At 65.6% G+C, this 107,090-nt stretch carries 87 protein-coding genes, 1 tRNA gene and 1 pseudogene; 44 read left to right on the forward strand and 45 right to left on the reverse strand.

Annotated elements, in window-relative coordinates; translation table 11 throughout:
* Nucleotides 1-138 precede the first annotated feature (138 nt).
* From GGR61_RS15510 to GGR61_RS15535, 8 genes are all read right to left on the reverse strand, one after another.
* Nucleotides 139-576 carry a nuclear transport factor 2 family protein gene (locus GGR61_RS15510; RefSeq protein ID WP_221237415.1) on the reverse strand — a complete coding sequence of 146 codons (438 nt, stop codon included), beginning with the start codon at nucleotides 574-576 and terminating at the stop codon, nucleotides 139-141.
* Between the two features lie 133 nt (nucleotides 577-709).
* Nucleotides 710-1,153 (reverse strand): hypothetical protein, encoded by a 444-nt coding sequence (locus GGR61_RS15515; protein ID WP_184622484.1) that lies wholly within the window; start codon nucleotides 1,151-1,153, stop codon nucleotides 710-712.
* 1,082 nt (nucleotides 1,154-2,235) lie between these two features.
* The gene (locus GGR61_RS20950; RefSeq protein ID WP_221237412.1) at nucleotides 2,236-2,595 is read right to left on the reverse strand and encodes a hypothetical protein; all 360 of its coding nucleotides are present in this window, start codon (nucleotides 2,593-2,595) and stop codon (nucleotides 2,236-2,238) included.
* Nucleotides 2,596-2,627: 32 nt separating this feature from the next.
* On the reverse strand, nucleotides 2,628-3,053 hold the full coding sequence (locus GGR61_RS20955) for a DUF6602 domain-containing protein (protein ID WP_221237413.1): 426 nt from the start codon (nucleotides 3,051-3,053) through the stop codon (nucleotides 2,628-2,630).
* Between the two features lie 62 nt (nucleotides 3,054-3,115).
* Nucleotides 3,116-3,490 carry a hypothetical protein gene (locus GGR61_RS15525; RefSeq protein ID WP_184622486.1) on the reverse strand — a complete coding sequence of 125 codons (375 nt, stop codon included), beginning with the start codon at nucleotides 3,488-3,490 and terminating at the stop codon, nucleotides 3,116-3,118.
* A 950-nt stretch (nucleotides 3,491-4,440) separates the two neighbouring features.
* Nucleotides 4,441-4,644, reverse strand: coding sequence for a hypothetical protein (locus tag GGR61_RS15530; RefSeq protein ID WP_184622488.1), 204 nt, complete (start codon nucleotides 4,642-4,644; stop codon nucleotides 4,441-4,443).
* Nucleotides 4,645-4,760: 116 nt separating this feature from the next.
* The gene (locus GGR61_RS20960) at nucleotides 4,761-4,988 is read right to left on the reverse strand and encodes a hypothetical protein (RefSeq protein ID WP_221237414.1); all 228 of its coding nucleotides are present in this window, start codon (nucleotides 4,986-4,988) and stop codon (nucleotides 4,761-4,763) included.
* 1,175 nt (nucleotides 4,989-6,163) lie between these two features.
* Entirely contained in the window at nucleotides 6,164-6,523 is a 360-nt protein-coding gene (locus GGR61_RS15535) for a DUF6869 domain-containing protein (protein ID WP_260288054.1), read from the reverse strand.
* A 1,046-nt stretch (nucleotides 6,524-7,569) separates the two neighbouring features.
* Here GGR61_RS15535 and GGR61_RS15540 point away from each other — a divergent pair.
* Complete coding sequence (locus GGR61_RS15540; protein WP_184622598.1) at nucleotides 7,570-8,553, forward strand: integron integrase; 984 nt, start codon at nucleotides 7,570-7,572, stop codon at nucleotides 8,551-8,553.
* A 130-nt stretch (nucleotides 8,554-8,683) separates the two neighbouring features.
* On the opposite strand, the gene ilvD is transcribed toward GGR61_RS15540, so the two are convergent.
* Nucleotides 8,684-10,522, reverse strand: coding sequence for a dihydroxy-acid dehydratase (gene ilvD, locus GGR61_RS15545; protein ID WP_184622492.1), 1,839 nt, complete (start codon nucleotides 10,520-10,522; stop codon nucleotides 8,684-8,686).
* A gap of 443 nt (nucleotides 10,523-10,965) precedes the next feature.
* Between ilvD and GGR61_RS15550 the strand changes: the two genes are divergently transcribed.
* On the forward strand, nucleotides 10,966-11,232 hold the full coding sequence (locus GGR61_RS15550) for a YkgJ family cysteine cluster protein (protein ID WP_184622494.1): 267 nt from the start codon (nucleotides 10,966-10,968) through the stop codon (nucleotides 11,230-11,232).
* 24 nt (nucleotides 11,233-11,256) lie between these two features.
* On the opposite strand, the gene GGR61_RS15555 is transcribed toward GGR61_RS15550, so the two are convergent.
* Nucleotides 11,257-11,802, reverse strand: a complete 546-nt coding sequence (locus tag GGR61_RS15555) for a gamma carbonic anhydrase family protein (protein WP_184622495.1) — start codon at nucleotides 11,800-11,802, stop codon at nucleotides 11,257-11,259.
* Nucleotides 11,803-12,333: 531 nt separating this feature from the next.
* Here GGR61_RS15555 and GGR61_RS15560 point away from each other — a divergent pair.
* The 5 genes and pseudogenes from GGR61_RS15560 (at nucleotide 12,334) to GGR61_RS15580 (ending at nucleotide 17,516) form a co-directional block, all read left to right on the forward strand.
* Nucleotides 12,334-13,593 (forward strand): HD-GYP domain-containing protein, encoded by a 1,260-nt coding sequence (locus GGR61_RS15560; RefSeq protein ID WP_184622496.1) that lies wholly within the window; start codon nucleotides 12,334-12,336, stop codon nucleotides 13,591-13,593.
* Between the two features lie 498 nt (nucleotides 13,594-14,091).
* Complete coding sequence (locus tag GGR61_RS15565; RefSeq protein ID WP_184622497.1) at nucleotides 14,092-14,577, forward strand: MarR family transcriptional regulator; 486 nt, start codon at nucleotides 14,092-14,094, stop codon at nucleotides 14,575-14,577.
* 289 nt (nucleotides 14,578-14,866) lie between these two features.
* Nucleotides 14,867-15,201, forward strand: a pseudogene (locus GGR61_RS15570) (transporter); the annotation flags it as partial.
* A 34-nt stretch (nucleotides 15,202-15,235) separates the two neighbouring features.
* On the forward strand, nucleotides 15,236-16,003 hold the full coding sequence (locus GGR61_RS15575) for a coniferyl-alcohol dehydrogenase (protein ID WP_184622498.1): 768 nt from the start codon (nucleotides 15,236-15,238) through the stop codon (nucleotides 16,001-16,003).
* Between the two features lie 31 nt (nucleotides 16,004-16,034).
* Complete coding sequence (locus GGR61_RS15580) at nucleotides 16,035-17,516, forward strand: benzaldehyde dehydrogenase (protein ID WP_184409548.1); 1,482 nt, start codon at nucleotides 16,035-16,037, stop codon at nucleotides 17,514-17,516.
* 540 nt (nucleotides 17,517-18,056) lie between these two features.
* Here the strand turns inward: GGR61_RS15580 and GGR61_RS15585 are convergent.
* A complete protein-coding gene (locus tag GGR61_RS15585) occupies nucleotides 18,057-18,953 on the reverse strand; it encodes a helix-turn-helix domain-containing protein (protein ID WP_184622499.1) in 897 nt (298 codons plus the stop codon).
* Between the two features lie 97 nt (nucleotides 18,954-19,050).
* On the opposite strand from GGR61_RS15585, the gene pobA reads away from it, so the two are divergent.
* A complete protein-coding gene (gene pobA / locus GGR61_RS15590) occupies nucleotides 19,051-20,238 on the forward strand; it encodes a 4-hydroxybenzoate 3-monooxygenase (protein WP_184622500.1) in 1,188 nt (395 codons plus the stop codon).
* 211 nt (nucleotides 20,239-20,449) lie between these two features.
* Nucleotides 20,450-20,962: a nuclear transport factor 2 family protein gene (locus tag GGR61_RS15595; RefSeq protein ID WP_184622501.1), complete on the forward strand. Its 513-nt coding sequence runs from the start codon at nucleotides 20,450-20,452 to the stop codon at nucleotides 20,960-20,962.
* Nucleotides 20,963-21,077: 115 nt separating this feature from the next.
* Here the strand turns inward: GGR61_RS15595 and glpK are convergent, their stop codons facing one another.
* The 7 genes from glpK to GGR61_RS15630 form a co-directional block, all read right to left on the reverse strand.
* A complete protein-coding gene (glpK, locus tag GGR61_RS15600; RefSeq protein ID WP_184622502.1) occupies nucleotides 21,078-22,577 on the reverse strand; it encodes a glycerol kinase GlpK in 1,500 nt (499 codons plus the stop codon).
* Nucleotides 22,578-22,707: 130 nt separating this feature from the next.
* Nucleotides 22,708-23,529, reverse strand: a complete 822-nt coding sequence (locus GGR61_RS15605; RefSeq protein ID WP_184622504.1) for an MIP/aquaporin family protein — start codon at nucleotides 23,527-23,529, stop codon at nucleotides 22,708-22,710.
* A 169-nt stretch (nucleotides 23,530-23,698) separates the two neighbouring features.
* A complete protein-coding gene (gene glpD, locus GGR61_RS15610; protein WP_184622506.1) occupies nucleotides 23,699-25,213 on the reverse strand; it encodes a glycerol-3-phosphate dehydrogenase in 1,515 nt (504 codons plus the stop codon).
* 221 nt (nucleotides 25,214-25,434) lie between these two features.
* Nucleotides 25,435-26,259, reverse strand: a complete 825-nt coding sequence (locus tag GGR61_RS15615; RefSeq protein ID WP_184409555.1) for a DeoR family transcriptional regulator — start codon at nucleotides 26,257-26,259, stop codon at nucleotides 25,435-25,437.
* A gap of 141 nt (nucleotides 26,260-26,400) precedes the next feature.
* Nucleotides 26,401-27,384 (reverse strand): PDR/VanB family oxidoreductase, encoded by a 984-nt coding sequence (locus tag GGR61_RS15620; RefSeq protein ID WP_184622508.1) that lies wholly within the window; start codon nucleotides 27,382-27,384, stop codon nucleotides 26,401-26,403.
* Complete coding sequence (locus GGR61_RS15625) at nucleotides 27,377-28,180, reverse strand: GntR family transcriptional regulator (RefSeq protein WP_184409557.1); 804 nt, start codon at nucleotides 28,178-28,180, stop codon at nucleotides 27,377-27,379. The genes GGR61_RS15620 and GGR61_RS15625 overlap by 8 nt, the downstream gene beginning before the upstream one ends.
* A 22-nt stretch (nucleotides 28,181-28,202) precedes the next feature.
* Nucleotides 28,203-29,279 carry an aromatic ring-hydroxylating dioxygenase subunit alpha gene (locus tag GGR61_RS15630; protein WP_184622510.1) on the reverse strand — a complete coding sequence of 359 codons (1,077 nt, stop codon included), beginning with the start codon at nucleotides 29,277-29,279 and terminating at the stop codon, nucleotides 28,203-28,205.
* A 254-nt stretch (nucleotides 29,280-29,533) separates the two neighbouring features.
* Between GGR61_RS15630 and GGR61_RS15635 the strand changes: the two genes are divergently transcribed.
* From GGR61_RS15635 to GGR61_RS15675, 9 genes are all read left to right on the forward strand, one after another.
* Nucleotides 29,534-30,397: a CoA transferase subunit A gene (locus GGR61_RS15635; protein ID WP_184622512.1), complete on the forward strand. Its 864-nt coding sequence runs from the start codon at nucleotides 29,534-29,536 to the stop codon at nucleotides 30,395-30,397.
* Nucleotides 30,394-31,182, forward strand: coding sequence for a CoA-transferase subunit beta (locus GGR61_RS15640; RefSeq protein ID WP_184409560.1), 789 nt, complete (start codon nucleotides 30,394-30,396; stop codon nucleotides 31,180-31,182). Before GGR61_RS15635 ends, GGR61_RS15640 begins: the two co-directional genes overlap by 4 nt.
* Nucleotides 31,179-32,387, forward strand: a complete 1,209-nt coding sequence (gene pcaF / locus GGR61_RS15645; protein WP_184622514.1) for a 3-oxoadipyl-CoA thiolase — start codon at nucleotides 31,179-31,181, stop codon at nucleotides 32,385-32,387. Before GGR61_RS15640 ends, pcaF begins: the two co-directional genes overlap by 4 nt.
* An 83-nt stretch (nucleotides 32,388-32,470) precedes the next feature.
* The gene (gene pcaH, locus GGR61_RS15650; RefSeq protein WP_184409562.1) at nucleotides 32,471-33,202 is read left to right on the forward strand and encodes a protocatechuate 3,4-dioxygenase subunit beta; all 732 of its coding nucleotides are present in this window, start codon (nucleotides 32,471-32,473) and stop codon (nucleotides 33,200-33,202) included.
* A 4-nt stretch (nucleotides 33,203-33,206) separates the two neighbouring features.
* Nucleotides 33,207-33,770 carry a protocatechuate 3,4-dioxygenase subunit alpha gene (gene pcaG, locus GGR61_RS15655; protein ID WP_184622516.1) on the forward strand — a complete coding sequence of 188 codons (564 nt, stop codon included), beginning with the start codon at nucleotides 33,207-33,209 and terminating at the stop codon, nucleotides 33,768-33,770.
* Between the two features lie 253 nt (nucleotides 33,771-34,023).
* Entirely contained in the window at nucleotides 34,024-35,406 is a 1,383-nt protein-coding gene (locus GGR61_RS15660) for a 3-carboxy-cis,cis-muconate cycloisomerase (RefSeq protein ID WP_184622519.1), read from the forward strand.
* 10 nt (nucleotides 35,407-35,416) lie between these two features.
* Entirely contained in the window at nucleotides 35,417-36,199 is a 783-nt protein-coding gene (gene pcaD / locus GGR61_RS15665) for a 3-oxoadipate enol-lactonase (protein ID WP_184409565.1), read from the forward strand.
* 26 nt (nucleotides 36,200-36,225) lie between these two features.
* Nucleotides 36,226-36,612, forward strand: a complete 387-nt coding sequence (gene pcaC, locus GGR61_RS15670; protein WP_184622521.1) for a 4-carboxymuconolactone decarboxylase — start codon at nucleotides 36,226-36,228, stop codon at nucleotides 36,610-36,612.
* A 67-nt stretch (nucleotides 36,613-36,679) separates the two neighbouring features.
* A complete protein-coding gene (locus tag GGR61_RS15675; RefSeq protein WP_184622523.1) occupies nucleotides 36,680-37,621 on the forward strand; it encodes an alpha/beta fold hydrolase in 942 nt (313 codons plus the stop codon).
* A 216-nt stretch (nucleotides 37,622-37,837) separates the two neighbouring features.
* On the opposite strand, the gene GGR61_RS15680 is transcribed toward GGR61_RS15675, so the two are convergent.
* The gene (locus GGR61_RS15680) at nucleotides 37,838-38,692 is read right to left on the reverse strand and encodes an IclR family transcriptional regulator C-terminal domain-containing protein (protein WP_184622599.1); all 855 of its coding nucleotides are present in this window, start codon (nucleotides 38,690-38,692) and stop codon (nucleotides 37,838-37,840) included.
* Nucleotides 38,693-38,838: 146 nt separating this feature from the next.
* Here GGR61_RS15680 and GGR61_RS15685 point away from each other — a divergent pair, with 146 nt between their 5' ends.
* Together GGR61_RS15685 and GGR61_RS15690 are read left to right on the forward strand one after the other, a co-directional pair.
* Nucleotides 38,839-39,699 carry a PA4780 family RIO1-like protein kinase gene (locus GGR61_RS15685; protein WP_184622525.1) on the forward strand — a complete coding sequence of 287 codons (861 nt, stop codon included), beginning with the start codon at nucleotides 38,839-38,841 and terminating at the stop codon, nucleotides 39,697-39,699.
* A 437-nt stretch (nucleotides 39,700-40,136) separates the two neighbouring features.
* Nucleotides 40,137-41,084: an alpha/beta hydrolase gene (locus tag GGR61_RS15690; protein ID WP_184622527.1), complete on the forward strand. Its 948-nt coding sequence runs from the start codon at nucleotides 40,137-40,139 to the stop codon at nucleotides 41,082-41,084.
* A gap of 143 nt (nucleotides 41,085-41,227) precedes the next feature.
* On the opposite strand, the gene GGR61_RS15695 is transcribed toward GGR61_RS15690, so the two are convergent.
* From GGR61_RS15695 to GGR61_RS15710, 4 genes are all read right to left on the reverse strand, one after another.
* On the reverse strand, nucleotides 41,228-41,938 hold the full coding sequence (locus GGR61_RS15695; protein ID WP_260288070.1) for a DUF2490 domain-containing protein: 711 nt from the start codon (nucleotides 41,936-41,938) through the stop codon (nucleotides 41,228-41,230).
* Nucleotides 41,939-42,206: 268 nt separating this feature from the next.
* Nucleotides 42,207-43,028 carry a nucleotidyltransferase domain-containing protein gene (locus tag GGR61_RS15700; RefSeq protein WP_184622529.1) on the reverse strand — a complete coding sequence of 274 codons (822 nt, stop codon included), beginning with the start codon at nucleotides 43,026-43,028 and terminating at the stop codon, nucleotides 42,207-42,209.
* Nucleotides 43,029-43,101: 73 nt separating this feature from the next.
* Entirely contained in the window at nucleotides 43,102-45,006 is a 1,905-nt protein-coding gene (gene mnmG / locus GGR61_RS15705; RefSeq protein WP_184622531.1) for a tRNA uridine-5-carboxymethylaminomethyl(34) synthesis enzyme MnmG, read from the reverse strand.
* Between the two features lie 599 nt (nucleotides 45,007-45,605).
* On the reverse strand, nucleotides 45,606-46,076 hold the full coding sequence (locus tag GGR61_RS15710; RefSeq protein ID WP_184409573.1) for a hypothetical protein: 471 nt from the start codon (nucleotides 46,074-46,076) through the stop codon (nucleotides 45,606-45,608).
* Between the two features lie 157 nt (nucleotides 46,077-46,233).
* Between GGR61_RS15710 and GGR61_RS15715 the strand changes: the two genes are divergently transcribed.
* The 3 genes from GGR61_RS15715 to GGR61_RS15725 all read left to right on the forward strand — a co-directional run bounded on the left by GGR61_RS15715 (nucleotide 46,234) and on the right by GGR61_RS15725 (nucleotide 48,530).
* Nucleotides 46,234-47,205 carry a pyridoxal-phosphate dependent enzyme gene (locus GGR61_RS15715; RefSeq protein ID WP_184622533.1) on the forward strand — a complete coding sequence of 324 codons (972 nt, stop codon included), beginning with the start codon at nucleotides 46,234-46,236 and terminating at the stop codon, nucleotides 47,203-47,205.
* Nucleotides 47,190-47,813 carry a YdcF family protein gene (locus GGR61_RS15720; protein ID WP_184409575.1) on the forward strand — a complete coding sequence of 208 codons (624 nt, stop codon included), beginning with the start codon at nucleotides 47,190-47,192 and terminating at the stop codon, nucleotides 47,811-47,813. Before GGR61_RS15715 ends, GGR61_RS15720 begins: the two co-directional genes overlap by 16 nt.
* Nucleotides 47,814-48,110: 297 nt before the next feature.
* Nucleotides 48,111-48,530 (forward strand): nuclear transport factor 2 family protein, encoded by a 420-nt coding sequence (locus GGR61_RS15725; RefSeq protein WP_184622535.1) that lies wholly within the window; start codon nucleotides 48,111-48,113, stop codon nucleotides 48,528-48,530.
* A 149-nt stretch (nucleotides 48,531-48,679) separates the two neighbouring features.
* Here GGR61_RS15725 and lpxO read toward each other — a convergent pair whose 3' ends face one another.
* The 6 genes from lpxO to bioB all read right to left on the reverse strand — a co-directional run bounded on the left by lpxO (nucleotide 48,680) and on the right by bioB (nucleotide 55,220).
* Complete coding sequence (gene lpxO, locus GGR61_RS15730) at nucleotides 48,680-49,585, reverse strand: lipid A hydroxylase LpxO (RefSeq protein ID WP_184407905.1); 906 nt, start codon at nucleotides 49,583-49,585, stop codon at nucleotides 48,680-48,682.
* Nucleotides 49,586-49,781: 196 nt separating this feature from the next.
* Complete coding sequence (bioC, locus tag GGR61_RS15735) at nucleotides 49,782-50,666, reverse strand: malonyl-ACP O-methyltransferase BioC (protein ID WP_184622537.1); 885 nt, start codon at nucleotides 50,664-50,666, stop codon at nucleotides 49,782-49,784.
* Nucleotides 50,667-51,050: 384 nt separating this feature from the next.
* Nucleotides 51,051-51,833 carry an SDR family oxidoreductase gene (locus GGR61_RS15740; RefSeq protein WP_184407903.1) on the reverse strand — a complete coding sequence of 261 codons (783 nt, stop codon included), beginning with the start codon at nucleotides 51,831-51,833 and terminating at the stop codon, nucleotides 51,051-51,053.
* A gap of 43 nt (nucleotides 51,834-51,876) precedes the next feature.
* Nucleotides 51,877-52,638 carry a pimeloyl-ACP methyl ester esterase BioH gene (gene bioH, locus GGR61_RS15745; protein WP_184622539.1) on the reverse strand — a complete coding sequence of 254 codons (762 nt, stop codon included), beginning with the start codon at nucleotides 52,636-52,638 and terminating at the stop codon, nucleotides 51,877-51,879.
* Between the two features lie 249 nt (nucleotides 52,639-52,887).
* Nucleotides 52,888-54,093, reverse strand: a complete 1,206-nt coding sequence (bioF, locus tag GGR61_RS15750; RefSeq protein WP_184407901.1) for an 8-amino-7-oxononanoate synthase — start codon at nucleotides 54,091-54,093, stop codon at nucleotides 52,888-52,890.
* Between the two features lie 92 nt (nucleotides 54,094-54,185).
* Nucleotides 54,186-55,220 (reverse strand): biotin synthase BioB, encoded by a 1,035-nt coding sequence (gene bioB, locus GGR61_RS15755; RefSeq protein WP_184407900.1) that lies wholly within the window; start codon nucleotides 55,218-55,220, stop codon nucleotides 54,186-54,188.
* A gap of 49 nt (nucleotides 55,221-55,269) precedes the next feature.
* Here bioB and GGR61_RS15760 point away from each other — a divergent pair, with 49 nt between their 5' ends.
* The gene (locus GGR61_RS15760; RefSeq protein ID WP_184622541.1) at nucleotides 55,270-55,995 is read left to right on the forward strand and encodes a ComF family protein; all 726 of its coding nucleotides are present in this window, start codon (nucleotides 55,270-55,272) and stop codon (nucleotides 55,993-55,995) included.
* Nucleotides 55,996-56,364: 369 nt separating this feature from the next.
* Here GGR61_RS15760 and ubiA read toward each other — a convergent pair whose 3' ends face one another.
* Nucleotides 56,365-57,270: a 4-hydroxybenzoate octaprenyltransferase gene (gene ubiA / locus GGR61_RS15765; RefSeq protein ID WP_184622543.1), complete on the reverse strand. Its 906-nt coding sequence runs from the start codon at nucleotides 57,268-57,270 to the stop codon at nucleotides 56,365-56,367.
* Nucleotides 57,271-57,591: 321 nt separating this feature from the next.
* On the opposite strand from ubiA, the gene GGR61_RS15770 reads away from it, so the two are divergent.
* A tRNA-Arg gene (locus tag GGR61_RS15770) sits at nucleotides 57,592-57,668 on the forward strand.
* Nucleotides 57,669-57,871: 203 nt separating this feature from the next.
* Here GGR61_RS15770 and GGR61_RS15775 read toward each other — a convergent pair.
* Nucleotides 57,872-58,213, reverse strand: a complete 342-nt coding sequence (locus GGR61_RS15775; protein WP_184407897.1) for an HPF/RaiA family ribosome-associated protein — start codon at nucleotides 58,211-58,213, stop codon at nucleotides 57,872-57,874.
* A gap of 287 nt (nucleotides 58,214-58,500) precedes the next feature.
* Between GGR61_RS15775 and GGR61_RS15780 the strand changes: the two genes are divergently transcribed.
* Nucleotides 58,501-60,924 (forward strand): DUF3772 domain-containing protein, encoded by a 2,424-nt coding sequence (locus tag GGR61_RS15780; RefSeq protein WP_260288096.1) that lies wholly within the window; start codon nucleotides 58,501-58,503, stop codon nucleotides 60,922-60,924.
* Nucleotides 60,925-61,600: 676 nt separating this feature from the next.
* Here the strand turns inward: GGR61_RS15780 and GGR61_RS15785 are convergent.
* Nucleotides 61,601-63,709 carry a phosphoglycerol transferase I gene (locus GGR61_RS15785; protein ID WP_184622545.1) on the reverse strand — a complete coding sequence of 703 codons (2,109 nt, stop codon included), beginning with the start codon at nucleotides 63,707-63,709 and terminating at the stop codon, nucleotides 61,601-61,603.
* A 466-nt stretch (nucleotides 63,710-64,175) separates the two neighbouring features.
* Nucleotides 64,176-65,900 (reverse strand): AarF/UbiB family protein, encoded by a 1,725-nt coding sequence (locus GGR61_RS15790; RefSeq protein WP_184407894.1) that lies wholly within the window; start codon nucleotides 65,898-65,900, stop codon nucleotides 64,176-64,178.
* Nucleotides 65,901-66,143: 243 nt separating this feature from the next.
* Here GGR61_RS15790 and GGR61_RS15795 point away from each other — a divergent pair, with 243 nt between their 5' ends.
* Complete coding sequence (locus GGR61_RS15795) at nucleotides 66,144-67,085, forward strand: DUF808 domain-containing protein (RefSeq protein WP_184407893.1); 942 nt, start codon at nucleotides 66,144-66,146, stop codon at nucleotides 67,083-67,085.
* A 156-nt stretch (nucleotides 67,086-67,241) separates the two neighbouring features.
* On the opposite strand, the gene GGR61_RS15800 is transcribed toward GGR61_RS15795, so the two are convergent.
* Entirely contained in the window at nucleotides 67,242-68,870 is a 1,629-nt protein-coding gene (locus GGR61_RS15800; protein WP_184622553.1) for a GGDEF domain-containing protein, read from the reverse strand.
* Between the two features lie 476 nt (nucleotides 68,871-69,346).
* On the opposite strand from GGR61_RS15800, the gene glgA reads away from it, so the two are divergent.
* From glgA to GGR61_RS15840, 8 genes are all read left to right on the forward strand, one after another.
* Nucleotides 69,347-70,930, forward strand: a complete 1,584-nt coding sequence (gene glgA / locus GGR61_RS15805; protein WP_184407891.1) for a glycogen synthase GlgA — start codon at nucleotides 69,347-69,349, stop codon at nucleotides 70,928-70,930.
* Entirely contained in the window at nucleotides 70,927-73,158 is a 2,232-nt protein-coding gene (locus GGR61_RS15810; RefSeq protein ID WP_184622555.1) for a 1,4-alpha-glucan branching enzyme, read from the forward strand. Before glgA ends, GGR61_RS15810 begins: the two co-directional genes overlap by 4 nt.
* 2 nt (nucleotides 73,159-73,160) lie before the next feature.
* Nucleotides 73,161-74,918: a malto-oligosyltrehalose trehalohydrolase gene (gene treZ / locus GGR61_RS15815; RefSeq protein ID WP_184622557.1), complete on the forward strand. Its 1,758-nt coding sequence runs from the start codon at nucleotides 73,161-73,163 to the stop codon at nucleotides 74,916-74,918.
* Nucleotides 74,915-76,864, forward strand: a complete 1,950-nt coding sequence (malQ, locus tag GGR61_RS15820) for a 4-alpha-glucanotransferase (protein WP_184622558.1) — start codon at nucleotides 74,915-74,917, stop codon at nucleotides 76,862-76,864. Before treZ ends, malQ begins: the two co-directional genes overlap by 4 nt.
* Nucleotides 76,861-79,464 (forward strand): malto-oligosyltrehalose synthase, encoded by a 2,604-nt coding sequence (gene treY / locus GGR61_RS15825; RefSeq protein ID WP_184622560.1) that lies wholly within the window; start codon nucleotides 76,861-76,863, stop codon nucleotides 79,462-79,464. The genes malQ and treY overlap by 4 nt, the downstream gene beginning before the upstream one ends.
* A 13-nt stretch (nucleotides 79,465-79,477) precedes the next feature.
* On the forward strand, nucleotides 79,478-79,651 hold the full coding sequence (locus GGR61_RS15830; protein ID WP_184622562.1) for a DUF2934 domain-containing protein: 174 nt from the start codon (nucleotides 79,478-79,480) through the stop codon (nucleotides 79,649-79,651).
* A gap of 124 nt (nucleotides 79,652-79,775) precedes the next feature.
* Nucleotides 79,776-81,938, forward strand: coding sequence for a glycogen debranching protein GlgX (gene glgX / locus GGR61_RS15835; RefSeq protein WP_184407885.1), 2,163 nt, complete (start codon nucleotides 79,776-79,778; stop codon nucleotides 81,936-81,938).
* A 16-nt stretch (nucleotides 81,939-81,954) separates the two neighbouring features.
* Nucleotides 81,955-82,587: an NAD(P)H-binding protein gene (locus GGR61_RS15840; protein WP_184622564.1), complete on the forward strand. Its 633-nt coding sequence runs from the start codon at nucleotides 81,955-81,957 to the stop codon at nucleotides 82,585-82,587.
* A 219-nt stretch (nucleotides 82,588-82,806) separates the two neighbouring features.
* Here the strand turns inward: GGR61_RS15840 and GGR61_RS15845 are convergent, their stop codons facing one another.
* Nucleotides 82,807-83,565, reverse strand: a complete 759-nt coding sequence (locus GGR61_RS15845) for an SDR family NAD(P)-dependent oxidoreductase (RefSeq protein WP_184622566.1) — start codon at nucleotides 83,563-83,565, stop codon at nucleotides 82,807-82,809.
* Nucleotides 83,566-83,868: 303 nt separating this feature from the next.
* On the opposite strand from GGR61_RS15845, the gene GGR61_RS15850 reads away from it, so the two are divergent.
* The 3 genes from GGR61_RS15850 to GGR61_RS15860 all read left to right on the forward strand — a co-directional run bounded on the left by GGR61_RS15850 (nucleotide 83,869) and on the right by GGR61_RS15860 (nucleotide 86,685).
* On the forward strand, nucleotides 83,869-85,278 hold the full coding sequence (locus GGR61_RS15850) for an FAD/NAD(P)-binding protein (RefSeq protein WP_184622568.1): 1,410 nt from the start codon (nucleotides 83,869-83,871) through the stop codon (nucleotides 85,276-85,278).
* Between the two features lie 489 nt (nucleotides 85,279-85,767).
* Complete coding sequence (locus tag GGR61_RS15855) at nucleotides 85,768-86,199, forward strand: VirK family protein (protein WP_184622570.1); 432 nt, start codon at nucleotides 85,768-85,770, stop codon at nucleotides 86,197-86,199.
* Nucleotides 86,200-86,352: 153 nt separating this feature from the next.
* The gene (locus tag GGR61_RS15860; protein ID WP_184407880.1) at nucleotides 86,353-86,685 is read left to right on the forward strand and encodes a DUF6172 family protein; all 333 of its coding nucleotides are present in this window, start codon (nucleotides 86,353-86,355) and stop codon (nucleotides 86,683-86,685) included.
* A 60-nt stretch (nucleotides 86,686-86,745) separates the two neighbouring features.
* Here the strand turns inward: GGR61_RS15860 and GGR61_RS15865 are convergent, their stop codons facing one another.
* The 8 genes from GGR61_RS15865 to GGR61_RS15900 form a co-directional block, all read right to left on the reverse strand.
* Complete coding sequence (locus GGR61_RS15865; protein WP_184622572.1) at nucleotides 86,746-88,038, reverse strand: DEAD/DEAH box helicase; 1,293 nt, start codon at nucleotides 88,036-88,038, stop codon at nucleotides 86,746-86,748.
* A 97-nt stretch (nucleotides 88,039-88,135) separates the two neighbouring features.
* A complete protein-coding gene (locus GGR61_RS15870) occupies nucleotides 88,136-88,753 on the reverse strand; it encodes an SMI1/KNR4 family protein (protein ID WP_184622574.1) in 618 nt (205 codons plus the stop codon).
* Nucleotides 88,754-88,869: 116 nt separating this feature from the next.
* Nucleotides 88,870-89,280, reverse strand: a complete 411-nt coding sequence (locus GGR61_RS15875) for a RidA family protein (protein ID WP_184407877.1) — start codon at nucleotides 89,278-89,280, stop codon at nucleotides 88,870-88,872.
* Nucleotides 89,281-89,464: 184 nt separating this feature from the next.
* Nucleotides 89,465-90,964 (reverse strand): dihydrolipoamide acetyltransferase family protein, encoded by a 1,500-nt coding sequence (locus GGR61_RS15880; protein ID WP_184622576.1) that lies wholly within the window; start codon nucleotides 90,962-90,964, stop codon nucleotides 89,465-89,467.
* Nucleotides 90,961-91,344, reverse strand: coding sequence for an SH3 domain-containing protein (locus tag GGR61_RS15885; RefSeq protein ID WP_184622578.1), 384 nt, complete (start codon nucleotides 91,342-91,344; stop codon nucleotides 90,961-90,963). The genes GGR61_RS15880 and GGR61_RS15885 overlap by 4 nt, the downstream gene beginning before the upstream one ends.
* Before the next feature lies 1 nt (nucleotide 91,345).
* Complete coding sequence (locus GGR61_RS15890; protein ID WP_184622580.1) at nucleotides 91,346-92,416, reverse strand: alpha-ketoacid dehydrogenase subunit beta; 1,071 nt, start codon at nucleotides 92,414-92,416, stop codon at nucleotides 91,346-91,348.
* A complete protein-coding gene (gene pdhA / locus GGR61_RS15895) occupies nucleotides 92,409-93,497 on the reverse strand; it encodes a pyruvate dehydrogenase (acetyl-transferring) E1 component subunit alpha (protein ID WP_184622582.1) in 1,089 nt (362 codons plus the stop codon). The genes GGR61_RS15890 and pdhA overlap by 8 nt, the downstream gene beginning before the upstream one ends.
* A 177-nt stretch (nucleotides 93,498-93,674) precedes the next feature.
* Entirely contained in the window at nucleotides 93,675-97,262 is a 3,588-nt protein-coding gene (locus tag GGR61_RS15900; protein ID WP_184622584.1) for a lamin tail domain-containing protein, read from the reverse strand.
* A 608-nt stretch (nucleotides 97,263-97,870) separates the two neighbouring features.
* Between GGR61_RS15900 and GGR61_RS15905 the strand changes: the two genes are divergently transcribed.
* From GGR61_RS15905 to GGR61_RS15915, 3 genes are all read left to right on the forward strand, one after another.
* Nucleotides 97,871-98,770, forward strand: a complete 900-nt coding sequence (locus GGR61_RS15905) for a tryptophan 2,3-dioxygenase family protein (protein WP_184622585.1) — start codon at nucleotides 97,871-97,873, stop codon at nucleotides 98,768-98,770.
* Nucleotides 98,771-99,530: 760 nt separating this feature from the next.
* A complete protein-coding gene (locus GGR61_RS15910) occupies nucleotides 99,531-101,051 on the forward strand; it encodes an oligopeptide:H+ symporter (RefSeq protein WP_184622588.1) in 1,521 nt (506 codons plus the stop codon).
* A gap of 11 nt (nucleotides 101,052-101,062) precedes the next feature.
* Entirely contained in the window at nucleotides 101,063-101,653 is a 591-nt protein-coding gene (locus GGR61_RS15915) for a thioredoxin family protein (RefSeq protein WP_184622590.1), read from the forward strand.
* A 448-nt stretch (nucleotides 101,654-102,101) separates the two neighbouring features.
* On the opposite strand, the gene GGR61_RS15920 is transcribed toward GGR61_RS15915, so the two are convergent.
* Nucleotides 102,102-102,590: a MarR family transcriptional regulator gene (locus GGR61_RS15920; protein WP_184407868.1), complete on the reverse strand. Its 489-nt coding sequence runs from the start codon at nucleotides 102,588-102,590 to the stop codon at nucleotides 102,102-102,104.
* A 122-nt stretch (nucleotides 102,591-102,712) separates the two neighbouring features.
* On the opposite strand from GGR61_RS15920, the gene hppD reads away from it, so the two are divergent.
* Nucleotides 102,713-103,828: a 4-hydroxyphenylpyruvate dioxygenase gene (gene hppD, locus GGR61_RS15925; RefSeq protein WP_184622592.1), complete on the forward strand. Its 1,116-nt coding sequence runs from the start codon at nucleotides 102,713-102,715 to the stop codon at nucleotides 103,826-103,828.
* 164 nt (nucleotides 103,829-103,992) lie between these two features.
* The gene (gene hmgA / locus GGR61_RS15930; RefSeq protein ID WP_184622594.1) at nucleotides 103,993-105,297 is read left to right on the forward strand and encodes a homogentisate 1,2-dioxygenase; all 1,305 of its coding nucleotides are present in this window, start codon (nucleotides 103,993-103,995) and stop codon (nucleotides 105,295-105,297) included.
* 348 nt (nucleotides 105,298-105,645) lie between these two features.
* Here the strand turns inward: hmgA and GGR61_RS15935 are convergent, their stop codons facing one another.
* Nucleotides 105,646-106,182, reverse strand: a complete 537-nt coding sequence (locus GGR61_RS15935) for a hypothetical protein (protein ID WP_184622596.1) — start codon at nucleotides 106,180-106,182, stop codon at nucleotides 105,646-105,648.
* A gap of 167 nt (nucleotides 106,183-106,349) precedes the next feature.
* On the opposite strand from GGR61_RS15935, the gene GGR61_RS15940 reads away from it, so the two are divergent.
* On the forward strand, nucleotides 106,350-106,973 hold the full coding sequence (locus tag GGR61_RS15940) for a lectin (RefSeq protein WP_184622604.1): 624 nt from the start codon (nucleotides 106,350-106,352) through the stop codon (nucleotides 106,971-106,973).
* Nucleotides 106,974-107,090: the final 117 nt, after the last annotated feature.

Here is a 107,090-nt window from a genome sequence, read left to right on the forward strand (position 1 = left end):
GGCAACGTAGAAATCGGAGAGTAATGACATGTGCGTCCGTGCCTGCTCTAGTTTGGTGGGTGACGTGGAAGGTCTAACGCCTGAATTAAGCCGAGCCGCGAAGCGGCTTCGGCTTGAATGAATTGTTAGACCGCACCTCTAGTGCTCTGGCGCACGTTGGCTTTTAGGCGTCGTGTTTAGGTTGTCCATGTCCGAGTAGATTAGCCACGGCTTGCCCGGAGCACGATGCAGAGTGAGGGTGAACTTGCCTATGTCGTTGGGCGCATTGCCGTAGCGATACGTACCGATGATGTAGCCGATTGTGTCTCCGGCTGCAAAAGCGAGTGCGCGTAGCCGCAATGGGCCGCCGGCCTGCCCCTCATAAGCTGCCTGGATGGCTAAGCGTCCGCGAACTGGCGGACGATTGCTTTGCAGTACAAACCCATCCTCCGCGAATAGCGAGGCGAGGGCAGTTGCGTCACCCGCGCGCCATGAGTGCTCATAGTCGCGAAGCACTCGATCCAGCTCAGCCGGTAACGCAGCATCAGGAAGCTCTGCTGGGGTGCTTTGCCCACGCAGGGGTGCTGCTACCAGCATGATGCCGAGAACGACAGGCAGGAGAATGGAACGGCTCATGTGTCTCAGTTTCCTTGGAGTGTCGTGCGGCCTAACGCCTGAATTAAGCCGCGTCGCGAAGCGGCGTCGGCTTGAATGAATTGTTAGCGCCCACCTACTGCACGGCCAAGAGCAGGGTCATGCCAGCATAGTCCTGTTGCTCCAGCAGCTGCAGCCAGCGCGTCACCACAGCGTATCCCAGCAGGGCGACGGCAGCGGCCTGAAACGCCTGCGGCTGCTCATGCCCTGTAGCCGACCGCATGAGCAAAGTATGAGGCTTTTCTAAACCACGACCAGAAAGGACCTTGAGAAAGGCGTCCAAGGCATTCCGCATCTCTGGGGGGCCGTAGTGCACTGCCACAAAGTCCGCCGCGAGCTTCTCAGCCTTGATAAGGACGGCGACGAATTGCCAGGTGAGCAGATCTACGGCAGCAGTTACAAAGACCGAGTCCTCGCCATACAGGTCGAGAAATGCATCCGAAAGATGAGGACCGAAGCCCCGCTCAGGGTCGATCTGGATGGTCCCGGCAGGTACGCCGGCGGGTCGTTCGCTTTGCACGTCTCGGGGATCTCGCTGTGGGCGCTAACGCCTGAATTAAGCCGAGTTGCGAAGCAACGTCGGCTTGAATGAGTTGTTAGGCAGTGAGTGGCCGCAAAGGTTGGATGGTGCAACCATGCTCCCCAGCACTGCCGCCTGTGAAGAGTGTGCCACAGCTTGCGGGATGGAGCTTGCCCAGCGATGCAGCGGCGCGTGATGCCACCGAAGCCAACTGCAACGAGCGCAGCGCGGGAACGACGTGCCAAGGCGAAGCACCGAACTTACCGCAACCAGCAATGGTGATGACTGCTGTCCGGAGCCAACCGCATGCATGCCTGCGAAACCACCGGAGCGGCAACCACCAACGCATTTGCTCCACCACGGCCTAACGCCTGAATTAAGCCGCGCCGCGAAGCGGCGTCGGCTTGAATGAATTGTTAGCGCTAAGCATTACTTGCATTTGTATGGGCTTTCAGACAAGTGCTCTTCTTTAGTTTCGTTGTCAGTGATCTTAACGGTTGCACCCGGATGTGCTTTGCAGAACGCATTCCTCGCCGAGTAGATTCCAGACCCCTGAGCCAAGATCGCGTTTGGGATGAATGTCCCATCAGCGCGTGTTGCGGTAACCGTGTAGTTTCCGGATGTTGTAACGCAGCCGGACAAAAATACTGTTGCTAGTAGTATCAGGTACTTCATGTGCTCTCCTTAGCGCTAACGCTTGAATTAAGCCGAGCTGCGAAGCAACTTCGGCTTGAATGAGTTGTTAGGCAGTGAGTGGCCGCGAAGGTTGGATGGTGCAACCATGCTCCTCAGCACTGCCGCCTGGACCGAGTTTGCCACAGCTTGCGGGATGGAACTTGCCCAGCGATGCAGCGGCGCGTGATGCCACCGAAGCCAACTGCACCGAGCGCAGCGCGGGAACGACGTGCCAAGGCGAAGTACCAAACTTACCGCAACCAGCAACGATGATGACTGCTGTCCGGAGCCAACCGCATGTACGCCTGCGAACTCACCGAAGCGGCAACCACCAACGCATTTGCTCCACCACGGCCTAACACCTGGGTTAAGCCGACCCGCGAAGCGGGTCCTGCTTGAACGAATTGTTAGGCAGCAGAAGAGGCACGCAAGCTACCTACATGAAAGTTTGCCAAGTAGGGTATTGGGTCCAACCAGCGCCCCGAGATATTTGCCGTCGCGGACTGCAAGAAGAGGAACTGAAGGAGTAGGTTGCCAAACACACTGTCGGCATATATCCACTTAACGCCCGGCTGACCCGCCCGACTGGCTGGTGTGTTGAAACCATTTGGAACGTTGTCAAAGTAGCTGAATCCCTTGCCCAGGATAAAAATAGCGTCAATCGATGGGGATGGCTGATTTAGCCGCTCATCACCAACGGGTAAGTCAGGGACTGATACGCCCAGCTCGCTGTGGATCTCATGCAGCCAACCTTGAGCAGTTGCCATGCTCGCGGGTCCGTCATAAGCGACGACGTAGTTCAGTATCCGTGGGGAACATATCCGGCCTGAAATGCACTAACAAATCGCGGTAAAAGAGCTTTGGCATTGCGCGCCGCGCCAATAGCTTGATGCAAGTCTTTCTTTGTAAGGGTGGACTTGACCTCAACAGTTGCGATCACGGACTCAATCAAGAACCCGCTTACGCCACCGCCAAAATCAAGTTTTGGGTAGCTCTTGTTGTAAATAACAATGTTGTACTGGTTCCGTTGCGCTTTGGGCTCCGACGAGGAGTCAATGATCTCTCCCGACCCGATCGCGACTGTTTGCGTGAGATGGGCGACGAGGAACTCTTTGATAAAAGCCTCTCTCGGCGTGCCCTTGTGCAGGCTGTGTCCGCTGTTTGCGGGGACGCGTGAGATAGCGAGAAGCGCCGTTTCTGTTGCGTCCATGTGCGACTTGAGCATGGTCTGCTGCCTAACGCTTGAATTAAGCCGAGTTGCGAAGCAACTTCGGCTTGAATGAATTGTTAGGCACCTGATTCGGATGTTTGCCCTAGAAGTTCGTCCGGATCCATGTACGTATCTGGCTCATCACTGACATTTGCGAGTAAGTTGCAGAGCTCTATGAAGTCAAGGCGCGCAATGAAGTCTTTACCATTAGCAGAACCGGTCGACCTAGCTGAAAAATAGAGGTTGCGGACCTCATTGAGGGCTACGAGCAACTCTGCCTCATCACTGGTCGTAACTTCACTTTCTAGAGAAGTCAGATAAAAAAGTTGGCGGTCGGGGCTATAGAGAGAAGGAACGCGTCGATTGGATAGCTCTGGTGAAAGCTCTCTGATCTGGCGAAACGATGCAGAGGAGAAGTAGAGATCCCAGTCAAACTGTGTATTTTTACTCAAAAGGTTCTCCATAATTTTGAATGAGTTGCCTAGCGCCTGAATTAAGCCGACCCGCGAAGCGGGTTCGGCTTGAATGAATTGTTAGGGCCCATTAGCGGAAGAAGTTCTCGGGCCACAGAAAATCTGGCAGACGCTGCCGGATTAAGTCAGCCTGAGTCTGGTACCCGCGCGCCTCGAGCTCGCGGAGGAATACAGGCCATGGCGGAATGTTGCTCATGTACACGTTGGTAGCAGACGTGGACATGCCGCCGCCTTGAGAGCTGGATAGACCGCCGTACTGTGAAGTAGATAGACCGCCGTACTGTGAGGTCGACAAGCCTCCGTACTGGGAAGTGGACAAGCCACCATACAGCGAGGTGGAGAGGCCACCGTACTGCGAGGTGGAGAGGCCACCGTACTGCGAGGTGGAGAGGCCACCGTACTGCGATGTGGACATGCCGCCGTACTGTGAAGTCGACATACCGCCGTACTGGGATGTGGACAGCCCACCGCCTTGAGATGTACTCAAGTTGCGAGGCCACAATCTCATGTTTGGAATGACCGGCCTGCTCAATGGACTCTCCTTGAAGTTTGGTATGGGCCCTAACGCTGGAAATAAGCCGCGTGCCGTAGGCACGTCGGCTTGATTGAACTGTTAGGCCGATGACTGAGGTGGCCGCAGTAGGGATTGAATGTATGGCGAGCTGGAGCCATCCCAGCCGCAGATGACACATTGTCCTGAAATGAACTCATGTGAGCATTTTGGTGTGGCATACAGAACATGAGCGCACTCTGGACAGAGCGAGGACATGTTTGAAGCGGTGGCGACGTATTGGCTCTCGCATTCATCGCATTTCCTCAAAATTCTGTCCATTGCGGCCTAACGCCTGAATTAAGCCGAGCCGCGAAGCGGGTTCGGCTTGAATGAATTGTTAGGTGCCAACCTATTTTCCGAAGTTGTAAACACCACTCTACATGCCCAGGCCGTGTTCATCCATGATTCTCCGGATGCGACCTGAAAACGAAATTATCTGTTCTTTGGAAAATTGAGAATAGGTCGGCAGCGAACTTTCAGGAATGTTCTGGAGCAAGGCTGCACCACAGGCAACGAGATACCTGAGCTCATCAGGGGTCAGCGAAACCTCAAGTGAATCGGGTAAAGCAATATCACTCATCGGTAATCTCTCAACCTTAGTAGGCGCCCGATATGACGCCTAACGCCTGAATTAAGCCGACCCGCGAAGCGGGTTCGGCTTGAATGAATTGTTAGGCATGGGGCTGGCCAATCCGGCTACTCGATGTAGTCAGAGTTTATTCGCGCCCTGAACTGCGCGATGGACGCCTCAAGTACAGCGATGTCGACTTTGCTGGAGAACAGTGACATGTACGTCCTTCTCTCCGAGTCATCTCTGAATATCTCCATGACCAGATCGCCATCGATGTATGTTTCTAGTCCGATCCCGTCCCTGGGGTTGACGTCGCTTGCGACGATGTAACTGATTTTTCTATCCGAACTCATGCGCTCACCAACATGCCTAACGCTTGAATTAAGCCGAGCCGCGAAGCGGCTTCGGCTTGAATGAACTGTTAGCAGCCTACAAGCGATCAATGGAGCTAACAAGAATTTCAGCTGGACTGCCAGACATGTGTCCGCAGCCGTCCAAACGCGGATCTGGCGCATGGAGGGTGCCCAACACCGATACCCTGTGGCCATTCAATTTATCCAGACCTCTTTCATTGAGCTGAACACTGCCAGAGCCAGTGCTTAGCCAAATGCTGGAGCTGGCAAGGCCGGATGGATCTACGACGCGTCTCTCGGCCTTCGGATAGTGCCGGATAGCGATGTGCTCGAACTCGAAGTGGAGAATCCCATGGACAGCTACAGGTAGCCCGTTGAGGTGAGGCAGCTTGTCTAGCGCTTCATTGACCGACAGCGAGTCTTCCATAGGTTGCTAACGCTTGAATTAAGCCGAGTTGCGAAGCAACTTCGGCTTGAATGAGTTGTTAGGCAGTGAGTGGCCGCGAAGGTTGGATGGTGCAACCCTGCTCCCCAGCACTGCCGCCTGGACCGAGTGTGCCACAGCTTGCGGGAGGGGGCTTGCCCTGCGATGCAGCGGCGCGTGATGCCACCGAAGCCAACTGCACCGAGCGCAGCGCGGGAACGACGTGCTAAGGCGAAGCACCCAACTTACCGCAACCAGCAACGGTGATGACTGCTGTCCGGAGCCAAGCGCATGCACGCCTGCGAACCCACCGAAGCGGCAACCACCAACGCATTTGCTCCACCACTGCCTAACGCTTGAATTAAGCCGAGTTGCGAAGCAACTTCGGCTTGAATGAGTTGTTAGGCAGTGAGTGGCCGCAAAGGTTGGATGGTGCAACCATGCTCCCCAGCACTGCCGCCTGGACCGAGTGTGCCACAGCTTGCGGGAGGGGGCTTGCCCAGCGATGCAGCGGGGCGTGATGCCACCGAAGCCAACTGCGCCGAGCGCAGCGCGGGAACGACGTGCCAAGGCGAAGTGCCAAACTTACCGCAACAAGCAACGGTGATGACTGCTGTCCGGAGCCAAGCGCATGCACGCCTGCGAACCCACCGAAGCGGCAACCACCAACGCATTTGCTCCACCACGGCCTAACGCTTGAATTAAGCCGACTGGCGAAGCCAGTTCGGCTTGAATGAATTGTTAGGCGGCATTACCACGCACCTCCACGTGCCGACTCTACACGAGCCCAAATGTCTGGCGTACTGCTCTCCCAGACGCCACCGAGCAAGTGACAGAATGCAGGATTGCGACGCGCCTCCAGCTCAATGCGCTTAATGTATTGCGGCCCGGCCTCATGGATCAGGTCTTCCAGTGGCCCGGCGGCAAGTATGCCAATGACTGAATCCGGTGGGCTTTTGGCAAGGATTGCAAGAATCGCGGCCCAGGAATCCTCTGCGCCCGGATCATCCATGAATTTTTCCGCCGCCCACCAAAGTGGATGGCTGTCAGTTGAGCACGAGCCGTCTTGCTGAAACGCGATGTACGCCGATGCCCAAGTCTCAATGTCCATGGAACTACCCATGCCGCCTAACGCCTGAGTTAAGCCGACCCGCGAAGCGGGTTCGGCTTGAATGAATTGTTAGGGAAGCTCTGAACAACTCTGTCTCAGGCCTTCGATCGGAGCCTGAGCCAGGCTGCGTCACGCGTAAGCCCTTGATTTTCAGTAAGGGCACTTGTCGGGATCAGGCGAGGCTACAAGCTTCCCCCGATGGTCGGTGAGTTGTTCAGAGGTTCCTTAGGCGGCAACTTAAAGGTCATCCGGTGGGTACTCCGGTAGTTGAGCAATGCGCATGGCACCTAAGTCATCGCTAGCTGACCTGGTTGAGGCGTCGATCTCCGCTAGGTGTGTCTCTATAGCAATAAGCCGGCTCTCATACTGCTGCATCAAGTGCAGGGCAGTACCCTCAAGTCGGAATGGCTTGCCGCTAGGCTTGAACAAGATGAGAACAAGCAGGATGACGACCGTCCACTCAAAAGCGCTCATGAATCACTCTCCCCATTGTCGCGACCTATCCCGTGCCGCCTAACGCTTGAATTAAGCCGAGTTGCGAAGCAACTTCGGCTTGAATGAGTTGTTAGGCAGTGAGTGGCCGCGAAGGTTGGATGGTGCAACCCTGCTCCCCAGCACTGCCGCCTGGACCGAGTGTGCCACAGCTTGCGGGAGGGGGCTTGCCCTGCGATGCAGCGGCGCGTGATGCCACCGAAGCCAACTGCACCGAGCGCAGCGCGGGAACGACGTGCTAAGGCGAAGCACCCAACTTACCGCAACCAGCAACGGTGATGACTGCTGTCCGGAGCCAAGCGCATGCACGCCTGCGAACCCACCGAAGCGGCAACCACCAACGCATTTGCTCCACCACTGCCTAACTACTATTGGACCGCCCAAAAGCGGTGTTGCGCCAAGTATCGACTAAGGGCTGAGGTCTGGGAAGAGGGAATTCCTATTCCGTAACAATGACTTGCCGGATGGCAACCGACAGTCTTGGCGTCGATGCTGGTTGCGTTATCCGACGTTTGAGCAGGCGTATGAGTGACACCCGTGACGATGCAGGCGTAATGACGCCTCTGACCCCCAAGCTGCTGGATCAGGTCCGTGGTCGGCTGCGGCTTCGCCACTACAGCCTGCGTACCGAGCAGGCGTATGTGGGCTGGATCCGACGCTTCATCCTGGCCAACGGCAAACGGCATCCAGCGCAGATGGGGCAGGCAGAGGTCGAGGCGTTTCTCACCGAACTGGCGACGCGGGGTCAGGTGTCGGCCGGCACGCAGAATCAGGCGCTGGCGGCACTGCTGTTCCTGTATCGCGAGGTCCTGGGCGTGGAGTTGCCCTGGATGGAGAATCTGGTGCGCGCCAAGCGACCGCGGCGCATTCCAGTGGTGCTCTCGGTCGAGGAGGTGACGCGCTTGCTGACGATGTTGGAGGGGTCTTGTCGGCTGATGGCGGGGCTGCTGTACGGCAGCGGGATGCGGTTGCTGGAATGCCTGCGGTTGCGGATCAAGGATGTGGACATGGTTCGCTGCGAGATCGTGGTGCGCGACGGAAAAGGGGGCAAGGATCGGCGGGTGCCGCTGCCGCGCAGCCTGCGTGGGGAATTAATGCGGCAGCGCGAGCGGGCGCTGCTGCTGCATGCCGCTGATCTCGCCGAGGGAGCAGGACGGGTGTTCCTGCCGCATGCGCTGGCGCGCAAGTATCCCACTGCCGATGTCGAGCCCGGCTGGCAGTATCTGTTCCCCGCCGCGCGTCGATCGGTGGATCCGCGCAGTGGCCGAGTTGCTCGGCATCACGTGTCGGAGGAGATCCTGCAGCGTGCGGTACAGGCGGCACGGCGCCATGCGGGGATCGACAAGCCGGCGACCTGCCACACCTTGCGGCATTCGTTCGCCACGCATCTGCTGGAGGCCGGCCACGATATACGCACCGTGCAGGAGCTGTTGGGCCACAAGGATGTGGCAACCACGCAGATCTACACGCATGTGCTCGGGCGTGGGGCGTCGGCGGTGCGCAGCCCGCTGGATGGGCTGCGCATCGGCGATGGATGACGTCGCCGCCAGGAAAAGCCAACCCGCTGTGGGGGTTGGCGGTCAGGCGTCGGGACTGAAGTGTCTTCCACAGTCCGATGCCGGGATACGATGAAGACGGCCAAGAATCCGCGGTCTTCATGGCAATGCTTCAGCCGTCAAGCAGCGCCTTGTCGCGCACCGCACCCTTGTCCGCACTGGTCGCCAGCAACGCGTACGCCTTCAACGCCGTGGTGACCTTGCGCGGGCGCACCTCCACCGGCTTCCAGCCCTTGGCATCCTGCTCGGCGCGGCGACTGGCAAGCTCTTCGTCGGACACCAGCAGATTGATCGAACGGTTGGGAATGTCGATCAGGATCTTGTCGCCATCGCGTACCAGGCCGATCGCGCCGCCCGCCGCGGCTTCCGGCGAGGCGTGGCCGATCGACAGGCCCGAGGTGCCGCCGGAGAAACGGCCGTCGGTGAGCAGGGCGCATTGCTTGCCCAGGCCCTTGGATTTGAGATAGCTGGTGGGGTAGAGCATTTCCTGCATGCCGGGGCCGCCCTTGGGGCCTTCGTAGCGGATCACCACGATATCGCCGGCCGTTACTTCGTCGGCGAGAATGCCTTTGACCGCCGAATCCTGGCTCTCAAAGACGCGGGCATTGCCTTCGAACACGTGGATGGATTCGTCCACGCCTGCGGTCTTCACCACGCAGCCGTCGCGGGCGATATTGCCGTACAGCACGGCCAGGCCGCCTTCCTGCGAGAACGCGTGGGCGACATCGCGGATGCAGCCGTCGCTGCGGTCGGTATCCAGGCTGTCCCAACGCGTGGCCTGGCTGAAGGCAATCTGCGTGGGAATGCCGGCCGGGCCGGCCTTGTAGAACGTGTGCACCTTTTCGTCGTCTGTCTGGGTGACATCCCATTGCGAGATGGCATCGGCCAGCGTGCGTGCATGCACCGTGGCCGCGTTGGTATGCAGCAGCCCGCCGCGCGCCAGCTCGCCGAGGATGGCCATGATGCCGCCGGCGCGGTGCACGTCTTCAATGTGGTATTTGGGCGTATTCGGGGCGACCTTGCACAGCTGCGGCACGCGCTTGGACAGGCGGTCGATATCGCGCATGCCGAACGGCACCTCGCCTTCCTGCGCGGCGGCGAGCAGATGCAGGATGGTATTGGTCGAGCCGCCCATGGCGATGTCCAGCGTCATCGCATTCTCGAAGGCGTCGAAGGTGGCAATGCCGCGGGGCAGGGCGGTGGGATCTTCGCCACCATACCAGCGGTGGCACAGCTCCACCGCCACGCGTCCGGCGCGCAGGAACAGCTGCTCGCGGTCGGCGTGCGTGGCCACCACGGTGCCGTTGCCCGGCAGCGACAGGCCCAGCGCTTCGGTCAGGCAGTTCATCGAGTTGGCGGTGAACATGCCCGAGCACGAGCCGCAGGTGGGGCAGGCGCTGCGTTCGAATTCGGCGACTTTCTCGTCCGATGCGCTGTCGTCGGCGGCGATCACCATTGCATCGATCAAATCGAGTTTATGTTCGGACAACTTGGTCTTGCCGGCTTCCATTGGGCCGCCGGAGACGAACACGGTGGGAATGTTGAGCCGCAACGCGGCCATCAACATGCCGGGGGTAATCTTGTCGCAGTTGGAAATGCACACCAGCGCGTCGGCGCAATGGGCGTTGACCATGTACTCGACCGAGTCGGCGATGATTTCGCGGCTGGGCAACGAATACAGCATGCCGTCGTGGCCCATCGCGATGCCATCGTCCACGGCGATGGTGTCGAATTCCTTGGCGACGCCGCCGACGCGCTCGATCTCGCGCGCAACCAGCTGACCGAGATCCTTCAGATGCACGTGCCCGGGCACGAACTGGGTGAACGAGTTGGCGATGGCGATGATGGGCTTGTGGAAGTCGCCATCCTGCATGCCGGTGGCGCGCCAGAGTGCGCGGGCGCCGGCCATGTTGCGGCCGTGGGTGGAGGTCTTGGAGCGATACTCGGGCATGGCGAAGTCGGCGGCTGATCAGCGAGCTGTGGCTGGCAATTAGAGCGCGTTGCGACTGTTGCTGCTGCAACCGTCGCGATGCGTTCTGGCGATTTCGCACGGTAGCACGCAGCTGTCTGTCGGGCGGGGCTGCGCGACGCGCGGGCTGTGCAGTAGCCGGTCAGGCGCTTGCGCACGCTGCGTGCCGGCGCGCAGCGTCCAGCATCTGCGCAGAAAACATCTGCGCAGAAAACGCCAACCTGTTCCCTTCGCGTCACGCATCTGCGCATCGCCGCGCTGGCCTGGAGCAGTGTGGCAACGATCGCGTCCTGCGTCGTGCAACGCCGCGCCTGGGCAGGCGATGCGTGTACGTTACCGGCGCTGCCGGGATCGAGACTGTTCCGCTTCCAGGGCGCGTTTGCGGTTGCTACAAGCGACACGCGATGCGCAGCTACACTAGGCGCATGTCTTCTGAGTTTTCCTGCCGTTCGGGCTGCGCAGCCTGCTGCATCGCGCCCTCGATCAGTTCGCCGATTCCCGGCATGCCCGATGGCAAGCCGGCGGGTGTGGCGTGTGTGCAGCTTGATGCGCGGCTGGGGTGCCGGCTGTTCGGCTCGCCGGCGCGCCCGGCGGTGTGCAGCAGCCTGCGGCCATCGATGGAGATGTGCGGGGCATCGCGCGAGCAGGCGTTGACGATGCTGGCCGCACTGGAGCAGGCGACCCAGCCTTGACAGCCGGGCGCGTCCACTCGGCGATCAGCTGCCGCCAGGCATGCCCAGATACTGATCCTTGAGCCGCACATAATGTTGCGCCGAATAATGCAGGCTCTCGATTTCCTTGTCGCTGAGTTTGCGCGCCAGGCGCGCGGGATTGCCCAGCCACAATTCCGCTTCGCCAACCACCTTGCCTGGGCCGACCACCGCACCGGCGCCGACAAATCCGTAGCGTTTGATGGTGGCCCCATCCAGCACGCAGGCGCCCATGCCGATCAGGCACAGGTCTTCGATGGTGCAGGCATGCAGGATGGTGCCGTGGCCCACGGTCACGTCCTCGCCGATGATGGTTGGATAGCCAGCCTTATTGAACGGGCTGTGGTGGCTGACGTGGATGATGGTGCCGTCCTGCACGTTGGTGCGTGCGCCGATCTGCACCTGATTGACGTCGCCACGGATCACCGTGCCCGGCCACACCGACACGTCATCGCCCAAGCTCACTTTGCCGATGATGGTGCAGGCCGGGTCGACATAGACGCGCGCGCCCAGCTGCGGGGTGTGTTCCAGGAACGAACGGATCGGGGTCACGGCATTCTCCACGCATCAAACAGGTTGCCCACGATGGGCAGTGATTGCATGATAACTGCCAGTGCGCGGGCCTGTTGAACAGGCCGCGCTGTGGCTGGGTGAGGAATTAGGCAATCGCGCCTACGCGCTCACGAAGAAGACCCAGACTGAACATCGACGTTGCCAGCACGACTCACGCATCCGCGTTGGCGTTTGTGCAACAAGAGCGCAGGTCACTTCGCCGTTGCGTGGCCCTGCAAAAGGTGCGCCAAGGGTTTGCGATGGCCGATGTTCAGGCACTGCGACCGTGAAAGACGCTCCCCGGACGTTTGGCTACCGGTGGCAACTCGGCCTGCCGCATGCCCGGCAGCACGTCGCGACGCCCCGTTCGACACTGCCCGGCACGGTTGCTGGCCTGCTCAGCCGCCATGCGCCCACGCAGTCTGGCGAGGTCGAGCGGACCAAAGAAATCTCCCCCAGTGCCGATAAGACGGATGACCCTCCGCACCCGTGGCGGGCGTTTTCGCGGACATCGTGCAGATCAGCGCTGGCATGCTCAGAACCATCGACTCAGATCAACTCCGCCCCGGCATGTATGTCTACAAGCTGCTGGGCGCGTGGGTGCACCATCCGTTCTGGAAGACGTCGTTTCTGGTCGATTCCGACGATGTGGAGAAGATCCATGCCAGCCGGATCGAGCAACTGGTGATCGACACCGCGCGCGGCCTGGATGTGGACAGGGGCGCGGCAGTCGGCGAGCAGGCTGCTGGCGATGCGCCATCGCCACCTCCCATGCCGGAACCGGAATCGGAACCGCAACCGCCGGAGCCGGCCCCCACCGCGCGCAGTGCGCGGACCAACAGCGTCACCGCGCAGGTCGGTATCGAAGCCGAAGTGGTGCGGGCGCGGCGTATTTTTGAAGACGGCCGCGACATGGTGGAAGCGATGTTTCGCGATGTGCGGCTGGGGCGCACCGTCGACACCGAGGCAGCGATGCCGTTGGTGGAAGCCATCAACGACTCGGTGCTACGGCACCCGCAGGCCTTGATCAGCGTGGCAAGGCTCAAGACCGCCGACGACTACACCTATCTGCACTCGATGGCCGTGGCCGGCTTGATGAGCGGGCTGGCGCGCCAGCTCGGCCTGCCCGAGGCGCAGGTGGTGGAAGCGGCGATGGGCGGCCTGCTGCACGACATGGGCAAGGCGGTGACGCCGTTGGAGATTCTCAACAAGCCCGGCCGGCTCACCGATGCAGAAATGGAGGTGATGCGCCAGCATCCGCTGGATGGGCATCGCCTGCTGATGGCCGGCGGCGTGCAGAACGCGGTGGTGCTGGAAATTGCGCTGCATCATCACGAAAAGATCGACGGCAGCGGGTACCCCAACCGCTTGGTCGGCGAAGGCATCTCGCTGATGTCGCGGATGGGCGCGGTGTGCGATGTGTATGACGCCATCAGTTCCGACCGCCCCTACAAACGCGCCTGGGACCCGGCCGAATCGCTCAAGCAGATGGCGTCGTGGAAGGGTCATTTCGACCCGGTGGTATTCCAGGCGTTCGTGCGCCGGCTGGGCATCTACCCGGTCGGCTCGCTGGTGCGCCTGGAATCGCAGAAGCTGGCCGTGGTGATCGAACAGACGCCAGACGCGCTGCTCAAGCCCAAGGTGCGCGTGTTCTATTCGGCCAAGCTGCGCAGCCATGTGCTGGTGCAGGACATCGACCTGTCGCGGCCCGATTGCCAGGACCGTATCGCGCAGATGGAAAGCCCGACCGACTGGGGCTTCCGCGATCTCGAAAAACTCTGGCTGCCGTAGGCGCGCTGCGCAAGTCTGCATTGCCGGGCGCGTGCATGTCCGGACATCGATGACCTCGACACAACGCTGCGGCAACCCCGCCGTGGCAGCAACCGTAACGGGCTCGCCTGCGATCCGTACGTGCCTTCACACCCGCCCGGCACCCGCTCGCGGGCTAGCGGACGCGACTATGCTGCGGTGCAGCTTGGCAATGTAGTTATGATCTATAACTATTCTGCAACGCAATCACTTGCCGACCGGATCTCATGTCCACGCCGTGCCTGGATCACCGCCGTCCCCCGCACATCGCAGCGCTGCATTGCGGTCAGGCGCGCGCGTGGACGGCCGGTGCGACGGCGGCGCGCCCATGCGCATGGTCGCAGCAGGTATCGACAGCCGGCATGTCCACATCGCCAGGCCTTGCCGCGTCTACAATGCGCTGCACGCCGGGGATCGGCGTTGCGGCCCGGGCGCATGGCGCGTACCGCTCCGCCCGCTGCCTTTGTCGCGAGAACCGTCATGCCCGCTACAGCCACTGCTGCACCGTTGCCCGATGCCATCACCGCGGTGGACCAGGCGCGTCTGCTACGAATGCTGGGCTACCGCATCACCCGCACCGAGCTGCTGGTGCGGCGGATGTTTCAGGAATGCGTTGCCGCTTTCGATCTGAAACCGGTCGATTTCTCCTTGCTGATGCTGGTGGATGGCAACCCGGGCATCAACCAGCGCCAGATCGGCGACGTCTTGCATGTCTCGCCGCCGAACCTGGCCATCGTGGTGGCGAGGCTGGTCAAGCGCCGTCTGCTGCGGCAGGTGCGCGGGCGTCAGGACCGGCGTATGCAGCATTTGTCGTTGACGCCGGCCGGCGTCACCCTGCTGACCGATGCCGAAGCCGAAGTGCTGCGCATGGAGCAGCAGCTCAGTGCGGTGCTCGGCACCAGCGAGGCGCCGCTGCTGCGCGCGCTCGATCGTCTGGATCGTCTGGATCGGCTCGATACGCCGTAAGCCCACTGCGCCGGCCCTCTGCCCGCCAGCGTGATCTCACCAACGTCTTGATGGCACGTGCCTTGCGCAGCGTGGAGATCGCTCTGCCTGATCGCGTGCCAGGTGGCACGCCCGCTGCTTCCTTCCAACGCTGGAGATGTGCTTAGTGATTCGATCCTCGGTGGTGCGTGGCGTGGCTGTCAGGGCGGCGTGGCGACTGCCTGCAGCGCTCGGCAGCGTGGCGCCGCTTGCGAGCGGGGCGACGCTTGCGCAGGGCGTGCCGCAGAGCATGGCGATGACCAACGGCCTCTTTCGCAGCGAGCGCCGGCCCAACCTGCCCGACGGGGTTGCCTTCCGCAACGGCCAGGCCGGCGATGCGGGCTGGATCCATCTCGCCACCTCCTGGGAAGTGGTGCCGGACGTGCGATTGGGCATCAACGCGTATTACCTCACGCAATTTCGCGATAACCGCACCAATGGCCGGCGCGTCCCGATGGCCGCCAGCGCGTGTTCTACGCAGGCCCAGGCGGTGTGTGGCGGTTCGATGCCAACAACATCCTGTTCGCCAATCTTTACCTGCCGGTGGACGTGAGAAATGCCGCTTCCGGCAACAACGTCAATCTGCAGTACGTCCATGTGTTCTAGTGCCGGCGCAGCTGGCTCCTAACGGAGGGTGGCAATGAATTTGCAAAACAAGACGATCGTGGTGACCGGTGTGGCATCGGGCATCGGCGCAGAGGTCGCACGGCTTGCGCGGTTCCATGGCGCCACGGTGATCGGTGTCGATCGCACACCGGTGCAGATGACCCTGCATGGCTTCCATCAGGCCGACCTGGGCGACCCGGCCTCCATCGATGCGCTGGTGCGCGCGCTGCCGGAGCAGATCGATGCGCTGGCCAACGTGGCCGGCGTGCCCGGCACCGCACCGCTGGAGGTAGTGGCACGCGTCAACTACTTGGGCCTGCGCCATCTGAGCCAGGCGCTGTTGCCGCGTATCGCCTCCGGCAGCAGCATCATCAATGTCGCGTCGATCCTGGGCGCCGAATGGCCACAGCGGCTGGACCTGCACAAGCAACTGGCCGCCACCGAGAGCTTCGATGCCGGCGCCGCATGGCTGGCCGCCCATCCGGTGGCGCACGACACCTGCTATCAATACTTCAAGGAAGCGTTGATCGTGTGGACCTTGCTGCAATCGCGGCCGTGGTTTGCCGAGCGTGGCGTGCGCGTCAACAACGTCTCGCCCGGGCCGGTCTTTACCCCGATCCTTGGCGATTTCGCCGCCATGCTGGGCGAGGAGCGCGTCAAGGAAGACGCCAAGCGCATGACGCGCCCTGCGTATGCAGATGAAGTGGCCGAGGCGATCGTGTTTCTTGCATCGGATGCGGCGCGCTGGATCAACGGCATCACCCTGCCGGTCGATGGTGGCCTGGCATCCACCACGCTGTAATTCCCCACTGTTTTCAGCAGGAGGCTAGACCATGAATGCTCTTCCCAGCGGAGCGGCCGCTGCAATCGCCACTCCCGCGTGGCACGGCTGCATCTTCAATGGCGACTGGATACCGGGCCACGGCGGCGCCTTGCCGATCTATGAGCCGGCCACCGGCGGTTTGCTGCACGAGGTGAGCAAGGCCGATCTGGCCGATGTTGCCGCTGCCGTGGCACAGGCCAAACAGGCGCAGCGCGCCTGGGCCGCCACCGCGCCGCGCGAACGTGCTGCGGTCTTTCACCGCGCCGCGCAGGCGATGCAGGCACGCAGTGCCGAAGCCGCGTTGCTGATCGCACGCGAAACCGGCGGCATCTTGCCCAAGGCGCAGCGCGAGGTCGATGAGGCGGTGGCGTTCTACCAGCACGCTGCGGGCCTGCCGTTGCAGGCGATGGGGCAGGTGCTGCCGACCGGTGCCGGCCAGCTCAGCCTGGCCCGCCATTTGCCATTGGGCGTGGTGGCGGTGATATCGCCGTTCAACTTCCCGTTGATCCTGTCGCTGCGTTCGGTGGCGCCGGCATTGGCGATGGGCAATGCGGTGATCCTCAAGCCCGACCCGCGCACGCCCTACACCGGTGGCGTGATCATTGCGCAGGTGCTGGAAGAAGCCGGCCTGCCCAAGGGCTTGCTGCACGTGCTGCACGGCGATGCACAAATTGGCCAGGCGCTGGTGGAAGCGCCGGATATCCCGATGATCGCTTTCACCGGCTCGACTGCTGCCGGCCGCCGTATCGGCGAAATTGCCGGGCGACATCTGAAAAAGGTGGCACTGGAACTGGGCGGCAACAACGCGGTGATCGTGCTCGACGATGCGGATCTGGACCGCGCCGCATCGGCGATTGCCTTTGGTGCGTACATGCATCAGGGCCAGATCTGCATGGCCACCGGACGGGTGCTGGTACAGCGCAGCGTGGCCGATGCGTTGACCCAGCGTCTGGCGGAAAAGGCGCGTCATCTGCCGGTGGGCGACCCGGTCAGCGGCACCGTGGCACTCGGTCCCATCATCGACCAGCGCCAGCTGCAACGGGTGATCGATATCGTCACCGACAGTGTCGCCGCCGGCGCGGTGGTGGAAGCCGGCGCAACCAACGAGGGCTTGTTCTACGCAGCGACCGTGTTGTCCAACGTGCGCCCGGGCATGCGTGTGTTCGATGAGGAAGTGTTCGGGCCGGTGATCAACATCACCGTGTTCGACACCGACGAAGAGGCCGCGCAAATGGCCAACCACGGCGAATATGGGTTGGCTGCCGGCATCATGTCGACCTCGGTGTCGCGGGCGCTGGCGCTGGGCGAGCGCCTGCATACCGGCTTGCTGCACATCAACGACCAGACCGTGGCCGATGAAGTGATCAACCCGTTCGGCGGCACCGGCGCATCCGGCAACGGCACCAGCGTTGGTGGTCCGGCCGATTGGGAGCAGTACACGCACTGGCAGTGGCTGACGATCAAGAGCGAAGTGCCGCAGTATCCGTTCTGATTGGCAAGGTGCAACCGACGTGTAGATGCAGTTGAAAGCTCAGTGCGTCGAGCGCGCGATGTCCTCACCGCTCGCAGGACACGCCGCAAGTACGTCCATGTACGCTCGGTGGCGGCATCCATGCCGCCACACGGTCCCGCAAGCGGCGAGGACACCGCGCCATAAAGTTGGTCGGTGGTTGGATGAAAAGCGAACCATCTCGTTGTATTGGTTTGCTGTTGCGGGGCGCACTCACATGAGAGCTGGCGAATCAAAGGCGCGTCATGCTGCTTGCACCCTGTACACCGACCATCTTGAGGGGGCCTTGCCCGCCCAGCGTCGCTGGACCTTACGCGGCATGGATGCCGCGTAAGAGCTACATGGACCTACTTGCAGCGTGTCCCGCGACGCTGGGCGGGCAAGGACCTTGCAGGCAAACCACAGATCAGCCGCTCTGCACCTGAACTAGTGGTGCTGTCAAATCACGTCAAGACATACGGCAGTGAGTAATAGCCTGCCCCGCCCAACTGTGGGAGAGAGTCGAAAGTCTGTTGGTCGCTCCTAATCACCGGCACGGAAGCATGTCGGCGAGCAGCCGGTGTGGCGGGCGAAATAGCGGCTGAAGTACGCAGCATCGAAAAATCCAAGCGCTGCGGCAATCTGCTGCACGCTCAGGCTGGTGTAGCGCAGGTTGCGACGTGCTTCGAGCATGATCCGGCGTTGCAGCAGTTCCAGGGCCGAGGCATCGGCAAGCCGTCGGCACAAGGCATTGAGATGACCCGGCGTCAGCCCCAGCTGGTCGGCGTAGCGGGAGATCGGCCAATGCGCGCGATAGTGCTGGTCGATCAAGGCTTGATACGCGCGCAGATGACGCAGCGCCGGATCGGCCTGCGCGTTGGCCACGGCCGCGTCTTGCAGTCCCTGCAGCGCAGCGCGTGCGGTCCAGATCACCAAGTGCGTTGCTGCGGCCTGCAGCGCGGCTTCGTGCCCCATGCGTTGGTGCGCGTGGTCGTCGGCGATGCTGCCGAACAGCACATCCAGCAGGCGTTGCGATGCCTTGACCGGCAACACTGCCGGCATCGCCAGGCCGGATTGCAGCAGCGGTGCAGCGCTCAGTGCGTTGCGCACCAGTGGCATGCACAAGGTGATGACGTGCCCGCGGACCTGCGGGGCGAACGCAAACCCGTGCACGCACAGCGGCGGCAGCCACACCACGTTGGCGCCACGCAGACGCTGGGTGCGTCCATCCAGTTGCAGTGTCGCCGGCCCGCGCTGCACATACAGCAGCTGCGCCAGGTCTTCATGCCGGTGCGGGGTGATGTGCCAGTCATGCAGCCGGCTGCGCGCGGCGATCGACTCCCAATGCAATAACTCCGGTGCGTCGGCGTGCCGCTCGCCGTACAGGCCGAAGGCGGGAACAGCAGTGACTGCAGCAGTGTGGGGTGCGCGTGTGGGCATCGTCGAAAAGTCCAAGCACTGCGCGCAATCATCCCTTCAATGGTCGCGTTTGGCTACCGACACTGCAGGCCTGATCATTGAAGGCAGGAGCGCCGCCATGCGGACGCAAGTTGCAATCATCGGTGCCGGACCCTCGGGCCTGCTGCTGGGCGAACTGTTGCTGCGCGCCGGCATCGACACGCTCATCGTCGAGCGGCAGACGCCCGAACACGTGCTGGGGCGTATCCGCGCCGGGGTACTGGAGCAGGGCAGTGTGGAGCTGCTGCAACGCGCCGGTGTAGGCGATCGCCTGCAGCGTGAAGGCCTGCCGCATCATGGCTTTGAACTGTCGCTCGACGGCCAGCGTGAGCGCATCGATCTGCTGCGCGGTTGCGGCCGCGGGGTCACCGTGTATGGCCAGACCGAAGTCACTGCCGATCTGATGCAGGCGCGTCAGCGCAGTGGTGCGCCGACCTACTACGACGCACACGACGTCACCCTGCACGCGCTGGACAGCGCTGCGCCCAGCGTGGAATTCACCCACGAGGGCAGTCGCATGCGCGTTGCCTGCGACTACATCGTCGGCTGCGATGGCTTTCATGGGGTCAGCCGCGCCAGCATCCCGGCCGAGCGCATGCGCCTGTTCGAGCGTGTCTATCCGTTCGGCTGGTTAGGTGTGCTGGCCGACACGCCGCCGGTGCACGATGAGTTGGTCTATGCGCGGCACAGGCGTGGCTTTGCGTTGTGCTCGATGCGCTCGCCTACCCGCACGCGCTATTACGTGCAGGTGCCCGCCGACGCCCGTGTGGAAGCCTGGAGCGATGCGGCGTTCTGGGATGCGCTGCGCGCACGGTTGCCGGCAGCGTTGGCAGAGCAACTGGTCACCGGCCCATCGATCGAGAAGAGCATCGCGCCGCTGCGCAGCTTCGTTGCCGAACCGATGCAGTACGGCCGTCTGTTTCTGGCCGGCGATGCGGCGCATATCGTGCCGCCCACCGGCGCCAAGGGGCTGAACCTTGCCTTGGCCGACGTCGGCCTGCTTGCGCAGCTGTTCGTGCGCTGGAAGGCATCCGGCGATGCCGAGGTGTTGCATCAGTACTCGGCGTTGGCGCTGCAGCGGGTGTGGAAGGCCGAGCGGTTTTCGTGGTGGATGACCACGCTGCTGCATACCTTCGACGACGAAGATGCCTTCACTGCGCGCATCCGCCAGGCCGAGCTGGAGTATCTGCTCGGCAGCGAGGCTGGCCGCGCGACCATCGCAGAAAACTATGCGGGGCTGCCGCTGGTCGAAGTGGCCGAGGCCTGAGGCAGTCTGTTCAAAGGTCATTTTTTTATCACCAGGCCGTTGCGAAGTGCCCTGGTGCACTTCGGGGTGGCTAGCGCGGCAGCGGATGTGCTCGGTAGGGTGGCGTGGACGCGTGATGGTTGCTGTCTGTGCAAGGACGCGTCATTGCCCAATCGCGCCGTGCGCCGACTCCCCCGCGAGCGCACGGCCCGGTTCCTCCCAGGAGATCCCCATGAAAAAGATTGTTTCGCACGCCTTGTTGCTGATCATGCTGGTCGCACCGATGGCGGCGTTCGCGCAGACCGCCGTCACTGAAAATACCAATCACCAGAAATTGTTGCTCGGTTCCAATTGGTACGAAACCGCCAACAAGCGCCTGGTCTACGACTTCTGGCGCATCGTGTTCGAAGCGGGGCAGGTGCAGTACGCGCCGATGTACATGGACAAGAACTACATCCAGCACAACCCGAATGTCGCCAACGGGCGCGATGCGTTCATTGCGTTCCTGACCGCCTTCGTCAAGCCGACCCCGGTGCAGCCGCGCGTGCAGTTGCCGTTGGTCGCCATCACCGCCGATGGCGATCTGGTCACGCTGGTGTCGGTGCGCACGCTGCCGGATCCGCGTAACCCCGGCAAGACCTATACCACCACCTGGTTCGACATGTTCCGTATCGAAAAGGGTCTGATCAAGGAACATTGGGACCCGGACACCATTGCCGGTCGCGCAAACACCGGCGGTCAGTAATTGCTGCGGCATTGCAGGGCTGCAGCATGCAGCCCTGCAATGCGTAACTCACGCGAGTTGCCAACCTAACGTTGCGCCCACCGGATGGTGGGCGCAGTCGTTTCGGTGGCAGCGTTTAGCTGATGCGGAAGCCCATCGTGGCTTCCACTGCCTGCTGCCAACCGGCATACAGTTGTTCGCGCTTGTCTTCGGCCATCGACGGTTCGAAGCGCCGGTCCACTGCCCACTGTTTGGCGATCTCTTCGCGGCTGCTCCAGAAGCCGGTCGCAAGACCCGCCAGATAGGCCGCGCCGAGCGCGGTGGTTTCGGCCACTTCCGGGCGCAGCACCGGTACGTTGAGAATGTCGCTCTGGAATTGCGCCATGAAGTCGTTGGCGATCGCACCACCATCGGCACGCAGTTCCTTCAACTCGATGCCCGAATCGCTCTGCATCGCGGTGAGCACATCGCGGGTCTGATACGCCATCGATTCGACCGCCGCCCGCACGAAGTGCTCTTTCGTGGTGCCGCGGGTCAGCCCGAACACCGCGCCGCGGATATCGCTGCGCCAATACGGCGCGCCCAGGCCGACGAAGGCCGGCACCAGGTAGACGCCGTCGTTGTCGCCGGCGCGTTCGGCATAGGCTTGCGAGTCGCTGGCCTTGCCCAGCATGCGCAGGCCGTCGCGCAGCCATTGCACCACCGAGCCGGCAACGAAGATCGAGCCTTCCAGCGCATATTCGACCTTGCCGTCGATGCCCCAGGCAATGGTGGTCAACAACCCGGCCTTGGAGGCGACTGCCTTGTCGCCGGTGTTCATCAATGCAAAGCAACCGGTGCCATAGGTGTTCTTTGCCATGCCCGGTTCGAAGCAGGCCTGGCCGAACAACGCGGCCTGCTGGTCGCCGGCGATGCCTGCGATGGGCACCTGCTCGCCGTAGAAATACTGGGTCTGGGTCATGCCGTAGATTTCGCTGGACGAGCGCACCTCCGGCAGCATTGCCGCCGGCACGTCGAGCATCGCCAGCAGCTCGGCGTCCCACTCCAGCGTGTGGATGTTGTACATCAGCGTGCGCGAGGCATTGGTGTAGTCGGTGACGTGCACCTTGCCGCCGGTGAGATTCCAGATCAGCCAGCTGTCGATGGTGCCGAAGGCCAGTTCGCCATTGCGTGCGCGCTCGCGCGCGCCTTCCACGTGATCGAGGATCCACTTGAGCTTGGTGCCGGAAAAGTACGCATCGATCAGCAGCCCGGTCTTGTCGCGCACCATCTGCTCATGGCCGGCTTCCTTGAGCTGGGTGCAGATGTCCTTGGTCTGCCGTGATTGCCATACGATGGCGTTGTAGATCGGCTGGCCGGTGGCCTTGTCCCACACCACCGCGGTTTCGCGCTGGTTGGTGATGCCGATACCGGCGATCGCGCGCGCATCGATCTGCGCGTTGTTGAGCAGCTCGGTAATGGTGGTGTAGACGCTGGTCATGATCTCGCGCGGGTTGTGTTCCACCCAGCCCGGCTGCGGGAAGATCTGCCCGAACTCGCGCTGCGCCACGCCGGCTACCTTGCCCTGGCGATCGAACAACATCGCGCGCGAGCTGGTGGTGCCCTGATCGATCGCAAGGACGTATTGCTTTTCCATCGAAGATTCCTCAAACAATGCCGGCATTGGTGCGCGGCGAGAGTGGTCGGTGCAGCCTGGGAGCGATGCGCGGGCGGCCGGTGATCGCTCGCCCGCGCATCGTCGTGCTGGTCGATTCAATGCACGGCGATTAGCGCGGATCCAGCGGCGCGGTGTCGCCCTGCAGATGGCGCACGCGGGCCGGCAGGAACGGCAGGATCAGCCACTGATACGCCAGTGCGCCGATCGGCCCGCCGATCAAGGGGCCAACGATCGGGATCCACCAGTAATTGTCCTTGGCCGGCAAGGCCGCCTCGCCCCAGCCGGCAAGGTAGGCGAACAGGCGCGGGCCGAAATCGCGCGCCGGGTTCATCGCCCACGCTTCCAGATAACCCATCGACGCGCCCAGCGTTGCCACCAGCAGGCCGATCATCAACGCGCCGGAATTGGCTCCCGGCGCGGCTTCGTTGAAGCGCTCGGTGATGGCGAAGATGCCGAAGATCAGGAACGCGGTGATGATGATCTGGTCGACCAGCGCATGCATCGGCGTGACCGCAAGACCCGGTGCGGTGAAGAACACACCGGCCGCGCCGCCGGCTTCGCGGGTGAGCTGTTGCACCTGGTTGAAGTGGTCGATCACCGGTCCATACAACTGATAGACGATGGCCGCGCCCAGGAAGGCACCGACGACCTGGGCAATCCAGTACGGCACCACCTTTTTCCAGGAAAAATCGCGGAACAGCGCCAGCGCCAGCGTGACCGCCGGATTGGCATGCGTGCCCGACACCGAGCCGGTGACATAGATCGCCAGCGTCACCGCCAGGCCCCAGGCGATACACACGCCCCAATACGCGTTCTGATACGGGCTGGGGTCGTAGAGGATGTACATCGCCGCGACCGAATCGCCAAGCGCGATGATGATGAACATCGCGATCGCTTCGGAAATCAACTCACCCACGAGTTGACGGTTCATGCGCGCATGCTCGCGGGCAGGTCATGGCAACCAACAGGGAGCTGCGACACGCGCGTTGGCGCGCAGGGGGAGTGGGTGTTGCTCATCGGGGGTGCCCTCCACAGGGTGATGCAGGCAATGCGCCAGGATACGTTGCCGACGACCCGTCCTCGCCGGCAACGCGGTGTGTTCAAACGGTCGCGACGTCGGCTGGTTGGAGCGCGGGCGTCTGCAGATACGCGTCCAGCCGCTGGCGTCCGTCCGCATCGAGCCGCAGTCCGAGTTTGCTGCGACGCCACAGGATATCGTCGGCGGTCTGCGCCCATTCGTGTTGACGTAGGTAGTCCACCTCGGCTTGATACAGGTCTGCACCAAAGTGCACGCCCAGGCCGGCCACATCCTGTGCATCGCCTAACAGCTGTTCTGCACAGGTGCCGTAATTGCGTACCAGCCGCTGCGCAGTGGCTGCCGGCAGCCAGGGATGCGCATTGCTTACACGCTCCAGCAGGCTGGCAATATCGCGCTGTTCGCCGCCGGGCAATGCAGCGCCGCGCGCCGTCCATGCCGGCTTGCGTGCGCCCAGCGCATGCGTCAGCCGGTCGACCGCCTCTTCGGCGAGCTTGCGGTAGGTGGTCAACTTGCCGCCGAACACATTGAGCAACGGCGCGCCGTCGTTGACGACTTCCAGGTGATAGTCGCGCGTCACTTCGGCGGCATTGTCTTCGGCATCGTCCAGCAGCGGGCGCACGCCGCTGTAGTTCCACACCACGTCCGTGGGGCTGATCTGCTGCTGGAAATACAGGTTCACCGCATCGCACAGATACTGCACCTCGGCCGCATCGATCTTGGGTGCGGCAGGGTCGGCCTCGTAATCGACGTCGGTGGTACCGATCAAGGTGAAGTCATGCTCGTACGGGATGGCGAACACGATGCGCCGATCCGGTTGCTGGAAGATGTAGGCGTGATCGTGATCGAACAGCTTGGGCACCACGATGTGGCTGCCCTTGACCAAACGCAACGCGTGCTGATGCGGCACTGCGGCCACCTTGTCCAGGAACGACACCGCCCACGGCCCGGCAGCATTGGCCAGCGCGCGCGCCTGCACGGTGCGGCGGCGGCCATCGCGGTCTTCGAGTTCGGCGTACCAGAACCCGGCATCGCGCCAGGCGCCCACGCAGCGTGTGCGGGTGTGGATCTTGGCGCCACGCTTGGCAGCATCCATCGCATTGAGCACCACCAGGCGCGCGTCCTGCACCCAGGCATCGGAGTACACAAAGCCGGTGCGCAGCGATTCCTGCAACGGCTGCCCGACCGGGTGGGTGCGTAGCGACAGGCGCCGCGAGCGCGGCAGGCTGCGCTTGCTGCCGCCAAGATGGTCGTACAGGAACAGCCCGGCGCGAATCATCCAGGCCGGACGCAGATGCGGCTGATGCGGCAACAGAAAGCGCAGCGGCCAGATGATGTGCGGGGCCAGGCGCAGCAGCACTTCGCGCTCGGCCAGCGCCTTGCCGACCAGCGCGAACTCGTACTGCTCCAGGTAGCGCAGCCCACCATGGATCAGCTTGGTGCTGGCGCTGCTGGTATGCGCGGCCAGATCGTCCTGCTCGCACAGGCACACCGACAGGCCACGTCCGGCTGCATCGCGGGCAATGCCGACCCCGTTGATGCCGCCGCCTACCACCAGAAGATCGTACGTTTCGCCCATCGGTGCCTCCGTCCAGGTGCGCTGTGAGCGAACCTAAGTTGTCATGTTCGAACATATTCGAACATCCAACCTTTTCGGGACGTGAAGAAGCGGCCGCCTTTAAATCGTTGAAGAAATTGACCGGAATGGCAATCGATTGACAAGGTTCGATTCAAATTATGAATCGGGCACCATGCCGTTTCACGCGCCTACGCATCGAAAACGTACTTAAACGAACAAATTCAGCCGCCGTCAGCGTCGGCCAGGTGCACCCGGGTGCCGGCGTCGGCCAGCACGCTGGCCAGTTCCTGCGGCGGCGGGCGATCGGTGAACCAGTCGTGCACCTGTGCGATCGCCCCCAGCCTCACCATGGCGTTGCGGCCGAACTTGCTGTGGTCGGCGGCCAGCACCACCTGGCGCGAGTGCTCGATGATGGCCTGGGCCACCCGCACTTCCTGGTAATCGAAATCCAGCAAGGTGCCGTCCAGATCGATCCCGGAAATGCCGATCACCCCGAAGTCCACCTTGAACTGACGGATCAGCTCCACCGTGGCCTCGCCGGTCACGCCCTGGTCGCGTCCGCGCACCACGCCGCCGGCCACGATCACCTCGAAACTCGGGTTGGCGCTGAGCATCACCGCCACATTGAGGTTGTTGGTGATCACGCGCAGGCCGCGATGCTGCAGCAACGCCCGCGCGACTTCTTCGTTGGTGGTGCCGAGATTGATGAACAGCGAGGCATCGTCGGGAATGAAGCGCGCGACGTGCGTGGCGATGTGCTGCTTTTCGCGTGCCTGCAGCGCCTTGCGCGCGGTGTAGGCCAGGTTCTCCACGCTGGAGGGCATGCTGACGCCACCGTGGTAGCGGCGCAGCACGCCGGCATCGCACAGCAAGGTCAGATCGCGCCGAATGGTTTGCGGGGTGACCTCAAAGCGCGTGGCCAGCCCTTCGACATCGGCAAAGCCCTGCTGCCGCACCAGCGCCACCAATTGCTCCTGGCGCGGGTTCAATGCCGGCGCCGGGACAGTCCTGTAGTGAGTTGACTCCATGCGCTGATGATCGCGCATGCGCGTGAGGATGCAAGCACAGCGGTTGCCGGCGATGATCGGTCGCGTGGACGCACCGGTTGACGCGGCCGCTCATCGCGTGGCGACTTCAGCAGCACCGCGCCGGCCAGACAGCAAGCGCGGTGAGCAGGACGCGGCCGCTCAGCCCAGCTCGCCGCGGTAGCCGGTGTCGATGCTGATGCTGCCGCCCACCGCGCGCGACACGCACGCGCACAGTTTGCGATTCTCGCGGCGTTGTTCGTCGCTGAAGAACACATCGCGGTGATCGATATCGGCGGCGCTGTCGAGCACCTCCACCGCACACAGGCCGCATTCGCCACGACGGCATTCTGCAATCAGTTCGACCCCGGCATCGGCCAGCGCATCGAGCATCGATTCGTTTTCGGCCACCGGCACTTCCATGCCTAGCCCGGGCAGCTTGACCACGAACGCCTGCGCCGGCACCCGGCCGCTATTGCCGAAGGTTTCAAAGTGCAGCCGCGCGCGCGGCCGGCCGGCGGCATGCCAGTGCTGGCGCACCGCCTCCAGCATGCCCAGCGGGCCGCACACATAGACCTCGGCATTGGGCGAGAGCCGCGTCAGCTCGGCGGCAAGATCGGGTGGGCCGTCGGTGTCGTCGCAATGCAGCTGCAGGCGCGCGCCGAGCAGCGCTTCCAACTGGTCGGCGTAGGCCATCGCGCTGCGCGAGCGCCCGACATACAGCAGGCGAAACGCCTGGTGCCGCTGCGCAAGCCGCTGCGCCATGCCCAGGATCGGCGTGATGCCGATACCGCCGGCGATCAACAGGATTTCTTCGCCGCTCTCGTCCAGCGCAAAGTTGTTGCTGGGAGGCGACATGTCCACCACATCGCCCGGTTGCAGCGTCCACATATGCAGCGAGCCGCCACGGCTGTCCGGCATTTGCCGCACCGCGATCTGGTAATAACCGTCCGCACGCGGCTCGCCCACCAGCGAGTAAGAGCGCACATCGCTGCGGCCGTTCAACTGCAGGCGAAAATCCAGGTGGCTGCCCACCTCGAAGGAACGCGCTGCAGTGCCTGGGTCGAGCACGATTTCGCGCACGCCCTCGCAGGCGTCGGCAATGCTGACGACATGGGCGCGATGCCACTGGGTGTCTTTACGCATGGGGAACTCCAGGCAGAAGAGCGTGCCGGGCGGTGCCGGCGGTGGATGCATGGGCACGGCCGAGCAGGGCGCCGCCGCGCACCTTGGCAATGGCCGTGGGGGTTTGCAGGATGTGGCGCAGATTGCGATGGGCCAGACGGGCGTGCTCGCGCATCAGCGCTTCGGCGCGGCTACCCTGGCGCTGTGCGATGGCGGCAATCACTTCACGATGCTGGTCCTGGGCCACGGTCAGGATCACCTGCGCATCGGCAGCACTGGTCTGGGCCATGACCAGGCTGTTGGGCGAGGCGAATGGCAGCTGCAGCACGCGGGTGAGCTCGCGGCCGAGCACATCGCTGCCGGCCATCGCCACCAACAAGGCATGGAACAGCGCGTTGGCCTGGACATAGGCGGCGAAGTCGATGGCATCCTGCGGCGCGCCGACGATGCCATCGAGCGTCTCCAGCAGCTGATGCGCCTGGGCCAGCTGCGCGGCGCTCGCCCCGCGCTCGGCGGCCATGCGCGCAGCCAGGCCTTCGAGCGTGCCGCGCAGTTCGATGGCGTCGTGCACGTCGTGCTCGCTGAAGGCCTGCACCGCGTAGCCGCCGCCCGGCAAGGCGCTGGCCAGGCCTTCTTCGCACAGGCGCTGCAATGCGGCCCGTACCGGCGTGCGCGACATGCCCAGCCGCTGCACGACCGCCACTTCGGACAATCGCGCGCCGGCGGGCAGGGTGCCGTCGAGGATCAGCTCGCGCAGCGAGAGCAGCGCGCGCGTGGTCTGCGCCGCGCTGCTGTGGAACGGTGTGGTCGGTGGCATCGGGGTCTCCTGCGCGCTGCGCTCAACCCACCATGCGCAGCGACAGATCCTGCGCGCGCTGTTCGTGCGCGATCAGGCGATCGATCACCCGCCGCGCCCACATGCCGCCGGCGTCGACGTTGAGGTTGTAGAAGGTGTGATCCGGATGCGCGTCGATGGCACGTTGCTGCGCTTCCAGGACCGCCTCGTCCTCGCCGAACACACCGGTGACGCCGGCGCGCGTGAGCGTGGTCAACGACTGATCGTGCAGCGCGTAGTTGCGCATGAACGCCCAGAAATAATGGCAGGTGGTATCGGTCTCCGGCGTAATCGTGTTGAGCACGTAACCGTTGACGCCCTGGCTGCGGTCGCCCTCCGGTGCGCCGGTGCCGGCGATGGCCACACCGACGTCGATGGCGATGGTGCCGGGCGCTTCGAAGCGGATGATCTGCCAGCGGTCGACCTTGCCGTGGTAATCCAGATGCCGCGCGATCTGGCCGGCCCAGAACGGCGGCGCATCGATATTGCGCATCCAGCGCGATACCACCACCGAGCGGTCGCCATGCACCACATCGAACGGCGCCTCGGCGATTTCGTCCTGGCCGATGCTCGAACCATGCACGAAGGTCTCGTGGGTCAGGTCCATCAGGTTGTCCAGCACCAGCCGGTAGTCGCACTTGGCGTAGATGGTGCGGCCATCGCCGGCCCAGGCCGGGTCGTGCGCCCAATGCAGGTCGGGGATCAACGCGGTGTCGGCCTTGGCCGGATCGCCCGGCCAGAGCCACACATAGCGGTGCTTCTCGGCCACCGGAAAACTGCGCACGCATGCCGAGGGGTTGATGGTTTCCTGCGAGGGCATGTGCACGCAGCGGCCCTGGGTGTTGTAGACCAGGCCGTGATAGCCGCACACCACATCGTCGCCGCGCAGCTTGCCCATCGACAGCGGCACCAGCCGGTGCCAGCAGGCGTCTTCCAGTGCGACCACCGCGCCGGCCGTGGTGCGGTAGACCACCACTTCGAGGTTGCAGACCTTGCGCGGCGTCAGGGCGTGCTTGACTTCGTGGTCCCAGGCGACGGCATACCACGCGTTGAGGGGAAACAGCGGCTTGGACTGGGACATGACCGTGACTCCTGGGGTTTTGTATACAACCTGGGGTGCGAATCGACGCACTGCGCCGGCTTGCAGCCAGTTGACGGGCATGCCAGCGCTGGCGTCTGCTTGCGAGCGAAGTTATGTATACACCGGAGACAATGTTGACGCATGACTGTGCGGCGAAAGTTGTGCGATTATCGAATTCAATTTCCGATAATCGTATTGACCAGGCTGTTCAGCCGGCCCTACCGTGGCTGCACGTTCGCAGTGGTGTCTTGCTCATGGCCGAAATCGTTTCCTTGTCAGATGCGGTGTCCCACCTGATCGCCGACGGTGATTGCGTGGCGATGGAAGGCTTCACCCATCTGATCCCGCATGCGGCCGGTCATGAGGTGATCCGCCAACGCAAGCGCGACCTGCGCCTGGTGCGCATGACCCCGGACCTGATCTACGACCAACTGATCGGTGCCGGTTGCGCGGCGGCGTTGCGGTTTTCGTGGGGCGGCAACCCGGGGGTCGGCTCGCTGCACCGGCTGCGCGAGGCGGTGGAACACGCCTGGCCGCAGCCGTTGCAGATCCGCGAACACAGCCATGCCGACATGGCAAACGCGTATGTGGCCGGCGCCTCCGGGCTGCCGTTTGCGGTGTTGCGTGGTTATGTTGGCTCGGACCTGCCGCGCGTCAACGACAGCATCAAGTTCCTGCAATGCCCCTACACCGGCGAGACGCTGGCCACCACGCCGGCGGTGAACCCCGATGTCACCGTGATCCACGCACAACAGGCCGACCGCCGCGGCAACGTATTGCTGTGGGGCATTCTTGGCGTACAGAAAGAGGCGGCACTGGCCGCGCGCAAGGTGATCGTGACGGTGGAAGAGATCGTCGACACGCTCGATGCCCCACCCAATGCCTGCATCCTGCCGCGTTGGGTGGTCGATGCGGTGTGCCATGTGCCTGGCGGTGCCGCGCCGTCGTATGCGCACGGCTACTACACCCGCGACAACCGGTTTTATCTGGCCTGGGACGCGATCGCACGCGACCGCGCGCGGTTCCAGGCATGGATCCAGACGCATATTCTGGACACCGACGACTTCGCCGCATTCGTGCGCGTCTATGCGCAATCGCAGCAGCAGGTAGCCGCATGAGCACGTATAGCACCAACGAAATGATGACCGTGGCCGCCGCGCGCCGCCTGCCCGATGAAGCGGTGTGTTTCGTCGGCATCGGCCTGCCGTCCACCGCGGCCAATCTGGCCCGGCTCACGCATGCGCCGGATGCCACCCTGATCTACGAATCCGGCCCGATCGGCGCACGCCCGGACGTGCTGCCGCTATCGATCGGCGACGGCGAGCTGGCCGAGACTGCCGACACCGTGGTCTCCACGCCGGAGATCTTTCGCTACTGGTTGCAAGGCGGCCGGGTGGATGTGGGCTTCCTGGGCGCGGCGCAGATCGATCGCCACGCCAACCTCAACACCACCGTGATCGGCGACTACGCAGCGCCGAAGACGCGGTTGCCCGGCGCCGGTGGCGCGCCGGAAATCGCCGCCAGCGCCAAGCAGGTGTTCATCATCATGCGGCAGTCCAGGCGCAGCTTCGTGCCGGTGCTGGACTTCATCACCACGGTCGGGCATCTGGGCGGTGGCGATGCGCGCGCGCGTGCCGGCCTGCCCGGCGCCGGCCCCACCGTGGTGGTCACCGACCTGTGCGTGATGGAGCCCGATGCGGTCACCCGCGAACTCACCGTCACTTCGCTGCACCCGGGCATCAGCCGCGAGCAGGTGAGTGCGGCAACCGGCTGGCCGATCCGCTTTGCCGACGAGCTTGCGCAAACCGCACCGCCCAGCACCACCGAACTGCAGGCATTGCGCGCGCTGCAGGCACGCACCGACGCCGCGCACGGCACCCAAGCGGCGGGAGCGGAGGCATGAGCGAGGTGTATCTGATCGACGGCATCCGCACACCGATCGGTCGGTATGGCGGTGCGCTGTCCAGCGTGCGTGCCGACGACCTGGGCGCGGTGCCGATCGCCGCGTTGCTGGCCCGTCATCCGCAGCTGGACCCGGCCGCCATCGACGATGTGTATCTGGGCTGCGCCAACCAGGCCGGCGAAGACAACCGCAATGTCGCGCGCATGAGCCTGTTGCTGGCGGGCCTGCCGAGTTCGGTGCCGGGCAGCACGCTCAATCGCCTGTGCGGTTCCGGGCTGGATGCGATCGGCACGGTGGCGCGCGGCATCCGCGCCGAGGAACTGGGGCTGGCGATTGCCGGCGGTGTCGAATCGATGTCGCGCGCGCCGTGGGTGATGGGCAAGGCCGAGAGCGCCTTCGCACGCACCCAGCAACTGGAAGACACCACCATGGGCTGGCGCTTCATCAACCCACGTCTGCAGGAGGCCTATGGCACCGAGTTGATGGGCGAAACCGCCGAAAACGTTGCCCAGCGCCATGCCATCGCGCGCGAGGATCAGGACGCCTTCGCACTGCGCAGCCAGCAGCGCTTGGCCGCCGCCCAGGCCGCCGGGTTCTTCGATGCGGAAATCACTTCGGTGCCGGTGGCTGCACGCAAGGGCGGCGATGCCGTCACCGTCGAATACGACGAAGCCCCGCGCCCGAACACCACCGCCGAGATGCTGGCCAAACTCAAGCCGGTCTTCCGCCAGCCCGGCAGCGTGACTGCCGGTAACGCGTCCGGTATCAACGATGGTGCCGCCGCGTTGTTGCTGGCCTCCGCGCAGGCCGTGCAGACGCATCGGCTGACCCCGCGCGCACGCGTGCTGGGGTTTGCGTCGGCAGGTCTCGAGCCGGCCTACATGGGCATGGGCCCGGTACCGGCCACGCAGCGTCTGTTGGCACGTCTGAACCTGCGCATCGAACAGTTCGATGCGATCGAGCTCAACGAAGCCTTCGCCGCGCAGGCGTTGGCGTGCACGCGCGCATTCGGGTTGCCCGACGATGCCGCGCACGTCAATGCCAACGGCGGCGCCATTGCGCTCGGACATCCGCTGGGCATGAGCGGCGCGCGGCTGGCGCTCACCTTGCTGCGACAGCTGGAAGCCAGCAACGGCCGGTTCGGGCTGGCCAGCATGTGCGTCGGGGTGGGGCAGGGCGTGGCACTGGCGATCGAGCGCGTGTAAGCCTGCCCGCTGCAACCACTGCGCCGCCAACGCACACCTACATTGCTTGACCATGCCGCAGTGCGGCGCAGGGAGATCTCACGATGCGCGATGCCCCCGTTGATCCGTCACTTGCAGACCCGCTGCTCGGCTATCGCCGTACCCGGCCCGGCACGCAGCCGGCCTATCTGCATCCGGCCTATGCCTCCACCGCTTTGCGCGGCCCCACGCGCGCGCCCATCGACATCCCGGCCACGCTGTCGGAAGTCACCGGCCCGCGCCTGGATCGGCTCACCCTGGGCGAGCATGCTGCCGACCTCACTGCCGGCTTCAGTGGCGAACCATTGGGCGAGCGCATCATCGTCTCCGGCCGCGTGCTCGACGAAAACGGCAAGCCGGTGCGCAACAGCGTGGTGGAAGTGTGGCAATGCAATGCCGCCGGCCGTTACCAGCACGAAGGCGATCGCCACGACGCACCGCTGGACCCCAACTTCCGCGGCACCGGCCAGGTGCTCACCGATGCGCATGGCCGCTACGTCTTCAAGACCATCAAGCCGGGCGCGTATCCGTGGCGCAATCACTACAACGCCTGGCGGCCGGCGCATATCCATTTTTCGCTGCATGGCGATGGCATCGGGCAACGCTTGATCACCCAGATGTATTTCCCGGGCGACCCGCTGCTGGCGCACGACCCCATCTACAACTGCGTCGACGACGCGCTGGCGCGCGAGCGCATGGTCTCCAGTTTCGATTGGGAAAACGCCATCAGCGAATACGCGCTGGCCTACCGCTTCGACATCGTGCTGCGCGGTCGCAAGCAAACGGTCTGGGAGTGAATCGATGAGCCTGCACGCAACCCCCTCGCAAACGGTCGGCCCGTATTACCGGCTCGGGCTGGAACCGCTGTATCGCGACCGACTCGCGCCAGCGCAGGCCTCCGGCACGCACGTGCAGATCAGCGGCTGCGTCTTCGATGGTGCCGGCGTCCCGGTGGCCGACGCGGTGCTGGAACTATGGCAAGCCGATGCCGCCGGTATCTACGCGCATGGCGCCGATGCCCGTCACCAGGCGCACGACGCCAGTTTCGATGGCTGGGGGCGGGTGCCGACCGATGCGCAGGGGCGTTTTTGCTTCAGCACGGTCAAGCCGGGTGCCGTCGCCGGGCCGGAGGGCAGGGCGCAGGCCGCGCATTTGAGCGTGCTGGTGTTCATGCGCGGGCTGTTGCGCGGCGCATCGACGCGCCTGTACTTCGCCGATGACCCGCAGCTGGGCAGCGACCCGATCTTGGCGCTGGTGCCGGCCGAGCGCCGCGCCACCTTGTTGGCCCAGCCGGTGGGCAATGGCGCCTATGCATGGGATATCCACATGCAGGGCGAGATGGAGACCGTGTTCTTCCGGTATTGACCCGCAAATCGTCGCCAGCGCTGCGCGCAGCCGGTGTTGCCATGCGCGCCGTGCGGCTGACCATGCGGCATGCACCGCCAGCCCGCCATGCACAGCAGTCGATCACGATGACAGCCCGCAAGCGCGCACTGCGGTGCCCAGGGCGCGGATGCACCCAGGCGAGCCTTCCGCCCCCTGCGCCGGCCGCGGCCGCGCTGCGGTGCACCGCGCGCATTGCCCTAACGTCTAGTTGGCACTCCCGTGCTTCGGTACCATGCTGCCGGCACGCCAAGAGATACGATGCATGAGTGCGACGTCGTTGTTGTTGGGATCCTTGTTTGGCGAGCCTGCGTGCGACGCATTGTTCAATGATGCGGCGCGTGTGCAGGCCATGCTGCACTTCGAATCCGCGCTTGCCCGCGCGCAGGCGCAGTGCGGTGTCATTCCTGCCGCGGCTGCCGCAGCGATTGCAGCGGCCTGCCAGGTGCAGCACTACGACATGGCCGCCATGGCGCAGGCCACCGCGCTCGCCGGTAACCCCGCCATTCCGCTGGTCAAGGCGCTGACCGCGCGCGTCGCCGCGCACGATGCTGCAGCCGCGCGCTGGGTGCATTGGGGCGCCACCAGCCAGGACGTCATCGATACCGGCAGCGTGCTGCAACTGCGCGCCGCCCTCGATCTGCTGTTGCCGCGTCTGCAGCAGTTGTGCGACACCTTGGCTGGGTTGGCCGCACGCGAGCGCGACACCGGCCTGCCCGGGCGCACCTTGTTGCAACAGGCGGTGCCGGTGACCTTCGGGCTCAAGGTGGCCGGCTGGCTGGATGCCTTGCAGCGCGCGCATCGGCGCCTGCACGCGTTGCGGCACGATGGGCTGGTGCTGCAGTTCGGTGGCGCGGCCGGCACCTTGGCTTCCTTGCAGGAGCGCGGCCTGGACGTGGCCCAGGCGTTGGCGACAACCTTGGCACTGCCCCTGCCTGCGTTGCCCTGGCATGCCGCGCGCGACCGCATCGTCGAGGTCGGCTGCGCGTTCGGCCTGCTTGCCGGCACGCTGGGCAAGATCGGCGGCGATGTGGTGCTGCTGATGCAATCGGAGGTCGCTGAGGCATTCGAGCCCGCGGCGGCCGGCAAGGGCGGCTCGTCGGCGATGCCGCACAAGCGCAATCCGGTTGCCAGCGTGGCGGCCGTGGCCGCGGCCACCCGCGTGCCCGGGCTGATCGCCACCTTGTTCAGCGCGATGGCGCAGCCGCATGAGCGTGCCGCCGGGCAATGGCATGCCGAATGGGACACCTTGCCGCAGATCGTGTCCCTGACCGCCGGCAGCCTGGCGCAGATGCAGGCCTGCCTGGCCGAGCTGGAACTGGACCGCACGCGCATGCGCCACCATCTGGACAGCCATGGCGGCGTGCTCTACGCCGAGGCGGTGGTGTTCGCGCTGGCCCCGCAGCTGGGCAAACCGCAGGCGCACGCGCTGGTCGAACAGGCGGTGGCACGTGCGCAGGCGCAGCAGCGGCATCTGCGTGAGGTGCTGGCCGAGGATGCCCAGGTGAGCGCGGTACTCACGCACGCGCAACTGCAGGCGGTGTTCGATAGCGACAGCTGGCGCGGCATGTCCTCGGTCTGGATCGATCGCGTACTGGCCGCCTCCTCCTTCCGTTGACGGTGCTTCGATGGCTTATCTGCAATTGCCCACGCATCGCCTGCATTACCGTGTGGATGGCACCGACGGGCGGCCCTGGCTGACCTTCTGCAATTCGCTCGGCACCGACCTGCATATGTGGGACGTGCAGATCGAAGCCTTCGCCCCGCATTACCGCATCCTGCGCTACGACCGCCGCGGCCATGGCTATTCGGACTCGCCGCCCGGCCCGTACAGCGTGGCCGACCTGGGGCAGGACGTGCTGGCACTGTGGGATGCCTTGCAGATCGAGCGTAGCGATTTCTGCGGGCTGTCGATCGGCGGGCTCACCGGGCAGTGGCTGGGGCTGCATGCCGCGCAACGGCTACGTCGGCTGGTGGTGTGCGCCACCGCGAAGAAGATCGGCAGCACCGCTACCTGGGAGACCCGGATCGAGCAGGTGCGCAGCGAAGGCCTGCCGATGCTGATCGATGCCACGCTGCAACGCTGGTTTACGCCGGAATTTGCCATCAGCCACGCGCAGCGCCTGGACATGATCGCCGCCGCCTTCGTCTCCACCTCGCCGGACGGGTATATCGCCTGCTGCCAGGCGGTGGCCGAGGCGGATTTCCGTGGCGCGCTGGATGGGCTGAACCTGCCGCTGCTGGCCCTGGCCGGCGACGACGACCCGGTGTGCCCGCCGTCGAACCTGCGCGAGATCGCCTACGCCGCGCCCGACGGTCATTACGCCCAGGTACCGGGCCGCCATATCTGCAATCTGGAATCGCCTGCCGCGTTCAACGACGCGGTGCTGGGATTCCTGCAAGCCGACTGATCTTTCCCGCAGGACGAGGACGCCCCATGCACGAAGACGAACGCTATCAAGCCGGCCTGCGCGAACGCCGCCGCGTGCTGGGCGATGCGCATGTGGAGCGCTCGCTGGCCGCGCGCACCGAGCTCACCACCGACTTCCAGGACCTGATCACCCGCTATGCCTGGGGCACCATCTGGACCCGCGACGGCCTGCCTGCGCATACCCGCTCGTTGATCACCTTGTCGATGATGGTCGCGCTTGGCCACGACGAAGAATTCAAGCTGCATGTGCGCGCCGCGCGCAACAACGGCGTCACCCCCGAGCAGATCAAGGAAGTGCTGCTGCAGGCGGCGATCTACTGCGGCGTTCCGGCGGCCAACCACGCCTTTGCGCTGGCCAAACCGATTCTGGAAGAACAGGCTGCCGAGACCTGATCCGGCCCGCATCCTCGCTTTCGCGTCTGCCTGCCCTGCCAGGCAGCGTGCCCAGTCCACCGCGCCCATGACGAGATGCCGCGTGACGTTCCGACCCGCCTGCCTGCTCCTGCTGATGGTGTTCTCGCTGGCCGTCGGCGCGCAACCGCAGTCCGGGCCAGGCACCCAGCTGGCACAGGTGCGCGCCGACGATGGCCAGACACTGGCGGTGTGGTCGCGCGTGTCGGCCCAGCCGCGTGGAACGGTGCTGCTGGTACATGGCCGCACCTGGAGTTCGCTGCCCAACTTCGATCTGCAGGTGCCGGGCGAAGCGGCCGACGCGCGCTCGGTGCTGGCCGCCTTCGCACGGGCCGGGCTCGCCGCCTACGCGGTGGACCTGCGCGGCTACGGCGGCAGTGCGCGCGATCGCAGCGGGTGGAACACGCCCGCCCGCGCAGTGCGCGATGTCGCGCAGGTGCTGGCCTGGGTCGCCCGGCAACATCCGGGCCTGCCGCCGCCCGCCTTGATCGGCTATTCCAACGGTGCGCGGGTGGCGCTGCTGATCGGCCAGCAACAGCCGCAGGCGGTGTCCGCGCTGGTGCTGTATGGCTTCCCCGACGATGTCGACGCGCCGCCCACCGACGCGCCAACCCCGGCCCAGCCCTTGCGCGCGCGCACCACCATCGCGGCGGCAGGCGAGGATTTCATCACTGCCAACGCCGCGCCCGCGGGCGTGCGCGCGGCCTACCAGGCGCAGGCGGTGGCCGCCGACCCGGTGCGCACGGACTGGCGCGCGATGGAGCAGTTCGCGTTCCAGCCCGAACAGGTCACGACGCTGCCGGTGCTGCTGCTGCGGGGCGTCGACGATCCAATCGCCACGCAGGCGGACAACGCGCATCTGTTTGCACGCCTGCACAGCGAAGACCGCAGTTGGGTCACACTGCCGCGCGCCGATCATGTGGCGCATGTGGAGGACACACACGCCGCCTGGGTGGAGACGGTGGTGGGCTTCCTGCGTCGGCCGCGTTGAGCCCTGAGGCGGCCGACGCAAAAAGCTGCAGGAGCTGCAGGAGCACGCGACCAACGCGTTGCTGGCTGCATGCGAAGCAGTGACATGCGGCGATGCGCGGGTCGCAGCTAACGCGTGTGTGCGGGACCCGGCCACGCGCCGCCCGAGGATCTCGGTCGCTTCACTCAGGAGCGAGGCTGTTCCATCAGCTCCACCACCCAGGACGCGCCGCAGGTGCTAACTCAGCAACGCGCCCAGGCGCTGCGCCGCCAGCTTCAATGGCTCCAGTAACTGCGTCTGCATGGTCTGCAGGCTGACGCGTCCGGCCTGCGCACCGATGTTGAGCGCGGCAATCACCTCGCCACGCAGGTTGCGCACCGGCACCGCGATCGAGCGCAGGCCGATTTCCAGCTCCTGATCGGTCAGGCACATGCCTTCGCGGCGCGCGCGCGCCAGGATTTCCAGCAGCGCCGAGGCCTGGGTCACCGTGCGGTCGGTGCGCGGGCGCAGCGTGGTGCGCTCCAGATAGGCCTGCAAGGTGTCGGCGGGCAGGGCGGCCAGCAAGACCCGGCCCATCGAGGTGCAATACGCCGGCAGCCGCGTGCCCGGGCGCAGCCCGATCGACATGATCCGCACCGTCTCCGCGCGCGCCACGTACAGCAGGTCGTCGCCGTCCAGCACGCCCAGCGAGCAGGATTCGTGCAGTTGGTCGCGCAGCCCGTCCAGCACCGGCTGCGCCGCCGCGGTGGTCGCCGAAGACGCCGCATACGCGCCGCCGATCCCCAGCACGCGCGGCAACAGCACATAGCCACGGCCCTGCTCGCCGACATAGCCCAGCTTGGTGAGCGTGTGCAGCACCCGCCGCACCGCCGCGCGCGAGATGCCGGTTTCCAGGCTGATCTGCGACATCGTCACCTCGCGCGCGTGCTGGGCGAACACGCTCAGCACCACCAGACCGCGGCCCAGCGAGGTCATGAAGTCCGGGTCGCCCTGGGCGGCGGCAATCTGCCGCATCAACTCATGCGGCAGGCCGCGCTCGCTCCCGGTCGCGGCGACGGGACGTTTGCGGCGGCTGGCGGTGGGCTCGGGCATCGGATCGCGCATCAGGCAGGTCCATGCATGGTAAGCGCTCGCGCCAATGCCTGCCTCCGGTCCCACTGTGGGCATCGCATGTAAGCACTTCATCCTGCTTGCCGCATAATCGCTGCTGACTTGTTTCGGATCGGTCCCCCTCGTCCATGAAAACCCCCAAGGGCCTGCAGCCGCTGATCGACGACGGTGTCATCGACGAAGTGTTGCGACCACTGAAGAGCGGCAAGGAAGCCTCCGTCTACGTTGTCAGCGCCGGCGAGGACATCCTGTGCGCCAAGGTCTACAAGGACATGGCGCAACGCAGCTTCCAGGCACGCGTGCAATATCAGGAAGGCCGCAAGGTACGCGGCAGCCGCCAGGCGCGCGCGATGGGCAAGGCCACCAAGTTCGGTCGTCGCGAAGCCGAGACCGCATGGAAGAACACCGAAGCCGACGCGCTCTACCAGCTGGTGGATGCCGGCGTGCACGTGCCCAAGCCGCGCGGCTATTTTCATGGCGTGCTGCTGATGGATCTGGTCACCGACGAAGCCGGCCACAGCGCACCGCGCCTGGGCGAGGTGGAGCTTGAACCCGAGCAGGCACGCGCATTCCACATCAGCCTGATCGGCGATGTGGTCAAGATGCTGTCGCTGGGCCTGGTGCACGGCGATCTATCCGAATACAACGTGCTGGTCTCGCCCGAGGGTCCGGTAGTGATCGATTTCCCGCAGGTGGTCAGCGCCGCCGGCAACAATGCCGCGCGCGACATGCTGTTGCGCGATGTGCACAACCTGCGCGACTGCCTGGGCCGCTTCGCTCCGGATCTGCTGGACACCCACTACGGCGAAGAAATGTGGGCGCTGTTCGAAAAGGGCGAGTTGCGCCCGGACAGCGCGCTCACCGGCCGCTTCAAGTTCGACACCAAGCGCGCCGACGTGCGCGCCATCCGCGCCTCGATCGAAGACGCGCGGCAGGAAAACCTCATTCGCCAGCAAGGCCGCGAAGCCGCCGCCGAAGACGACGACTGAGCGCTGCCTGCGTTGCAGCCCCGCGTTGCCAGTGCGGCGGGCGGGTGTTGGACGCGGCCCGGTCAGCCTCGGCCCAGCCGCGACCATGGCGTTGCAGACGCACGCTACCCAGGCGATGTCAGCGTGGCAGCACTGAGAAACTTATCGTCGTGAAAGGTGCGGCGCCGGTCATCCCGCACTGCCTGCAGGTGTCATGCCTGCCCAGGCGCCGCGCAGTTGCGCATGCGCGCGATGCAACGCAGCAATCGGTATCGCTGCGGGTCGCTCGCAGCTGAGCAAGATCGCGCGCGTGGCAGACCAAAGCCCTTGTGTATCAAGCTAATACTGGTGCGCCCACACGGTTGGCCGTCATCCGGCCAGATCGTTACTCAAATTAATTGTTATCAAGAATAAGTATCAGGCAGACTCGGTTGTCGTTTCCTACCAACGAGACCGCCATGTTCGATCCCGACGTCGTTCGCTTGTTCACCGTGATACAGCAGGCCGCCCAGCCGCCGATGGAAACGCTGCCGCTGGCAGAGGCGCGCGCAATGATGCGTGGCATGGGTGCGCAACTTGGCTTTCCGGTGCTGGAGATGGCGCAGGTGCGCGCCATCGATGCCGATACCGCTGTCGGCAACGTGCCGCTGCGGCTCTATCGTCCGCCGGGGTTGAGCGATGGTCCCGTGCCCACCTGCCTGTTCGTGCACGGTGGTGGTGGCGTGGTGGGCGATCTGGACTCGCATGACGATGTGTGCCGGCAACTCGCCGCACGGGCCGGTTGCCAGGTGCTGGCCGTCGATTACCGGCTCGCTCCGGAGCACCCTGCGCCGGCCGGGGTGGAGGACGTCATCGCCACGCTGCAATGGCTGGCCGCGCATCCCGGGCAGGTGGGCGCCGATCCGCAGCGCCTGGCGGTGGCCGGCGACAGCATCGGCGGTGCGATGGCTGCCGTGGCTGCCATCGCCGCGCGCGATGCCGGCATTGCGCTGCGCTGTCAGCTGTTGCTGTACCCGCTGACAGACACGCGCGAAGACAGCGGCGAGTATCCGTCCCGCACGACCAATGCCGACATCCCGCCGCTGACGCGGCAGGCCACGCAGTTCTTCAACCAGCATTTCATCAAGGACCCGGCCATCACCCTGGACTGGCGCGTCTCGCCGTTGCTGGCGCCGGATCTGAGCGGCGTTGCGCCGGCACTGATCGTGCTGGCCGAGCGGGACATGCTGCACGACGAAGGCCTGCGCTATGCCGAGCGCCTGCGCGCAGCCGGCGTCGAGGTCAGCGTGCACACCTTCCCCGGCATGGTGCACGGCTTCATCCAGATGGGCAGCATCATCCAGGCCGCCGACAAGGCCGTGGACATGTGTGCCGAAACGCTACGACAGCGGCTGTTGCCGGTCTGATCCGGCGTGTTGCCGACATGTCGGCAACACCTCAGCGTCATGGCGCGCAGGGTGCAGGTGCACCTACACGCGACGCAGATGCAATCGCGCTGGCACAACGCCCGCGCGATCCGGCATTCGGTGCCGGTGCGCTACTTGCGCGTTTAGAAATTGAAGCGGAACGTCGTCATCAAAACGTGGTTTTCGCGGTCCACTGCGCGCGTATTGACGAACTGGTTGAGATAACCAACGTCCATATTGGAGATGACGTTGAATTTCCAGTTGATGCCGACGAAGACGCGATTCTGATCGATGCCGCGGCGCGCGCCCCATGTGGTCTGATCGAGATTGACGAATAGCTCGTTGAAAAGCACCCAGGACAGTTGCGGACTGAATCCACTCGGGCGGGTGGCGCGGATCATCTGCCGCACACGGTAGCCTTCATCGCTGAAGTCTTCGCGGTGGCGCTGTTCCAGGCGGGTACGGCTGGTGATGCTGACCCCGGCGATCGGATCGAACTGATACTGAAACTGTCCCCACCAGCGATTTTCGCGGCTGGACGGCTGGCCTGCCGGATGGCTGATGATGGTGTCATAGCCCATCCAGACGCTGGCCTTGGGGTTGAGCCGGTAAAACACTGCGGGGCGCAGGATCAATTGATCGAACTGCTCGCCTTCCTCGCGCCAGCGCGGGTGAATATCCATGCTCCAGTACAGGTTTTCGACCGGCAGCTTGCCCTGGGCATAGATACTCAACCAATACCGGCCATCTTCTTCAGTCGTGGCGTGAGCTGTGGAGATGCTTCCCAGCAGTAAAAACAGAACAGGACCGGCGATGCGAAACGTTGCGGTCCGTAGCGTGCCGAATGCGTTCATTTAGTCGAATGTGTCGTCGTTGACAAATCATAGCAACATCTTTTCTGTTTGCATCGACCGTCTGGTCGACCCATCGCGCCTCTGTTCGCCTGCAGCTTCGCTAATCGGGATGTGCCATCGCTTCAGTGCATTCGAGGGCAACGCGTGCAGATATCGGGCTAGGTGGCATGTCGGTATTTGCCCTCTGCTTGACCGGACCGATACGCCAACACCGGCAGCACTGCAGTGACTGGCGGTGGATCGCCGACCGGCAGCCCGCCGCAATGCGTCAGGGCAATGCAGCCTCGTTGGAAAGCATTTGCCGAAACAAGGTGTCCAGGGCATCCGAACGTCCGTTGCCGGCAGGCAGGTGTGGCTGCGACGTGCCCATGCGGTCGAGTTCTGCCTCCAGAAAATCGCTGATCGGTGCAATCCGAGGCCCATCTTCCACTTCTGAGGAGACGCGCTTGAGCGCCAGCAAACGATCCACCTCGTTACGCAGCTCACCCTTGGGCAACAGTTCTTCCAGCAATACTTCGAACGCCATCGGCGGCATGTCCTGCCTGCGCTCGATCCATTGGCAGGCCAGCACCGGGCGCAACACGTACAGATATTTTTTGGTGCGAACCCGTTCACCGCGCAGGTAACCGCGGTAGTTGCTCTTGGCCATGTTGAAGTAATGCCACCAGGTGCCAAGCGGCGAATAGAACTGTGTCGAGATCGCGCGCAACTGCGCGACGGCAACCGCATCCTGCCGATAGACCACCGGCGAATGCAGCCATTCCAGCAGCGTCGGATTGGACTTGGAGACCAACCGCAAGGCCTTGCGCAGGTCCCAGCCGCTGACATCCAGATCGTCGGAGATCGGCAGCTCGATGACGTCGCGCTGTGGCTCGCCGGGACCGGTGCTTTCGTTGACTGTCAGATACCAGTCGGGGCGATGGACGTAGACAAAGCGCGCGTCATAATCGCTGTCGGGCGACGAAAATCCCCAGCCGCGGCTTCCCGATTCGCATGCCAGCAGGATGCGGACATCATGCTGCCGCTCGATCTGGCCCAAGGCCGCCAGCACTGCCTCACGCTTGTCCGCTGCGATGGGATGGATGTCCATGAATTGGCTGTCCTTGTTTACGACGTTCCTGATCATAACCAGCCTGCGCACAGGCGTCCCCGCACCGCGGCGGTTATGCCACCTGGCTGCGGCGCGCGCGTTCCAGGTGCACCAGCAGCAGCGAAATCGCTGCCGGGGTCATGCCGGGAATGCGTTGCGCCTGGCCGATGTGTTGCGGACGCACGCGTTCGAGTTTTTGCTGCACTTCGATCGACAAGCCGCGCACGCTGGCGTAATCGAAGCCTTCCGGAATCGGCGTCGTTTCCTGGCGTTGCTGGCGCGCGATATCGTCGCGCTGGCGATCCAGATAACCGGCGTACTTGACGCTGATTTCCACCTGTTCGGCCACCTGCGTATCGTCCACGCCGGGCCCCAGGGTCGGCACGCGCATCAAGGTGGCGTAGTTGAGTTCCGGGCGCTTGATCAGATCCAGCACATTGGTTTCGCGGCTGAGCGACATGCCCAGCGTCTGCGCCACTTCGCGGCCCAGCGCATTGCCCGGCGTCGCCCACAGCGCCGACAGGCGTGCGGTCTCGCGTTGCACGGCCTCCTGCTTGGATGAAAATCGTGCCCAGCGCGCATCGTCTACCAGGCCCATTGCGCGGCCAACGCCGGTCAGGCGCGCATCGGCATTGTCCTCGCGCAGCTGCAGCCGGTATTCGGCGCGGCTGGTGAACATGCGATACGGCTCGGTGGTGCCGTGGGTGATCAGGTCGTCGACCAGCACGCCCAGGTAGGCCTCATCGCGTCGCGGTGACCACGCCGGCAGCACCTGCACATGGCGGGCGGCATTGAGGCCGGCCAGCAGGCCTTGCGCGGCGGCCTCTTCGTAGCCAGTGGTGCCGTTGATCTGCCCGGCGAAGAACAGCCCGCCCACCGCCTTGGTTTCCAGCGAGGCCTTGAGCCCGCGCGGGTCGAAGAAGTCGTATTCGATCGCATAGCCGGGGCGGGTGATATGCGCCTGCGCAAACCCGTGGATCGAGCGCACCAGCGCCAGCTGCACGTCGAACGGCAGCGAGGTGGAGATGCCGTTGGGATAGATCTCGGTGACCTCCAGGCCTTCGGGCTCGACGAAGATCTGGTGGCTGGTCTTGTCGGCGAAGCGCACCACCTTGTCTTCGATCGACGGGCAGTAGCGCGGGCCGATGCCTTCGATCTGCCCGGAATACAGCGGCGAGCGATGCAGCGCGCCGCGGATGATGTCGTGCGTTTCTTCGGTGGTGTGGGTGATCCAGCAGCTGACCTGGCGCGGATGGTCGCTGACCTGGCCCATGAACGACATCACCGGCAGCGGGTCGTCGCCGGGTTGCTCCTGCATCACGCCGTAGTCGAGCGTGCGCCCATCGATGCGCGGCGGGGTGCCGGTCTTGAGGCGGTCGATCGCGAACGGCCGCTCGCGCAGACGCGCTGCCAGCGTGGTGGCCGGCGGGTCGCCCATGCGCCCGGCGGCGTACTGGGTCTCGCCAACATGGATCTTGCCGGCCAGGAAGGTGCCGGCGGTCAACACCACCGAGGTCGCTTCGAAGCGCAGCCCGGTCTGGGTGATGACCCCGCGCACGCTGTCGGCTTCGGTGGCGCCGTTGTGGATGATCAGATCGTCCACCGCCGCCTGGAACACGGTCAGGTTGGGCTGTGCTTCGACGATGCGGCGGATCGCGTTGCGGTAGAGGTTGCGGTCGGCCTGGCAGCGGGTGGCGCGTACCGCCGGCCCCTTGGAGGCATTGAGCGTGCGCCACTGGATGCCGGCCAGATCGGCGGCGCCTGCCATCGCTCCGCCCAGCGCGTCGATTTCCTTGACCAGATGGCCCTTGCCGATCCCGCCGATGGCCGGGTTGCAGCTCATCGCGCCTACCGTCTCGATGTTGTGGGTCAGCAGCAAGGTGCGCGCACCGGCGCGCGCGGACGCCAGCGCCGCCTCGGTGCCGGCATGGCCGCCGCCGATCACGATGACGTCGTAGCGATAAAAAGAAGTGGACATGGGCGTGGACTGAGAAGCGGAAGGAGACGGGCAGGGCGCAGAAGTAGCGGAAGTATCGGCTGAAGGGCCGGGGAGGTCACGAAAATCGAAAAAAGAGTGATTTTCATCACATTATTGAGTAATGCCACTCAAGTTTGCGGAGTTCGTGCGGATATCCCTCATGCACCCGTCGTGGCATTGCGACATGGGCGCAAGGCTGGAATTGGAACAGGGGCCAGCCACGCGTGCGACGGGTTCGCGTAAGGGTCGGTAGTCGGGGGACTGCCGACCCTTATTTTTTTGCCTTCTTGCCACATTGGCCGAGTCCCAGCGATGCCGCCGGGCGGCATGCGCGATGCGGGCATCGCCTGGCGCACGACAATAAAATGCATAAAGCCCCGGCAGGCCGGGGCTTTATGCATTGGAGGCGCCGATATCCGACAGGGCCGGAACAGGGGGGATCCAGATTTCCCTGTCGGACATCGACATAAGTCGGTCAATGAAGCCAGTTAGGTCAAAAAATGACGTAACGGGTCACAGAGTACCTAGCTTGCGGGCAACTGCCGACCAAACGCAAGCCCCCAAACGTTTCATTTGTGGGCCGCGTCGCAGTCAGCCACTCATGGAATCTGCTCGCGCGAGGTGCGGGGCGCCGTTTGCCGCTGGATCTCCCGGATCACCCTGGGCGGTGCGCCGATGCGTGCGGGTGGCCGTGCCGGCTGTGCGCTCGCCGGTGGGCGGTCGGGCTGTTGCGGACGCGGCCCGCTCGGGCGCGAGCCATTGTTGAACGAGCCGTTGCCGCGCGGCGGCCGGTATTGCGGGCGGCGATCGTTCTGCCGGTAGTAATAGCCCCCGCCACCGCGATAGACCGGGTACACCGGATAGTCGTACAGGCCGATCGCACCGGCACCATATCCATACGGAACGCCGTAGGGACTGCCGTAGTAATACGGAGAGTAGCCGGGCGGATAGCGATACTGCACGGCAGGGGCGCCGCGGTAATAGCCGCCCGACCCGGTGCGGGTGTAGTCGTAGGTGGCGCAGCCGCTCAAGGCCAGCAGGCCGGCGGCGAAGATCAGACGCAATTTCATGGATGGTGCCCTCCTGCAACCATGATGTCACTTTTGGACCGGTGCATTGAATCGGTCCTTAACTGTGCGGCAATGTGGCGCTTTTTCATCGATCCAGCATGCGCGGCCCCTGTGCGTGTGGCCCGTGAAGAGTGGGGGATACGTTAATCTTGCAGGCATGATCAAGACGGCCCCACTTGCGTATTCCGACGTCCTGCAAGCCGCTGCGCGCATCGCGCCGCAGTGCACGCCGACACCGGTGCTGACCTCGCATCGCCTGGATGCGCTATGTGGCGCGCAATTGGTGTTCAAGGCCGAACACCTGCAGCGCAGCGGCGCCTTCAAATTCCGTGGTGCCTGCAATGCAGTGTGGTCGTTGTCCGACGAGCTTGCCGCCGGTGGGGTGGTCACGCATTCGTCCGGCAATCACGGGGCAGCGCTGGCGCTGGCTGCGCGCACCCGTGGCATTGGCTGTCATGTGGTGGTGCCCGAGGGCGCAGTGGCCGCCAAACTGGCCAATATCTCCCGCCACGGCGCCACGCTGTGGCGCTGCGCGCCCACCATCGCCGCACGCGAGCAGCTGTGCGCCGAGGTCCAGGCCAGCAGCGGGGCGAGCCTGGTGCATCCGTATACCGATCCGGCCGTGATCGCCGGGCAGGGCACCGCCACGCTGGAGCTGCTGCACCAGAGCGGCGGGCTGGACGTATTGGTGGCACCGGTCGGCGGTGGCGGGCTGGCCGCCGGCGCTGCCCTGGCGCTGCAATCGGCGCCGGGCTGCGCGCTGGTGCTGGCCGAACCCAGCGGCGCGGCCGATACCGCGCGGTCGCTGGCGGCTGGCGAGCGGCTGGTCGACTTTGTGCCCGACACCGTGTGCGATGGTCTGCGCGGCACCCTGGGTGCGCCGAACTTCGCGCTATTGCAGGCCGCCAACGCCCAGGTCATCACCGTGGACGATGCTGCGGTGGTGCAGGCGATGCGCCTGATCTGGCAGGTGCTCAAACAGGTGGTGGAGCCGTCGTCGGCAATCGCCCTGGCCGCAGTGCTGGCCGACCCGGCGCGGTTTGCCGGGCGCCGGGTAGGGGTGATCCTGTCCGGCGGCAATGTCGATCTGGACGCGCTGCCGTGGGCCAGCGCGTGGGCCAGCGCGTGAGCAGGCGCTCGCGTGGGCGCGGATTCGGCCTGTGGGGCTGGGGGTGGCGCCTGTGCATGCTGGCGATGATCTGGCTGGTAGGCGTGGCGGGCTGGATCGTCTGGATCGGCGACCGCGACCAGGCCGCACCAGCGGACGTGATCATCGTGCTGGGAGCGGCGGCCTACGACGCGCGTCCTTCGCCGGTGTTCGAGGAGCGCATCCGGCATGCGCTGGATCTATATGCGCAAGGCTATGCGCCACGGCTGCTGTTCACCGGGGGCTTCGGCGATGGCGCGCGTTTTGCCGAGTCGCAGGTGGCGCGGCGCTATGCGCTACGTCATGGCATTCCGTCCGAGGCGATCGTGATCGAGACGGTCTCGCGTACGACCCGCCAGAATCTGGAGCAGGCCCGCACGCTGATGCAGCGCCACGGCATGCATCGGGCCATCATCGTCAGCGACCCGCTGCACATGGCGCGCGCGCTGCGGCTGAGCCAGGAACTGGGCGTGGATGCGCTGGCCTCGTCCACACCCAGCACGCGCTTCCGCAGCGTCCACAGCAGCTGGCGCTTTCTGTTGCAGGAGGTCTATTTCTTCCACCGCGATCTGCTGGTGCAAGGGGCCTGACAGCGCGCTCTGGCTGGGATGCGTGCTGTGCGTTGAGAAGGCAGGCGCTGCGCCCCCGGGCCGGCTGTCCGCAAGACTGCGCGAGGTCGATTCGGCGCGCCATCGCTCGCTGCCTCATTGCCGGCACGCACTGCCGGGGTGGTGCGGGTTGCTGGTTGGCCAGACCGCGTGCGCCGCGTAGCCTGCCTCGGCGACGATCATGCCGGCGCTGCGCAGCCACGTTGGGCATGGCGGATGGCCGACGCATCCATGCCGCACGCGTTCTATGATGCGGCTTTCCCAGCGGCAGGTTCGAGCATGAGCGAGAGCAATCGGCAACGCGCCATCGGCCTGGTCCAGGCCTATTACGACGCCTTCAACCGCGGTGATTGGGACGCCATGCTGGCGTTCCTGGCCGAGGATGTGGCACACGACCTCAATCAGGGCGCGCGCGAGATCGGCCGCGCGGATTTCGCAGCCTTTCTGCAGCGCATGAACGACAGCTACCGCGAGCAGCTGCGCGACATCGCGATCACCGCCAACGACGACGGCACGCGCGTGGGTGCCGAGTACGTGGTGCACGGGGTCTACCACACCACCGACGAAGGTCTTCCCGATGCCACCGGGCAGACCTACGTGTTGCCCGGTGGTGCGTTCTTCGAGGTGCGCGAGGGCACGATCACCCGCGTCACCAACTACTACAACCTGCAGGAATGGATCGCGCAGATTTCGCGCTGAAGCAGCCGGGCCGCGCTGCGTGCCGCAGGCTCAGTGCTGACCGCTGAACGTGGTGGCGACGCCACGTTCGACGCCGGGATGCGGGAACGCGCTTGCGCGAGTAGACGTTATCGATAGCGCCTGATGGCGCCAGCGCGCGCCACGCAGGCCTACAGCCGCACGATCCCCACCACCACCAGAATGAAGATGCCCCATTTGAGCGTCTGGTACAGCGGGTTGTTGCGTTCCTTCAGCGCCTTGGCCTTCAGGCGTGCCGCGTAGAAGTAACGGAACACGCGGTTGATGCCGCCGGTCTTGTCGCCTTCCTGGTTGGGCGAGGCGCCGGCCGAGAGGAGGCTGCGGCCGACGAAGCGGTTTAGCGCCGCAGCCCAGCGCCAGCGCATCGGGCGTTCGATATCGCAGAACAGGATGATGCGGTCGTGGTCGGTGTCGTTGCGTGCATGGTGGATATAGGTCTCGTCGAACATCGTCCACTCGCCGTCGCGCCAGCTATGGCGCTGGCCGTCCACGTCGATGAAGCAGCGGTCGTCGTTGGGCGTGGCCAGCCCCAGGTGCAGGCGCATGGACCCTGCGAACGGGTCGCGGTGCGGACGCAGTTCGCTGCCCGGCGGCAACTCAGCGAACATTGCTGCCTTCACCGTCGGGATCGCATGCAGCAACGCGGTGGTCTGCGGGCACAGTTCCGAGGCCGACGGGTGCGCGGTGCCGTACCACTTCAGATAGAACCGCTTCCAGCCGCGGCGGAAAAACGAGTTGAAGCCGATATCGGTATAGCCGTCGGCAGCGCGGATCTTCTGCATCTGCTGCAGGGCGACGGCTTCATCGCGGATCAGCGACCAGTTGGCGCGCAACGGCGCCAGTTCCGGGAATTCCTTGCCGGGGTCGATGAACGGTGTGGTCGGCACCCGGGAACACAGATACATCAGCGTGTTGATCGGCGCCATGAAGGTGGAATGGTCCAGCAGCTGCCGGCTGAGCCGGTGCCGCACGCGACCGCGGTAATGGATGTACAGCGCCGATGCGATGAACAGCGCGATGATGAGCCACTTCAACATTGGGGAGGCCGATTGGGGGCAAGAGCCGCAAACTGGGAAGGCGCTGAACAGGGCGTGCCGCTATCGGGCGCAGCCATTCACTACTGAATTCTACCGGGTGTCGCCGTCCAACCTGACCGATCGGGATGGGCGGTGAGCCAAGACTCTGTGTCCCACCGAAGGCAGCTGTTCTGCGGGCGGCGATCTGTACCGCCGCTCAGTCGATGCGGCGGCGGATCGGGATCGACGCGACCGGAACGCTGGCGATGTCGTGCCCCTGTTCGCGGATGGGTGCGCCCGGTGCCGGCGCCCAGGCGTGGGCGTAGATCACTTCCCAGGAGCTGGGCAAGCTGCCGTCGGGGCGTCGCAGCGGTTCGTAAGCGGCGCTGGCGGCGGCGAAGCGGCCGCGTCCGGTCAGGGTGGCGCGGCGATTGCTGAGCGCATTGGTGGCGCCCATCGCGCGCAGTTCGCGCATCAATGCCGGCAGGTCGTTGTAGGTCAGCGTGAACAGGTCTCGGTCCAGCACCGGGTCGCGGAAGCCGGACATCAACAAGGCATCGCCGAATTGCGCGATCGGCGGAAAGCGGCTGACATGCGGCGCCGGGTCGGCCTGGGCGAAGGCTTCGCGCAATTCGATCAGCGTCTCCGGGCCGAAGGTGGAGCACAGCAACAGCCCGCCCGGCCGCAGCGCGCGGCGAAAGCCGGCGAATACCGCCGGCAGGTCTTCCACCCATTGCAGGCACAGGTTGCTGAAGATCACATCCACGCTGCCGTCGGCCACCGGCAACGCACGCGCATCGGCGCAGACCTGCGCGAACGGCTTCCACCAACCGGCGGCCTTGCGCGCCTGGCGCAGCATCGGCATGGCCTGATCCAGCGCGATCACCTGCGCCTTGGGCCAGCGCTTCTTGATCGCGCCGCTGGCATGGCCGGGGCCGGCGCCGACATCCAGCACCACCTTGGGTACCTGGTCGCCCAGGTAGTCGAGCGATTCGAGCAGGCGCGTTTCCGCTTCGCGCTGCAGCGCGGCGGCGGCGCCATAGCTGCTGGCGGCGCGCGCAAAGGCGCGCCGGACGTGTCGGGGGTCGAAGGTACTGTTCATTAGCGGCGCTATTGTCGCTGCTGCGCGCGACGGAGGGAATCGATGTGTGCGAGCGGGCCTTCGGCCAGGAGCCGCTGCGGGTGGGCGCCAGGATGCTGGCCGGGGCTGGCGGCGCGCGCGCTACCCACTGTGTCCTGCCTGGCAGGCATCAGGCAGCGTGAAAGACCATTGTGCTCATCGCAAGGCGCGGCGCGGTGACGCCCGGAATCGGCGCCTGCCTGCATGCCTGCAGCGGTGGGCACCTGTTCCGTGCCTGCCTGCCGTTCGCCGCGCGGTGTTGGCTGCGTTCGCGGCATGTGGAGCGGACGGTGAACTGCGGCGTGCGTGGCGTGCAAGCCGGCGTGGGACATGGATGTGCCACAGCCCGCCTGCGGCGATCTGATCCTAGAACGTACCCGGATAGCTGCCGCCATCGATCAGCAGGTTCTGCCCGGTGATATAGCCGGCCTGGGCGCTGCACAGGAACGCGCAGGCGGCGCCGAATTCGTCCGCCTCGCCGAAGCGCCCGGCCGGAATGCCCGCACGCTTGCGCTCGGCGACGTCTTCGGCGGTGCTGCCTTGCTGTTGCGCGATCGCCGCGAAGTTGCCGCGCAACCGGTCGGTGGCGAACTGGCCGGGCAGCAGATTGTTGATGGTGACGTTGTCGGCCACCGTGCTGCGTGCCAGCCCGGCGACGAAGCCGGTCAGCCCGGCGCGCGCGCCGTTGGACAGGCCGAGAATGTCGATCGGCGCCTTCACCGCGCTGGAGGTGATGTTGACGATGCGGCCGAAGCGCCGCGCGCGCATCGCATCGACGCTTGCGCGAATCAGTTCGATCGGCGCCAGCATGTTGGCATCCAGCGCGCGCAGCCAATCCTCGCGTTCCCATTGGCGGAAATCGCCCGGCGGCGGGCCACCGGCGTTGTTGATGAGGATATCCACCTGCGGACAGGCGGCGAGTGCGTCGGCGCGACCTTGCGGGGTGGCGATATCGGCCACCACGCTGCGCACCTCGCCCGCGCCTGGCAGTGCGCGCAATGCATCGGCGGATTGCTCCAACGCATCGCGTCCGCGCGCGACGATCACCACGTTGACGCCTTCGCTGGCCAGCGCGCGTGCGCAGCCCAATCCCAAGCCTTTGCTGGCGGCGCACACCAGTGCCCAGCGGCCGGCGATTCCCAAGTCCATGCGTGTTTCCTCGATCAGCGATGGCGCATGATCGACGATCCGTTCAAGGCACTGACGCAACGAAGCGTTGCAGCGCCTCGGCGACCTGATCGGCGTGGCCGAGAAACGGGGCGTGCCCGCCACCGGCAATGGTGAGTGCCTGCGCCTGTGGAGCTCGTGTTGCGGCAGCGTGCATGCCGGCGGCTGGCACCAGCCGATCGCGTTGCCCGGCAATCCACAGGCTGGGGCGCGCAAGCTGCGGCAGTGCGCGGCGCAGGTCGGTGCGTTCCAGCAGGCTCAAACCTTGCTGCAACGCCTCGGCGGCCGGTTCGCCGCGCGCAACCAGCGTCTCGCGCAGGCTGCGCAATTCGGCGCGGGCATGCGCCGAGCCCAGCGTGTCCAGCGCCAGAAAACGCTCCAGGGTGCCGCGATAATCGCGCGACAGGTCCTGGCCGAATTGCACGAACACCTCGCGTTCGACTGCATCGGGCCAATCATTGCCGCGCACGAAGCGCGGTGTGGCCGCGATCATCGCCAGTCCACGCACCTGCGGTTGCGTGGCCGCCGCATGCAGCGCGAACAGCCCGCCCAGCGACCAGCCGAGCCACACCGCCGGCGGGGTGGCGGCGGCGATACCGGCGACCACGTCCGGCAGTGCCAGCGGCGTGCGGTCGTCGCGGCTGAACCCGTGTCCGGGCAGATCCACCAGATGCAGTTGATGGTGCTGCGACAGCCGTTCCACCAATGGCGCAAATACGCCGCCGTGCAGCGCCCAACCGTGCAGAAGAACCAGTGCAGGCCCGTGGCCGATGACGTCGATATGCATGCGGGGATTGTCGCTGATTGGTGCGCCTGGGTGGTGCGTGCACCCGGCGTGTCTTGGGTCAACCCGCGGAGCTTGTGCGTGGCCGGTCGATCCTGGGCGCGAGCAGGTCAGCTTGCGTGCGCGCAGGCGCGTGCGGGAACACCAACGCGCCAGCCAGCGCCAGTGGCGCGCGCGCAGCGCCTGGATTGCAGCGGCCAACCCGTCGCGCCACGGGGCGCTTTCCCCGCACCTCAACGGACATCACACGCTCTAAGCCATCGCACGCACTGGTTGCCGGCTGATCGCATCGCGTGCCTGCGCGATGGCTTCGATCAATGCCTGCACCTGCTGCGGGGTATGCAGTGCGGACAAGGTCACGCGCAGGCGCGCCTTGCCTTCGGGCACGGTGGGCGGACGGATCGCGCCGACCAGGAAGCCGGCCTGTTCCAACGCGGCCGACATCGCCATCACGGTGGATTCCTCGCCGCACACCAGCGGTTGGATCGGCGTGTCCGAGGCCATCAGTTCCAGGCCATACCGGCGTGCGCCATCGCGGAAACTACCGATCGATTCGACAAGCTTTTCGCGGCGCCAATCGTCGCGACGCGCCAGCCGCACTGCCGCCAAGGTTGCGGCAACCTGTGCCGGCGGCAACGCGGTGGTGTAAATGTACGGGCGCGCGGTTTCGGCCAGGTGGCGCACCAGCGCTTCTTCGCCGACAACCACCGCGCCATACCCACCGAGCGCCTTGCCCAGGGTGACCAATTGCAGCGGCACTTCGGCAACGCCAAGTCCGGCATCGGCCACGCAGCCGCGCCCCTGCGGTCCGAGCACGCCAACGCCGTGTGCATCGTCGACGTAGAACAGCGCTTCCTGCATGCGCGCGATCAGGCTCAACGCACGCAGCGGCGCAACATCGCCATCCATGCTGAAGACGCCATCGCTGGCCAGCATCGCCGCGCCCTCGGGCGAACCCTTGAGCTGACGCATCGCCCCTTCCACATCCAGATGCGGATAGCGCCGCAACCGGCAACCGGCCAGGCGGGTGGCATCGAGCAGGCTGGCGTGATTGAGCCGGTCCTGCACGCACACATCGTTTTCTTCGCTGAGCAAGGCCTGCTGCACGGCCAGGTTGGCGATAAACCCGCTGCCGAACAGCAGCGCCGACGGATAGCCCAACCAATGCGCGATCTCGCGTTCGAGCGTTTCGTGCGCGGTATGGTGGCCGCAGATCAGGTGCGAGGCGGTGGCGCCGGCGCCATCGCGTGCGGCGGCATCCTGCAACGCGGCGACCACTTCGAACTGCTGCGACAGGCCCAGATAATCGTTGGAGCAAAAGCCGGTCAGCCAGCGCCCTTCTACTTCCAGGCGCACGCCATCGCGGCGTCCCACCAACCGCCGCACCCGTACCCGTTCCTGGGCCACACGCAACTTGCGCAGCGACGAAATCCGTTCGTGCAGATCGGGGCGAGCCATGGGGTCGGTCACAGCAGAGAGAAGAGCCGCTAGCGTAGCGTGCCGGACTCAGCGCGCCCAGCAGCTACCGACGGCCGGTGTCTGGGGTGCCGTTATGCGGCGTGCTCGCAGGCCGGCCCGCCGGTGATGTCGGCATGCACGGTGCCGGGATGGTCGTGGTCGGCGGCATCGACGGTGATCTGCATCGGGCGCAGGCCCAGGCGCTGGAACAGGGCCTGGTCGCGCTCGGTGTCCGGGTTGCCGGTGGTCAGCAGTTTCTCGCCGTAGAAGATCGAGTTGGCGCCGGCCAGGAAACACAGCGCCTGCAGTTCGTCGCTCATCGCTTCGCGGCCGGCGGACAGCCGCACCATCGAGGTGGGCATGGCGATGCGGGCGACCGCGATCATGCGCACGAATTCGAACGGGTCCAGTTGCTGGGTGCCGTGCAGCGGGGTGCCAGCGACCTGCACCAGCTGGTTGATCGGCACCGAATCCGGGTGCGCAGGCAAGGTGGCCAGGGCCAGCAGCAGGCCGACGCGCTGCTCGCGGGTTTCGCCCATGCCGACGATGCCGCCGCAGCAGGTCTTCAAGCCCACATCGCGCACGTGCTCCAGGGTGTTCAGGCGATCCTGGTACTGGCGGGTATGGATGATCGAGTCGTAGTAATCCGGCGCGGTGTCCAGATTGTGGTTGTAGTAGTCCAGCCCGGCGTCCTTGAGCGCGCGCGCCTGGCCGGCGTCGAGCATGCCCAGCGTGGCACAGGTTTCCAGGCCCATCGCCTTGACCTCGCGGATCATCGCGGCCACTTTCGGGATGTCGCGCTCCTTGGGCGAACGCCAGGCCGCGCCCATGCAGAAGCGCGAGGCGCCGGCGGCCTTGGCCTGGCGTGCCTTGGCCACGACCTCTTCGGTCTCCATCAGCTTCTGCGCGGTCACCCCGGTGTCGTAGCGCTGCGCCTGCGGGCAGTACGCGCAGTCTTCCGGGCAGCCGCCGGTCTTGACCGACAGCAGCGTGGAGACCTGCACCTGCGCTGGATCGAAATGGGCGCGGTGCACGCTGGCGGCGCGGTGCAGCAACTCCGGGAACGGCAGCTCGAACAAGGCCTGCAGCTCGTTGCGATTCCAGTCATGGCGTACGACAACAGACATCGGGGTTTCCTGACAGTCAGCGGCTTGGAAGCCAGGCAGTCTGGTGAGCATGGGAGAGGCTGTCAACTTCGATGCGGTGCGTTCGGTTTACAGGTGGCCGCGACGGGTGTTGCGGCTGCTGCTGCCGAGTGTGTGCCTGGTATGCGCGGAGGCCGGCACTGCCGATCGCGATCTGTGTGCGGCATGTCGCGCCGCCTTGCCGGATCACGGCACGGCCTGCCCGTGTTGCGCCACGCAGTTGCCAGCTTCCGACGGATTGGCTCCGTGTGGGCACTGCCTGCACCACCCGCCACCGTTGCAACAGGTGCACGCCTGTTTCACCTACCGCTGGCCGGTGGACGGCTTGCTGCGGCGTTTCAAGTTCCACCAGGATCTGGCGGCCGGGCGTCTGCTCAGCGAGTTGATGACCGAACGCTGCGCCGGCTTGCCGCGTCCACAGGCGCTGGTGCCGGTGAGCCTGCATCGGCAGCGCTTGCGCCAGCGCGGTTACGACCAGGCACTGGAACTGGCCAGGCCGTTAGGACGCGCGCTGCAACTGCCCTGCCTGCCCTTGCTGCGCCGGGTACGCGCTACCGCACCGCAATCGGAGCTGGACGCGGCCGAGCGCCAGCGCAATCTGCGCGACGCCTTCGTGGTGCAAGGCGCGGTGCCGGCGCATGTTGCCTTGGTCGATGACGTGATGACCACCGGTGCCACGCTGCATGCGGCGGCGAAGGAATTGCGTCGGGCCGGTGTGCAGCGGGTGGATGCGTGGGTGTGCGCACGCGTGCCGTAAGGCTTGGTTGCCTGCCTCGTGGGCGCGCCCGCGCCCTCATCTCACCCCTCGCCCGCGCGCGGGAGAGGCGCTACTGCATCGGTGCCTTCCCTCTCTTCTCGGGCATGTGGGAGAAGCGACACGGAGACTGTGTTTTGCTTCCCTTCTCCCGCGTGCGGGGGAAGGTGCCCGCAGGGCGGATGGGGGGAGGTGTCGCCGCCAGTTCCTCAGGGCAATTGTTCTTGCGCAGGGAGCGGGACGTGTCGCCCGTAAAGAACGATTGCGACACGTGGCGATGCCGTTGTTGCTGGCGCCAGCCGCGCAAGGGGGGAGGCGTGCAAAGCAGCGGGCGCTCGCGCAATCCCGAATCCCGCTGCCTAAATCTGTGCCCTATCGCAATGCCAGAGAGGCGGCGATGCCGACGAAGATCGCCAGGCCCACCCAGTTGTTGTGCAGGAAGGCACGGAAGCAGGGGCCGCGCTCGCGATGGCGGGCGATGTGGAATTCGTAGGCCACCAGCAGCGCCGCAACGCCCAGTCCCGCCCAGTACGCAGTGCTCAGGCCCGCGCGCATGCCCACCGCTGCCAACGCCGCAAACATCAGCGCGTACAGCGCCGCCTGCGCGATCAGGTCGAACTTGCCGAACAGAATGGCGGTGGATTTGCTGCCCATGCGGATATCGTCGTCGCGGTCGACCATCGCATACCAGGTGTCGTACGCGGTGGCCCACAGGATGTTGGCCGCATACAGCAGCCAGCCCAGCAGCGGAACGCTGCCGTGCACCGCAGCGAACGCCATCGGGATGCCCCAGCCGAAGGCCATGCCCAGATACACCTGGGGCAGATGGGTGTGGCGCTTGAGATAGGGGTAGCTGGCAGCCAAGAACACGCCCGGCACGCTTAGCGCCACGGTCAGCCAATTGAGCGTAAGCACCAGCGCGAACGCCACCAGCATCAGCACCACGAACACCCACAGCGCCTCGCGCCCGGACACCGCGCCGGTGGCCAGCGGGCGCGACTTGGTGCGCTCGACATGCGGGTCCAGCCAGCGGTCGGCATAGTCGTTGATCACGCAGCCGGCCGAGCGGGTCAGCCAGACCCCGGCGGTAAACACGCACAGCGTCCACACCGGCGGCATGCCGTCAGCGGCCAGCCACAACGCCCACCACGTGGGCCACAGCAACAACAGGCTGCCGATCGGGCGATCGCCACGGACCAATTTCCAGTACTGGCCCAGTCGCTGCGGCCAGGTCAGCGCGGGCGCTGCCGGCAGCTGTTCAACACCATGCTTGCTCATGGCGCAAAGGGTAGCAGCGCGGCTTGGTGGCGGTCATGCCGGTTGGGAGAGCTGTAGTGCGCCGCGTGGCTGCACGTGGCCTCAGGACGCGTGTGCTGCAGCGCGGCCATTTGCTCACCGGAGCGATGCATGGCCCGGGCGATGCACGCAAGACGGCGCTCGATCGATGGCAGCCTGACGCGGCACGCTCCGCTGGCCGCTGTTAGCCCAGGCGCCGGGCTGGGGCACGCTGTTGCCTCCTCGCAGCGGTCGGACATGGCCCACGTCGCCGGCAGGCCATCTCACGCGCGCGGCAGCGGTTCTGGCATAATGCGCGGCCAGGCGCTCGTAGCTCAGCCGGATAGAGTAGTGGCTTCCGAAGCCATTGGTCGGGGGTTCGAATCCCTCCGGGCGCACCAGATGCAAACGTTCGGCCCGCTGCAGTGTCACTGCAGCGGGCCGAAGTCATTTCTGGAGTAGCGCACCGAAGCCATGTAGCAGCGGTGTTTGCCGTTGTCTGGATGTGAACATCGCAGCCGCGCGCTCGGCCTAACGTGCTCGGCCTAAACGGGCAGGGCGCGTGAGCGCGACCCTGCCAGGCGTCCAAATCAGCAAGCGCGGATCAGAGCATGTCCGGCGGCGGTGCAGTCGCCTTGGCGTGCTGCTTGCCGCGCGCATGTTCGATGGCGGTGCGCAGCTTGCGTGCGGCACCGGTGACGGCCGAGGCGGTGGTTTCGGCGCTGTTGGTGGCCGCAATCGGCGGCAGGCCGGCGACGTGGGCTTCGATGCTGCAGGTTCGATCCGCCGCGCCGCCGCGTTGGCCGTTTTCATCGCGCAGATGCACTTCGACGCGGGTGATGTCGTTGGCGAAATGCGCCAGCTGGGCGGTGCAGGTCTTCTCGACATGCTGCACGACGGACGGGTCGTGCGGCACGTGCTTGTCGGTCTGGATCTGAATCTGCATGAAGTATCTCCTTCGCGGTCATCCGCTGCGTCTGCCGTAGCGGTAGCTCGATTCTGCGACAGTCCGGTGTTGCCGCAAGGTGACAAGCTGCCGCATGTTCATGCATTGGTTGGCTGGGCGGTGGCACTCCCCGGATGCTGCGCTTGCGTCCGCATGAATCGCCGCCACGGCGGCGGGCGGCATGGCGGGGGCGGTGGCTTAAGATGCCGGCACCGCGCGGTTCTGCGCCTGTCCGATGCCTGCCTGTGTCCCGATTTCGTTCTGTGTGGTCTGCCCGTTCGAGCGTGTTGTTGCGCGTGCTGCTGTGCTGCGGCCTGTGGCTGGCCTGTGCGGGCGCCGTGCTCGCACAGGACGAGGACAGCTTACTGGAGACCGCACAGACACAGCTGGACAATGCACAAAAGGTGCTGGACCAGGGTGAGGCCGGGCTGGAAAAGGCCGATACCGACCTGCTGCGTGCGTTGAACGACCAGGTGACGCTGGCGCAACGGCAGGCACAGGATCTGGCACGTCAGCTGGATCCGCAGCTTAAGCAACTCAGCGTTCGGCTTGACGGTTTGGGTGTGGAGCAAAAGACAGATCCGGCAGACCTGAAAAATCAGCGCAAGGCGCTGGCGAGCGAAAAAAATAAGCTGGATGCGGAACTCAAGCGCGCCAACTTGCTGGCATCCGAAGCAGGCGAACTGGCCGATCGCCTGGAACAAAAACGCGTGCAGCTCTTCAGTGTGCAGCTGTCCACGCGCGTCGCCTCACCGCTGTCGCCGGCACTGTGGGCGCAGATCGCGCAGCAATGGCCGGATGACCGCACCCGCCTGCGTGGCTTGTACGACGATGCGGTCCAGGCGGTGCGCGCGGGCATGGCTGCCAACGGCGTTGGCGGCCTGGTGACTGGTGTGGCGATCGCGCTGCTGCTGGCCTTCCCGTTGCGCATGTTTCTGCGCCATCTGGGCCGGCGCTATGCCGCGTCGCGCGCGCCGGGCGGGCGGTTGCGACGTTCCGGCTTGGCGCTGTGGTTCCTACTGGTCGGCACGCTCAGTCTGGGCATGGCGGCATGGGTGCTGGCCGAAAGCCTGCGTGCAATAGCCCAGGTGCCGGCCGATCTGGACGAGTTGCTGGGCGCGTTCGTCTTCATCAGCTTCATCGCGGCCTTTGTCGGCTCGCTCAGTGCCAGCTTGCTGATGAAGCACCAACCCACCTGGCGGCTGTTCCCGCTGGACGACGCCACCGTCGATCGGCTGCGCGTACATTGCCTGGCCACTGCCGCAGTGAGCTGGTTCAGCGGCATGGCGATGAAGCTCAACGACGTGGCGCGCACCAGTGCCGCCGCCACGACGGCAACCGATGCGGTGGCCGCGTTGTTGTATGCCGGCCTGATCCTGTCGGCACTGGCCGGCCTGAGTCTGTCGTTGCGCGCGCGCGCCGCCAGCGCCGGGGCTGCCAGCGCCGATAGCAGCGAGCCGCCACCGGTGGTCTCGCGTGGCGGTGGCGTCATCGTGCTGATCCGCCTGCTGGGGCATGTCGCGGTGATCGTGTCGCTGCTGGCGGCATTGTTCGGCTATCTCAATCTGTCGTTGTTCATTGCGCGCCAGATCATCTGGATCACGCTGATCTGCAGCCTGCTCGGTTTGCTGGTGGTGTTTGCCGACGACCTGCTGACCTGGGTGTTCAACCCGGAAGGGCGCTTCAATCGTGCGTTGTCTCATGCCTCGGGCATGGGCAGCGGACGTCTGGTGCAGCTGGGCCTGCTGCTGTCTGCCGTGTCACGTGTCGTGTTGATCCTGCTGGGAGTCGCGGCGCTGATCACGCCGTATGGCGCCAATCTCTCTGCGGTCACCGGCTGGGCCGAGAACGTCTCGCACGGCATCGAAATCGGCAAGGAGCTCACCATCACACCGGCCGCGGTCGTGCGCGCGCTGCTGGTATTCGTCGTGGGCCTGGGGGTGGTGCAGGTGGTGCAGCAATGGCTGCTCAACACCTATCTGCCCAAGACCGAGCTGGATGCCGGTGCGCGTAATTCGATCAGCACGGTGGCGCGTTATCTGGGCTGGCTGATTGTGGCGATCTGGGGCCTGACGGCGCTCGGGCTGGATCTGAGGCGGCTGGCGCTGGTGTTGAGCGCGCTGTCGGTGGGGATCGGGTTTGGTTTGCAGGCGATCACGCAGAACTTCGTGTCCGGCCTGATCCTGCTGGCCGAGCGGCCGGTGAAGATCGGCGATTGGGTGCGTATCGGCGACCAGGAAGGCGATGTGCGCAAGATCAGTGTGCGCGCGACCGAAATCCAGGTGGGCGATCGCTCCACCTTGATCGTGCCGAACTCGGAGTTGATCACCAAGAGCGTGCGCAACATGACGCTGTCCAACCCGCTAGGGCGCGTGCAGTTGCAGTTCTCGGTGCCCTTGGATGCCAACGTGGCCAAGGTGCGCGACATGCTGCTGGGGCTGTTTGCCGAGCACATCAAGGTGCTGGCCGACCCGGCACCGGCAGTGTTCATCGATTCGCTGGCCGGCGGGCACGTCAACTTCAATTCGTTCGCCTATGTGCGCAGCCCGCGCGATTCGTATGGCGTACGTAGCGAACTGTTCTTCGCGCTGCTGCAGGCGATGGAAAACGCAGGGATCGACCTGCAATCGCCGCAGGAAATCCGCTTCAGCCGGGCAGGCGCTGCGGTGGCGCGCGATGCGGGCGATGGCACGCCTGCAGCGCAAGACTGAGCCGGTGCGTGCATGCAATGCGCGGACAAGGCATTGCGGTGATGCCTCAGATCGGCCGCGCTACAGCTGATCTATCCGCACCGTCCAGCTGTTCCAGACAGCCGAGATTTTCGAGTCTTGCCGTTGTCTAGATACAGTCAGGCGCTTAGGTCAAAGCCTGGTTGGTCGAGCGCGCGGTGTCCTCACCGCTTGCGGGACACGCCGTGAACCCGTCCTTGGGGGCTCGTTGGCGGCATCCATGCCGCCAACGGTCCCGCAAGCGGCGAGGACACCGCACCAGAAAATTGGTCGGCTGCTTTCTCGAAAGTCTGTTGCTGTGCTTGCGGTGGGCAGACGAGACGTGTGTAGGGTGCGTATTGAAGCCTGCCTTTTGCTCCGCCTTGCGCCGGGAACTGATCGGATGCAACGGGATCGGAACAACGCACATGCCCTGCTTGTAACCCTGCACACCAACCATCTCGACAGGTCCTTGCCCGCCCACCGTCGCGGGACCTTACGCGGCATGGATGCCGCGTAAGAGCCTCCATGGACGGATTCACGGCGTGTCCCGCGACGGTGGGCGGGCAAGGGCCCGGCAGCAACGCCGCAGATAGCACGCTCCGGCTCCGGCTCCGGCTTTGGCTATGGCTATGGCTCATCCAAATCGCCCGGCCTCGGACCAGGAAGATGGCCAGGCTCAGGAGCGATCTGCGACCTGGGTCTGTTTCACCAGGGCCAGATCGTCCACGCTGACATCTTCGGTGTAATCCAGCCAGGCGCGGATCTCCAGATCCTCCACCGCATGTTCCAGACCGAACGGCATGCGGATGCGGCCGGCCGCATCGGGCACCACCCATTGCTGGGCCAGCACCACCTTGCGCTCGGACGAGACTGCTTCCACCCAGAACGCGCGCGTGGGGCGACGTTTGGCGTAGAGCTCCAGCATGTAGCGGCCGGCCTCGGTCTTACGCGCAGCCTGGGTGAGCATGATCGGCTGGCGTACGCGCGGGCGCGGTCCTTGCTGGCTGGCCGCCAATGGTGCGTCCACGGCGATGCCGCGGGTCAGGTCCGGGTCGCGGTAGAGCTTCATGTTCTGCTGGCGATCGACCACCAGCGCGCACCAGTCACCATCGGCCGAGCCATCTTCAAACGCCGTGCAACGGTCCACGTAGGCCAGCGTACCCTCGGTATGGGTGCGATCGAACTGGCGCGAGGTGTTCTCCAGATACACGGTTTTCAGGTTGGTGTCGTCGTCGTATTCCAGCAGCACCGGCGGGCGCACCTGTTGCACGCCCACCACCACATCGCCGTTGCCGTTGATGCGCAGCAGGCGCGTGCTGCGCCCGGTCCACAGCGTGCGCGCGTAGGCCAGATAACGTGGGTAATCCTTGCCGCTGTCGCGGCTGGCGGCGACGCTGGCGCTGGCGGGTGCGTCGTTGGTCAGCAATGAGCGGCCGAAGCCCAGCGTGCGCATGCCTGGTTCCAGCAACTGCAGCAGTGTGGCGCCGGAATCGAGCGTGCTGCCGGCGCGGGAGACCACTTGCTGCGGGGCGATGTCCTTGCCCAGGAACAGCAGCAGGTTTTCGCGTTTCTGCTTGGCGAGCACGTCGCTGAGATCGTTGGGCATCGCCAGGTGATCGGAGGCGATCACGATGAGGGTGTTCTTGCCATAGCGGCTGTTGCGAATGCGCGTGACCAGTTCGCCGATCAGCCGGTCGCTGCATTTGATCGCATGCAGCAAACCGATGTCGCCCAGTGCGCTGTCGTACTGCTGGCCCTTGCATGCCAGCGGCAGATGACCGGCAGGATGATGGGTGTCCATGGTGAGCGTGGTGAGCATGAACGGTTGGCCGGCGCGCGACAGCGTCTGGAAGCTGTCCCAGGCATCGTCCAGCAGCACGTCGTCGTGCACGCCCCAGGCGGAGAAGTGCTTGGGCGCTACGCCCTTGTCGCGGAAATAGCCGACGTCATGTACCACGTCGAAGCCATGACTGGACAAAAAGCTGCCCTTGCCCGCAAAGCTGGCATCGGCGCCGCCCACATAGTGATTGCGGTAGCCCTGATCCTTGAGGTAGTCGCCCAGGCAGCGCGCTTCGGGCAGGAACCGGCCCATGCGGTCCATGCTGTTTTCATCGCCGGGCGCGGTGGTCAGCGGCACGCCGCACATCGAGGCGACCATGCCGGCGATGGTCCAACCGCTGCCTTCGGTGGAGGTGAGATTGCGCACGTCCACCGCTTCGCTGGCCAATGCGCGCAGGTTCGGCATCAGACCGGGAAAGACATCTTCATCGAAATAGGTGCGTTCCAGGCTCTCGCCATAGATCCACACGATGTTCTTGCGCTTCTGCAAGGGCTGCTGCGGCACCAGGTATTCCGGCACCACGGTGGCGTAATCCACCGGGCGCAACTGGTAGTACAGGCGCTTGCCATCGCGGTACAGCGGGCTCACTGCAACGCTCACCAGCAACATCGTCACGAACGCGGCAAACACCGCAGCACCGCCACGCGGGCGACGGAAACGCCGCACTCTGATTAGCAGCAACGGGCTGAGCGACAGCAGCACCATGCCGATAAACACGGCGATATAGCCGGAAAAATCGCTGACGCCGGCCCCATCCATATCCGCGCGCAGGTGATACAGCGTGGCGGCGTTGATGCCATCGCCGCTGAGCCGATCCACCAGGCCCCAGGCGCTGAGCAATAGCAGCAGCAGCGACAGCAGACCGGCCTTGAGCCATGCCAGACGCGGCGATGCGACCAACAGCCAAAGCAAGAGCAACAACGAGAACAGCAACATCCAATGCATGCGGCAGCGTCCGTGGGGGAATGATGCGAGCGCGTACCGGACGCCTTGCTCGCCATGTCCTGTGCGCCACCTGCAATGTGACACTCGGATGACGGACTATGCCGCGCTGAAGCTGACTGAAATGTTTGTTGCAGCATGTGGATTGCTGCGCCCCGGCAGATTGCGTGACCTCGCGCCCTTGCCATCCTGGTGGTGTTCGCTATGCGGCAATGCACGCGCCGGCGCGTGGGCGCGGCGTCAATCCAGCCACTTGCCGCAGATCAGTGTCGTTGTCTGGATGGAACAGTTCCCGCCACGCGGCAGTCGATGCGACAGGGCTCCCGTCTGCATCGAGCGCCTGACTGCGTAAAACCTGCGATATCCAGGCGGCATTTGGGGATCACGCCACATGGCACGCCTGCACATCGGCGCCTTGTTGCAGCGTTAGTCGCAAGCGACGCGGGTTCTACGCCGGTGCGCAAGTCCGCTAGCGATGCCCGCGCTCTTCGCGCGCCCGTACGCGGCGGTCGAACAGCAACGCGCTGAGCACGATACCCAGGCCCAGCACGACGCCGAGCAGGAACAGCACCATTGCGATCGCCGGATAGCCCCACAGTTTCAGGCCGGTTTCGATGCGCATCATCTGCGCCGAGGCCATGATCAGCGCCGCCGTCACGATGCCGGCCGCCACCCGGTTGGCGATCTTCTGCAGGCTTTCCATCAGATGCGATTCTTCCAGCCCGGTAACGCGCATCTGCAGGCGGTTTTCCGCAGCCAGCGAGAGAATCTCCGACATCCGGCGCGGCCCTTCGCGCACCAGATGCTGCAGCTCCATCGCCTCGCTGGCCAGGTTGGCGGCGGACAGCGATTTCTTCAGGCGCGCGCGCATCACATGCTGCAGATGCCGCTCGACCACCCGGCGCGTATCCAGATGCGGCGACAACGCACGGCACACGCCTTCCAGGTTCAACAAGGTCTTGCCCAGCAGGCTCAACTCCGGCGGCGTGCGCAGACCATTGGCGGTGGCGATGCGCACCAGGTCCAGCACCACGCGTCCTTCGGACGTGGTGTCGTGCGCGGCGTAGCGGGCGATCATCTGCCCGGTTTCGCGCTGATAGCGGTCTTCGTCGTAATCCTCCAGGCGGGTGCTGAGCGCGATGGTCTCTTCGGCGACCTCTTCGCCACGGCCGTCGACGGCGGCGAACAGCAGCTTGAGCAGGCGCTCGCGCAGGCGCGGCGGTACGTGCGCGACCATGCCCAGGTCGAAGATCGCCAGGCGTCCGTCCTGCAGCACGCGCAGATTGCCCGGATGCGGGTCGGCGTGGATCTCGCCATGCACGAACATCTGGTCCAGATAGCCCTTCACCAACTCGGCCGCGAGGGTGTCCATTGGCTGCTCGGTGCGGCGCAGGCCGGAGATCTTGTCCACGCGCACGCCTTCGGCCAGCTGCATGGTCAGCACCTTGCGGCTGCTCAGGTCCCACACCGGCTGCGGAATCCACAACAGCGGAAACGGCTTGAGATGCTTGCCGAAGCGCACCAGCGTTTCGGCTTCGTCCTCATAATTGAGTTCGGCACGCAGGGTCTTGCCGAATTCGCCCAGCCAGTCGGCAAAGCGCACGCGCCGGCCGATGCCGGTCAGGCGGTCGGCGGCGGTGGCAAAGCTCTTGAGCACGTCCAGGTCCGAGCGCACCTGGGCGGCGACTTCGGGCTTTTGCACCTTGATCGCCACCGGGGTGCCGTCGCGCAGGGCGGCACGGTGCACCTGCGCCAGCGAGGCGCAGCCCAGCGGCACCGGGTCGAAAAACGAGAACGCCTTGTTGACCGACACGCCGAGTTCTTCTTCGATGATCTGGCGAATGCGTTCCACCGGCACCGAGCTGGTGTTTTCCTGCATGCGCTCCAGCGCGGTGGCGAATTCCGGCGGCACGATGTCCGGACGCGTGGACAGCATCTGGCCGAGTTTGACGAAGGTGGGGCCGAGCGCTTCCAGGTCGGAGACGAACTGGTCGGGCGTACCTTCGGCCGGCACTTCGTACTCATTGATCGCGGCCGGGTCCAGGTTCATGCCGGCAAACACCCCCGACCCGCGATACCGCAGCAGCAGACGCAGGATCTGCGTGCGGCGGCTCATGCCGCCCACCACGGCGGTGTCTGCCGGGATCGCGGCCTGGGCCGGCGTGCGGTACGGGTCGTTCGGACTCAAGGACATCTCCGGTGCGTCATGCAGGCGCCGAGTGTGGCCAGCGCCGGGTCGTCAGGTAGTGAATCCGGTACGCCCACAGCGTCTGCGCGCAGGCGCTGCCGGGGCCGCTGGCGCGCGGCAGGCAGACAACGTTTTTGCGCTGCCCGCATCGCACGTTCAACTACTGCCAACACCCGGCAACTGCATGCCATCACCCCATGCGGGCGCCGGATCGGCGAGAATCCACCCACCCCCACGAAGGACTCCCGCATGGCCGGTGCCAGCCTGTTCACCCTGCTCGACGACATCGCCACGCTGCTGGACGACGTTTCCATCCTGACCAAGGTCGCGGCCAAGAAGACCGCCGGCGTGCTTGGCGACGATCTGGCGCTCAATGCGCAGCAGGTGACCGGGGTGAGTGCCGACCGCGAATTGCCGGTGGTCTGGGCGGTCGCCAAGGGCTCGCTGGTCAACAAGGTGATCCTGGTGCCGGCGGCGCTGGCGATCAGCGCGTTGGAAGCCTGGCTGCGCGGGCGCGGTTACAACGTGCCGCTGGTGATGCCGCTGATGATGATCGGCGGTGCGTATCTGTGCTTCGAAGGCGTGGAGAAGCTGGCGCACAAATTTCTTCACGACGAAGCGGAAGAGGCGCAGCGGCATGCCGAGCGCACCCGCGCGCTGGCCGACGCGAGCGTGGACGTGGTGGCGCTGGAAAAGGACAAGGTCAAGGGTGCGATCCGCACCGACTTCATCCTGTCGGCGGAGATCATCGTGCTGTCGCTGGGCGTGGTGGCGGGCGTGTCGTTCGGGCAGCAGGTGGCGGTGCTGGTGGCGATCGCGCTGGCGATGACCATCGGCGTTTACGGCCTGGTGGCGGCCATCGTCAAGCTGGACGATCTGGGCCTGTACCTGACCGGCAAGGGCGCGGCGCTGGCTGCGTTCGGTCGCGGCATCCTGGTGGCCGCCCCGTGGCTGATGAAGTTCCTGTCGGTGGCCGGTACGCTGGCGATGTTCCTGGTCGGCGGCGGCATCCTGGTGCACAACATCCCGGCGCTGCATCACATCGTGCAGGATCTGACCAAGTCGGCCGGCGGCATGGGCTGGCTGGTCGATGCGCTGGGCAACATGCTGGTCGGCGTGGTCGCCGGCGCGATCGTGCTGGGCGCAGTGACGCTGTTCCAGAAGCTGCGCGGCAAGCCGGCGGCGCACTGACGCCTCATTGCGGCATGGTGGAAGACCACCCGGCTGCCGCGCTGAGACCGGCGGTGGTCGTTGAGGCCCGCAGGCAATCGAAGAACCTCCGGCGCATCTGCGTGGTGCGCCGCGTACCCAGCCCGACTGATCGGCGCGCCAGTCCGAGGTTTGCCGCTAATCGGCGCTGATCACCCGGTTCTTGCCGGCCGACTTGGCGTCGTACATGGCGCGGTCGGCACGGCGGATGACATCGTCCTGGGCTTCGTCCAGATGGCGCAACGCCACGCCGCCGCTGAAGCTGATGAAGACCCGCACGTCGTCGTGCAGCAAGGAGCGCTGCGCCAGGGCGCGCTGCAGACGGATCACCGCTGCGCTGGCTTCGAAGATGGTGGAGTCCGGCAACAGCAGCACGAATTCCTCGCCGCCGAAGCGGGCGATGGCGTCGGTGGTGCGCAGCACCGCCTTGGCCACTTCCACGGTATGGCGTAGCGCCGCATCGCCGCCGGCATGCCCGTGGGTTTCGTTGAGATGGCGGAAGTCGTCCAGATCCAGCATCGCCACGCACAGCGGCTGGCCGCTGCGCTGGGTGCGTGCGGCTTCGCGTTGAAACAGCTCTTCGAAGCCGCGTCGGTTGAGCGCGCCGGTGAGCTGGTCTTCGCGCACCAGGCCGGCCACGTCCTTGAGTTCCTGTTCGAGCGAGGCGATGCGCTGCTCGGCATCCTCGACCTGGCGACGGGCCGCCAGCAGTTCGTCGCGCGCGGCCAATGCCTGCGCCTGCACGCCGGCGGTGTCCTGCAGCAGCTCCTGCAGCAGGCGATTGAGGTCCGGGATGCCGCGTGCGTCGCCGATGGCCTGCGAGTAGCCGGCCACCCGGTCGTGGTACTCGCCGGTGCTGGTGGCCATGCCGTCGAGGCGGTCGACGAAGGACACCATCATCTCGCGCATGGCGGTCTTGGACTCGGCGATGCCCTGCTTGAGCAGCCCTTGTTTGTAGATGACCTCGCGCAGGGTGCCGCGTGCCTGCTCGATCGAGCTGACGTCCAGCGGCCCGGAGATCAGCTGCCGCACCACCGAGATCTGACCCTGCAACCAGCTGCGGTCGTCGAGCAGTTCGCCGACGTTCTCCAACAACAGGTCGAACAGGCCGAGCAGCAGGTTCTGTTGTTCGCTGGCATCCTCGGCGCGCAGGCCGATCTGGTGACTCAGTTCGCGCAGCCGCTGTTCCAGCGTGATCAGCTCGTGGCCGGGGCGCCAATGGCGCAGCGCCGAGGCCAGGGTCTGGGCCTCTTCGGCCAGTTCCGGGCTGCGTTGCAGCAGCGTGGCCAATGCGTTGCCCAGCGCGTGACGCAGCAGGTCGCGCAGCTGCTCGGCCTCGGTGCGTCCTTCGGCCAGCGAATCGCCGGTATCGACGGTACGGATGTATTTGTCGATCAACTGCCGCAGGACGCGGCCATAGCCGGGCCAGTCGCCGGCCGCATAGGCCGCGCTCAGACGCCCGCCCATGTCGCCGAGTTCGCCATGCAGGCTGGCGATGCCTTCGGCAAAGGCCAGCAGCAGCGCCTCGGGGTGCGCGGCATGCGAGAACAGGCGCATCAACAGGGCGGTGGCGGCAGCCGGATCGTGCGCGCCGGACTTGGTCTTGGCCGGCACCAGGTGGTGGGCAGCCAGACCGTGCCGGCCGCGCTCGCTACCGATCACCGCCGGCATGGCGGCCGCCGGGCGCATGCTGTCCGCACCGCCCCAGGGCAACAGGCGGCGCAGTCCACCACGCGGACGGCTTGGAAGTTCAGGCTGGTCTGCCATGCGCCAGGGTCTCGAAAAGGCGTGATGCAATGGCTCGTTATCGGCGCGCATCCCGGTCGCTTAAGCGGGCAGGAGCATGCAGTGATGTTGGTCGCGCAGGCGCAGGGTCGGACACGCAGCGGGAAGTATGTAGCTGAATCATTTAGATCGGTGACGTCGAGCGCCACTGCAAGCTCCCGCTTTCGGTGCGTTTCAACGCCAATGCACCTGTCTGGGGATGTCATCGCACTGCAATGTGCGATAGCGGCCTGACTGCGTGCGCCATGTCAGGTCGTCGAAGGCGGCTTGTCGCGTAAAAGTAAACACGTGTTCACGCATATTTTATTTGCCCGGGGTGTAGATTCGTCCACATGGACAGCGTGGAGTACGCGCGTCGTCCGCTCCTCGACTCGTGGCAAGTTGTCTGGCTGAATTGGCAGACGATGGTTTTCGCTTCGCTGTTTTCCGTCTCCACCCACTTCACGACGGACGTTTAGATGGTTGCCATGATGCCGCTTCACGCTACCTCCGCACGCTTCGAGCGCAGTACCGTGCTCACTCTTCCGAAGAAGGGCGGGCGGCCGCGTGACGCACGCGGACGCTTCATTCCGCACCACGAGCGATTGCCGGTGGCGTTGGCCGACACCCGGGGTGCGTTGTTCGTGGTGTCGGAGATGGCGGACTTCATCAAGGCCGGCGGTCTGGGCGATGTCGCGGCCGCATTGCCACGCGCGTTGCGTCATCGGTACGACGTGCGGGTGTTGATCCCCGGTTATCGCGCGGTGCTCGAGCGTGCCGGCAAGGTGGAGATCGTGGGCCGGGTGTTGGCGCATGCCGCGTTACCGGCCTGCGACATCGGCCGCATCGTGCAGTCCGACGGCTTGCCGATCTACATCCTGTTGTCCAGGGAACTGTTCGAACGCGACGGCTCGCCATATGTCAGCGCCAGCGGTTCGGAATTCGAAGACAACGCCATCCGCTTCGCGACCTTGTCGCATGCCGCCGCGCAGATTGCCGCGGGCCATGCCGGATTGGGCTGGAAGCCGCGCCTGCTGCACCTCAACGACTGGCCGTGCGCGATGGCGGCGGCGTATGTGCGCTGGTCCGGCGGCACCACGCCTTGCCTGCTGACCATCCACAATCTGGCTTACCAGGGCCTGGTGCCGTATTCGATGGCCGCCGCGTTGGGTATCCCGGCCGAGCGCGTGGCCGAGCTGGAGTTCTATGGGCAGATGTCGTTCCTGCGCGGCGGTATCGTGCATGCCGACCACGTCAATACCGTCAGCATCAGCTATGCCCAGCAGATCACCGGCCCGGCGCAGGGCTGCGGGCTGGATCGGCTGCTGGCCGGTCGCGCCGCCAAGGGCGCGCTGACCGGCATCGTCAATGGCATCGACGCCAGCTGGGACCCGCGCACCGATCACCATCTGGACGCGCATTTCAGCGTGAACCAGTGGCAGGGCCGTCACGCCAACGCGGCGCAGGTGCGCAAGGCGTTCGGCTTGCGCGACAGCAGCGGGCCGCTGTTTGCAGTGGTGTCACGGCTGGTGCATCAGAAGGGCCTGGACCTGATCTGCGAAGTCGCCCCGCAGATCGTGGCCGCTGGCGGCCAGATCGCGGTGATCGGCGGCGGCGAGCCGGAGATCGAACAACAGGTGGCCGAGCTGACCCGGCGTTATCCGGGACAGGTCGGTGCCTTCATCGGCTTTGAGGAGGGCCTGGCGCGGCGCATGTTCGCAGGCGCCGACTTCCTGCTGATGCCCTCGCGCTTCGAACCGTGCGGGTTGAGCCAGATGTACGCGCAGCGCTTCGGCTGCCTGCCGATCGCGCATGCCACCGGTGGTCTGATCGACACCGTGGACGATGGCGTGACCGGCTTCCTGTTCCAGCACGCCAGCGTGGAAGCCCTGCGCCGCTGCCTGGAACGGGCGTTCCGTACCTTCCGCTTGCCCAGCCTGCTGTCGGCGATGCGTCGCGCGGCGATGCTGCGTCCCAGTGGCTGGGACGTGGCCGGCAAGAAGTACATGTCCCTCTACGAACACACCGCCGCGACCGCGCCAGCGCTTGCGACGGTCTCATGAGCGAACGGTTGGGCGTGACGGGGCTGGGCACGGAAGCAGGCGGGGTGACCACGGAGGGCAGGACCGATATGTTGCAGATCTTTCAGGCGCTGGCCGATGGCCTGCCCGCCGATGCCTTTGCCGTCCTCGGCCCGCATCCCAGCACCGATGGGCGTCGCCGCGTTCGCGTGTTGGCACCGGGCGCCGAAGCGATGGGCCTGATCGATCCGCGTGGCAAGTTGCTGGCACGCATGCAGGCCGGCCCGATCGAGGGCGTGTTCGAAGGGGAACTGGCCACCGACGGCCCTTACCGGCTGCGCATCGTCTGGCCGGATGTGGTGCAGGAGATCGAAGACCCCTACGCATTTGCTGCCACGTTGGACGAGACCGCACTGCTGCACATCGCCGCCGGCGATGGCCAGGCGCTGCGCAGTGCGTTGGGCGCGCAGCACCTGCAGTGCGACGGCGTGCCGGGTGTGCGCTTTGCCGTGTGGGCACCGCATGCGCAACGGGTCGCGGTGGTCGGCGACTTCAATGGATGGGATGTGCGCCGGCATCCGCTGCGCCAGCGCACGGGCGGCTTCTGGGAACTGTTCCTGCCGCGCGTGGAAGCCGGCACCCGCTACAAGTACGCCATCACCGCTGCCGATGGCCGGGTATTGCTCAAGGCCGACCCGGTGGCACGCCAAAGCGAATTGCCGCCGGCCACCGCCTCGGTGGTGCCGGGCGCTGCGTCGTTCGACTGGACCGACGCTGCCTGGATGGCTGCACGCGATGCCAGTGCCGCGCCGGCACCGCTGTCGATCTATGAAGTGCACGCCGCTTCCTGGCGACGCGATGGGCATAACCAACCGCTGGACTGGCCGACCCTGGCCGCACAATTGATTCCGTACGTGCAGCAGCTCGGTTTCACCCATATCGAGTTGCTGCCGATCACCGAGCATCCCTTCGGCGGCTCCTGGGGCTACCAACCGCTGGGGCTGTATGCGCCGACTGCCCGCCATGGCAGCCCGGATGGCTTTGCGCAGTTTGTCGATGCCTGCCACCGCGCCGGCATCGGCGTGATCCTGGACTGGGTCAGCGCGCACTTTCCCGACGACGCACACGGGCTGGCGCAGTTCGACGGCGCTGCGGTGTACGAACATGCGGACCCGCGCGAGGGCATGCACCGCGATTGGAATACGCTGATCTACAACTACGGCCGGCCCGAAGTGACCGCCTACCTGCTGGGCAGCGCACTGGAGTGGATCGACCACTACCATCTCGACGGCCTGCGCGTGGATGCAGTGGCCTCGATGCTGTATCGCGACTATGGCCGCGCCGAAGGCGAGTGGGTGCCCAACGCACACGGCGGCCGCGAGAATCTGGAAGCCGTCGCCTTCCTGCGCCAGCTCAACAGCGAGATCGCCGCGCGCTTTCCGGGCGTGCTCACAATCGCTGAAGAATCCACCGCGTGGCCGGGCGTGACCGCGCCGATCAGCGAGGGTGGCCTGGGCTTCACGCACAAATGGAACATGGGCTGGATGCACGACACGCTGCACTACATGCAGCGCGATCCGGCCGAGCGCGCGCAGCACCACAGCCAGCTCACCTTCGGCCTGGTGTACGCGTTCTCCGAGCGTTTCGTGTTGCCGATCTCGCATGACGAAGTGGTACACGGCACCGGTGGCCTGCTCGGGCAGATGCCCGGCGACGACTGGCGCCGCTTTGCCAACCTGCGCGCCTATCTGGCGCTGATGTGGGCGCATCCGGGCGACAAACTGCTGTTCATGGGCGCCGAATTCGGCCAATGGGCCGACTGGAACCACGATCAGTCGTTGGACTGGCATCTGCTCGCTGGCGCGCCGCATCGCGGCGTGCAGCAACTGGTGGGCGATCTCAACGCGACATTGCGTCGCGTGCCGGCGCTGTTTCGCGGCACGCACCGCGCCGACGGTTTCGACTGGAGCGTGGCCGACGATGCACGCAACAGCGTGCTGGCCTTCATTCGCCACGATCCCGATGGCGGCCCACCCCTGCTGGCGGTGAGCAACCTCACCCCGCAGCCGCTTCACGCGTATCGCGTCGGTGTGCCGCGTGCCGGCGGCTGGCGCGAAATCCTCAACACCGACAGTGCCCATTACGGTGGCAGCAATCTCGGCAATGCCGGCCGCTTACCGACTGCGCCGACCGGCATGCACGGGCATGCGCAAAGTCTGCGCCTGACGCTACCGCCGCTGGCCACGATCTACCTGCAAGCGGAGAAATAACAATGAACGAGCGCAACGTAACCACACCGGCCTGGGGTGCATGGCCGGCGGGTGAGGGACAGGTGCGCTTTGCGCTCTGGGCACCGGATGCCGATCGCGTGGACGTGGTCTTCGACGACGCGACGCGGGTTGCGCTGCAGCCAGCGCAGGAGGGATTCTTCAGTGCGCTGATCGATTGCGCAGCGGATGCGCGCTATCGCTACAGCATCGACGGCGGCGAGCCGGTGCCGGACCCGGCCTCGCGCTGGCAGCCCGAGGGCGTGCACGGCCCCAGCGCCGTGCAGCCTACCGACGGTTACGCCTGGAAGAACGCGCAGTGGCAGGGACGGCCGTGGGACGAGGCGGTGATCTACGAATTGCATGTCGGCACCTGCGGCGGCTATGCCGGCGTGCAGGCGCAGTTGCCGCAGCTGGCGGCGATGGGCATCACCGCGATCGAACTGATGCCGTTGAGCGCGTTTCCGGGTGCGCATAACTGGGGCTACGACGGCGTGCTGCCGTACGCACCGGTGGAAGCCTATGGCACCCCGGACGAACTGAAGGCACTGATCGACGCCGCGCACGGGCATGGCCTGATGGTGCTGCTGGACGTGGTCTACAACCACTTCGGCCCGGACGGCAATTACCTGGGCAGCTATGCAGCCCCGTTCTTCAACGAAGACAAGCCCACGCCTTGGGGGGCAGCGATCGACTTCCGCAAGCCGCCGGTGCAGCGCTACTTTCTCGATAACGCATTGATGTGGGTGCACGAATACCGCTTCGACGGCCTGCGTCTGGACGCGGTGCATGCGATCACCCCGAACGCCTTCCTGGATACCTTGCGCGAGACCGTGCAAACCAGTCTGCCGGCCGGTCGTCAGGTGCATCTGGTGCTGGAAAACGAATTCAACCAGGCCTCGCAGCTGCAACGTGGTTATACCGCGCAATGGGACGACGACTTCCACAACGCGCTGCATGTCGTGCTGACCGGCGAGGAAGAAGGCTATTACGCCGCCTTTGCCGATCAACCCACACAGCATCTGGCGCGCGTGCTCGGCGAAGGCTTTGCCTATCAAGGCCAGCCGGACCCGCGTGGGCATGTGCGCGGTGAGCCGAGCGGCGACCTGCCGCCGCACAAGTTCGTGATCTTTGCGCAAAACCACGATCAGATCGGCAACCGCGCGCGCGGCGAACGCCTGACGGTCTTGGTGTCGCAACAACGCCTGCGTGCTGCACTGGCATTGACTGCGCTGACACCGATGATTCCGCTGTTTTTCATGGGCGAGCCGTGGGGCGCAACGCAGCCGTTCCTGTTTTTCACCGACTTCGGCCCGCCGCTGGACGATGCGGTGCGCGAAGGGCGTCGCCGCGAATTCGCGCACTTTGCCGCATTCGCCGACGAGGCCCAGCGCGCCACCATCCCCGACCCGAACAGCCACGCCACCTTCGCTGCATCGCGTTCGCCGATCGAAGATGCAGCGCATGGCGAAGGCGCGCAGTGGGCCGCATGGTTCACCGCGCTGCTGGGCGTGCGTCGCCAATGCCTGGTGCCGGGGCTGGCACAGGCGCGCGCCGCAGGCGCCAGCGTGCTGGCCGACGGTGCAGTGACCGCCAGTTGGGAATTGCCGAGCGGGCAGTGGCATATCGCCTTCAACCTGGGCACCGCTGCGGTGCCGATGCCGCCGCTGCGTGGCCGCGTGGCGCATGCCGAAAACGTCGCCGCCGATGCAACGCAGTTGCCGGTCGATGGTTTCATCGCCTGGCATGAGGCGCGCGCATGAGCACGCGCGACCTGGACAGGGAGGGCTTGCACGCCCTGGCCGCTGCGGCCGGCGTGATGGTCGATTGGGTGGACGCCAGCGACCAGCCGCGTCAGGTGTCCGAGCAATCGCTGCATGCGGTGCTCACCGCGCTGGAGCTACCCGCCGCTACCGCCGCACAACGCGAAGACAGCCTGCGTCGTTGCAAGGCGCACGCCGCCGAACCGGCGCCGCTGCTTACCGTGCAAGTGGGCCAATGCCTGTCGCTGCGCGTGGCCGCCAATGCCAGCGGACGCTGGACCGACGACAGTGGCGCCAGCGAAGAGGCGCGTGCGGATGCGCAAGGGCAGCTGCGCGCGCCGCAGCGCTTTGGCTACTGGACGCTGCAGATCGGCACCGTGACCCAGCAGGTTGCAGTGGCGCCGCAGCGCTGCTTCAGCGTGGCCGATGCCTGCGGCCTGCCGGCGCCGCGCGCCTGGGGCATGGCGCTGCAGGTGTATTCGGCGCGCAGTGTCGATGATGCCGGCATCGGCGACGCCGCCGGGACCGTCGAGTGGGTCCGACACGCGGCGCTGGCCGGCGCCGATGCCCTGGCATTGAGTCCGGTGCATGCCTCACGTCCGATCACCAGCGGTTACAGCCCGTACTCGCCCAGCGACCGACGTTTCCTGGACCCGCTACATGCCGCACCGGTGCGCATCCTGGGCGAACTGGCGCTGGACGCGATTGCCGAGGTGCCCGGCCTGCGCGAACGCTTCGAGACGCTGCACACCAATGCCTTGATCGACTGGCCGGCCTCCGCGCAGGCCAAGTGGCACTTGTTGCGTCACCTGTACACGCGGGTGGCGCCCGATCACGCCGATCTGCTCGCGTTTCGCAGCGAGGGCGGCGATGCGCTGGAGGGCTTTGCCCGGTTTGCCGCGCAGGACTTCGGCGATGGCGATCCGCAGTTGCATGTGTTCACGCAATGGCTGGCGGCGCGCAGCTGGTCCGATGCACAGCGCGAGGCGCACGAGCGCGGCATGAAGATCGGTTTGATTGCCGATCTGGCCGTCGGCTTCGATCCGAATGGCGCCGAAGCCGCTGCTGCCGCAGATACCGTGCTGCATGGGCTGGTACTGGGCGCGCCGCCGGATGCCTTCAATGCCGATGGCCAGCATTGGGGCATCGGTGCGTATGCGCCCACCGCATTGCGACGTAGCGGCTATGCACCGTATATCGCGTTGCTACGCGCGGTGCTGCGCGATCGCGGCGGCATCCGCATCGACCATATCCTGGGGTTGTTGCGGCTGTGGGTGGTGCCCGAAGGCGCCAGCTCCAACGAAGGCGCGTATCTGTCCTATCCGCTGCACGACCTGCTCAATCTGCTCGCGCTGGAATCGTGGCGGCATCGCGCGATCGTGATCGGCGAAGACCTGGGCGTGGTGCCGCCGGGCATCCGCGAAGAACTGTCGCGGCGCGGAGTGATGGGCATCGATGTGTTGATGTTCACCCGCGACGAAAACGGTGCGTTCGTGTCACCGGCGTTGTGGCGGCCCGATGCGGTGGCCACCACCACCACGCACGATCTGCCGACGCTGACCGGCTGGCGCGAAGGCCGCGATATCGCGTGGCGACGCAAGCTGGAACTGATCCAGCCGGCGCAAGCCGTCGCCGATACCGAAGCGCGCACCGAGGATCTGGCGCGGCTGGATGCGGCGGTCGAACACGCCGGCCTGACCGCTGCGCACGACCCGCTGCTGGGCGCGCTGCGCTTCACCGCCAGCAGCGTGTCGCCACTGGCCTTGCTACCGGTGGAAGACGCACTGGCACTGGAAGAACAACCCAATCTGCCGGGCACCGTCGAGGTCCATCCCAATTGGCGTCGACGCCTGCCCGACCCCTTGCCGCATGCGCGCCTGAGTACGGCGCTGCAGGGCGTTGCCGAGGCGCGTCGCGTCGCGGCCGTTTCGGAACCGCAACCATGATCGACCTTCGCGCCACCGCCCGCCTGCAGCTGCATGCTGGCTTCACCCTGCACGATGCGCGTGCCCAGGTGCCGTATTACGCGGGCCTTGGCATCAGCCATCTGTACCTGTCGCCGATCGGCACGGCGGTGCCCGGCTCCACGCACGGCTACGACAATATCGACCCGTCCGTGGTCAATCCCGAACTCGGTGGCGAAGCCGCGCTGATCGCGTTGTCGCAGGCTGCGCGCGAACACGGCATGGGCTTGATTGCCGATATCGTGCCCAACCACATGGCCACGCATGCCAATAACGCGTGGTGGTGGGATGTGCTGCGCAACGGCCGCAGCGCCAAGCATGCCGACTGGTTCGATATCGATTGGCGCGCGCCGGGGCGCGACGGCAAGTTGTGGCTGGCGGTGCTGGATCGCCCGTATGCCGCCGCGTTGGCCGAAGGCCTGATCACCCTGGTGGTCGAGGACGACGGCAGCGCGGCGCTGGCGCATTACGACCAGCGTTACCCGATTCGTCCGCAGACGCTGGAGGTGCCGGAAAAAGCGGCGCGTGCGCAGTGGTTGCGCGACTACAACGACGGCGCCAAGCGCGGCGATGGCCGCCTGCACAAGCTGATCGAACGGCAACCGTATCGCTTGAACTGGTGGCGGGTGGGCAACGACATGCTCAACTACCGTCGCTTCTTCGATATCACCTCGCTGGTGGCGTTGCGGGTGGAACTGCCGGCGGTGTTCGACGCGGTGCATGCCTTGCCGCTGCGGCTGGTCGCCGAAGGGCATCTGGATGGGCTGCGCATCGACCATGTGGACGGGCTCACCGACCCCACCGGCTATGTGCGCAAGCTGCGCAGCCGGCTGGATGCGGCCGGCCGCACGCGTGGGCTCAAGCCCGGCACGCTGGGTCTGTATCTGGAAAAGATCCTCGCGCCCGGCGAAGCCCTGCCGGCCGACTGGCCGTGCGATGGCACCACCGGTTACGACTTCATGGACCAGGTTGGCGGCGTGTTGCATGACCCGGCCGGCTTCAAACCGCTGGCGCGCGCCTGGCAGAAGGTGAGTGGACGCAGCGGCGATTTCGCGCAGGAAGAACGCGCCGCGCGCGATGAGATGTTGCGTGGCCCGCTGCAGACCGAATTCAATCGCGCCGTCGGTGCGTTGTCGGCATTGGCGCGACTGGATCCGCCAACGCGCGAGTTCAGCCCGCAGATGCTGGCGCGCGGGCTGTGCGTGTTACTGCGCTGGTTCCCGGTGTATCGCACCTATGCCGGTGCCAAGGGCGTGACCGGCAGCGATGCCGAGCGCCTGCGCGCCACCGCTGCACGTGCCCGCGAGGGCATGCCGGAGGCGATCGTGGCAGCAGTGGATGCGATCGAACGCTGGTTGCTCGACGATGCCGGCGCCGACCGCGCGCAGATTGCCTTGCGCCGCATCCTGCGCCGTCGCGTGGAGCAATTGTCTGCACCGCTCAACGCCAAGGCGGTGGAAGACACCGCGTTCTATCGGCATGGCGTGCTGTTGTCGCGCAACGAGGTCGGCAGCCACCCCACCCACTTCGCCAACGACGCGGCCGCGTTCCATGCGCAGAATCAGCAGCGCGCCAAGCACTTCCCGCGCGCGCTGCTGGCCACCGCCACGCACGACCACAAGCGTGGCGAAGACCTGCGCATGCGGCTGGCGGTGCTGTCCGAGCAACCGCGCTGGTGGATCGAGCAGAGCGCCCAGTTCGATGCCCTGACCGAAACGCTTGACGCACCGGCCCTGGCCGGCGGCGATCAACAGATGCTTTGGCAGACCCTGGTCGCCGCCTGGCCGATCGGCCTGGGCGCCGACCAGGCCGAGCCGCTGGCCGACTACGCCGAGCGCATTGCGCAATGGCTGCTCAAGGCGGTGCGCGAGGCCAAGTTGCACACCAGCTGGACCGACGGCGCGCCCGCTTACGAACAGGCCGTGCAAGCCACGGTGGAGCAGGTGCTGTGCAGCCGCGCCGGGCTGCCGTTGCGGCGCGCGCTGCTGCGCGCCAGCAACCATATCGCCGCCGCCGGCGCGCGCAATGCGCTGGTGCAAACCACCCTGCGCCTGACCGTGCCTGGCGTGCCCGATCTGTATCAAGGCACCGAAGGCTGGGATCTGTCACTGGTGGATCCGGACAACCGCCGCCCGGTTGACTACGCGCAGCGCCAGCAGTGGCTAGACCAGGCGCGCGACTGGAACACCCTGCTGCGCAGCTGGCGCGATGGTGCGGTCAAGGTGCGTCTCACCGCGATCCTGTTGCAGCTGCGTGCCGACCATCCGGCATTGTTTGCGCATGGCGACTATCAGCCGCTCACCGTCGCGGCCAGCGGCGATGCGCAGGTGCTGGCGTTCCGCCGTCAGCATCGCGGTCAGTCGCTGGTGGTGGCCGTCACGCGACTGGCCGCCGGCGACCAGACCGACGGCGATCTGCCGTTGCTGGTGCCGCCGGCACGCTGGGGTCAGGCGGCGTTGGCATTGCCACCTGGCACATACCGTAATGTGCTCGACGGCAGCACGCTGCAGCCGCAGCGCGGCCGCGTGGCGGTAGCCACGTTGTTTGCACGTGCGCCAGTGGCAGTGTTGTTGACCCCTTAAGAGAACGTACGCAATGAACGACACGGAACGGCAAGCGCGGCTTCGCCAATTGGCACGGGAAATCTGGGAAGCGGAGGGCCGCCCGGACGGCCACGCAGATCGGCATTGGGCCATGGCCGAGCGCCTGGTGGACGCCGAGGAGCGCGCCGCCGAACAGGCCAGCCCACCGGTCACTGCACGCCAGTAACGGTGTCTCTGTCATGGTGCATGGTTCACTCTGCGCGCTGCGCCATGCATGGGTGACCGTGCATCGGCACGCAGGCACCCGCAATCGCGCACCGTTCTAAGTTCACCGTTCTCAGGAGTTACCGATGGCCACCCGCAAGTTCACTCAGCGCTCGCGCATTCGCGAAGGCCGTCCCAACCCGCTCGGCGCCACCTGGGATGGTCTGGGTGTCAATTTCGCGCTGTACTCGCGCAACGCCACCCGCGTGGAGCTGTGCCTGTTCGACGAGCGTGGCCGCGAGCAGGAGCGCCTGGCGTTACCCGAATACACCGACGAGGTCTGGCACGGCTATCTGCCCGACGCACGTCCCGGCCAGCTGTATGGCTATCGTGTGCACGGGCCTTACGCGCCCGATGCCGGTCATCGCTTCAACCACAATAAGCTGCTGTTGGACCCGTATGCCAAGCAGATCGTCGGCGAGCTCAAATGGGCGCCGCATCTGTTCGGCTACACCATCGGCCATCGCGACAAGGACCTGAGCTTCGACCGCCGCGACAGTGCCGCGTTCATGCCCAAATCCGCGGTGATCGACCCGGCGTTCACCTGGGGCCAGGATCGCCCGCCGCAGACCCCGTGGAACCGCACGGTGATCTACGAAGCGCACGTGCGCGGGCTGAGCATGCTGCACCCGTCGGTGCCGCAGGAAGATCGCGGTACGTTCTCGGCGCTGAAGACCGACGAATTGATCGACCATATCAGCTCGCTCGGCGTCACTGCGGTGGAGCTGCTGCCGGTGCATGCCTTCGTCGACGATCAATACCTGCTGGAAAAAGGCCTGCGCAACTACTGGGGCTACAACACACTGGGGTTCTTCGCACCGCAGGCGCGTTACATGTCCACGCGCACCGTGTCCGAGTTCAAGCAGATGGTGGCGCGGCTGCATCACGCCGGGCTGGAAGTGCTGCTGGACGTGGTCTACAACCACACCGCCGAAGGCAATGAGCTGGGGCCGACGCTCTCGTTCAAGGGCATCGACAACGCCAGCTATTACCGCCTGGCCGACGATCGCCGCTTCTACATCAACGACACCGGTACCGGGAACACCTTCGATCTGACCAATGTCGGCGCGCTGCGCATGGTGATGGATTCGCTGCGTTACTGGGTGCAGGAAATGCATGTCGATGGATTCCGTTTCGATCTGGCCACCATCCTCGGACGCGAGCGTTACGGCTTCGATCCGTCGGGCAGCTTCCTCGATGCAGTCCGCCAGGATCCGGTGCTGAGCCAGACCAAGCTGATCTCCGAGCCGTGGGACATCGGACCGGGCGGTTACCAGGTCGGCAATTTCCCGCCGGGCTGGGTGGAATGGAACGACAAGTTCCGCGACAACGTGCGTGCGTTCTGGCGCGGCGATGGCGGGCAACTGGCCGAACTGGCCACGCGCCTGACCGGCTCGGCCGATCTGTTCAATCACAGTGGCCGTCGCCCGACCGCATCGGTCAATTTCGTCACCGCGCACGATGGCTTCACCCTGCGCGATCTGGTCAGTTACGAAGGCAAGCACAATCTTGCCAACGGCGAGGATGGTCGGGACGGCAGCGACCACAATATCTCGGCCAATTACGGCGTTGAAGGCGACACCAACGACCCGGCGATCAAGCAATTGCGGCGTCAGCAGATGCGCAATCTGCTGGCGACGTTGTTGCTGTCGCAAGGCACGCCGATGCTGCTGGCCGGCGATGAATTCGGCCATAGCCAGAACGGCAACAACAACGCGTATTGCCAGGACAACGAACTGACCTGGATCGACTGGACTGCCGCCACCAAGGCCGCCGCCGCCGATCAGGCCGCCTTCGTGCGTCGCTTGATCCGCATCCGCCAGCGTTATCCGTTGCTGCACCGCGCGCGCTTCTTCGACGGTAAATTCGACGAAGCGCTGGGCTTGAAGGATCTCACCTGGCTGGCACCGGACGGCCACGAAATGGACGAAGCCAGCTGGCACGACCCGGAAGCGCGCGCGCTGATGCTGCGCCTGGATGGCCGCTCGCCGACCACCGGTCTGCGCGAGATCGCCGCCAACGTGACCTTGCTGATGCTGATCAATGCCGCCCCCACCAGCGTGGCGTTCACGCTGCCGGCGATGCACGACGAACATTGGCGTGTGCTGGTCGACACCGCGCGCCATGGCGGCCGCGTGGTGGCCGGCGGCAGCGAGTGGAAGGCGCCGGCGCATTCGCTGACCTTGCTGGCAGTGGAGCGCGATCGCATCGCCAGCAGTGCGCGCATCGTCTCCGAGGGTGCGCGCTGATGCTGGGGGCGATCTGATGGATGTGTTGTTGGCAGGAGCGACCGGTCTGGTCGGAAAGCACGTCTTGCAACAACTACTGGCCGATGTGCGCTGCACCGGCGTGGTGGCGGTGACACGGCGTGCGTTGACGCAGATCCATCCCAAGTTGCGCAACCAGGTGATCGATTTCGATCGCCTGGACAACTGGACCGCTCCGCGCATGGAAGCGGCCATCTGTGCCCTGGGCAGCACGATGAAACAAGCCGGCTCGCGCGAGGCGTTCTATCGCATCGATCACGACTACCCCATGGCACTGGCACGCGCGGCTTGCGCGCAGGGCACCTCGGTGTTCGTACTGAATTCGGCGGCCGGTGCCGATGCGCAGTCGCGCATCTTCTACAACCGCGTCAAGGGCGAGCTGGAACGCGATCTTCGCGCGGTTGGCTTTCCCTCGCTCACCTTCGTACGCCCCGGTCTGATCGGTGGCGAACGCGAAGAACGCCGCACCGGCGAGCATGTCGGCAGCCTGGTGCTGGGCGCACTCGGCCCGATCCTGCCGCGTCGCTTCCGTGTCAACCCGGCAGAGCGTATTGCTGCCGCGCTGGTGAGCGCCGCGCTGGCGCCGGCGCGTGGCGAGCATCACGTTGAAGCGGCAGAATTGGCTGGCTAGCAATGCGTCGTTGCATGCGGGTCAGGCATGCCGACGGATGAGCGCCTGTCGTCCCGTGCGGTGGCGGCACCGATCTTTGCATGCGTGCCGATGTACTGTTCTTACCTGGTCATGCTGGCGCGCGATGACACAGTGCCGGGGCAGAGGCATCCGATGCCAGCACGGTCCTATCGCAGCGTGCACGCCGGCGACGCGTGCTCGGCCAGCATAGGCAATCGCTCACACACCCAACGACTGCCCGCCATCCACCGCCAGCACTTGCCCGGTGATCCAGCGCGCCTGCGGCGATGCCAGAAACAACGCCGCATCGGCAATGTGTTGCACCTGCCCGAATCCACCGAATGGGATGCTGTCGCGGATGCGTGCATACAGGTCCGGTTCTTCGTCGCGGCGGCGTGCCCATAAGCCATCGGGAAATTCGATCGAGCCGGGTGCGATCGCGTTGACGCGGATACGCTCGCGCGCAAGTTCTGCGGCCAGCGTGGTGGTGTAGTAATTGAGCGCGGCCTTGGCGGTGGAATAGGCGATCGCACGTGGAGTCGGGCGTTGCGCGTTGATCGAGCTGATATTGAGGATCACTGGCGCAGCGCTGTTGCGTAAGTGTGGCAGCGCGGCGCGATTGCAGCGCACCGCCGCCATCAGGTCGACATCCAGGCCGGCCTGCCAGCTTGCGTCGTCGTTGCCGTGCCCATAGCCGGAAGCGTTGTTGATCACCACGTCCAGGCCGTCCAATGCCTGCGCTGCGGCCTGCACGTAAGCCTCGATTTGCGCAGCATCCGACAGGTCGCAGGCGGCGGTGTGCACCGGCTTGCCATGCGGGGCCAACGCGTGCGCGGCCTGCGCAAGGCCATCGGTATTGCGTGCGCAAAGTGACACATGCGCACCGTGACGTACGAATGCCTCGGCAATGGCCAGGCCGATGCCGCGACTGCCACCGGCGATCAGGACACGTTGCGGGCGTGCTGCGGAAATGGACATGGTGAGCGCTCGAGGTGGAAACCCGCATTATCGAGCAGCTGCGCCACCGAGATGCCACACCCTGGCGCAACCGCTGCGCATTGCCCTGCTGCGAGCACGCAGGCGAGAGGCCCAGGGCCATCCGGATGCGGTCGCGTGCGCTGTCATGGGCGTGCAATGCAGTGCGCGCGCAGCTTGCGTTGCAAGCCTCATCACCAACCACAATCAGCTCATGCGTTTTCAGTCGCTGACTACTAACCATTTGTTTACACATGCATGCCGTGCTGCAGGCACAAGGTGCGGGTCATTCAGTGGGATGTGCACATGGAAACCCATATCACCGTCATCGGCGCCGGCTTCTGCGGCACCGCGCTGGTCCGTGCGCTGGCACAGACGGCCGATGCGCAGGTGCGCATCACCCTGGTCGGGGTGGCCGAGACCTTCGGCAGTGGCATCGCCTATGGCGCCGCGCGACCGGAGCATTTGCTCAACGTGCGCGCCAAGGACCTCGGCATCGATGCACAGGCGCCGGGCGCCTTCGCCGATACCCTGCACCTGGGCGACAGCGGACGATTGGAATTCCTGCCGCGCCTCGCCTACGGCGATTACCTGCGTAGCGAGCTGGATGCGGCAGTCAGTGGTGCGCAGGCGTCGATCGTGCGGCTGTCGCAGGAAGCGGTGGCAGTGGAACGTGCGCGTAAAGGCTTCCGCGTGTTTCTGGCCAATGGCGATGCGTTCCATAGCGACCGGGTGGTGTTGGCCGTGGGCGCATTGCAACCGCAGGCGCTGGCCGGGATCGGCCCGCGCCTGAGCGTGCATCCGCGTTACATCGGTTGGCCATGGCAGGGCGATGCGCTGGCGCGGCTGTCGCCGGACGACGACGTGCTGATTGTCGGCACCGGGCTGACCATGGTAGACGTGGCATTGACGCTGCACGCGCGCGGCCATCGTGGACGGCTGCTGGCGATCTCGCGGCGCGGCCTGGCGCCGCAGGCGCATCTGCGCCAGCCGGGCGCGGCGCTGGAGTTGCCGCCGCATCTGCAGCGCGCGCTCAAGGATGCCGATCTGCGCGGCCTGCTGCGCGGCGTGCGTCAGCTCAGTGCGGTGGTCGACGACTGGCGGCGCGTGGTGGATGGCTTGCGCCCGCATCTGCAACCGCTATGGCAGCGGCTGGCGTTGCCACAGCGTGCGCGGTTCCTGCGCCATCTGCGCCCGTATTGGGAAGTGGCCCGGCATCGGGTCGCGCCGGGCGCTGCGGATCAACTGGCGCAGCTGCAGGCCTCGGGCCAATTGCAGGTGAGCGCGGCGCGCCTGCTACGTGCGCGCTGGGTGCCCGACGGCGTGGAAGCGGTGATCCGCCCGCGTGGCTCGGCCGACGCGCAGACCGGTCATTACGATGCGGTGATCCGCGCCACGGGTCTGGATACCGATATCGACCGCACCAGCGACCCGCTGATCGCGGGCATGCGCGACGCCGGCCTGTTGCGCGCCGACCCGCTGGGGCTGGGCGTGGACACCGATGCGCACCTGCGCGTGCGCGATGGCACCGGACAGATCGTGCCGGGGTTGTTCTGCGTGGGCCCGTTGCTACGCGGACGTTACTGGGAAATCACCGCTGTGCCCGAATTGCGCGTGGCCACGCGTACGTTGGCCGAGCGCTTGCTGCTGGGGGCGACGCCGGCGTTACAGCCGGAGCCGGAACAGCTGCCGCGCGAGGTCACTGCGCGTGTGTAGCGAGGTCTGCGTTCATTCCACCTTCTCGATGGATGGCTTGCGTTGACGCCTCCACGAGCGCGGGGTCTGGACCCTTTTCCCAGCGGGAGAAGGTGGCGCGCTGGCGCCGGATGAGGGGGCGCGCGCAACCTCGTGGATTGGGTGATTCCTCTTTGAAAAAGTTGGTTCCGGTCGACGCGCGCCAGTTGCAGCGCGTCGGGCGGACATCAGACGCATCGCTTGATGCTCGTATCGTCTGTCGTCCGTCAGCGACCGACTTCGGGTGTCATTGTCGCCGGCGATGGAGACGCCCGATCGCTCCACAAACACCTCTGCGCGCGCAGGCATAGCCCGCAGCTGGCAATCGCGCGCGGACTTCGCCAACCAGCGCAATCATGCAGCGTGATGCGTAGCGCAGCGCGCCGTTGCAGACAGGATTAGGTCATGTTGATCGCCCTGGACTGAGTACAGTCCAGGTCGTTTGATTCCCCCGTCCGCCTGGAGTTTGCCATGCCCCGTTTCGTTCCCGCCGCCTTGCTCGCCACGTTGTGCGCCTGCGCGTTGCCCGCCTGGGCCAGTGAATCGCTCAATACCCGTGCTGAGGTGCTCGCGGCCCTGGAGGCCGGTTACGACGTCAGTCTGACCACCGATCTTGGCAGCTGCACACCCGAAGAAGGCACGCCGGTCACGAAGACCCGTGGCGGCCGCCATATCGACGCGTACCGCATCACCGAGGACGGCACCGCCGCGTTCTCCGGTTCACACTTCACTGTGGCCAACGATGGCAAGCCGATCCAGCAGTTCATGCGCTATCAGCTGCGCCCGGATGGCACTGTGCGGTTCACCACCTACATGTATGACCTGCCGGGCCTGCAGCAACGCGGGCCGGTACTGGCCTACCAATGCACGATCAACCAGGGCATTCGCTTCCACGCCGATTGAGTGGCCTGCGCTGCGGCGACTGCGTAACCGGCGCCGGGCCGGGATCAGATCGTGCCGGCGGTGCGGCACTAAAGTCCCCCCGCAGCGCCGGCGATTCACCCACAACGGTCGTGTAGCCTCACAATAGGCGGCCAGTTCCCAACCGATGTCGCCATGCGCAAGACCTATCAGCTCAACCTCGAAGGCAAGAACCGCGATCGTCTGCTGGAGTCCAGCAAGAACGACATCCGCAAGTACATCCGCCGCGAGCGCCGCAAGGACCTGCCGGAAGGCGCGGACTATTGGGACTTCGACATGCGCTTTGGCGTGGATGAAGCCAGTGCCGCGCCGCTGCCGCCGGCCGAGTTGATCCGTTCGATCAATGCGCTCACCGCCGAAGGCGGCGACCAGTTCTTCGTGGAAATCCTGCGCAAGCCCGGCAAGCGCACCCCACGTGCGGATGGCGACAGCGCTCCGGGCGGCGAGCTGGATTTCGAGCAGGACTGAGGTTTCGCCGCACCGTCCACCCCGGTGTGACGACGCTGCGTTACGTGTAAGTCCCCGCCGTCAGGCGGGCTTGCCTGCCTGTGTCGCGGCTGCCGCGCGTAGCTTGTCCTTCTTGCTCGGCCGCTTGCCCTTGATGCCGCCGTTGTCGTTCGGTGCGCGCGTGCCGGTGTCTGGGGGCTCCGTCGCAGGCGTATCTGTCGCCAGGGTCGGCTCGAAACCGGCAACCACGCTGGTCGGCACGCGCAGGCCCTGGCGTTTTTCGATCAGGCGCCATTGCGGCTGGCTCTCTGCAGTGATGAAGCTGATCGCAAGGCCGCTGGCGCCTGCGCGTGCGGTGCGGCCGATGCGGTGGGTGTGGTCCACCGTCGAACGCGGCAGATCGTAATTGAGCACTGCCGGCAGCGCGTCGATATCGATGCCGCGCCCGGCTAGATCGGTAGCCACCAGCACCTGCACGTCGCGCTGCTTGAAGGCAGACAAGGTGCGCTCTCGGCGGCCCTGGCTCAATTCGCCATGCAGCGGCTGCGCATTGATGCCGGTCTTGGTGAGTTTTTCGGCGACCTTCTCTGCGGTGTGCCGGCTGGCGACGAACACCAGCAGTTGCGGCCAACCGTATTCCAGCAACAGATGGCGCAGCAGCTGCGTGCGCTGGCCGGTATCGACAGCGATGGCGCGTTGTTCGATCGCAGGCGCTTGTTCCGGCGTGGCGGCAACGGTGATGCGTAGCGGGTCGCGCAGGCGGCGTTTGGCCAGCACGGCGATGGCGGCCGGAAACGTGGCCGAGAACAGCACGCTTTGCCGTTGCGCCGGCAGCGAGGCCAGGATGCGATCGAGCTCGGCGCCGAAGCCCAATTCCAGCAGGCGGTCGGCTTCGTCCAGCACCAAGGTGGCCACCTCGCCCAAGCGCAGCGCGTTGTGATCGACCAGATCCAGCAGCCGTCCGGGCGTGGCCACCACGATGTCGGCGCCACCGCGTAGCGCCAGCAGCTGCGGGTTGATCGAACTGCCGCCGGTGGCCGCGACGATCTTGAGCCGACGCGGCAGATGGGCGGCCAGCTGGCGCAGCGTGGCTTCGACCTGCGCAGCGAGTTCGCGCGTGGGCACCAGCACCAGCGCACCGAGCACGCGCGGGGCGGTGTCGGGTGCAAGGCAGCGCTGCTGCAGCAACGGCAGCGCATAGGCCAGGGTCTTGCCCGACCCGGTCTGCGCCATCGCAATCAGGTCGCGGCCCTGCAGCATCGGCCCGATGGCTTGCTGCTGGATCGGGGTGGGCCCGTGGTGACCGGCGTGGGTCAGCGCTGCGGTGAGGGCCGGCAGCAGCTGTGGCGACAGGTCGAGGTGGTCGAACGACATGAGGGAATCTCTGGACACGTGCGTCATTGTGGGCGATCGGTACAGCGGCTGCGACGTGCCGATGCGGCAGCGGCGCCGATGGTTTGTCGCGGTGTCGTCAGTACCGCCATTTGCGTACCGCCCGTGGCCCCAGCCTTTCTTCCAGCAATGCTTGAGCTGTCGCGTCGTCGTCGTGAATCTCGCCCAGGCACAGCAGCATCAGCGCATCCAGATAGCCGGCGACCGTATCGAACAGGCGCGTCAGCATCGCGCCATCGTCGTGGTCGAAGTAATACACCGCACCGCTGTGGCGATGAAAACACCACAGGTTGCCATTGCCCAGGTAATCGCCGAATACGACCAGCGAGGGGAGCAAGGCGTGTTCGTCAGCGCTCGCCTCGATCTCGTCCACGCTCGGATACGCCTGCTGCAGCGGTTCGATGCTGGGTGCGGCGTCGCCTGGCGCGCACAGCGTCTCGGCCAGCGCCAGGCTGCCGACTTCGCAGTGATAGCGCGCAAGCAGCGGCGGCAGCGGGCAGCCAAGGCGCGCCTCGCACGCGTGCACGGCCTGCGGGCTGGCGGGTTGCGCCGCAGCGTCGTCGCCCAGGAGTGCGGCATACGCGGTGCAGACCTGCCGGTACCACTGCAGGCGTGCATCGTCGTCGACAAGGTCCGGCCATGCCAGCGGCGGGCAGTCGGCTGGACGCCACTCGGCGTCGGTCGCAGCTGTGTTCATCGGGCCTCCGTGAGGGAATGGAATGCGCCGCCGCGCATGCGGTGGTGTCGGCGCAGGGAAATGCGGGTTGCGTCTGGCTGAGCGAGGACCGGGCATGCCAGCGGAGACGCTGCTGCTCAGGCCTGCGTGGTGGCCTGGCCAGCGGTATCGCGGATCGCCACGCCCATGACCTTGATCCGTCCGCCATACGGCAACGCCGCCGCCTGGTAGATGGTGCGTGCCGGACGACGTCCCTGCGCAAACAGCGCGATGTAGAGCGCATTGACCTCGGGCAGATCGGCCAGGTCGATGAAGGCGATATCGATGAAGGTCAGGTCCTCGCGTGCGAAGCCGGCCGCAGCCAGGGCTGCAAACAGGTTGTCGAAGGCACGCGCGGCTTCCTGCCTTGCGCTGCCGGGCACATGGCGGCCGGCGCTGTCGATGGAGAGCTGGCCGCTGAGGTAGCAGATGTCGTTGACGACGACGGCATGGCTGATCGGCGAATCCCACACGGGAAGGCCATCGCCCTGGGTGACAAATGTCCGCATCGCGGCGCCTGATATCCGGCGCCCGAGTCTAGCGCGGAGCGCGCGCGACCTGGCGCCAGGCCGCGCTGCCACGGCGCGGCAGGACCCATGGCATGAAGGTGGATCCGGCCGATGCGGCCGCAACGATGTCGCGCATGACGGCGCGGCAGGTGTTGGCGCAAGGACCGACGTGCGGCGGCAGCGGTTACACGGCCAACGCCAGATCATCGAGCAGCGCGCGCAGGAAGCGTGCGGCTTCGCCACCGGTGGCGGCGCGGTGATCGAAGGTCAGCGACAGCGGCATGATCTTGTGGGTTTCCACCCCGCCCATCACCGGGGTGAGCTGGTAGCGCGCGCGGCCGGCGGCGACGATGGCCACGCACGGCGGCACCACCACAGGCGTGGCGTAGCGGCCGGCGAACATGCCGAAGTTGGACAGCGAGATGGTGTAGCCGCTCAGTTCCGACGCGGCGATGCTGCGGGTTTCCACCTGCTGGCGCAGGCGGTTGACGCTTTCGCGGATACCGTGCGCATCGAGCATGTCGGCATTGCGCAACGCCGGCACGAACAGGCCTTCTTCGGTATCTACCGCGATGCCGATATCGACCTGGTTGTGCAGCGTGCGGCTGAGTGCGTCGCCATCGAACCAGGCATTGAGCGCCGGCACCGCCTGGCAGGCGCGCACGATGCCGCGTACCAGCCGCACGGTGACGTCGTTGCCGGGCTGCCAGGCGTGGATGTCGGCATCGTCGTTGAGCGTGGTCGGCACCACCTTGCTGTGCGCGTCGGCCATGACCCGTGCCATGTTGCGACGCACGCCTTTGAGCTGCTCGGGCTGGCCCTTGGCGACCACGCCTGGCGGCTGAGTGCGCATGGGTTTGCCGCTGCTGGAGAGCGTGGAGCGCGCCTGGCCCTCATCCGCCCTGCGGGCACCTTCTCCCGCAGGCGTGAGAAGGGACGCGGTTCCCGGGCGATCTCTGCCGCCTGTCGCGACCCCACCACCTCTCCCTCCTTCAGCGACCCCATCACCTCTCCCGCCTGCGGGAGAGGTCGGTGCGCCCTGCGCACCGGGTGAGGGCCGCGCTGTGCCAGCGGCGGCGGCCTGCTTCACATCGGCCATGGTGACCGTGCCGTCGGGGCCAGTGGCGTGCACCTGGGTCAGATCCACGCGCAGCTTGCGCGCCAGCGCACGCACTGCCGGCATGGCGCGCACGCCGCCGACGGCGATCGCCTGCTCGCTCTGCACCGCGTTGGAGCTCTGCATCGCGCCGACCACGGTGCCGGCGTCGTCGCGCTCGCCATTGCCGTCGTTGCCACTCTCGGCGTCGGCAATCTCGCCACCGTTATCGGAGGCGACCACGCGCGTCGTAGCACCGGCGGCGTTGTCGCCGGTGCTGGGCGTGTGCGTAGGACCATGTGCGTGGCCGGTGTCCTGGCCATCGGCGCGCTGCGGCTGCGAGGCATCCAGCGCGAACTGCGCCAGCATCGCGCCGGTCACGATCACATCGCCAGCGGCGCCGGCCAGTTTGACCACGGTGCCGGAAAACGGCGAAGGCACCTCGACCACCGCCTTGGCGGTTTCCATCGACACCAGCGGGTCGTCCAGGCGCACGTTGTCGCCCTCCTTGACGAACCACTCGACGATGGTGGCATCGGGCAGGCCTTCGCCCAGGTCGGGCAGGTGGAAATTCTTGGCTTCGCTCATGGCAGATTCTCTTGCGCCGCAGCTAGCTGCGGCATGGTGTCGTCGAGGAGTTCCAGATCGGCCGCCGGCAGCCAGCCCTGCATGCCATCGGCACGCTCGGACCACCACCAACCGCCGTGTTCGTAATGCAGCAACACGTCCTCGCCCTGGCGGGCATCGAGTTCGCGTGCGTCGTAATCGCGCAGGGCTTCGGCCAGGCCGTCGCCGAGCGGGCGCAGCCAGGCCAGCGGCGCCCAGCCGGCACGGCCGTCGTCGGTGGTGACCCAGGCAAACGCAGGCCATTCTTCATCGCGCACGCCCACGCTCACCTGCCGGCCCGCCTCGAAGCGGACCGGGTTGGCGTAGGCGGCGCGATGTTCGCAAAGCAGACGGGCGCGCATGTCAGCCGGCGGCCACCGCGCGACGGGCGGCGGTGACGATGCGCTCCACGCTCGGCAGGTACTTCATCTCCAGCCGGAACAGCGGGATATGCGTGTCGTAGCCGGTGACGCGTTCGACCGGTGCGCGCAGGTCGTACATCGATTTTTCGGCAAGCTGCGCGGCGATTTCCGCACCGAAGCCGGCGGTGCGCGGGGCTTCCTGCACGATCACGCAGCGGCCGGTCTTGGCCACCGATTCGGCGATGGTGTCGAAGTCCAGCGGGCGCAGCGTGGCCACGTCGATGACTTCGGCACTGATGCCTTCGCCGGCGAGTTTGTCGGCCGCTTCCAGCGCTTCCTTGACCTGCGCGCCCCAGGTGACCAGGGTGACGTCGGTACCGTCGCGCAGCACGAAGCACACGTCCAGCGGCAGCGCTTCGCCATCGTTGACGACCACTTCCTTGTACTGGCGATAGATGCGCTTGGGTTCCATGTAGATCACCGGATCCGGGTCGCGGATCGCGGCCAGCAACAGGCCATACGCGCGCTGCGGCGAGGACGGCAGCACCACGCGCAGACCGGGCACGTTGGTGAAGATGGCTTCGTTGGCTTCGCTGTGATGTTCTGGCGCGCGGATGCCGCCGCCCCACGGCACGCGTAACACCATCGGGCAATGCAGCCGGCCGCGGGTACGGTTGCGCAGGCGGGCGGCATGGCAGATCAGGTGATCGACCATGGGATAGACGAAGCCGTCGAACTGCGCTTCGGCCACCGGCTTCATGCCTTGCGCGGCCAGGCCGACGCTCAGGCCGGCGATGGTGGTTTCGTCCAGCGGGGTGTCGAGCACGCGTTCGCTGCCGAAGCGCTGCTGCAGGCCGGCGGTGGCGCGGAACACGCCGCCGTTGACGCCGACATCCTCGCCCAGCACCAGCACCGCAGGGTCGTGTTCCAACTCCCAGGCCAGCGCCTGGGTGATGGCTTCGATCAGGGTGATGGGTGAACGCATGGCGATCTCTCCGCGCGTGGCTGCGGCGTTGTAAGGGGCGCTGGCCAGCTGCGTGGCAGCGCCGTGTGACTGATTGAGCTCATCCATGACGGGTCTCCAGCGCCATCACCTCGGCGCGCTGCGCCAGCAACTCCGCCGGCGGGTCGCCGTAGAGATAATCGAACATCGCTTCGACCGGCTGCACCGGCGTGTTGAGGTAGGCGTTGACCTCTTCGTCCACGCGCGCGCCGCACTCGGCTTTCCATGCCTCCTCCTGCGCCTCGTCCCACAGGCCTTGCGCGGTGAGATAGCGGCGCAGGCGCAGCAGCGGTTCGCGCGCCCAGCCTTGCTTGACCTCTTCTTCGCCGCGATAGCGCCGCGCATCGTCGGCGGTGGTGTGGTCGGACAGGCGATAGGTCAAGAACTCGATCACCGTGCCGCCGTCGCCGGCCAATGCGCGCGCGCGCGCCTGGCGCATCGCTTCGAGCACGGCGATGAGATCGTTGCCGTCCACCTGCAGACAATGCAGGCCGCCGGCTAGGCCCTTTTGCGCCAGCGTCTGCGCGCCGGTCTGCGCCGAGCGCGGTACCGAGATCGCCCAGCCGTTGTTGATCACGCACAGGATCAGCGGCAGCTTGTAGGCGCCGGCCGAATTGAGCGCGGCATAGAAGTCGGTCTTGGAGCTGCCGCCATCGCCGCAGCAGGCCACTGCGACCTGTTGCTTGCCCTGCAGCTTGAACGACAGCGCCGAACCGGCGGCATGCAAACACTGGGTGGAGATCGGCACGCAGATCGGGAAGTCGATGGCCGCGTCGGCATCGCGCGGATAGTCGCTGCCGCGCTCGTCGCCGCCCCAGTACAGCAACACGTCGCGCGGGCGCACGCCGCGCTCGAACATGGTGCCGTATTCGCGGTAGCTGGGCGCGAACACATCGCCACTGCGCATCGAGGCACCGATGCCGACGTGGGTGGCTTCGTGGCCGATGCAGGCTGCGTAGGTGCCCAGCTTGCCGGTGCGCTGCAAGGCGACCGACTTGCTGTCGAAGGTGCGCACGAACAGCATGCGCTTGAACAGCGCGAGCAGCTGTTGCGGGTTGGCGGCGTCGGCCGGCAGGTCGTCGCGGACGATCTGGCCGTCCGCGTCCATGTATTGCAGGTATTGGATCTCGAACTGCGCGGCTACGCTCATTGCGGCGACACCTTCATCAAGAAGTTTCAAATGATATGAGTTGTGATGTTAAGGACAGCCAAGCAAAAAGCTGTCCTGCACCGCAGCACACAATGATGCTGGCTTGCACAAAAAAAAGGGCGCGGACTAGGCCGCGCCCTTTGTCGCAGTACAGAATTGCGACGTGCTGCACTGCGATTAGCGGCGGCCATCACCTCCACCGATCGGGGTGACGATCAGCGCCGAATCGTTTGCCGGGTTCGCGTCCGGCGATGCCGATGTGGCGCTGGCCTGCACGCGGATGGCACCGTCGGCCGGGATCGGCTTGGCTGCCACGTTCAACTGGAAGGCCAGCTGCGCGCCCGGCAGCACCACGGCCGCACTGCTGCACACGAAGCGGGCACTACGCAGCGATTGCACCTGCTTGTCGCAGCGCCAGCCCTGCGGCGGCACCAGCTGCGACAGCGCAGACACCGTATTGCCTTCGATCACCAGGCCGGGACGCTGCGCCGGCGCGGCACCGACGTTGTCCAGCAGCACGCGGTAGCTGGCACTGAACGCTGTGGTCGGCAGGCTGGCCGGGCCATCGAACCGCACCGCCAGGTCGCTACGCGGTTGCGGCCGTGCCTGCACCACGACGGCGGCGGTGTCGGTGTTGTTGTCCGGCTGCGGGTCGGGCGATTGCGAGGCGACCGAGGCGGCCAGGGTGAGGGTGCGTCCGGCTAGGTCCGGGCCGGCATCCAGTTGCACTGCAAAGCTCTGCACAGACCCAGCCGCAAGCAGGGGGATATTGCAGGTGAACGTGGTCTGCGTGGCGTTGGTCTGGTTCTGGCAGACCCAGCCCGTCGGGGCGGTGAGACGCGCCCGTGCCGGCAGGTCGAACACCAATGCCAGCGCAGTGAACGGTGCACGAGCCGGCCCACGGTTCTCTACATCCACGGCGTAGTCGATGCGCTCGCCTTCGCTGACCTGGTCGCGTGCGGCAGTGACTGCCACGCGCAAGTCCGCGTTCACCTGCCTGGTCATGCGCAACAGCACCACGGTGGGATCGTGATCGGACAAGCGCGTGGGCGTGTTGGCATCGTTGCGCGCGGTGCCGGGGAAATCGGCATTGATGCGGGCATGGCCCACCGACAACGAGGCGATCTGCGGCGAGCGCATCAGCGCCTCGTTGGCGAGGATGTGATCCAGCGATTGCACGTTGCCGTCGAAGGCATACGAATAGCTCTGGTCGGGCGTGTTGAACCAGGTCAGATCGGTGTAATCCGGGTTGACCAGATCCACGCCGTCGCCGCTCACCACGGTCTGCACATCCGGGGCCGGCTTGCCGGTGACCGTGCCCATCGCGTCCACATAGCCGTCGTTGAATTCGAAAGCGTTGAAGTCGCCCATCACCAGCACTTTTTCGTCAGGGTTCACTTGCTGACGCGTCTGCAGCAGGCGCGCCAGATACGCGGCCTGCGCCTGACGCTTGGCGCGGATGCGGGTGCCGGATGCGTCGTCGGTTTCGGCGCCGTTGAGCGAGCGCTGATGCACCACGATGGCGGTCAGCGGCAGCACGCGGCCATCGGCCTGATGCACGTTGGCAGTGAGCACCAACGGTGGGCGGTCGTTGAGCAGGCTGACACCGCCGGCCGGTTCGGTCCACGTGGTGGTCTTGCCTTCCTGCGCGATGGAAAGCACTTCCACGCGTGGCACGCCGGCGGCAACGTCGGCGGTCTTGACCAGGAAACCGACATCGATGCCGCCGACGTCGTTGCCTTCCTGCAGATACGCCACGTATTGCGGATTGGGCTGCCCGCCGGCCACCGCATCGGCGTTGACGCGCGCGGCCAGGGTCTGCAGCACGCTGAGGTTTTCCACTTCCACCGTGCCCAGGATGTCGGGCAGATGCAGATAGCGGCGGATCGCCAGCGAGGCCTTGTTGAGGCGGGCCTGGAACGCGGCCGGGGTGAGCACCGGTTCGCCGATGGCCGGGTCGTTCTGGTCGTCGAAGAAGCGCTCCATGTTGTAGGTCGCCACGGCCACGTCGTCGGCCTGCGGCATCGGCGCCGGGCGTGGTTGGTCGGCACCGTTGCAGTTCACCTGCGGGGCGCGTTCCGGGTACAGCGTGTAGCGGCGGAAGCTGTAGTCCAGCGGGCCGACCACATTGAGCACCTGGCAGCCGGAGGCCAGATCCAGCCGCTCGGCGCCCACGCCGGCACTGCCGACCGCGATCACTTCCGGGTTGGTATTCCAGCGCGGCACGCCCGCCGGCGAGCCGGCCGGCAGCGGGTCGGGCAGTTGCACGCCCGGTTCGCGGAAGGCGCGCGGCACCCCGGTGACCACGGCATGGAACACGCCATTGCTGGTGGCCGTGGCATTGGTCTCGTTGACGCTGCCACCGGTGGGCGCATTGACGGTGAGGCTGGGCGCGGTCACGCGCATGCCTTCCAGCGCTTCGAGCTGGTCATAAGCGCCGTTGGGGTTGGGGAAGTCCGGACGCAACAGCACCGGCGCAGGCAGCGGGTTGCCGGTGGAATCCAGCAGCACGCTGACGCTGCCGCCGATTTCGGTGAGCGGCGGCTGGGTGGGGTCGGCGGTGGGCACGTATTCGATCACCGTGCCCTGCACGCGCACCCGGTTGCCGATGGCGGCGGTCTCCGGCGGTGCGCTGCCGGTATAGACGTAGACGCCCTCGGAGGTGGCCGGGTCGCCGTCGGCTTCGGTATCCGGAGCCTGCAGGAAGAACCCGGCGCTGCGGCGTGCGGTCACGATGCCGGAGGTGGCCACCACCTGGCCATCCAGCGGCGAGCGTGCGGCCTTGCCCTGGATGTTGTGGATCGGCAGCAGGTTGAAGTCGTCGTTGAGGATGGTGCCGGTGGCACTGAGCGTGGCCGGCAGCGCGCCGGTGAGGCCGCTGATCTGCAGGCTGAAACGCTCGTCCGGCTCTGAGACGGTGTCGCCCAGCACATCCACCGCGATGGTGGCCGTGCGCTCGCCTGCGGCAATACGCACGCTGGTGGCGGGCAGGGCGATGTAGTCGCTGCCGGCGGTGGCGGTGCCATCGCGCGTGGCGGCGGTGAAGCTCACCCCGCCCGCACCGGCCGGCTGGCTCAGGCTCAGCGTGAACACGACGCTGCGGCTGCCGCTGTTGCCTTCGGCCTGGCTGACATCGGCCAGCGTGGCGATCGGTTGGCCGCCGCCGCTGCACAGCCGCGCGCCGCTGGCGCTATTGCGCGGTGCCGGCGCGCCGGTGGCGAAATCGGCTGCGTTGTTGTCGGTGTCGGTGCAGCCATCGCCTGCGCGCAGTACCGCCAGCGTATTGCTGGGCGCCGGTGTGGGCGCATTGCCTTCGGCGCAGCTGGCGGTGCTGCCATAGCCGACCAGATCGGCATTGCCGGTGGGGCAGGTGCCGCTCAACGCGGAGGCGCTGTTGCTCAGCGCCACCTTGCCGGCGGTGCCGCTCATGGCAAGGGTGCCGGTGGCGTCGGGAGTGGGCAGCGCAACGCTGCCGCCGCTGCCATCGGCCTGCTTGACCAGGTAATAGCCGCCGGCCGGCACATTGCCCGCCAGCGGGGTGACCTGCCAGCTGCTGCCGGCGGCCGAGGCGTACTGCACCGACCAGCCGTCCAGGCTGACCGTGGTGCTGCCGACGTTGTGCAGCTCGATGAAATCGCTGCGGAGGGTGGCGCCGCTATTGCCGCCACCGCCGTAGACCTGGCTGATGACGACCTGGGCATTGGCGTGGCCGGCAACTGCCAGCGCACAGAGAAATACGGCTGCACGACGCTGCAACACATGCATGAGATGAGGGTCCCCTGATCCTTGAGACGTGAAACGCTCCCCTGGTCCGGCCACGTCCCTGGCCGGCAGCGCCGTTCGATTCTGCATGAATTTGCAGACCTAGGTTGACGATACGGTGACAGCGGCGCAGCGACTGCGGCGGCTGCGCTCGAAAGCGGCGGGATGCTCCAGGAGGAAAGGAGCGGTCGCGCACGCCAGGGCGTTGCCGGTCGCTTGAGTAACCAGGCCATCCGTAAACCGAACGCTGCAGTAGCGGCACGATGCAGCGGCATGCACGCTGCGCGGCGCTGCAACGATCAGGCAATCCCGTCCGGCGTCAGTCCAGCCAGGCAGGTCTGCACGGCGGTGTGGGACGGCAACCGAAACCTAGGAAGCGTATTTCGGAGACCCAGCCTCCAGCATCGCTCTCAGCCGCCAGGCCGTCGATGTCCAATCACCGCCTCCCGCACCCCGAACCGCGATTCCCCATTCCCGATTCCCGATTCCCGATTCCCCATTCCCCATTCCCCATTCCCCATTCCCCATTCCCCATTCCCCATTCCCCATTCCCGGCTGCCAAGCCGTCGCCAGCGCGCTACCCTGGCCGGCCCCATCGCCAGCGCTACGCCATGCCCGTCGACAAGAACCTGCGTGACCTGGAACCCGGCATCCACACCGATCTGGAAGGGCGGTTGACCTACGGCGGCTATCTGCGTCTGGACCAACTGCTGTCCGCGCAGCAGCCGCTCTCAGAGCCGGCGCATCACGACGAGATGCTGTTCATCATCCAGCACCAGACCTCCGAGCTGTGGCTGAAGCTGCTGGCGCACGAGCTGCGTGCGGCGATGGTGCATCTGCAGAACGATCAGGTCTGGCAGTGCCGCAAGGTGCTGGCGCGCAGCAAGCAGGTGCTGCGCCAGCTCACCGAGCAATGGTCGGTGCTGGAGACGCTGACGCCCAGCGAGTACATGGGGTTTCGCGATGTGCTTGGCCCCTCGTCGGGGTTCCAGTCGCTGCAATACCGCTACATCGAGTTTTTGCTGGGCAACAAGAATCCGCAGATGCTGCAGGTGTTCGCCTACGACCCGCAAGGACAGGCGCGGCTGCGCGAGGTGCTGGAAGCGCCCAGCCTGTACGAGGAATTCCTGCGCTATCTGGCGCGCTTCGGGCATGCGATTCCGCAGCAGTACCAAGCACGCGATTGGACGGCCGCGCATGTGGCCGACGACAGCTTGCGTCCGGTATTCGAGCGCATCTACGAAAACACCGACCGCTACTGGCGCGAATACGCCTTGTGCGAGGACCTGGTGGATGTGGAAACCCAATTCCAGCTGTGGCGCTTCCGCCACATGCGCACCGTGATGCGGGTGATCGGCTTCAAGCGCGGCACCGGCGGTTCCAGCGGCGTGGGGTTTTTGCAGCAGGCGCTGGCGCTGACGTTCTTTCCCGAGCTGTTCGACGTACGGACCTCGGTCGGCGTGGAAAACCGCGAGCCGGTGGATGGACGCAGCGAGGCGACGAAGCGCTGAGGGATACAGCAGAAGCTGGTAAGGCATGAAGCCGGAAGGAGCAGAAGCCGAAAGGAGCAGAAGCCGTAAGGAGCAGAAGCCGAAGGGAGCAGAAGCCGAAGGGAGCAGAAGCCGAAAGGAGCAGAAGCCGGAACTGCCACCTGGTTCCCTGCGGAGAAACCGTCCCCCATTCGCCCTTCGGGCAGCTTCCCCCGCAGGGGCAAGGGCGCTGATAACGCAACTCCTTCAGGGAAAGGCGGTGATAGGTCAACGCCTGCAGCGGAAGGGGGGCGAACCCAACTCCTGCAGGTGGTGGCGCAGCGCTAGCCCTCTCCCGACCCCAGAGGTCTGATCCCGACACCAGCGGTCTGAAGCCCCTCTCCCGCGTGCGGGAGAGGGGTTGGGGTGAGGGGACGGGCGTCATCCTCGCAGAGCCGCCTCTTGCCGTTGCTCCTGCCCGCCCGCTGCGCAGTCCGTCCGCAACACCAACACCTGCAACTGGCGCTACCACACGACTTCATCGGCCCAACCAGCGCTGCTAGCACGTGCACGTGCCAGCCCCCAACCCCCCCCCCGACCCATTCGCTTTATCCCTAGTCGACCAGCGTATCCCCGCCGACCCTTCTCATCCGCCGCCCAAATCGCACCGATCCAACCCGTCGTCATCAGGTCGCCGAGTCCGCCGAATTTGACGTGAACATGACGTCTAAGTGATCCTCGCGCGTCGCCCAGGGCTCGCCCTGGTGCACCCAGCCATCACTGAATACGCAAGGGACACCTCATGAGCGTTGACGCTACTGCGCCGACTTCCGCTTCCACTCCGCCGCAGCCGCCTGCGCCGCCCGAGTTCCCCACGTTGCTCGGCCATCCCCGGCCGTTGTGGATGCTGTTCATGACCGAATTCTGGGAGCGCTTCGCGTTCTACGGCATTCGCTGGGCGCTGGTGCTGTACATCGTGGCGCAGTTCTTCGGCGGCGATGCCACCGGGCAGGCGCCGGCCGGACGCACCTACGGCGCCTATCTGGCGCTGGTGTATGCCGCCGCGATCTTCGGCGGCTATGTCGCCGACCGCGTGCTCGGCTACCAACGCTCGATCCTGGTCGGTGCGGCGGTGATGGCCACCGGCCTGTTCCTGATCGCCATTCCCGACCACACCATGTTCGAGATCGGCCTGGCCACCGTGGTGGTGGGCAACGGGCTGTTCAAACCGAACATCTCCACCATGGTCGGCAAGCTCTATTCGGTGGTCGATCCACGCCGCGACAGCGGCTTCACCATCTTCTACATGGGCATCAACCTCGGCGCGATGATCTCGCCGGTGCTGACCCAGTTGCTGGCCGAAAAGGTGTTCGGCACCGAAGCCATGCCGTCTTACAAGATGGTGTTCATGGCCTCCGGCGTGGGCATGCTGATAAGCCTGGTGTGGTTCTGGATTGGCCGTGCCCAGCTCAAGGGCATCGGTGCACCGGCGCCGAACGCGCAGGGCATCGGCCGTGTGCTGATGGTGCTGGTCGGCTGCGTGTTGGCGGTTCCGGTGGTGTATTTCCTGCTCGCCGTCGGCGCGGACGTGTTGCAGATCGTGTTGACCGTGCTGTTCATCGGCTTGTCGGTGATGCTGCTGATCGAAGGCATCCGCGAGGGCAAGGTGCAGCGCGACAAGGTGATCGCGATGCTGATCATCTTCGCCTTCAACGTGCTGTTCTGGATGTTCTTCGAACAGGCCGGCAGCTCGTTCACCTTCCTGGCCGACAACATCGTCGACCGTGGCTTCGGCGACTGGACCTTCCCGACTGCCTGGTTCCAGTCGGTGAACTCGATCGCCATCATCGCGCTGGCGCCGATCATCGCCTGGATCTGGGTCAAGTCCGGCCGCTTCAATCCTTCCATTCCACGCAAGTTCGGCCTGGGCCTGTTGTTCAACGGGCTGGCGTTCCTGCTGCTGATGTTCGCGCTGTCCAGCCTGGTCAACGATGCTGGTAAGGTGCCGTTCTGGACCTTGTTCATGGTCTACGTGATCCAGTCGGTCGGCGAGTTGTGCCTGTCGCCGATCGGCCTGTCGATGGTGACCAAGCTGGCACCGGTGCGTCTGGTCGGTTTCGGAATGGGTGGCTGGTTTTTGTCCACCGGCATCGGTAACAACCTGTCGGGTATTTTTGCCGGGCATGTCAGCGGAAGCGAAGGGATGAGCGTGTCCTCGGCCCTGAGCGGGTATACCTTCGGGTTTTGGGCGCTGCTGGGCGCTGGCGCGGTGCTGTTCCTGATCGCGCCGCTGATCAACAAACTGATGCATGGTGTGAAGTGAGGAGAACAGCAATGCCGATCAAACCCACTGTCTGTGGCCTGCTGCTGGCCGGTCTGTTGAGCGCCTGCGGGCAGTCTGCCGAGCACCAGGAGGCGCCACGGCCGTTGGACACCTCGATGCAGAAGCCACCCAGTGCCGATCCCAGCCAGCCGGTGGCCTCCGGCAATACACCCACTGCCGCCGATATCGCGGCGGCGGCGGCGCTCAATGCGCAATACGACCCCTCGCGCGATCCGGCCGCCGATCTGGAGACCGCCAAGGTCGAGGCCAAGCGCGGCGGCAAGCGCATCGTGCTCAATGTCGGCAACGCGGCCTGCGAGCCGTGCAAGGCGCTGGACGAGGTGATGGGCGGCGATGCGGAGCTGCGCAGCTTCCGCGATGCGCACTTCGTGGTGGTCAAGGTCAACCGCGATGCGGCCAACGAAAACGCTGCCTTCCTCTCGCAGTTCGCCCAGCTCACTGATTTTCCGGCGCTGCTGGTGCTGGACAACGACGCCAAGCTGCTGACCACCCAGGCCGGCGCGGAGTTGCGCAAGGGCGAAGGCTTCGACCGCAAGAAACTGTTCGATTTCCTCAAGCAGTGGGCGCCGCCACAGGCGTGAGCGGGGAGTGGGATTGCCTGCGGGTCTGACGGGCGAGCGCCGCACCAGCGGATGGTCGGGTAGGTGGCTGGATGCTGCCCTCATCCGGCGCTACGCGCCACCTTCTCCCGCTTGCGGGAGAAGGAAAGGGCATGCTGGCCACGGGCTGGCTAAGGGAAGGACACTCTCGCTCCGGTGAAGGACGCCCCGGCTGCGGGAAGAAGGCCAAGCGCCTGCGGTAGCGACAGAGCACGGCGCCACTCGGCTTTGCCCTTCCCCTGCGTGCGGGGGAAGGTGCCCGCAGGGCGGAGGGGGCGAGCGCGGCAGATAGCCACCTGCCCACCTGGACAAGACGTCAGTCCTTACCCGCCATGCGCGGCAACGCGTCCTTGGCCAGGCGATCGATCAGCTGCTCCAGCGCCTGCTGTTCCTCCGCAGCAGATAGCCACCTGCCCACCCGGACAAGACGTCAGTCCTTCCCCGCCATGCGCGGCAGCCCGTCCTTGGCCAGCCGATCGATCAGTTGCTCCAGCGCCTGCTGTTCCTCGGCACTGAATACCGACATCAGCCGTTGCTCCATTTCGTTGACCAGCGGCGCAACCGTCTCGTAGACCTGGCGTCCGGCTGGCGACAGCGCCAGCATCGAGCGGCGGCGGTCGTCGCCATGGGTCTCGCGGCGGATGAAGCCGCGCTCCAGCAGGCGCGCCACGGCGCGGCTCACTGCAACCTTGTCCATTGCGGTGCGATCGGAGACCTCGCTGGCCGAGGAACCCGGATACAGCGCCAGGATGGTGATCACCCGCCACTCGGGAATGGCCATGCCGTAACGATCGCCGTAGACCTTGGCGATGTTGCTGCTGATACGGTTGGACAGCACGCTCAGGCGATACGGCAGGAACTGCTCAAGGTTGAGCAGCACGGGATGGTGCGGCGGGATGGGGGCGTCGAGATCGCTCATGCTGCACTGTGTCTTGATTTTGGTTTCATTTGCAACTACAAACCGTGGGTGGCCTGCGCATTCTCGCGGGTCTTCTGCCACCCCGCATAGCCCTGCGGACGGCCCAGCGTGGAGAAACGACGATGAGCGCACAACCGAGCAGTACCGCAACCCGCCCGAACCTGGGCATGCAGGTCACCACGTTCGACAATCCGATGGGGATCGACGGGTTCGAATTCGTCGAATTCGCCGCACCCGCCGGCCAGGCCGCGCAGCTGCACGACTATTTCCGCAAGCTGGGTTTCAGCCCGGTGCTGCGTCATCGTCGCCGCGCCATTACCGTCTATCGCCAGGGCGGGGTCAACTTCCTGCTCAACGAAGACCCCGATTCGTTCGCGGCCGATTTCGCCGCCGCGCATGGCCCCTGCGCCTGCGGCTTTGCGATCCGCTTCCGTACCCCGGCCGAGACCGTGCTGCAGACGGTGCTGGGCAACGGCGGCGAAGCGGTGCAGGACAAGGCCGACACGCGCGCGGTGCCGGCCCCGGTGGTCAAGGGCATCGGCGACTGCATGCTGTATCTGGTCGACCGCTACGGCGATGCGGGCAGCATCTACGATGCCGACTACGCGCCGATCGAAGGCGCCGACCAGCATCCGGCGGGCTTCGGGTTGACCTTCATCGATCACCTGACCCACAACCTGTACTTCGGCAACATGCAGCGCTGGTCGGACTATTACGAGCGCCTGTTCAACTTCCGCGAGATCCGCTATTTCGACATCAAGGGCGCCAAGACCGGCCTGGTGTCCAAGGCGATGACCGCCCCCGACGGCGTCGTGCGCATCCCGCTCAACGAGTCCTCCGACCCCAAGAGCCAGATCAACGAATATCTGGATGCCTACCACGGCGAAGGCATCCAGCATATCGCCTGTTTCACCGACGATATCTACACCTCGGTGGAAAAGATGCGCGAGGCCGGCGTGAGCTTTCTGGAGACTCCGGACACCTATTTCGATGTAGTGGACCTGCGTATTCCCGACCACGGCGAAGACGTCGAGCGCCTGCGTCGCAACAAGATCCTGATCGACGCCGATGTGGATACCAAGCAGCGCAAGCTGCTGCAAATCTTCACCACCAACTGCATCGGCCCGATCTTCTTCGAGATCATCCAGCGCAAGGGCAACGAAGGGTTTGGCGAAGGCAATTTCCAGGCGCTGTTCGAGAGTATCGAGCGCGATCAGATCAAACGCGGGGTGCTGTGAGGGCCGGATCTGCGGTTCTGGAGCAATGATGCGTTGCCTTCGCTGGATGCGGTGGTCGCGGCGATCTTCAAGCTGATCGCAACACCGTACCCTCACCCCAACCCGTGCACCGAGCGGGGAGGGGCTTAATCCCAGCCCCTTGGGGCCCAGTCCGGACGCATGCCATGCATAACAACCCGCACTACATGACCGGTTTCGGCAACGAGTTCGCCAGCGAGGCGGTAGCCGATACGTTGCCCATCGGGCAGAACTCGCCGCAGCGTGTGGCGCACGGGTTGTATGCCGAACAATTGTCCGGCACGGCATTCACCGCGCCGCGCGCTGAGAATCGGCGGAGTTGGTTGTATCGCATCCGTCCGGCGGCCGTGCATGGCGCGTTCTCGTTGATCGCGCAATCCACCTTCCACAACGACTTCGGTCGCGCCCCGGTGCCGCCGGATCAACTGCGTTGGAGCCCGTTGCCGCTGCCGTCCACGCCCACCGATTTTATCGATGGTCTGTACACCATGGCGGGCAACGGCGGGCCGGAGGCGATGTCCGGTGTTGCGGTGCATCTGTATGCAGCAAACGCATCCATGCACGACCGTTTCTTCTACGATGCCGATGCCGAGCTGCTGCTGGTGCCGCAACTCGGGCGGCTGCGCGTGCATACCGAACTGGGTGTGCTGGATCTGGAGCCACAGCAGATTGGGGTGATTCCGCGTGGCGTGCGCTTCCGCGTCGAACTGCCGGATGGGCAGGCGCGCGGCTATGTCTGCGAAAACTTCGGCGGGCTGCTGCGACTGCCCGACCTGGGGCCGATCGGCTCGAACGGGTTGGCCAATGCACGCGATTTCGAAACGCCACATGCCGCCTTCGAACAGCGCGAAGGCGCATTCGCGTTGGTCGCCAAGTTTCAGGGCCATCTGTGGCGCGCCGACATCGGTCACTCGCCGCTGGATGTTGTCGCCTGGCACGGCAATTACGCGCCGTACCGCTACGATCTGCGTCGCTTCAACACCATCGGCTCGATCAGTTTCGATCACCCGGACCCGAGCATCTTCACCGTGCTGACCTCGCCCAGCGACACACATGGCACCGCGAACATGGATTTTGCGATCTTCCCGCCCCGCTGGCTGGTGGCACAGCACACCTTCCGGCCGCCGTGGTTCCATCGCAATGTCGCCAGCGAATTCATGGGGCTGGTGCACGGCGTCTACGATGCCAAGGCCGAAGGCTTCGCGCCCGGCGGCGCCTCGTTGCACAACTGCATGAGTGGGCACGGGCCGGATGCGGCGACCTTCGAGAAAGCCTCGCACGCCGACCTGGCGCGCCCGGACGTCATCTCCAAAACGATGGCCTTCATGTTCGAAACGCGTGCAGTGCTGCGCCCCACCCAGCAGGCGCTGCAGGCAACGCACCGGCAAGGCGATTATCAGCAGTGCTGGTCTGGATTGCGTGCGGGGTTTGCACCGCCGCACGCGTCATAGTGCTGTCCGGCAGGCAGGCGACGCGGCAGGCAGGCGAGCGCTGCCTGTCTGCTGGCACGCGCGCGGCGTGGGAGTGACGCATCGCCCGTAAACGCAGGAGGACAGAGCGAGTCTGGACAGAGCGAGCCACAGGCGCCACGCTGGAGGTGTGACATGCGCCGACGCAATGCCTTGTCCGCGCACTGGGCAGCCGTGCAGCGGGTTCTTCGTTCTTGTCACGCATTATCCGCAGAGCCGCCACGCCGGCAAAAGCCCGCGCGACGTCACCGATCTAAGCGATGGCCGAGCGCCCTCGACTGCCGGCCAATCATTGCCCCAACATGCAGCTTAGTCGCCACCCATATGCGCTCAAGCCAGCTGCAACCCATCCGGTAGCAGCTCGCCAACGTGAGCACGCACGCGCTCGGCGTAGCTGGCCGAGGTGATCTGCGGCAGCTCGCGCAGTGCCTCGGCGATGGCAACGCCGATGTGCGCTTCCGTGCGTGCGGCGTGCAGGTGGCGGTACAGCACGGCCGCTGCCGGGTTGCGTTGCAGTTGCAGGATATCGAGCAGATACAGCCGCGCGTTGGTGGTCGCGCGACGGCGTTGACGTTGCAGGTCGTCTTCGGTTGGCAGTGCATCCGGTGCTCGGGTCAACGCGGGTGCCTGCTGCGCGGTGGCCGGCGGTCCGGTGAGCGCACCTGTTCCCGCTGTATCGCTCTGCAGATAGCCCATCGTGCACAAGCTCTGCACCAGCTCGGCTGCATCGCCGCCCAGCAGCGTGGACAGGGTCGCCAGGTCGCGCTGGCCGTCGGCCAGAATCAGGGCGCGTCGCTGCAGCAATGTGAGGGGACTGCGGTGCGATTGCAGCGCGGTCAGGGCGAGTTCGGTCTTGCGTGGGGTCATGGCGGCGATCCTGCGAAGCCGCCAGGTTGCCTGCTACCAATGAAGCGTCGATGACATCGGCACGACGCACTGCCTCTTCGCGTTCTGCACATCGCCGCGATGGGCGCTGTGTAGGCTGTTGCGGACTCGAAAGGAATGCACGCATGAGCACCAGATTGCTGAGTTTGATGGGCGCACTGTTGTTGTTGATCGGCTGTCACCGGGCCGGCGACTCCACTGCCACGGCTGTGCACGACAGCACGGAGCCGGTGCCCGCTGCGGCGGCCACCGATCAGCCAGCGGGCGATGTTCCGCCGGCCACCGCACCCGCTGGCGCGTTCCCGCCGCAACTACGCCAGGAGCCCGCTCCGCTCGCGCGTCTGGACGGCTACGGCGATCTGCGCTTTGGGATGGATGCCAGGCAGGCGCGAGCGGCCTGGGGGGGCGACCTGCGCGGCGAGCCTGCGACCGATGGCGGCTGCTATCTGCTACGGCCGCAATGGGCCGACGATGCGCGCCGCTTCGGTTTCATGTTCGAGGGCGATCGCTTCGTGCGTTATCAAACCAGCGACGCCAAGGAACTCGCACCTGGCGGTGGCAAGGTCGGCATGACGGTGGCGCAACTGCGCGCGCTGTACACCGCTGCGTTGACCGAGCAGCCGCACAAATACGTGCCCGGCGCGCTCACCTTGCGGGTGGCCGATACAAGGGCGCCGTCTGTCCTGGTGTTCGATACCGATGCCGACGGCAAGGTGAGCAGCTGGCGGGTCGGGCAAGCGCCGCAGGTGGACTACGTGGAAGGCTGCGGCTGATGCCTCGGGGCTTCCGATGCACCGACATCCCCCCGCCCTGAGTAGCGGCTTGGTTTAGAGTCCGGGGGTAATGATATCGGTGTTGGCCAGATGTTGGGCATAAGCAGCTGGTGTCAT

The organism is Xanthomonas sp. 3058 (genome assembly GCF_014199765.1).
In the GTDB taxonomy this organism is placed as follows: Bacteria; Pseudomonadota; Gammaproteobacteria; order Xanthomonadales; family Xanthomonadaceae; genus Xanthomonas; species Xanthomonas campestris_B.

What these genes read in the sequence shown, in the direction of transcription:
- GGR61_RS15775 (WP_184407897.1), bottom strand. Translation starts at nt 58,213, where the DNA reads ATGCAGATTCAGATCCAGACCGACAAGCACGTGCCGCACGACCCGTCC.
- treY (WP_184622560.1), top strand. Translation starts at nt 76,861, where the DNA reads ATGATCGACCTTCGCGCCACCGCCCGCCTGCAGCTGCATGCTGGCTTC.
- GGR61_RS15940 (WP_184622604.1), top strand. Translation starts at nt 106,350, where the DNA reads ATGGGCGCACTGTTGTTGTTGATCGGCTGTCACCGGGCCGGCGACTCC.
- pobA (WP_184622500.1), top strand. Translation starts at nt 19,051, where the DNA reads ATGCGGACGCAAGTTGCAATCATCGGTGCCGGACCCTCGGGCCTGCTG.
- GGR61_RS20955 (WP_221237413.1), bottom strand. Translation starts at nt 3,053, where the DNA reads ATGCTCAAGTCGCACATGGACGCAACAGAAACGGCGCTTCTCGCTATC.
- GGR61_RS15845 (WP_184622566.1), bottom strand. Translation starts at nt 83,565, where the DNA reads ATGTCCATTTCCGCAGCACGCCCGCAACGTGTCCTGATCGCCGGTGGC.
- GGR61_RS15700 (WP_184622529.1), bottom strand. Translation starts at nt 43,028, where the DNA reads ATGGACATCCATCCCATCGCAGCGGACAAGCGTGAGGCAGTGCTGGCG.
- hppD (WP_184622592.1), top strand. Translation starts at nt 102,713, where the DNA reads ATGAGCGCACAACCGAGCAGTACCGCAACCCGCCCGAACCTGGGCATG.
- pcaG (WP_184622516.1), top strand. Translation starts at nt 33,207, where the DNA reads ATGAGCCTGCACGCAACCCCCTCGCAAACGGTCGGCCCGTATTACCGG.
- bioC (WP_184622537.1), bottom strand. Translation starts at nt 50,666, where the DNA reads ATGAACAGTACCTTCGACCCCCGACACGTCCGGCGCGCCTTTGCGCGC.
- GGR61_RS15795 (WP_184407893.1), top strand. Translation starts at nt 66,144, where the DNA reads ATGGCCGGTGCCAGCCTGTTCACCCTGCTCGACGACATCGCCACGCTG.
- mnmG (WP_184622531.1), bottom strand. Translation starts at nt 45,006, where the DNA reads ATGTCCACTTCTTTTTATCGCTACGACGTCATCGTGATCGGCGGCGGC.
- GGR61_RS15860 (WP_184407880.1), top strand. Translation starts at nt 86,353, where the DNA reads ATGCGCAAGACCTATCAGCTCAACCTCGAAGGCAAGAACCGCGATCGT.
- GGR61_RS15725 (WP_184622535.1), top strand. Translation starts at nt 48,111, where the DNA reads ATGAGCGAGAGCAATCGGCAACGCGCCATCGGCCTGGTCCAGGCCTAT.
- GGR61_RS15605 (WP_184622504.1), bottom strand. Translation starts at nt 23,529, where the DNA reads ATGAACCGTCAACTCGTGGGTGAGTTGATTTCCGAAGCGATCGCGATG.
- GGR61_RS15630 (WP_184622510.1), bottom strand. Translation starts at nt 29,279, where the DNA reads ATGTCCCAGTCCAAGCCGCTGTTTCCCCTCAACGCGTGGTATGCCGTC.
- ubiA (WP_184622543.1), bottom strand. Translation starts at nt 57,270, where the DNA reads ATGAGCAAGCATGGTGTTGAACAGCTGCCGGCAGCGCCCGCGCTGACC.
- GGR61_RS15680 (WP_184622599.1), bottom strand. Translation starts at nt 38,692, where the DNA reads ATGCCCGAGCCCACCGCCAGCCGCCGCAAACGTCCCGTCGCCGCGACC.
- GGR61_RS15900 (WP_184622584.1), bottom strand. Translation starts at nt 97,262, where the DNA reads ATGCATGTGTTGCAGCGTCGTGCAGCCGTATTTCTCTGTGCGCTGGCA.
- GGR61_RS15870 (WP_184622574.1), bottom strand. Translation starts at nt 88,753, where the DNA reads ATGAACACAGCTGCGACCGACGCCGAGTGGCGTCCAGCCGACTGCCCG.
- GGR61_RS15800 (WP_184622553.1), bottom strand. Translation starts at nt 68,870, where the DNA reads ATGGCAGACCAGCCTGAACTTCCAAGCCGTCCGCGTGGTGGACTGCGC.
- GGR61_RS15530 (WP_184622488.1), bottom strand. Translation starts at nt 4,644, where the DNA reads ATGAGTGATATTGCTTTACCCGATTCACTTGAGGTTTCGCTGACCCCT.
- GGR61_RS15790 (WP_184407894.1), bottom strand. Translation starts at nt 65,900, where the DNA reads ATGTCCTTGAGTCCGAACGACCCGTACCGCACGCCGGCCCAGGCCGCG.
- hmgA (WP_184622594.1), top strand. Translation starts at nt 103,993, where the DNA reads ATGCATAACAACCCGCACTACATGACCGGTTTCGGCAACGAGTTCGCC.
- GGR61_RS15635 (WP_184622512.1), top strand. Translation starts at nt 29,534, where the DNA reads ATGGCCGAAATCGTTTCCTTGTCAGATGCGGTGTCCCACCTGATCGCC.
- pcaH (WP_184409562.1), top strand. Translation starts at nt 32,471, where the DNA reads ATGCGCGATGCCCCCGTTGATCCGTCACTTGCAGACCCGCTGCTCGGC.
- GGR61_RS15565 (WP_184622497.1), top strand. Translation starts at nt 14,092, where the DNA reads ATGCCCGCTACAGCCACTGCTGCACCGTTGCCCGATGCCATCACCGCG.
- GGR61_RS15810 (WP_184622555.1), top strand. Translation starts at nt 70,927, where the DNA reads ATGAGCGAACGGTTGGGCGTGACGGGGCTGGGCACGGAAGCAGGCGGG.
- GGR61_RS15660 (WP_184622519.1), top strand. Translation starts at nt 34,024, where the DNA reads ATGCTGCCGGCACGCCAAGAGATACGATGCATGAGTGCGACGTCGTTG.
- GGR61_RS15920 (WP_184407868.1), bottom strand. Translation starts at nt 102,590, where the DNA reads ATGAGCGATCTCGACGCCCCCATCCCGCCGCACCATCCCGTGCTGCTC.
- glpK (WP_184622502.1), bottom strand. Translation starts at nt 22,577, where the DNA reads ATGGAAAAGCAATACGTCCTTGCGATCGATCAGGGCACCACCAGCTCG.
- GGR61_RS15715 (WP_184622533.1), top strand. Translation starts at nt 46,234, where the DNA reads ATGATCAAGACGGCCCCACTTGCGTATTCCGACGTCCTGCAAGCCGCT.
- glpD (WP_184622506.1), bottom strand. Translation starts at nt 25,213, where the DNA reads ATGGGCGAAACGTACGATCTTCTGGTGGTAGGCGGCGGCATCAACGGG.
- GGR61_RS15855 (WP_184622570.1), top strand. Translation starts at nt 85,768, where the DNA reads ATGCCCCGTTTCGTTCCCGCCGCCTTGCTCGCCACGTTGTGCGCCTGC.
- treZ (WP_184622557.1), top strand. Translation starts at nt 73,161, where the DNA reads ATGAACGAGCGCAACGTAACCACACCGGCCTGGGGTGCATGGCCGGCG.
- GGR61_RS15685 (WP_184622525.1), top strand. Translation starts at nt 38,839, where the DNA reads ATGAAAACCCCCAAGGGCCTGCAGCCGCTGATCGACGACGGTGTCATC.
- GGR61_RS15890 (WP_184622580.1), bottom strand. Translation starts at nt 92,416, where the DNA reads ATGGATGAGCTCAATCAGTCACACGGCGCTGCCACGCAGCTGGCCAGC.
- pcaD (WP_184409565.1), top strand. Translation starts at nt 35,417, where the DNA reads ATGGCTTATCTGCAATTGCCCACGCATCGCCTGCATTACCGTGTGGAT.
- GGR61_RS15595 (WP_184622501.1), top strand. Translation starts at nt 20,450, where the DNA reads ATGAAAAAGATTGTTTCGCACGCCTTGTTGCTGATCATGCTGGTCGCA.
- glgX (WP_184407885.1), top strand. Translation starts at nt 79,776, where the DNA reads ATGGCCACCCGCAAGTTCACTCAGCGCTCGCGCATTCGCGAAGGCCGT.
- pdhA (WP_184622582.1), bottom strand. Translation starts at nt 93,497, where the DNA reads ATGAGCGTAGCCGCGCAGTTCGAGATCCAATACCTGCAATACATGGAC.
- GGR61_RS15885 (WP_184622578.1), bottom strand. Translation starts at nt 91,344, where the DNA reads ATGCGCGCCCGTCTGCTTTGCGAACATCGCGCCGCCTACGCCAACCCG.
- GGR61_RS15625 (WP_184409557.1), bottom strand. Translation starts at nt 28,180, where the DNA reads ATGCCACCGACCACACCGTTCCACAGCAGCGCGGCGCAGACCACGCGC.
- GGR61_RS15585 (WP_184622499.1), bottom strand. Translation starts at nt 18,953, where the DNA reads ATGCCCACACGCGCACCCCACACTGCTGCAGTCACTGCTGTTCCCGCC.
- GGR61_RS15575 (WP_184622498.1), top strand. Translation starts at nt 15,236, where the DNA reads ATGAATTTGCAAAACAAGACGATCGTGGTGACCGGTGTGGCATCGGGC.
- GGR61_RS15830 (WP_184622562.1), top strand. Translation starts at nt 79,478, where the DNA reads ATGAACGACACGGAACGGCAAGCGCGGCTTCGCCAATTGGCACGGGAA.
- GGR61_RS15580 (WP_184409548.1), top strand. Translation starts at nt 16,035, where the DNA reads ATGAATGCTCTTCCCAGCGGAGCGGCCGCTGCAATCGCCACTCCCGCG.
- GGR61_RS15935 (WP_184622596.1), bottom strand. Translation starts at nt 106,182, where the DNA reads ATGACCCCACGCAAGACCGAACTCGCCCTGACCGCGCTGCAATCGCAC.
- glgA (WP_184407891.1), top strand. Translation starts at nt 69,347, where the DNA reads ATGGTTGCCATGATGCCGCTTCACGCTACCTCCGCACGCTTCGAGCGC.
- GGR61_RS15865 (WP_184622572.1), bottom strand. Translation starts at nt 88,038, where the DNA reads ATGTCGTTCGACCACCTCGACCTGTCGCCACAGCTGCTGCCGGCCCTC.
- GGR61_RS15880 (WP_184622576.1), bottom strand. Translation starts at nt 90,964, where the DNA reads ATGAGCGAAGCCAAGAATTTCCACCTGCCCGACCTGGGCGAAGGCCTG.
- GGR61_RS15760 (WP_184622541.1), top strand. Translation starts at nt 55,270, where the DNA reads ATGGGAGAGGCTGTCAACTTCGATGCGGTGCGTTCGGTTTACAGGTGG.
- GGR61_RS15915 (WP_184622590.1), top strand. Translation starts at nt 101,063, where the DNA reads ATGCCGATCAAACCCACTGTCTGTGGCCTGCTGCTGGCCGGTCTGTTG.
- GGR61_RS15710 (WP_184409573.1), bottom strand. Translation starts at nt 46,076, where the DNA reads ATGAAATTGCGTCTGATCTTCGCCGCCGGCCTGCTGGCCTTGAGCGGC.
- ilvD (WP_184622492.1), bottom strand. Translation starts at nt 10,522, where the DNA reads ATGCCCGAGTATCGCTCCAAGACCTCCACCCACGGCCGCAACATGGCC.
- bioH (WP_184622539.1), bottom strand. Translation starts at nt 52,638, where the DNA reads ATGCATATCGACGTCATCGGCCACGGGCCTGCACTGGTTCTTCTGCAC.
- GGR61_RS15910 (WP_184622588.1), top strand. Translation starts at nt 99,531, where the DNA reads ATGAGCGTTGACGCTACTGCGCCGACTTCCGCTTCCACTCCGCCGCAG.
- GGR61_RS15695 (WP_260288070.1), bottom strand. Translation starts at nt 41,938, where the DNA reads ATGAACGCATTCGGCACGCTACGGACCGCAACGTTTCGCATCGCCGGT.
- malQ (WP_184622558.1), top strand. Translation starts at nt 74,915, where the DNA reads ATGAGCACGCGCGACCTGGACAGGGAGGGCTTGCACGCCCTGGCCGCT.
- GGR61_RS20950 (WP_221237412.1), bottom strand. Translation starts at nt 2,595, where the DNA reads ATGGCAACTGCTCAAGGTTGGCTGCATGAGATCCACAGCGAGCTGGGC.
- GGR61_RS15560 (WP_184622496.1), top strand. Translation starts at nt 12,334, where the DNA reads ATGCTCAGAACCATCGACTCAGATCAACTCCGCCCCGGCATGTATGTC.
- GGR61_RS15550 (WP_184622494.1), top strand. Translation starts at nt 10,966, where the DNA reads ATGTCTTCTGAGTTTTCCTGCCGTTCGGGCTGCGCAGCCTGCTGCATC.
- GGR61_RS15540 (WP_184622598.1), top strand. Translation starts at nt 7,570, where the DNA reads ATGACGCCTCTGACCCCCAAGCTGCTGGATCAGGTCCGTGGTCGGCTG.
- pcaF (WP_184622514.1), top strand. Translation starts at nt 31,179, where the DNA reads ATGAGCGAGGTGTATCTGATCGACGGCATCCGCACACCGATCGGTCGG.
- pcaC (WP_184622521.1), top strand. Translation starts at nt 36,226, where the DNA reads ATGCACGAAGACGAACGCTATCAAGCCGGCCTGCGCGAACGCCGCCGC.
- GGR61_RS15675 (WP_184622523.1), top strand. Translation starts at nt 36,680, where the DNA reads ATGACGAGATGCCGCGTGACGTTCCGACCCGCCTGCCTGCTCCTGCTG.
- GGR61_RS15535 (WP_260288054.1), bottom strand. Translation starts at nt 6,523, where the DNA reads ATGGACATTGAGACTTGGGCATCGGCGTACATCGCGTTTCAGCAAGAC.
- GGR61_RS15510 (WP_221237415.1), bottom strand. Translation starts at nt 576, where the DNA reads ATGCTGGTAGCAGCACCCCTGCGTGGGCAAAGCACCCCAGCAGAGCTT.
- bioF (WP_184407901.1), bottom strand. Translation starts at nt 54,093, where the DNA reads ATGGCTCGCCCCGATCTGCACGAACGGATTTCGTCGCTGCGCAAGTTG.
- GGR61_RS15640 (WP_184409560.1), top strand. Translation starts at nt 30,394, where the DNA reads ATGAGCACGTATAGCACCAACGAAATGATGACCGTGGCCGCCGCGCGC.
- GGR61_RS15690 (WP_184622527.1), top strand. Translation starts at nt 40,137, where the DNA reads ATGTTCGATCCCGACGTCGTTCGCTTGTTCACCGTGATACAGCAGGCC.
- GGR61_RS15850 (WP_184622568.1), top strand. Translation starts at nt 83,869, where the DNA reads ATGGAAACCCATATCACCGTCATCGGCGCCGGCTTCTGCGGCACCGCG.
- GGR61_RS15740 (WP_184407903.1), bottom strand. Translation starts at nt 51,833, where the DNA reads ATGGACTTGGGAATCGCCGGCCGCTGGGCACTGGTGTGCGCCGCCAGC.
- GGR61_RS15875 (WP_184407877.1), bottom strand. Translation starts at nt 89,280, where the DNA reads ATGCGGACATTTGTCACCCAGGGCGATGGCCTTCCCGTGTGGGATTCG.
- GGR61_RS15905 (WP_184622585.1), top strand. Translation starts at nt 97,871, where the DNA reads ATGCCCGTCGACAAGAACCTGCGTGACCTGGAACCCGGCATCCACACC.
- GGR61_RS15840 (WP_184622564.1), top strand. Translation starts at nt 81,955, where the DNA reads ATGGATGTGTTGTTGGCAGGAGCGACCGGTCTGGTCGGAAAGCACGTC.
- lpxO (WP_184407905.1), bottom strand. Translation starts at nt 49,585, where the DNA reads ATGTTGAAGTGGCTCATCATCGCGCTGTTCATCGCATCGGCGCTGTAC.
- GGR61_RS15785 (WP_184622545.1), bottom strand. Translation starts at nt 63,709, where the DNA reads ATGCATTGGATGTTGCTGTTCTCGTTGTTGCTCTTGCTTTGGCTGTTG.
- GGR61_RS15615 (WP_184409555.1), bottom strand. Translation starts at nt 26,259, where the DNA reads ATGCGCGATCATCAGCGCATGGAGTCAACTCACTACAGGACTGTCCCG.
- GGR61_RS20960 (WP_221237414.1), bottom strand. Translation starts at nt 4,988, where the DNA reads ATGAGTTCGGATAGAAAAATCAGTTACATCGTCGCAAGCGACGTCAAC.
- GGR61_RS15620 (WP_184622508.1), bottom strand. Translation starts at nt 27,384, where the DNA reads ATGCGTAAAGACACCCAGTGGCATCGCGCCCATGTCGTCAGCATTGCC.
- bioB (WP_184407900.1), bottom strand. Translation starts at nt 55,220, where the DNA reads ATGTCTGTTGTCGTACGCCATGACTGGAATCGCAACGAGCTGCAGGCC.